At 43.2% G+C, this 115343-nt stretch carries 99 protein-coding genes, 6 tRNA genes and 1 other annotated feature (1 of these 106 running past the window's edge); of the genes, 17 read left to right on the top strand and 88 right to left on the bottom strand.

The genetic code is table 11. The features are described from left to right. Positions 1 to 60 precede the first annotated feature (60 nt). The gene (locus tag PG418_RS05640) at positions 61 to 1113 is read left to right on the top strand and encodes a tyrosine-type recombinase/integrase (protein WP_054338078.1); all 1053 of its coding nucleotides are present in this window, start codon (positions 61 to 63) and stop codon (positions 1111 to 1113) included. Between the two features lie 143 nt (positions 1114 to 1256). Here PG418_RS05640 and rpsI read toward each other — a convergent pair whose 3' ends face one another. The 5 genes from rpsI to PG418_RS05615 all read right to left on the bottom strand — a co-directional run bounded on the left by rpsI (position 1257) and on the right by PG418_RS05615 (position 7050). Further along, positions 1257 to 1649, bottom strand: coding sequence for a 30S ribosomal protein S9 (rpsI, locus tag PG418_RS05635; RefSeq protein WP_008373223.1), 393 nt, complete (start codon positions 1647 to 1649; stop codon positions 1257 to 1259). 27 nt (positions 1650 to 1676) lie between these two features. Then, positions 1677 to 2105, bottom strand: coding sequence for a 50S ribosomal protein L13 (rplM, locus tag PG418_RS05630; RefSeq protein ID WP_022220779.1), 429 nt, complete (start codon positions 2103 to 2105; stop codon positions 1677 to 1679). A 185-nt stretch (positions 2106 to 2290) separates the two neighbouring features. Beyond that, on the bottom strand, positions 2291 to 4834 hold the full coding sequence (locus PG418_RS05625) for an HD domain-containing phosphohydrolase (RefSeq protein ID WP_455346244.1): 2544 nt from the start codon (positions 4832 to 4834) through the stop codon (positions 2291 to 2293). Between the two features lie 9 nt (positions 4835 to 4843). Then, entirely contained in the window at positions 4844 to 6460 is a 1617-nt protein-coding gene (locus tag PG418_RS05620) for a GH3 domain-containing protein (RefSeq protein WP_173690442.1), read from the bottom strand. 17 nt (positions 6461 to 6477) lie between these two features. Then, positions 6478 to 7050 (bottom strand): hypothetical protein, encoded by a 573-nt coding sequence (locus PG418_RS05615; protein ID WP_178025593.1) that lies wholly within the window; start codon positions 7048 to 7050, stop codon positions 6478 to 6480. 254 nt (positions 7051 to 7304) lie between these two features. Between PG418_RS05615 and PG418_RS05610 the strand changes: the two genes are divergently transcribed. Next, entirely contained in the window at positions 7305 to 8609 is a 1305-nt protein-coding gene (locus PG418_RS05610) for an alpha-amylase family glycosyl hydrolase (RefSeq protein WP_227120474.1), read from the top strand. A 165-nt stretch (positions 8610 to 8774) separates the two neighbouring features. Here the strand turns inward: PG418_RS05610 and PG418_RS05605 are convergent, their stop codons facing one another. Beyond that, positions 8775 to 9821, bottom strand: a complete 1047-nt coding sequence (locus tag PG418_RS05605) for an AraC family transcriptional regulator (RefSeq protein ID WP_055156085.1) — start codon at positions 9819 to 9821, stop codon at positions 8775 to 8777. Positions 9822 to 10061: 240 nt separating this feature from the next. Between PG418_RS05605 and PG418_RS05600 the strand changes: the two genes are divergently transcribed. Continuing rightward, positions 10062 to 12449, top strand: coding sequence for a glycoside hydrolase family 2 TIM barrel-domain containing protein (locus tag PG418_RS05600; RefSeq protein WP_055156084.1), 2388 nt, complete (start codon positions 10062 to 10064; stop codon positions 12447 to 12449). 91 nt (positions 12450 to 12540) lie between these two features. On the opposite strand, the gene PG418_RS05595 is transcribed toward PG418_RS05600, so the two are convergent. The 32 genes from PG418_RS05595 to PG418_RS05440 all read right to left on the bottom strand — a co-directional run bounded on the left by PG418_RS05595 (position 12541) and on the right by PG418_RS05440 (position 52510). Next, positions 12541 to 13143, bottom strand: coding sequence for a Maf family protein (locus PG418_RS05595; protein ID WP_498837184.1), 603 nt, complete (start codon positions 13141 to 13143; stop codon positions 12541 to 12543). Between the two features lie 3 nt (positions 13144 to 13146). Next, on the bottom strand, positions 13147 to 13656 hold the full coding sequence (locus tag PG418_RS05590) for a flavin reductase family protein (protein ID WP_270475500.1): 510 nt from the start codon (positions 13654 to 13656) through the stop codon (positions 13147 to 13149). Positions 13657 to 13668: 12 nt separating this feature from the next. Beyond that, positions 13669 to 14892 (bottom strand): tyrosine--tRNA ligase, encoded by a 1224-nt coding sequence (gene tyrS / locus PG418_RS05585; RefSeq protein ID WP_173692569.1) that lies wholly within the window; start codon positions 14890 to 14892, stop codon positions 13669 to 13671. A gap of 770 nt (positions 14893 to 15662) precedes the next feature. Continuing rightward, positions 15663 to 17066, bottom strand: a complete 1404-nt coding sequence (locus PG418_RS05580; RefSeq protein ID WP_008373201.1) for an alanine/glycine:cation symporter family protein — start codon at positions 17064 to 17066, stop codon at positions 15663 to 15665. Positions 17067 to 17196: 130 nt separating this feature from the next. Next, on the bottom strand, positions 17197 to 18039 hold the full coding sequence (locus PG418_RS05575) for a carbohydrate ABC transporter permease (RefSeq protein WP_022220784.1): 843 nt from the start codon (positions 18037 to 18039) through the stop codon (positions 17197 to 17199). Beyond that, positions 18039 to 18890, bottom strand: coding sequence for a carbohydrate ABC transporter permease (locus tag PG418_RS05570; protein ID WP_055156080.1), 852 nt, complete (start codon positions 18888 to 18890; stop codon positions 18039 to 18041). The genes PG418_RS05575 and PG418_RS05570 overlap by 1 nt, the downstream gene beginning before the upstream one ends. A 190-nt stretch (positions 18891 to 19080) precedes the next feature. After that, positions 19081 to 20400, bottom strand: coding sequence for an ABC transporter substrate-binding protein (locus PG418_RS05565; RefSeq protein ID WP_055156079.1), 1320 nt, complete (start codon positions 20398 to 20400; stop codon positions 19081 to 19083). 162 nt (positions 20401 to 20562) lie between these two features. Then, positions 20563 to 21852, bottom strand: a complete 1290-nt coding sequence (locus tag PG418_RS05560) for an ABC transporter substrate-binding protein (RefSeq protein WP_498837183.1) — start codon at positions 21850 to 21852, stop codon at positions 20563 to 20565. Continuing rightward, positions 21842 to 23623 (bottom strand): sensor histidine kinase, encoded by a 1782-nt coding sequence (locus PG418_RS05555; RefSeq protein ID WP_055156078.1) that lies wholly within the window; start codon positions 23621 to 23623, stop codon positions 21842 to 21844. Before PG418_RS05555 ends, PG418_RS05560 begins: the two co-directional genes overlap by 11 nt. Continuing rightward, a complete protein-coding gene (locus tag PG418_RS05550) occupies positions 23620 to 25218 on the bottom strand; it encodes a response regulator (RefSeq protein ID WP_498837182.1) in 1599 nt (532 codons plus the stop codon). Before PG418_RS05550 ends, PG418_RS05555 begins: the two co-directional genes overlap by 4 nt. Before the next feature lie 35 nt (positions 25219 to 25253). Continuing rightward, complete coding sequence (locus PG418_RS05545) at positions 25254 to 25700, bottom strand: Na+/H+ antiporter NhaC family protein (protein ID WP_498837210.1); 447 nt, start codon at positions 25698 to 25700, stop codon at positions 25254 to 25256. 98 nt (positions 25701 to 25798) lie between these two features. Then, positions 25799 to 30901: a penicillin-binding Tp47 domain C-containing protein gene (locus tag PG418_RS05540; RefSeq protein WP_498837181.1), complete on the bottom strand. Its 5103-nt coding sequence runs from the start codon at positions 30899 to 30901 to the stop codon at positions 25799 to 25801. 68 nt (positions 30902 to 30969) lie between these two features. Beyond that, the gene (locus PG418_RS05535; RefSeq protein WP_117834710.1) at positions 30970 to 31485 is read right to left on the bottom strand and encodes a Gx transporter family protein; all 516 of its coding nucleotides are present in this window, start codon (positions 31483 to 31485) and stop codon (positions 30970 to 30972) included. A gap of 14 nt (positions 31486 to 31499) precedes the next feature. After that, entirely contained in the window at positions 31500 to 31898 is a 399-nt protein-coding gene (locus tag PG418_RS05530; RefSeq protein WP_368281863.1) for a NusG domain II-containing protein, read from the bottom strand. 3 nt (positions 31899 to 31901) lie between these two features. Next, positions 31902 to 32765, bottom strand: a complete 864-nt coding sequence (locus tag PG418_RS05525; protein ID WP_368281875.1) for a 4Fe-4S binding protein — start codon at positions 32763 to 32765, stop codon at positions 31902 to 31904. A 10-nt stretch (positions 32766 to 32775) separates the two neighbouring features. Further along, entirely contained in the window at positions 32776 to 33210 is a 435-nt protein-coding gene (locus PG418_RS05520) for an FMN-binding protein (protein WP_498837180.1), read from the bottom strand. Positions 33211 to 33212: 2 nt separating this feature from the next. Beyond that, on the bottom strand, positions 33213 to 34982 hold the full coding sequence (locus PG418_RS05515) for an FMN-binding protein (RefSeq protein ID WP_270475508.1): 1770 nt from the start codon (positions 34980 to 34982) through the stop codon (positions 33213 to 33215). Positions 34983 to 35010: 28 nt separating this feature from the next. Continuing rightward, positions 35011 to 36102, bottom strand: coding sequence for an FAD:protein FMN transferase (locus PG418_RS05510; protein ID WP_270475509.1), 1092 nt, complete (start codon positions 36100 to 36102; stop codon positions 35011 to 35013). Between the two features lie 177 nt (positions 36103 to 36279). After that, a complete protein-coding gene (locus PG418_RS05505) occupies positions 36280 to 36804 on the bottom strand; it encodes a GNAT family N-acetyltransferase (RefSeq protein ID WP_173817064.1) in 525 nt (174 codons plus the stop codon). A 9-nt stretch (positions 36805 to 36813) separates the two neighbouring features. Beyond that, entirely contained in the window at positions 36814 to 37965 is a 1152-nt protein-coding gene (locus tag PG418_RS05500) for a double-cubane-cluster-containing anaerobic reductase (RefSeq protein WP_022220794.1), read from the bottom strand. Positions 37966 to 37970: 5 nt separating this feature from the next. Beyond that, positions 37971 to 38741 carry an acyl-CoA dehydratase activase gene (locus PG418_RS05495; RefSeq protein ID WP_270475533.1) on the bottom strand — a complete coding sequence of 257 codons (771 nt, stop codon included), beginning with the start codon at positions 38739 to 38741 and terminating at the stop codon, positions 37971 to 37973. A 246-nt stretch (positions 38742 to 38987) separates the two neighbouring features. Further along, entirely contained in the window at positions 38988 to 39734 is a 747-nt protein-coding gene (truA, locus tag PG418_RS05490) for a tRNA pseudouridine(38-40) synthase TruA (protein WP_022220796.1), read from the bottom strand. A gap of 11 nt (positions 39735 to 39745) precedes the next feature. Then, positions 39746 to 40570: an energy-coupling factor transporter transmembrane component T family protein gene (locus PG418_RS05485; protein ID WP_055156067.1), complete on the bottom strand. Its 825-nt coding sequence runs from the start codon at positions 40568 to 40570 to the stop codon at positions 39746 to 39748. Further along, positions 40567 to 41430 (bottom strand): energy-coupling factor transporter ATPase, encoded by an 864-nt coding sequence (locus PG418_RS05480; RefSeq protein ID WP_022220797.1) that lies wholly within the window; start codon positions 41428 to 41430, stop codon positions 40567 to 40569. Before PG418_RS05480 ends, PG418_RS05485 begins: the two co-directional genes overlap by 4 nt. Then, entirely contained in the window at positions 41415 to 42266 is an 852-nt protein-coding gene (locus PG418_RS05475) for an energy-coupling factor transporter ATPase (protein ID WP_008373161.1), read from the bottom strand. Before PG418_RS05475 ends, PG418_RS05480 begins: the two co-directional genes overlap by 16 nt. Positions 42267 to 42406: 140 nt before the next feature. Further along, a complete protein-coding gene (locus tag PG418_RS05470; RefSeq protein ID WP_498837179.1) occupies positions 42407 to 43096 on the bottom strand; it encodes a GTP pyrophosphokinase in 690 nt (229 codons plus the stop codon). An 89-nt stretch (positions 43097 to 43185) separates the two neighbouring features. Continuing rightward, on the bottom strand, positions 43186 to 44829 hold the full coding sequence (locus tag PG418_RS05465; RefSeq protein ID WP_270205730.1) for a PucR family transcriptional regulator: 1644 nt from the start codon (positions 44827 to 44829) through the stop codon (positions 43186 to 43188). Positions 44830 to 45007: 178 nt separating this feature from the next. Further along, entirely contained in the window at positions 45008 to 46378 is a 1371-nt protein-coding gene (locus PG418_RS05460; protein WP_195367946.1) for an amidohydrolase, read from the bottom strand. A gap of 37 nt (positions 46379 to 46415) precedes the next feature. Then, a complete protein-coding gene (locus tag PG418_RS05455) occupies positions 46416 to 47114 on the bottom strand; it encodes a hypothetical protein (RefSeq protein ID WP_008373154.1) in 699 nt (232 codons plus the stop codon). A 13-nt stretch (positions 47115 to 47127) separates the two neighbouring features. Next, on the bottom strand, positions 47128 to 47823 hold the full coding sequence (locus PG418_RS05450) for a DUF5058 family protein (protein WP_008373153.1): 696 nt from the start codon (positions 47821 to 47823) through the stop codon (positions 47128 to 47130). Positions 47824 to 48027: 204 nt separating this feature from the next. Then, positions 48028 to 49881 carry an ATP-dependent helicase gene (locus tag PG418_RS05445; protein ID WP_498837178.1) on the bottom strand — a complete coding sequence of 618 codons (1854 nt, stop codon included), beginning with the start codon at positions 49879 to 49881 and terminating at the stop codon, positions 48028 to 48030. After that, entirely contained in the window at positions 49802 to 52510 is a 2709-nt protein-coding gene (locus PG418_RS05440) for a DEAD/DEAH box helicase (protein WP_498837177.1), read from the bottom strand. Before PG418_RS05440 ends, PG418_RS05445 begins: the two co-directional genes overlap by 80 nt. A gap of 276 nt (positions 52511 to 52786) precedes the next feature. Between PG418_RS05440 and PG418_RS05435 the strand changes: the two genes are divergently transcribed. From PG418_RS05435 to PG418_RS05420, 4 genes are all read left to right on the top strand, one after another. Further along, on the top strand, positions 52787 to 53725 hold the full coding sequence (locus PG418_RS05435) for a phosphate ABC transporter substrate-binding protein (protein WP_055156061.1): 939 nt from the start codon (positions 52787 to 52789) through the stop codon (positions 53723 to 53725). A 136-nt stretch (positions 53726 to 53861) separates the two neighbouring features. Beyond that, positions 53862 to 54737 carry a phosphate ABC transporter permease subunit PstC gene (gene pstC, locus PG418_RS05430; protein WP_008373142.1) on the top strand — a complete coding sequence of 292 codons (876 nt, stop codon included), beginning with the start codon at positions 53862 to 53864 and terminating at the stop codon, positions 54735 to 54737. After that, the gene (locus PG418_RS05425; protein ID WP_008373141.1) at positions 54727 to 55560 is read left to right on the top strand and encodes a PstA family ABC transporter permease; all 834 of its coding nucleotides are present in this window, start codon (positions 54727 to 54729) and stop codon (positions 55558 to 55560) included. Before pstC ends, PG418_RS05425 begins: the two co-directional genes overlap by 11 nt. Position 55561: 1 nt before the next feature. After that, positions 55562 to 56293: a phosphate ABC transporter ATP-binding protein gene (locus PG418_RS05420; RefSeq protein WP_498837176.1), complete on the top strand. Its 732-nt coding sequence runs from the start codon at positions 55562 to 55564 to the stop codon at positions 56291 to 56293. An 82-nt stretch (positions 56294 to 56375) separates the two neighbouring features. Here PG418_RS05420 and gatB read toward each other — a convergent pair whose 3' ends face one another. From gatB to PG418_RS05390, 6 genes are all read right to left on the bottom strand, one after another. After that, positions 56376 to 57809 (bottom strand): Asp-tRNA(Asn)/Glu-tRNA(Gln) amidotransferase subunit GatB, encoded by a 1434-nt coding sequence (gene gatB, locus PG418_RS05415; protein WP_117557128.1) that lies wholly within the window; start codon positions 57807 to 57809, stop codon positions 56376 to 56378. Beyond that, positions 57810 to 59300, bottom strand: coding sequence for an Asp-tRNA(Asn)/Glu-tRNA(Gln) amidotransferase subunit GatA (gene gatA, locus PG418_RS05410; protein ID WP_498837175.1), 1491 nt, complete (start codon positions 59298 to 59300; stop codon positions 57810 to 57812). A gap of 14 nt (positions 59301 to 59314) precedes the next feature. Next, on the bottom strand, positions 59315 to 59608 hold the full coding sequence (gene gatC, locus PG418_RS05405) for an Asp-tRNA(Asn)/Glu-tRNA(Gln) amidotransferase subunit GatC (protein WP_008373126.1): 294 nt from the start codon (positions 59606 to 59608) through the stop codon (positions 59315 to 59317). A 14-nt stretch (positions 59609 to 59622) separates the two neighbouring features. Next, on the bottom strand, positions 59623 to 60807 hold the full coding sequence (locus tag PG418_RS05400) for a hypothetical protein (protein ID WP_498837174.1): 1185 nt from the start codon (positions 60805 to 60807) through the stop codon (positions 59623 to 59625). 64 nt (positions 60808 to 60871) lie between these two features. Beyond that, positions 60872 to 62203 (bottom strand): aspartate--tRNA(Asn) ligase, encoded by a 1332-nt coding sequence (gene aspS, locus PG418_RS05395; RefSeq protein ID WP_195502261.1) that lies wholly within the window; start codon positions 62201 to 62203, stop codon positions 60872 to 60874. A 478-nt stretch (positions 62204 to 62681) separates the two neighbouring features. Continuing rightward, on the bottom strand, positions 62682 to 63950 hold the full coding sequence (locus tag PG418_RS05390) for a chloride channel protein (protein ID WP_498837173.1): 1269 nt from the start codon (positions 63948 to 63950) through the stop codon (positions 62682 to 62684). A gap of 536 nt (positions 63951 to 64486) precedes the next feature. Between PG418_RS05390 and PG418_RS05385 the strand changes: the two genes are divergently transcribed. Continuing rightward, positions 64487 to 65050, top strand: coding sequence for a hypothetical protein (locus tag PG418_RS05385; protein ID WP_195367950.1), 564 nt, complete (start codon positions 64487 to 64489; stop codon positions 65048 to 65050). A gap of 85 nt (positions 65051 to 65135) precedes the next feature. Here PG418_RS05385 and PG418_RS05380 read toward each other — a convergent pair whose 3' ends face one another. The 8 genes from PG418_RS05380 to eno all read right to left on the bottom strand — a co-directional run bounded on the left by PG418_RS05380 (position 65136) and on the right by eno (position 70836). Beyond that, on the bottom strand, positions 65136 to 66101 hold the full coding sequence (locus PG418_RS05380) for a carbohydrate kinase family protein (protein WP_173686873.1): 966 nt from the start codon (positions 66099 to 66101) through the stop codon (positions 65136 to 65138). A 334-nt stretch (positions 66102 to 66435) separates the two neighbouring features. After that, the gene (locus tag PG418_RS05375) at positions 66436 to 68112 is read right to left on the bottom strand and encodes a M3 family oligoendopeptidase (RefSeq protein ID WP_175306203.1); all 1677 of its coding nucleotides are present in this window, start codon (positions 68110 to 68112) and stop codon (positions 66436 to 66438) included. 212 nt (positions 68113 to 68324) lie between these two features. Continuing rightward, positions 68325 to 68398 (bottom strand) — tRNA-Pro (locus tag PG418_RS05370). A 62-nt stretch (positions 68399 to 68460) separates the two neighbouring features. Continuing rightward, positions 68461 to 68531, bottom strand: a tRNA-Gln gene (locus tag PG418_RS05365). Between the two features lie 65 nt (positions 68532 to 68596). Then, positions 68597 to 68670 (bottom strand) — tRNA-Pro (locus PG418_RS05360). 53 nt (positions 68671 to 68723) lie between these two features. Further along, positions 68724 to 68794, bottom strand: a tRNA-Gln gene (locus PG418_RS05355). Positions 68795 to 68931: 137 nt separating this feature from the next. Continuing rightward, a complete protein-coding gene (locus PG418_RS05350) occupies positions 68932 to 69375 on the bottom strand; it encodes a GNAT family N-acetyltransferase (protein ID WP_055156049.1) in 444 nt (147 codons plus the stop codon). A 153-nt stretch (positions 69376 to 69528) separates the two neighbouring features. Then, positions 69529 to 70836 carry a phosphopyruvate hydratase gene (gene eno, locus PG418_RS05345; protein WP_055156048.1) on the bottom strand — a complete coding sequence of 436 codons (1308 nt, stop codon included), beginning with the start codon at positions 70834 to 70836 and terminating at the stop codon, positions 69529 to 69531. Between the two features lie 218 nt (positions 70837 to 71054). Here eno and PG418_RS05340 point away from each other — a divergent pair, with 218 nt between their 5' ends. Next, positions 71055 to 71897, top strand: a complete 843-nt coding sequence (locus PG418_RS05340) for a YitT family protein (protein ID WP_173692571.1) — start codon at positions 71055 to 71057, stop codon at positions 71895 to 71897. 103 nt (positions 71898 to 72000) lie between these two features. Continuing rightward, positions 72001 to 72714, top strand: a complete 714-nt coding sequence (locus PG418_RS05335; RefSeq protein WP_242854826.1) for a GTP pyrophosphokinase — start codon at positions 72001 to 72003, stop codon at positions 72712 to 72714. Positions 72715 to 72791: 77 nt separating this feature from the next. Here the strand turns inward: PG418_RS05335 and PG418_RS05330 are convergent, their stop codons facing one another. Then, entirely contained in the window at positions 72792 to 73793 is a 1002-nt protein-coding gene (locus tag PG418_RS05330; RefSeq protein ID WP_498837172.1) for an asparaginase, read from the bottom strand. Positions 73794 to 73822: 29 nt separating this feature from the next. Continuing rightward, positions 73823 to 74359: an HD domain-containing protein gene (locus PG418_RS05325; protein ID WP_008371469.1), complete on the bottom strand. Its 537-nt coding sequence runs from the start codon at positions 74357 to 74359 to the stop codon at positions 73823 to 73825. Between the two features lie 156 nt (positions 74360 to 74515). Between PG418_RS05325 and ymfI the strand changes: the two genes are divergently transcribed. Continuing rightward, on the top strand, positions 74516 to 75250 hold the full coding sequence (ymfI, locus tag PG418_RS05320) for an elongation factor P 5-aminopentanone reductase (RefSeq protein ID WP_008371467.1): 735 nt from the start codon (positions 74516 to 74518) through the stop codon (positions 75248 to 75250). A gap of 3 nt (positions 75251 to 75253) precedes the next feature. On the opposite strand, the gene PG418_RS05315 is transcribed toward ymfI, so the two are convergent. The 9 genes from PG418_RS05315 to PG418_RS05275 all read right to left on the bottom strand — a co-directional run bounded on the left by PG418_RS05315 (position 75254) and on the right by PG418_RS05275 (position 82136). After that, positions 75254 to 76009: a hypothetical protein gene (locus PG418_RS05315; RefSeq protein WP_498837171.1), complete on the bottom strand. Its 756-nt coding sequence runs from the start codon at positions 76007 to 76009 to the stop codon at positions 75254 to 75256. Between the two features lie 205 nt (positions 76010 to 76214). Continuing rightward, complete coding sequence (locus tag PG418_RS05310; RefSeq protein ID WP_055247736.1) at positions 76215 to 76967, bottom strand: exodeoxyribonuclease III; 753 nt, start codon at positions 76965 to 76967, stop codon at positions 76215 to 76217. 29 nt (positions 76968 to 76996) lie between these two features. Further along, on the bottom strand, positions 76997 to 77776 hold the full coding sequence (gene truA / locus PG418_RS05305; protein WP_498837170.1) for a tRNA pseudouridine(38-40) synthase TruA: 780 nt from the start codon (positions 77774 to 77776) through the stop codon (positions 76997 to 76999). A 54-nt stretch (positions 77777 to 77830) separates the two neighbouring features. Further along, on the bottom strand, positions 77831 to 78595 hold the full coding sequence (locus PG418_RS05300; RefSeq protein ID WP_008371460.1) for a type III pantothenate kinase: 765 nt from the start codon (positions 78593 to 78595) through the stop codon (positions 77831 to 77833). A 3-nt stretch (positions 78596 to 78598) separates the two neighbouring features. Next, positions 78599 to 79264: an ECF transporter S component gene (locus PG418_RS05295; RefSeq protein WP_498837169.1), complete on the bottom strand. Its 666-nt coding sequence runs from the start codon at positions 79262 to 79264 to the stop codon at positions 78599 to 78601. A gap of 55 nt (positions 79265 to 79319) precedes the next feature. Next, positions 79320 to 80519: a bifunctional phosphopantothenoylcysteine decarboxylase/phosphopantothenate--cysteine ligase CoaBC gene (gene coaBC / locus PG418_RS05290; RefSeq protein ID WP_055262145.1), complete on the bottom strand. Its 1200-nt coding sequence runs from the start codon at positions 80517 to 80519 to the stop codon at positions 79320 to 79322. Between the two features lie 14 nt (positions 80520 to 80533). Then, positions 80534 to 80983: a transcriptional regulator NrdR gene (gene nrdR, locus PG418_RS05285; RefSeq protein ID WP_055262168.1), complete on the bottom strand. Its 450-nt coding sequence runs from the start codon at positions 80981 to 80983 to the stop codon at positions 80534 to 80536. A gap of 118 nt (positions 80984 to 81101) precedes the next feature. Continuing rightward, a complete protein-coding gene (locus tag PG418_RS05280) occupies positions 81102 to 81797 on the bottom strand; it encodes an NUDIX domain-containing protein (RefSeq protein WP_055262166.1) in 696 nt (231 codons plus the stop codon). Positions 81798 to 81878: 81 nt separating this feature from the next. Then, entirely contained in the window at positions 81879 to 82136 is a 258-nt protein-coding gene (locus PG418_RS05275) for a PRC-barrel domain-containing protein (protein ID WP_055156107.1), read from the bottom strand. A 278-nt stretch (positions 82137 to 82414) separates the two neighbouring features. On the opposite strand from PG418_RS05275, the gene arcC reads away from it, so the two are divergent. Further along, positions 82415 to 83344: a carbamate kinase gene (arcC, locus tag PG418_RS05270; protein WP_117557150.1), complete on the top strand. Its 930-nt coding sequence runs from the start codon at positions 82415 to 82417 to the stop codon at positions 83342 to 83344. 648 nt (positions 83345 to 83992) lie between these two features. Here the strand turns inward: arcC and PG418_RS05265 are convergent. The 14 genes from PG418_RS05265 to PG418_RS05200 all read right to left on the bottom strand — a co-directional run bounded on the left by PG418_RS05265 (position 83993) and on the right by PG418_RS05200 (position 99357). Beyond that, positions 83993 to 85126 carry a toxic anion resistance protein gene (locus tag PG418_RS05265; RefSeq protein WP_022220821.1) on the bottom strand — a complete coding sequence of 378 codons (1134 nt, stop codon included), beginning with the start codon at positions 85124 to 85126 and terminating at the stop codon, positions 83993 to 83995. A gap of 21 nt (positions 85127 to 85147) precedes the next feature. Next, entirely contained in the window at positions 85148 to 86524 is a 1377-nt protein-coding gene (locus PG418_RS05260) for a 5-bromo-4-chloroindolyl phosphate hydrolysis family protein (protein WP_498837168.1), read from the bottom strand. A gap of 14 nt (positions 86525 to 86538) precedes the next feature. After that, positions 86539 to 87090, bottom strand: a complete 552-nt coding sequence (locus PG418_RS05255; protein ID WP_055156041.1) for a nucleotidyl transferase family protein — start codon at positions 87088 to 87090, stop codon at positions 86539 to 86541. 217 nt (positions 87091 to 87307) lie between these two features. Then, positions 87308 to 89272 (bottom strand): FtsX-like permease family protein, encoded by a 1965-nt coding sequence (locus PG418_RS05250; protein WP_498837167.1) that lies wholly within the window; start codon positions 89270 to 89272, stop codon positions 87308 to 87310. After that, positions 89265 to 90032, bottom strand: a complete 768-nt coding sequence (locus PG418_RS05245) for an ABC transporter ATP-binding protein (RefSeq protein WP_195367959.1) — start codon at positions 90030 to 90032, stop codon at positions 89265 to 89267. The genes PG418_RS05250 and PG418_RS05245 overlap by 8 nt, the downstream gene beginning before the upstream one ends. A gap of 420 nt (positions 90033 to 90452) precedes the next feature. Then, complete coding sequence (locus PG418_RS05240) at positions 90453 to 91475, bottom strand: sensor histidine kinase (RefSeq protein ID WP_117557153.1); 1023 nt, start codon at positions 91473 to 91475, stop codon at positions 90453 to 90455. Further along, entirely contained in the window at positions 91472 to 92143 is a 672-nt protein-coding gene (locus PG418_RS05235) for a response regulator transcription factor (protein WP_498837166.1), read from the bottom strand. The genes PG418_RS05240 and PG418_RS05235 overlap by 4 nt, the downstream gene beginning before the upstream one ends. Before the next feature lie 15 nt (positions 92144 to 92158). Beyond that, positions 92159 to 93034 carry a YitT family protein gene (locus PG418_RS05230; protein WP_022220447.1) on the bottom strand — a complete coding sequence of 292 codons (876 nt, stop codon included), beginning with the start codon at positions 93032 to 93034 and terminating at the stop codon, positions 92159 to 92161. Between the two features lie 253 nt (positions 93035 to 93287). Then, positions 93288 to 93545, bottom strand: coding sequence for a type 1 periplasmic-binding domain-containing protein (locus tag PG418_RS05225; RefSeq protein WP_256171008.1), 258 nt, complete (start codon positions 93543 to 93545; stop codon positions 93288 to 93290). Positions 93546 to 93584: 39 nt separating this feature from the next. After that, a complete protein-coding gene (gene rsmH, locus PG418_RS05220; RefSeq protein WP_055156036.1) occupies positions 93585 to 94655 on the bottom strand; it encodes a 16S rRNA (cytosine(1402)-N(4))-methyltransferase RsmH in 1071 nt (356 codons plus the stop codon). Between the two features lie 50 nt (positions 94656 to 94705). Beyond that, on the bottom strand, positions 94706 to 94894 hold the full coding sequence (locus PG418_RS05215) for a hypothetical protein (RefSeq protein ID WP_173687137.1): 189 nt from the start codon (positions 94892 to 94894) through the stop codon (positions 94706 to 94708). A gap of 159 nt (positions 94895 to 95053) precedes the next feature. Further along, a complete protein-coding gene (locus PG418_RS05210; protein WP_498837165.1) occupies positions 95054 to 96808 on the bottom strand; it encodes a S8 family peptidase in 1755 nt (584 codons plus the stop codon). 67 nt (positions 96809 to 96875) lie between these two features. Continuing rightward, positions 96876 to 97910 (bottom strand): bile acid:sodium symporter family protein, encoded by a 1035-nt coding sequence (locus tag PG418_RS05205; protein ID WP_008369831.1) that lies wholly within the window; start codon positions 97908 to 97910, stop codon positions 96876 to 96878. Between the two features lie 122 nt (positions 97911 to 98032). Continuing rightward, positions 98033 to 98278, bottom strand: a binding site (T-box leader). A gap of 62 nt (positions 98279 to 98340) precedes the next feature. Beyond that, complete coding sequence (locus PG418_RS05200) at positions 98341 to 99357, bottom strand: glycosyltransferase family 2 protein (protein ID WP_195255647.1); 1017 nt, start codon at positions 99355 to 99357, stop codon at positions 98341 to 98343. A gap of 143 nt (positions 99358 to 99500) precedes the next feature. Here PG418_RS05200 and PG418_RS05195 point away from each other — a divergent pair, with 143 nt between their 5' ends. Next, the gene (locus PG418_RS05195; RefSeq protein WP_055262322.1) at positions 99501 to 100721 is read left to right on the top strand and encodes a 6-phosphofructokinase; all 1221 of its coding nucleotides are present in this window, start codon (positions 99501 to 99503) and stop codon (positions 100719 to 100721) included. A gap of 250 nt (positions 100722 to 100971) precedes the next feature. On the opposite strand, the gene PG418_RS05190 is transcribed toward PG418_RS05195, so the two are convergent. Then, a complete protein-coding gene (locus PG418_RS05190; protein ID WP_349096445.1) occupies positions 100972 to 102522 on the bottom strand; it encodes a hypothetical protein in 1551 nt (516 codons plus the stop codon). Positions 102523 to 103094: 572 nt separating this feature from the next. Between PG418_RS05190 and PG418_RS05185 the strand changes: the two genes are divergently transcribed. Both PG418_RS05185 and PG418_RS05180 read left to right on the top strand, forming a co-directional pair. Continuing rightward, positions 103095 to 103595, top strand: a complete 501-nt coding sequence (locus tag PG418_RS05185) for a DNA-deoxyinosine glycosylase (protein WP_215634669.1) — start codon at positions 103095 to 103097, stop codon at positions 103593 to 103595. A gap of 147 nt (positions 103596 to 103742) precedes the next feature. Then, positions 103743 to 103816: transfer RNA gene (locus PG418_RS05180), tRNA-Arg, on the top strand. Positions 103817 to 104016: 200 nt separating this feature from the next. On the opposite strand, the gene PG418_RS05175 is transcribed toward PG418_RS05180, so the two are convergent. The 5 genes from PG418_RS05175 to PG418_RS05155 form a co-directional block, all read right to left on the bottom strand. Then, positions 104017 to 104307 (bottom strand): DUF2325 domain-containing protein, encoded by a 291-nt coding sequence (locus PG418_RS05175; RefSeq protein WP_008369822.1) that lies wholly within the window; start codon positions 104305 to 104307, stop codon positions 104017 to 104019. Between the two features lie 198 nt (positions 104308 to 104505). Further along, positions 104506 to 104937 (bottom strand): flavodoxin, encoded by a 432-nt coding sequence (locus PG418_RS05170; protein WP_008369820.1) that lies wholly within the window; start codon positions 104935 to 104937, stop codon positions 104506 to 104508. A gap of 53 nt (positions 104938 to 104990) precedes the next feature. Next, positions 104991 to 105590, bottom strand: coding sequence for a DUF3793 family protein (locus PG418_RS05165; protein WP_498837164.1), 600 nt, complete (start codon positions 105588 to 105590; stop codon positions 104991 to 104993). A gap of 253 nt (positions 105591 to 105843) precedes the next feature. After that, entirely contained in the window at positions 105844 to 106875 is a 1032-nt protein-coding gene (locus tag PG418_RS05160) for a 3-deoxy-7-phosphoheptulonate synthase (RefSeq protein WP_055156021.1), read from the bottom strand. Positions 106876 to 106901: 26 nt separating this feature from the next. After that, positions 106902 to 107927, bottom strand: a complete 1026-nt coding sequence (locus PG418_RS05155) for an alpha-hydroxy-acid oxidizing protein (protein WP_498837163.1) — start codon at positions 107925 to 107927, stop codon at positions 106902 to 106904. 179 nt (positions 107928 to 108106) lie between these two features. Between PG418_RS05155 and PG418_RS05150 the strand changes: the two genes are divergently transcribed. Continuing rightward, positions 108107 to 109201 (top strand): DUF4352 domain-containing protein, encoded by a 1095-nt coding sequence (locus tag PG418_RS05150; RefSeq protein ID WP_498837162.1) that lies wholly within the window; start codon positions 108107 to 108109, stop codon positions 109199 to 109201. A 115-nt stretch (positions 109202 to 109316) separates the two neighbouring features. On the opposite strand, the gene PG418_RS05145 is transcribed toward PG418_RS05150, so the two are convergent. From PG418_RS05145 to PG418_RS05125, 5 genes are all read right to left on the bottom strand, one after another. Then, positions 109317 to 111890: a YfhO family protein gene (locus PG418_RS05145; RefSeq protein WP_498837161.1), complete on the bottom strand. Its 2574-nt coding sequence runs from the start codon at positions 111888 to 111890 to the stop codon at positions 109317 to 109319. Next, complete coding sequence (locus PG418_RS05140) at positions 111877 to 112785, bottom strand: glycosyltransferase family 2 protein (protein WP_498837160.1); 909 nt, start codon at positions 112783 to 112785, stop codon at positions 111877 to 111879. The genes PG418_RS05145 and PG418_RS05140 overlap by 14 nt, the downstream gene beginning before the upstream one ends. Before the next feature lie 158 nt (positions 112786 to 112943). Beyond that, positions 112944 to 113117, bottom strand: coding sequence for a hypothetical protein (locus PG418_RS05135; protein ID WP_055247602.1), 174 nt, complete (start codon positions 113115 to 113117; stop codon positions 112944 to 112946). A 27-nt stretch (positions 113118 to 113144) separates the two neighbouring features. After that, positions 113145 to 114491, bottom strand: coding sequence for an FtsW/RodA/SpoVE family cell cycle protein (locus tag PG418_RS05130; protein ID WP_498837159.1), 1347 nt, complete (start codon positions 114489 to 114491; stop codon positions 113145 to 113147). Next, the gene (locus PG418_RS05125; RefSeq protein ID WP_055156014.1) at positions 114478 to 114819 is read right to left on the bottom strand and encodes a PadR family transcriptional regulator; all 342 of its coding nucleotides are present in this window, start codon (positions 114817 to 114819) and stop codon (positions 114478 to 114480) included. The genes PG418_RS05130 and PG418_RS05125 overlap by 14 nt, the downstream gene beginning before the upstream one ends. A 504-nt stretch (positions 114820 to 115323) precedes the next feature. Here PG418_RS05125 and PG418_RS05120 point away from each other — a divergent pair. Continuing rightward, positions 115324 to 115343, top strand: a tRNA-Thr gene (locus tag PG418_RS05120) (it continues 65 nt past the right edge of the window).

The following is a 115343-nucleotide window of genomic DNA, read 5'->3' as shown; positions in this document are numbered from 1 at the left end:
AGCCCATATTTTTAAAAAGGGCTTATTTTTTATACCCTTTTTTAAGGAAGGTGTGATTATATGAAATTACCTAACGGCTTCGGAAGTGTTTACAAGCTCTCCGGCAACCGCCGTAACCCCTATGTAGCAAAGAAAACAAAAGGCTGGGATATCGACCCGAAAACAGGGAAGGTAAAGCAGCTATATATAACAGTCGGCTATTATCCTACCAGGAAAGAAGCACTTACCGCCCTGGCAGAATTTAACGCCAACCCTTACGATGTGAACGCTGCCAAAGTTACTTTTTCTGATGTATATGAGCGTTGGAGTGACGAACATTACCCGACAGTCAGTGAATCTAACGTAAAAGGTTATAAGGCTTCCTGGAAGCTCTGCGATAAAATTGCTTCAATGCGCTTCGTCGATGTTAAATTAGATCATCTTCAAATGGTTGTTGATGAATCCGGGAAGAATACCCCTACACTTAAGAAATTAAAAATTATGCTGGGGCTTATGTACAAATACGCTGTAATACATGAAATAATACCGAAAGAAAGAAATATGGTCGAATATCTAAATATTAAAAATGCTGGAAATCCGAACGCGCTAAACCGTGAACCGTTCAGTAAGTCGGAAGTTTCCCGGATATGGGACGCTAAAGAAAGTAACCCATATTATACGGTTATACTTATGCTGATCTATTCCGGCTGCCGCATAAGTGAACTATTAGACTTGAAAAAAGAAGATGTAAATTTAGAAGAACGTCATTTTAATATTGTCGCCGCTAAGACTGCTGCCGGAATCCGTACAGTACCGATAGCAGAAAAGGTTTACCCATTCTTTGAATATTGGTATAACCTTAATTCTTGTGAGTACCTTTTAAGTACACCAGAAGGCGCACACTTCAAATATCGTAATTATTACGATTCTTACTGGAAGCCGCTGCTTGATGCCGTCGGAATGTCGCACCGTCCGCATGACACCCGGCACACTTGCGTAAGCTTATTAACCGTAGCTGGTGTATCTGATAAGGTCATAAAAAAGATAATCGGACATAAAGGGCAAGGCGTAACCGAAATAGTATATACTCACTTTGAAATAGAAGAACTAATAGACGCGATCAACAAGATATAGTGTTAGTTACCTGTTAGTTACGTGTTAGTTACCGTAAAAAATTTATGCTTTTTTGTGGTGTTCCACAAATCAGCTGGCATAAAGAAAACCCAGGAAATATAAGCATTTCCTGGGTTTGTATCTTTTTCGTTGTCTCTTTGTAATTATCGTTTAGAGAACTGTGGTGCTCTACGAGCTGCTTTGAGACCGTATTTCTTACGTTCTTTCATACGTGGGTCACGTGTAAGGTATCCGGCTTTCTTAAGTACCGGTCTGTAATCAGAATCTGCTTCAAGAAGTGCTCTTGCGATTCCGTGACGAATTGCTCCTGCCTGTCCTGTGTATCCACCACCACGTACGTTAACGAGAACGTCAAATTTATCAACTGTTTCAGTTGCAACTAATGGCTGACGAACTACGACTTTAAGAGTTTCAAGTCCTAAATATTCGTCGATATCTCTTTTATTGATTGTGATCTTACCTGTACCTGGTACAAGGTATACTCTTGCGATAGATTTTTTTCTTCTTCCTGTTCCGTAGAATTTAGCTGTTGCCACTTTTATTTCCTCCTTTCAAACCTCTGACTAAAATGTTAAAACTTCTGGTTTCTGTGCCTGATGAGCATGTTCTGCTCCAGCATATACGTGAAGTTTCTTGATCATTGTTCTTCCCAAAGGTCCTTTTGGAAGCATACCTTTAACAGCAAGTTCGATAACCTGTTCCGGTTTCTTTGCCATCATTTCTCTTAATGTAGTTTCTTTCATTCCTCCTACATAATCTGAGTGATGATAGTATACTTTCTGATCTAATTTCTTTCCTGTAACTTTGATCTTTTCAGCGTTGATAACAATTACGTTGTCACCTGTATCAATGTGCGGTGTAAATTCCGGTTTATTTTTTCCTCTTAAAACTTTAGCGACTTCTGCTGCAAGACGTCCAAGTGTCTGTCCTTCAGCGTCAACTACATACCATTTTCTTTCAATCTTATCTGGATTAGCCATGTAAGTTTTCATTGGTTGACCTCCTATGAATTTCAGTTTACTAATTATTTTCATTGTAGATTCTATAGAAAACAAGTTCACTCCGGGGCTTTGGTGCAAACTGTTTCTTCTCACGTCATACCTGCATATTATATTATACCAGCAGGCTTTTGTCAACTGTTTCTTGCTGATTTTCATCACTTTTTTGTGGGAATTTTCTACAGTATTTCTTTCAGATTGTCCACAGTTTCTTCTGCCTTCACCAGTGTAATACTGCCATTATCCAGGCATTCAACAAACTTATATACCAGGTCAGGATCAAACTGTCTGCCTGCATCCTGAAGAAGCTTCTCCCGTGCCACTTCAATAGAAAATGCTTTTTTATAACATCGTTTGGATGTCATGGCATCAAAAGAATCTGCCACGCACAAAATCCGCGCAGTCAGTGGAATATCTTCTCCTGCGATCCGGCGTGGATATCCTTTTCCATCATACCGCTCATGATGACCGATGACTGCCGGAATTACATAATCCAGCGATGGAAGGTGACGGATAATATCGATCGATGCCTCTACATGCCCTTTGATGATCTCATATTCTTCATCTGTCAGTTTTCCCTCTTTATTGAGTATATACTCCGGAATACCGATTTTACCGACATCATGCAGAAGTGCTGCCTGCCGGATAATCTCTATCATATCTTCGTTCATTCCAAGGGTCGTCGCCAGTGACGTTGCATAATAAGCTACGTTGTTGGAATGGCTGAACGTATAGTGATCCTTCGCATCAATTGCCGCCGTCAGCGCATAAATCGTAGACTCATACTCCTGATAAATATGGGTGTGATTCCTTGTATTGTTCCCCTCACTGTTGTTCCGGAACATCATATCAAAGACCTGGATCCCATTTTTTCCATTATGTTTCACATGATAAACTGCCAGATCTACATTTTCCATCAGCTCTTTCACGTTCCTTGCCGCATAAGGAGCCGCACTGATACCGGCACTCACAGTTACCGCTTTCAGCTTCATATCCGTTCTGCGGTTATTCATAACATAAATCTGTTTTGCAATAGATTCCACCATATTTCTGGCGGAAAAAAGATCATATCCCGGTAAAAGAACCGCAAATTCCTTTCCTCCATAGCGGGCCGTGTATCCACTTTCTCCGACACTGCTTCTGATAATATCTGCAATCCGCTGCAGACACAGATCTCCTTCTTTCACCCCATACAACTGATTATACAATTTAAAATCATCTACATTGATGATCGCAAGTGCCAGCGATGCCTCCCTGTTTTTCTCAAGCTCTTCATTCAGCACTTCATAGAAATATTTCCGGTTCAGTAATCCGGTCATCTCATCTGTTCTGGCTTCCTGGCGGGCTCTCTCGTACAATCTTGAATTCTTAATCGCAATCGATGCAACCGACGTAACAGATGAGATCAGCTGCACCTCATCATATACCAGCCGTTTTTTCACCGAAGCATCTGTGATCAGAATCACACCAACCAGGCATTCTCCATCTTTCAACCCTGCACAGTAACGGATATGCGTCTTATCCAGCCGGTGTTTTTCACTCTCCCACATCGACTTATACTCCACGGTATAACGGAAATCCCGGTAAATGATCGGCTCTTCATGTTCTTTCAGCCACTGGATCATCGGGTTTTCTTCTTCCATCGTAAATGTCAGATCATTCAGTGGCTGATCACTTGCCACTCCCCGATATGGCTGTCCCGGTGCATCCTGCATACAAATATAGATATTTCCAACATCCATCAGTTCTTTCATGACACTGATCGTTTTGTCCAGAATTTCATTTAAATCCAGCGTCTTCGAAATTGCAGAGCTGAACTCCCTGATTTTTTCTGTCTGATAATTTTCTTCCCTGACAAACACACTGCGTACCAGAAGCTTCCACAAAAAAGTAAACAGCGCATAAATCACCAGAAACACAATTGCAAAAGCAAGGGCATAAAGCGTTGTATTCTTATTCATCTGTATATGGAAGATTTTCTGCAGATATGGAATTACATTCAAAAATACAATAACAGAAAACAAAAATCCCACACCGTAACACAGACTGGGCGATGCCAGCATCTGCAGCCGGAACAGACGTCTGCGGATCAGTGCATAAAACAGGAAAAATACATTTACAACACCACTTAAAATATCAATCGGAAACCCACTGAAAAATGGTATTCCAAGCAACATATTCCCTGCAAACAACACCAGGACTCCTGCCATGACCGGTTCATACTGTACTTTCATATTGGGATTTGCTTTGCAGATCCGCACAAGGATAAGGAAAAGATAAATCAAAAAAATCCCAGCCGGGAAAAAGAGTACTAATATAGTAGGTTTAATCTCATACACAAAAGTAGGCAGCCCATTCTTTTCCACCACATTCGGGCATCCCAGGAATACCCCATGCCGGATATTTACCACAAAACAGATCAGCATAACAGCCAGATATATTTTCCCTGGCAGACTTTTTTTCACCCCGCCAAATGCCAGAATAAAACAATAATATGCATACGGCAGTAGTAAAATTCCAAGCAGGGAAACCTGATACCAGAATTCATAACTTGGCCACAGATGGACACGCATAAATGCCGATCCTCCAGCCCAGAAAAGCAGTCCAACCAACACTACCAGAAAGCTATTTACAATTTTATTTCGCTTCGCTGTCAGAAACATCAGCAGCATAAATCCATAGCACACCATTGCTATGATTGAAATATATCCATAGGTTCCCATAATTCCCTCTTATCTCACTTTGTTCAAACATTCCTGCACTTCCAGCAACGCCTTCAAATCATAATAAGAAGGATTCATCTGATGCAGTTTTTTTCCAGTCTGTTTTTCATAAGTTTCAAATGTTCCGCACGTAAAAATTGTAACCTGCAAAGGATCCATTCCCAGGATTTTCTTCAAGTCACGGTAATCCTGATCAATATATTTAAAATATGTACTCAGTAACTCTTTTAAAATATCGGCGCTCATGGCACTGTTCAGCAAGGATTCCCGTTCCAGTTCTACATACATATGCAGATATGGGCGGTTCTGTTCATTATATTCCTTTGCCGCAACCCAGTTTGTGATCGGGAGCTTTGACAGACGAATGACATTTCGGATCCCATTTTCTGAAATCCTTGTAAATCCTGCTATATCAATGATCCATGGTACCCGGTCCACATATTCAAAACGTGGGATCTGTGTTTCATCTTCCCTGTTTTCCAGTCCAACGCACCGATACATATCACCACAGCGATATCTCGCGAATGCACCGCCTTTCAAAATCGTAAATACGAGCTCATATTTTTCTCCCGGCTGGACTTCATCCATCAGATATGTCGGTGGAACATAAGACGGATCCTCATGATTTTTCAACATGTCCTTCTCTGTGATAAATTCATAAAATGCCGTATCCGGGAAGAAATACATTCCTTTTCTCGTCCAGGTCTCTGTCCCCATTATAGATGGTTCCGTACCGGCAAACAATTCCATCGGCCGGATTCCCCAGAGTTCTTCCAGATCATCTTTATAGCACTGATTGTCCGTACCTGCTACCATGAACCCTTTCAAATGGAATAAATCCTTTGGGAGTAATTGCCGGTTCTCCTTTTTGCAGCGGTATTTTGCCTGTATCATACGGAAGATCATATGCGGTCTGCATTTCAGAAGACTTGATAGTTGGATACCGCCGCCACCGGTCATCGAAGAAAGGCTCAGACTTACCGCATAAGCCACACTTCCAAGACCAAAGAAAAATCCCAGATCTTTTTTCATCGCCATTTTAAATCCCAGCTTGTTTCGTTCGCTGAAACTCATATTCACAGCATCTTTTACTGCCGGAAGGAACTCAATATCGATTTCTTCCCCGAGTGCCAGTGGAAAAAGTCCGGTAGCATACGGAAGCGGTGCCAGCGCATACAGAAATTTGTCCGTAGATGCAACATCAAAAGAACCCTTTTTCCTGCTGGTCGATAAAATCAGACATGCTGTCACATTATTCCGGTAGGTATCCAGCATACTTCTTGTATACGGTGCAACCTTAATCGGATGTTTCCCGCCTTCCCAGGTTGTCTGAATCCAGATCACCGGATTCCCCGGAAGCATATCAGGCTGCTTGGTCAGAAGAATGTCTGCATAATCTTCATACTCCGTCAGCGGTACCATTTTGCGGAATTCATCCAGATTTCGGGGATGTTTTCCTTTCAAAATCGACTGTCCAAGTCCACAGTTACTCCACAGCTGGATCTGTTCTTCCATCAGCCGCCGCTGGATTTTCATGTAACCGTCCATCGACAGATCCAGAAATCCACAGTACTGCTGCCATATTTCATTATACTGTTGTTTTTTTAATTTTTCTTTTAAATTCATAGACTGTCCGCTCCAGATCAATCATTTTTTCTGATAGTACGCAGGCACACCCGTATACTTTTTCTGTTCGGTATCAGAAACGGTGTACTTTGCTGATATTCTTTATAGTTAAAAAATGTCCGTGGGAATGTCCACAGATCCTGAAAAATAATATACAGATAATTCCAGAAAATCATAAGTAAAAAATAAATCCCATGTTTCCATCCACCGACCATTCCCCACATGCACAAATATGCTCCTGCAAACCATAAAACACCAGGATGGCGGCACAATCCATACATACCTTCCGTATAAGCCGCACGCAGTTTATTTTCTTCACAATAGGTTTCTTCAAAGGGAAGCGCAAAAAACAACGTATAAATGAGCAGACAAAGGAAAAGGAATCCTCCTAATCCAAATCCGGTCATTGTTCCGATCTTCCGATGGCAACTCCCCCATGCTGCATAAAGTTCTGCAATCAGCGATACTACAACGAGAATACTCCCAGCTGCAAAAAATTTTTGTAATACTGCATTCTTCATCCGAACACTGTTAATATCATAAATAAAATACAGAATAAATCCTGTACTTCCTAGTATAAACTGCCACATTTTTCTCTCCATGATTTGTGCATTATTATGCACAAATACCTTTTCACGCACCATAAATTATAATAAAAGTTACTATAAATTGCAACCAAAAAAATGGCTTCCCTTTCCTTTTTTTCAAAAACATTACTATATCATTACATTTTTTACAAATTCCACTTTTTGCTTTAAATAGTATACCATCATTTGACTCTATCTGATACAATAGATGTATGGTATTTTTATCCAAATTTTGACTAAAAGGCAGGTACTAGAATATGTGGGCTTATGAAGGAATTTTTTATCAGATCTATCCAATTGGATTCTGTGGCGCTCCGACCGCAAATGACGGCAAAACCGTATCTCGAATTTTAAAATTAAAGGACTGGAGCAGTTATCTGGAATCCTTAGGTATCTCTTCTATATTATTAAATCCAATTTTCGAATCAGATAATCATGGTTATGACACCAGGGATTATAAAAAAATCGACTGCCGTCTCGGAACCAATAAAGATTTCGCAGAAGTATGCAAAGATCTCCATACACACAATGTAAAAATTGTCCTTGACGGTGTGTTTAATCACGTAGGACGTGGCTTCTGGGCATTTAAAGATGTACTGGAAAAGAAATGGGATTCTCCATACAAAGACTGGTTCTGTATCAATTTTGACGGTAATTCCTGCTACAATGACGGCTTCTGGTATGAGGGATGGGAAGGACATTTTGAACTGGTCAAACTGAACCTTGCCAATCCTGCTGTTGTAGATTATCTTCTGGAATGTGTAAAGGGCTGGATCGATGAATTTGATATCGACGGTCTCCGGCTTGATGTTGCATACTGCCTGGACCGCAATTTCATGAAACGTCTACGCAGTTTCTGCCAGGAATTAAAACCTGACTTTGCCCTGATCGGAGAGGTTCTCTTCGGAGACTATAATCAGATCGTCAATGACGAAATGCTGCACAGCTGCACCAACTACGAATGCTATAAAGGCATTTACTCCAGCTTCAACAGCATGAACATGTTTGAGATCGCGCACTCTCTGAACCGCCAGTACGGACCGGAACAGTGGTGCATTTACCGTGGAAAACATCTGATGTCTTTTGTTGACAACCACGATGTGACCCGAATTGCAAGTATCCTGACCAACAAGAACCACCTGCCGCTGACTTACGGTCTTCTTCTTGGTATGCCGGGTGTTCCTTGCATTTATTATGGAAGTGAATGGGGTGAGGAAGGAGTAAAAGCTCCGGACAATGACTATGCTCTCCGCCCATGCTTCGATGCGCCAAAACCGAATGCACTGACTGAACAGATCAAAAAAATGATCCATGTCAGAACCGGAAGCAATGCTCTTTGCCACGGAAGCTACCGTAATGTTGTCCTGACCAACCATCAGCTCATCTTTGAGCGTCGGACCGATGATGAACGGATGCTGGTTGCGATCAATGCATCGGACGCACCGTTTACTGCGCACAATGGAGAACTCGGAGGCACAATGACCGACCTGCTCACCGGAAATGAAATCCAGATGAGCGGACAGCTTGAGATGCCGCCGTACAGTGTGCAGTATCTGAAATAATATCTCCGGACATTTTCCAAAGCAGACCTCTTTGGTTTGCCATGAGAATGATTGATATTGCTTAACAGCACAAATGCCAGTTCCGGCTTGCTGTCGGTTCTGGCATTTTTTCAAAGAATCTCTGTTCCAGTAAATACAGTAATTTCGTTTGAGATTTCCTGTCATTTAACGGAACTTCGATTTTCTATATTCCCTCGGAGTCATTCCATAATTTTTTCGAAAAAGCCTGTAAAATTGTGTCCGATTACTAAAGCCAAGGTCCTCCATGATTTCTGCAATCGTAAGATCCGAATCCAAAAGAAGTCCCTCCGCCTTTTCCATTGTAAATTTCGTGCTATATTCATACAGAGACAACCCGGTATATTTTTCAACCGTTTTATAAAGATAATCTCCTGAATAACTAAACTTTTCCTCCAAATCCTTTCTGCGCACCTGTCCATCCTTTTCCCGGATATAACTGGTTATCTGATCAAATAGTTCTCTCTCAGACGTATTTCCGAAAGCAACCGGCGTATTTGTGTAAAGCGCTCCGTCAAACAATGCAGATAACATTCCTATCATTGCTCCTGCAATCTGAAAATTTGATTTAGGCGTTCTCTTCTGCAATCCTACTGCAATTTTGTCAAAACAATCATGCACTACTTTTGTCTCTTTCATCGGAATAAAATCGATATAAGCCCGTTGTGATGCCTCTTCTTTATCCAATTCATGTAAAAAGAATTTCCTTACCATCTCATATTCCTTTGTGCGTTTCCCGGAAAAAACACTTGGAAATTGTAGTAAATTCAAAATATATTCTTGTGTAAATTCCAGAAAAATCACTCTGCAATACTCATCGAATTCCTCCAGATGGCGAATATTCATATTCATCAGACAGCAACTTCCTTTCGGATAAAGATGTCTGGTATTTTCAATGTTCTGATATAGCCTTCCATCTGCAACATACATCAACTCATAGAAATTATGTCTGTGCATACTTTTCCTTTCAAGAATTTTGTCCGATTCCTCCTTGTCCATACAAAGATATCCTAAATCCTTCGGTCCTATAAATGTAAGCACCTCTCTTCCTTCTTCTTTTTCCGGATAATAGGAATCTAAAATAAAAGAAAGACTATCTTCTGTAAAATGATTTTCTCCAAAACCTTTTTCATATGCCTTCATTTCTTTAATTAAATCCTGATACATCATAGGACGTGTAGATTGAAAATACATAATTTATTCCTCTTTCTGATAAAAACCAGTTTTATCTTTTTATAGTGATCATTCCTGTTCATCTCGAATAGCTCTTAACAATTGAATCTGATACACATAAGGTTCAATCCCATCATTTATGCCATTTATACTCTTTTTCATATCATTTATAATAATATCATATGATGTGGATGTCAAAATTTTTTACCACTCACTAATTAACCGAATTGTTCTATTCAATAGTAAAAGCGAGGAAAACTTATGCAAAAAACAGATTTCAACCGTGACTGGACCGTACAGAAAGACGGATCCAATGAAATACTTCATGTCAATCTTCCAGATGACGCCATGATCCGTGAAGAGCGCTCAAAAGAGAATAAAACCGCAAGTGCAAGTGCCTATTTTGCCGGTGGCAAATATATTTACACTAAAATTTTCGATCTTTCGGAAAATGAAACCAGACAAACTCTGATCTTAGAATTTGAGGCTGTCTATCAAAACGCAACCGTATTCTTAAACGGCAGACAGGTTGCCGAACATCCTTACGGATACACAAACTTTTTTGTTGACATCACCGGAAAAGTTATTGCCGGAACAAATGAACTGAAAGTCGTTGCAGACAACGCAGATGTCCCGAACAGCCGTTGGTACTCCGGATCCGGTATCTACCGCGAAGTGCACCTTTACCGTTCCGGAAGTTCTTATATCCGCCCGGAAGGGTTAAAAGTGCAGATTGTTGATCTTAATACAATCCACATTTTTACTGACGCGGTTATGCAGCCTGATGAAAAAATTGTACTGGAAATTTTCAATGACACTGGCAAAATCGTATCTTCCGAAGGCACAGATGTCACCATCACCATCCCAGATGCACACCTCTGGTCTGCCGAAGATCCTTATTTATATACCTGCAAGGCAACCCTTCTACAAAATGGAACTGCCATTGATACTGCCAGAACCTCTTTCGGAATCCGTACCCTTTCCTGGGGAAAAGATGGATTTCTTGTAAACAGCAAGTCCGTCCTTTTCCGGGGTGCCTGCATCCATCATGATAATGGGGTACTCGGTGCCTGTGGCTTCCATGATGCTGAATGTCGGCGGGTACGCATTTTAAAAGAAGCCGGATTTAATGCCATCCGTTCTTCACACAATCCCATTTCAAAGGCAATGCTGGATGCATGCGATCAACTTGGTATGTACATTATTGACGAAGCTTTTGATATGTGGCTGATCAAGAAAAATCCTTACGATTACGCCGGTGAAACATTTTCCAAATGGTGGAAAGCTGATATTGCTGCCATGATTTCAAAAGACTATAACCATTCTTCTGTTGTGATGTACTCTGTTGGAAACGAGATTACAGAGCTTGGACTTGCAGACGGGCAGGAACAGGCCCGTATCATGACTGAATTCTGCCATACCAAAGATCATACAAGACCTGTCACAGCCGGGATCAATCTGATGCTTGCTACCATGGCCGGAAGTAAAAAAAGTATTTATGGCACGGACGAAGACGGTAAAGTCAAAGACAGTGGTTCCGGTGGACTGGATAACGCTCCGACCTCTGAATTTTTCAATATCATGATGAACAAAATGGGCGGACTCATCAATAAAGCAGCCAAAACAAAAAAAGCGACTGCCATTGCTGAAATTATGTCCGGTATTTTCGATATTCCCGGATATAATTATGCATCCAGCCGCTATAAAATTGATGCCAGAAATCATCCGGAACAGGCGACAACCGGCTCTGAAACTCTCCCGCAGACCCTTTACGATAACTGGCAGCTTGTCAAATCGATTCCTACCATGACCGGCGACTTTATGTGGACCGGATATGATTATCTTGGTGAATCAGGCATTGGCACCATTCAGTACAAAGACAAAAAGACGAAGCAAAATGCCGATCCGGGCCTTATTATTTCCGGTGGTGCCGGTATCATTGATATCTGTGGAAAAAAACGTCCGGAAGTTGGATGGAGCAAGATCATCTGGGGATTACAGAAAACTCCAACAATTGGTGTTGACCCTTATACCCGCACAGACTATTTCCAGTCTCTTTCTATGTGGCGTGTCACAGATGCGGTGGAAAGCTGGTCATGGGAAGGCTGCGAAGGGAAAAAAGCTTCTGTAACAATCTACTCAGATGCAGACAAAATAGAACTTCTTGTCAATGGAAAAAGCGCAGGTAAAAAGAAACCGAAAAAAGATATTGCAAAATTCAGGAAAATTCCATATGAAGCCGGCAAAATCGAAGCCATTGCTTACGACTCCTCCGGAAAAGAAACAGCCCGCACCACGCTTGTCTCAGCCACTGGAAAAACTTCGATAAAACTCACTCCTGAAACAACAAACCTCTGTGCAAATGGTCAGGATCTCTGCTTCCTTAATATCGATCTTATCGGTGAAAATGGAATCACAAAATCCTCTGTCGACCAGGAGCTGAAAATAGAAATCTCCGGTCCTGCAACACTTCAGGGATACGGTTCTGCAAGACCAAATGTTGAAGAAAGCTTCTGCAACGATACTTTCAAGACATTCTATGGCAAATCCTTAGCCGTAATCCGGGCCGGCTATGAACCAGGCACTGTCACTGTAAAAGTATCCGGAAAAGGATTAGACACCCAGGAACTCACACTAAATATCTGTTAAAACTCTACAGATTTCTAAATAAAACCAAAGGAGAACATCAGAACTCTTTTTCTGTTCTGACGTTCTCCCTTCTGGTCATTTATCCCATTTTCTAATAAATATATTTCTTCATTTCCTGATATACCCTTGCAAGAGGAAGTCCGACGATCGTATTATAATCACCTTCAATCCCACAGATATACACGCCAAATGCCCCTTGGATTCCATAGGCTCCTGCCTTGTCCATCGGCTCTCCTGTCGCAATATATTCCCTGATTTCTTCCTTGCTCATCGGATATACATGCACATCACTGCATTCATGAAATGTCTTCCGGATCTTTTTCCCATCCTTCTTTATCAGAAGCGTAACACCGGTGTAAACCTGATGTGCTTTTCCCTGAAGCATGGAAATCATCTGATATGCCTGCTCTTTATCCTTTGGCTTTCCGAGAATCGTTCCATCCGCTGCAACCACCGTATCTGAGCCGATCACCAGAAAATCTCCTGTATTTTTCGTTTCATACTGCTGATAGACATCTTCTGCTTTCTGTACAGAAAGTTCTTCCACAACCTGGCTTGGAACCTGGGATGTAATTACTTCCTCACTGTGTGACGGCATGACTACATGCTTTATATTTCCCTGTTCCAGCAGTTCTGTCCTGCGCGGTGATGCAGAGGCCAGAACTACAGTCAGCTTCTGTATTCTACTACACATAGCCTAATCCTCTTTCACAAGAATCTTCTTAATTTCTCCCATATACATGTTATGCATATCTTTGTCAGCATACCATTTGTCAAGATTTGCTTTCTCAACAAAATTTTCTTCTCCCATGCGCTGTACATAAACCTTCTTGCATACAAAGATCATTTTTGCTTCTTCAAACGCAACTGTTCCATCTACATAATATGGTGTCAGACCGGCTTCTTTGATCTTATCTTCGTCCCTTCCGGAAACTCTTCCACAGAGATTTAACGCTTCTCTATGCTCTTCTCCAAAAAATGCCAGTGTAAAATAATCTTCTCTGTCCACAAATTCTTTGGTATAGCGGGAATCACGGATATAAGCTGTCGCAGTCGGCTTACCCCACATAATTCCAACACCACCCCAGCTTGCTGTCATGGTGTTACATTTTTCTTCATTTCCTGCTGTGATCAGCATCCACTGTTTTCCGATCAATTCAAATGGATTATCCTTTAATTCTTCTGCTTTTATTTCTGTAAAACTCATTTTTCTGTCCTCTTATTTTGCGATTACTTTACGGAAATTCTTCTTTCCTTTTCTTACAACTTTTCCTTCACCTTCAAAGTCTGCTTTTGCAAATTTTGTCGCAATATCGGAAACCTTTTCTCCGTCAACGGCAACTCCACCCTGCTGTACGGCACGACGTGCTTCTGACTTGGAAGCAACCAGTCCACTCTTGTGAAGCAGTGTCAGGATATCGACAGACCCGTCTGCAAAATCTTCATCAGAAAGCTCTGCTGTCGGCATATCTGCTGCATTTCCTGAGCTGAACAGTGCACGTGCGCCTTCCTGTGCCTTTGTAGCTTCTTCTTCGCCGTGAACCAGTTTTGTCAGTTCGAACGCAAGGATTTCTTTTGCTGTGTTAAGCTGTGCGCCTTCCCATTTGTCCATCTCATCAATCTGCTCAAGCGGAAGGAATGTCAGCATACGTAAACATTTAAGAACATCTGCATCTGCCACATTTCTCCAATACTGGTAGAATTCAAACGGAGAAGTTTTTTCCGGATCAAGCCATACAGCTCCAGACTGTGTCTTACCCATCTTCTTTCCTTCTGAATTCAGAAGCAGTGTGATTGTCATCGCACTTGCATCCTTACCAAGCTTACGACGGATCAGCTCTGTACCACCAAGCATGTTGCTCCACTGATCATCTCCGCCAAACTGAAGATTACAGCCGTATTTCTGGTATAACATATAGAAATCATAGCTCTGCATGATCATGTAATTGAACTCAAGGAAGCTCAGTCCCTTTTCCATACGCTGTTTGTAGCATTCTGCAGTCAGCATACGATTTACGGAGAAATGTGCTCCGACTTCACGAAGTACTTCCACATAATTCAGATCCATCAGCCAGTCCGCATTATTAACCATCAGTGCTTTCCCGTCTGAAAAATCAATAAAACGGCTCATCTGCTTCTTAAAGCAGTCACAGTTGTGCTGGATTGTCTCCGGTGTCATCATCTGACGCATATCTGTTCTACCGGACGGATCCCCGATCATAGCAGTACCGCCCCCGATCAAAGCGATCGGCTTATTGCCAGCCTCCTGCAGTCTCTTCATCAGGCACAGTGCCATAAAATGTCCAACATGCAGACTATCCGCCGTCGGATCAAACCCAATATAAAACGTAGCCTTCCCGTTATTCACCAGATCCCGGATAAGCGGCTCATCCGTAACCTGCGCAATCAATCCTCTGGCCTTAAGCTCTTCATAAATACCCATTTTCCTAATTTCCTTTCTTTTTTCAAAACCTATATCTTAGTCACAGCCAATCTTCTCCCCCGGAGAAGGAGGCGTCCCGTCTGGAACTCTTTGAAGTCTTCAAGGATGTCAGCCATCCGAAAACCATTTCTATTTGACTGCATGTGCAGGCGGATGCTCATACTTCTTAGGTTTTGGGAATTTGTGTTATGATTGAAAATCCATCTGTCTGAGCGCAGCGAGTTATGGATTTTCAATCATGCCCTTAACAAATTTACAAAACCTTAGAAGTATCAGCTGCCGAACCCGCAGACAAATAGAAATAGATTCCGGATAGCGTCCGTCCTGAACCCCTTCAATTTTTCCAATAAAAAAACCTCGTCCTCCGGCCAATCAGCCTTTAAGGACGAGGTATATTCTCTCGTGGTACCACCTTAATTCACATCCGGCTCGCACCGAATGCCTCAGTCAGTAACTAACATTACCGTAGCAGGTATAACGTCCGCCACTCCGTCACAGCTTACTTGCGCTTCCGTGCGTTCGGTGTGAAACTCCAAGATGTATTCACATCTGACTCTTCGTGCACCTCTCATCAACCGGTTACTTTCTGTCTGAGCCTTGTCATCTGCTACTTGTTCTCTTCATAGTCTGTAATTTTCTCTTCTTTTGTCATACTACCGTATCCTTCAAAATTTGTCAAGCCGGATTTCACGCCAAATTATCACAAAACAACTTTTGTCAAATCCAATTCACAGCCTTCCATCATTTTCCGAACCACTCTCGCAGATTCCCTAATTCCAGAAATCCGTCTTCTGCTCCAGCTCAATATCTGCACTTTTAAACACCGGATTAACTCCCCGCTTCAACTGATCCTCATAATCCCGGATTGCCTTAAATGCCGTCCCGGACAAAATCAGGATCACCGGAATATTGATCAGTGCCATCACACCCATCAGTACATCGGAAAGATCCCACAAAAGCGACATTTCCATACCTGCCCCTAGAAATACAACAAATGCAGATACCAGGCGGAATCCGCGCATAAATTTTTTCCCCGGTTCCTTTTTATGGATATAGGTCAGAAGATTGTCGCAATAGAAACAGTTTCCAAGCAATGTTGTAAACGCAAAAAATACCATAGCCACCGTTATAAATACCGGACCAAATGCTCCCAGGGATTCCTGAAGAGATGCCTGAACCCACGGTGCCCCCTGCATCTCCCTGGTTGGATCAATGCCAGACGACATACACATCATCGCCGTTGCCGTGCAAAGAAGAAGTGTGTCGATAAAGACAGACAGCATCTGAACCAGTCCCTGTTTGACCGGATGGCTGACATTTGCAGAAGCAGATGCATTCGGTGCCGAACCGATTCCGGCTTCGTTGGAATAAAGCCCACGGCGGATACCCTGCATCATAGCAGAACCCGCAAACGCTCCGAAAATCGCCTTGAAATCAAACGCTTCCTCAAAAATACGCAGGAACATTTCCGGCACATTGCGGATATTGATGATAACCACAATCAGCGCCATACCGATATATGCAAGTCCCATCACCGGCACAAGCGTCGATGTCACCTTTACAATACGGCTTCCACCGCCAAGCAAACACCATCCGGTCAGAACTGCCAGAATCCCACCAATGATCCATGGGCTTACCTTCGGATCATAAAAAGAAAATCCGGAAAATGTAGACTGCAGATTGTAGGATGCCAGCATATTGAATCCAAATGCATAAGTCAGGATCATGGCAATACAAAACACGATCGCCAGTGGTCTGCAATGCAGCGCCGCCTCGATATAATAAGCCGGACCACCATAGCATTTCCCATCCTCTCCCTTTTTCTTGTAAATCTGTGCCAGCGTACTTTCAATCAGTGCAGACGCACTTCCAATGATCGCAATCACCCACATCCAGAATACAGAACCAAATCCCCCAATACAAATTGCCGATGACACCCCGACAATATTTCCCGTTCCTACTCTCGATGCCGTTGAAACCATAAGCGCCTGGAATGATGAGATTGCCTCTTTGTCGTCCGGCTTCTCCATCACGGACTCACAAGCTCTCTCAAATAAACGCACCTGTGGAAATCTTGTCCGGATTGTAAAATATAAACCTGCACCGATCAGAATAATCACCAGAAGTTTGCTGTACATAAATGAACTGACCGCCCCAATAATCGTCTGAAACATACCTTCTTTCCTTTCTCAATGTTTTCTACCATTTTCGCTATATCTTAACGGAAACTCTCAAAATTTGCAAGCTTTTTCTATTTAAAAGCGGACAAGCAACGCCTGTCCGCCAAATTTATACTATATTTTTCTATCCCTTTACAGCTCCGGCAGCAACACCCTTGATGATGTACTTCTGTCCTGCCAGATATACAATGATGATTGGGATTACTGTAAGCATAATGCTTGCCATCATCGGTCCCATTTCAACTCTTCCGTAACTTCCGCGGAAATACTGGATCAGCATTGGGATTGTTTTATACTTCTTAATATCAAGTACAAGAGTTGGAAGCAGGTAATCATTCCATACCCACATTGCTTCCAGAATACCTACGGATATCATGGTAGGCTTCAGGATATGGATATCAATCAAAAAGAAGGTCTGCAGCGGATTACATCCGTCGATCATGGCAGCTTCTTCGATTTCTACAGGAATCGATTTTACAAATCCGCAGAACATAAATACCGCAAGACCTGCGCCAAATCCGAGATAGATCACCCAGATATTCCATGGCATATTCAGATGTAAGGTATCTGCTGTCTGTGACAAGGTGAACATAACCATCTGGAAAGGAACAACCATGGAAAATACAAACAGATAATATAAAATCTTTGAAATCGGACTATTTACACGGGTTATATACCATGCACACATGGAGCAACATACAAGAATAGCAACTACAGAAGTAATCGTAATAAATGTACTGTATCCAAGACTGCTCAAAAATCCTTTTGAAGCAACGGCATCTACATAGTTTGCGATTCCTGCAAATGCATCTGCAGTCGGAAGTTTAAATGCAGTTCCTGTACTGATCGCTGATTCTTTTTTCAAAGAGTTCATCAGGATCATAATGATCGGATAAATCCAGGCGAGTGCCGCAATTGTTAATATAACTATCCATATTGTATTTGCAATACTTTTCTTCTTTTTCATTACTGCTGCACCTCCTTAGATCTTGTTGCTTTCAGCTGTACCAGTGAAATAATGATAACCAGAACACAGAAGATCACTGCTTTTGCCTGTCCATAACCTTTCCACTGCATTCCGGCACGTGCGTAGAATGTCTGGTAAATATTCAGTGCCAGCATTTCTGTCGCATGGTTCGGATCTCCACCTGTAAGAGCCAGGTTCTGGTCAAACAATTTAAATGAATTGGTAAGTGTCAGGAAGACGCAGATCGTGATGGAAGACATTACCATCGGAACTCTGATTTTCCAGAGGATATCCCACTTTGCTGCTCCGTCAATCTCTGCTGCTTCGATCAGATCATCCGGTACATTCTGAAGACCTGCGATGTAAATGATCATCATATATCCGATCTGCTGCCAGCACATCAAAATGATAAGTCCCCAGTAACCGGCTGAAGAATTCAGTGCCAGAAGCGGCTGTCCGATGATCGTAAGCAGACAGTTGATCAGGATCTGCCAGATATATCCAAGTACGATTCCACCGATCAGGTTCGGCATAAAGAAAATAGTTCTGAAAATATTGGTTCCCTTTAACTTCTGTGTCAGAAGCAGTGCCAGACCAAATGCCAGTACGTTGATCAGTAAGATCGATACAATCGCAAATAATACTGTAAATTTAAATGAACTTGTAAATGATGTATCCTTGATTGCTGCGGTATAATTTGATATTCCAACAAATGTTGCATTTCCTACTGTTGTAAACTTACAAAAAGAAAGATAAAATCCCTGTGCAAACGGAATAATAAATCCGATCACAAATGCAAGAAATGTTGGGAGAACAAATATTGGTGCATGTTTTTTCAGTGCCTTCTCCATAGAAATCCTCCTCTTTTCCTTTTGCCCGGAAGGATCTTCCTACCAGGTGGCTCTCATTTCACTTTTTATTTTTATATGGAAAAACGTAGGTTCCCATATCCAGAAAACCCGCTTCGTACAGGCTCTCCTCTCACTTAAAAGGGGCAGGCAAGCCGCCTGCCCCTAGGTCAGTTCTTTTTATGCAACTTATTTATTCATTTGCAAGCTTGTATTCAGATGCCCATCCATCTACGAATGCACTTACTACTGCATCCCAGTTAGCATCTGTCTGATCTGCCGCATAAGCTGTCAGTGCAGATCCAACACCATTTTTCCACTCTTCTGAAGGCATTGTTGAGAAGTTCCATGCTACCGGAGTCTTTCCGTCTTCGGTCATCTGTTTGTCTTCTTTGATAAAGAGATTCTTAGATTCCTGAGCTTTCTTAAACGGAATGTTGAATCCCATATCGTCTGCCATACATTTTGTTCCTTCATCTGAAGTTACACACCAGTCCATAAAATCTAATGTAGCCTGAATATCAGCTTCGTCTGCGTCTTTATTTACGCACCAGTAATTTTCTGTACCTGTGCAGAGTCCCTGGTTTGCTTCATCGCCTACACCAAAGTAAACCGGAAGCATGGTCATGTCATCATCTGTCAGACCGCCATCGATCAGCTGTGTATATTCCCATGTACCATTCTGATAGAATACAGCTTTTTTATTCAGGAATTCATTTCTTGCATCGTCACCTGTCTTTGCAGCAAGATCCTTTGGATCGCATGTGCTGTTGTTGATGTACAGATCCCACATATCGCGATAATTGTCAAGATATGTGCCTTTGATTGCATCTGTTGTGTTAATTCCTTCATCCTGATATTCAAAGTAGATCGGAAGGTTTGCAAGGTGTGTCTTGAATCTCCAGTCAGAAGATCCGTCCATACCTGCTGAAGTAAATGCAGAAAATCCAAGTTCAGAAGTTCTATTTGTAATGTCTTCTGCTACTTTTTTCAGATCTGCAAAAGATTTGATGTCATCCGGTGTATATCCTGCTTCTTTTAATAATGTCTTATTTGTGATAATTCCGTATGTTTCAATAACATATCCGATACCCGCTACAGAATCTCCGTCTTTCAGTGCATAATCATCACTTGTGAGTTCTTTGTAAATATCAGAATCTGATAAGTCGTAGCAATAATCTTTCCAGTTTGCAAGTCCTACAGGTCCGTTTACCTGGAATAATGTTGGTGCTCCGCTCTTTCCCATTTCACTCATCAGAGTGGTTTCATAGTTTCCGGAAGCTGCTGTAACAACCGTTACATCTACACCTGTCTCTTTTGTGTAATCCTTTGCCAGCTGCTGCCACTGCTCATCCTGCTCCGGTTTGAAGTTCAGATAATATACAGATCCTTTGCTGCTGTCCCCTTTACCGTCTGCACTCTTGCCATCGCTCTTGCTTCCACATCCTGCAAAGCATCCAAGTGTCATGATTCCTACCAGCCCCAGTGCCAGCCATCTTTTTTTGTTTTTCATAATTTCCGTTCCTCCTCGTCTGGATTTCTTTTCTATGCTTAGATAATAGCAAGAATCCGTGCAAAAGATGTAGCAAATAGAAAACCTCATATACCAAAAAATATACTTTTGGGTATGTAAAAAATTTGTTATTGATAAAGGGACGCCAACAGCCGTCTTCTCCTACCTCTCTGCCGCATACTCCCGGATACTTTCATCGGCAGTCTCCACCATCTGCGCAAGCGTCATTTTCCCGGCGGCAAGCTGTGGCAGGCACTCCCCGATCGTCTCTTCCTGAAGGATGGAGTTCCATTTCACCTGATAGTTCGGAACGATCTGCGGATTGTTATTGTAGGCATTTACATAATCCTGAAGGAGCTGGCTGATTTCAGTGCGTCCGTTCTTGTCCATCAGCTCTTTTTTCTCTTCTAGATTGAATTTCGTGCGAAATTTCAAAAATTCAACCGCTCCTTCTTTGACCTCCTCGCTGTAAGTGGAAACCACCGCCCAGCCAAAGGTTTCCGGTGAGGCAATCAGTTTATTTCCCGGAAATGCGGAAAATCTTACCTTTTCTTTCCATTCTTCCGGCAACTGGTCGATCATCCAGTATCCGTTCGGGATCATTGCCACCTTTCCTGCGACAAAATTATTGTATGCCACATCGTAGTCAGCATGAATTGCATCTTCTGTTGTATACCGAAACAATTTCTGCAAGGTTTCTGCAATTTCAAGACCGGCATCATTGGAATAGCTTTCTGGGAGAAGCTCTTTCATAAATGCATAGCCTTCTTCCGTGTGTGCTGCCTCTGCTGTTGCAATCAGCATCGGCGCCCAGCCGGTTCCTTCAGTGTGAAGTCCAAGCGGTGTGATTCCGTTTGCCTGCAGCCGGTCACAGCAGTCCCAGAATTCTTCCCATGTCTCCGGGAATTTCTCAATCCCTGCTTCCGCAAAAAGCTCCGGATTCCAAAACATGCCGGCGCACGCAAATGCCGCCGTACTGATCGGTCCAAGATAGATATTGCCATCCTCATCCGTACAGCCTTCCATCACCGCCGGTTCGATCATATTCCTCCACTCTTCATCCTCTTCCAGATACGGACTCAGATTCTCGATCCGTCCATCCGCAACCATCATCTGATAAAAGGACGGCAGGGTGCGCACATCATAGATCACAGCCGGAAGCTCGTCTGTGACATTTAACCGTTTCAGATTTTTTCGGTATTCCTCTTCCGTCTCCATGATCCATTCCACTTGCATATGATACGTACCGGCATATTCTTCATTAAACGCATCAACGACATCCTGTTCCGTTTTCTTGCCGGAAGTCGGATCTACCGTCAGAATGATCGGAATATCAATCTCCTTTTTTTCTGTGCTCCGGCTTGTCTGCCCCGTATTTTTACCACATCCGGTCAGCACTGTCAGAACCAGTGCGATACAAAACACCGATTGCAAATATTTTCTATAAATCACGTTTCTCCTTTCCGTCATCCGGAATTTGGATTGTACACCGAGTTCCATTTTCTTCTGCCTCATAGTAAAACAGCACATCCTCTCCATATTTCAGCCGCAGTCTGGTCAGTACATTCACCACTCCATATCCGTGTTCCTTATCCTGGAAGCATTTTTTCGCCTCCAGAATCGGATGCCCGTTTAAGGCATTGATCTTTTCCATCATTTCCCGGTCAATCGGCTTCCCATTATTGAATACCACGATTTTCAGCTGGCTATCCTCCCTCGCAATCTCAATCCGGATCAGACCATTCTCATAAATTTCGCAGAATCCGTGCTTGATCGCGTTCTCGACAAGTGGCTGCAAGATCAGCTTCAGCATCCACGTACTCTTCTCTTCCACCTTACACTCAATCTCATACCGGAACAAATTTGCATTCCGGATCTGTTGGATTTCCATATAACTCTTTACATTTTCCAGTTCGTCCTCCACCGTCACGATATCACTGCCCTTGCTGAGTGACAGACGCAGATATTTGGAAAGTGCCTGAATCATCTTCATGGTTGTCTCTTCTCCGTTTATCCGCGCAAGCATGTAAATTGTATCCAGCGTATTATAAAGGAAATGTGGGTTGATCTGTGCCAGAAGCATGTTCAACTCCGTCCGTCTGAGCACCCCTTCCTGTTCTTTGATCTCTGCCAGAAGATTCTCAATATTTTTTAGCATCTTATTGTAGGAATGTCCGATCTGATCCAATTCTGTATTGGTATTCAGTTCAATCAGGCGACTGAAATCATTTCCGTCAAACTGTGTCATCTCTTCACTGATCTCCCGGATCGGACTGGTGAACCGCTTGGAAAAATAGATACTGATCACAACCGCTACCACTGCCACAAACAGATAAATCCCGATCAGCACCGTAAGTACCCTCATCGTTCCCTGCGTCATTACACTCGACGGAACGACTGTGAACACCGTCATTTCAGAGCTGCTTTCTTTGTAAATGGAGCAGACACCACCGCTCACTCTCCGGCTTTTTGCAAGAATACCACTCGTTTCCTGTGCGCTGATCTTATAGACTTCCTGTTTTACCGCATCCGAAATCTTCGTCCCTTTCGGGCACCAGGCAGCGCATAAATTTCCCTTCTTATCCAAAATTCCGATCTGCACTTCATCTGTCATACTCCGATCCTTTCCAAGTATCGTTTCCAGAAAGCCGTCATTCATCTTGATGAGCAGCAGTCCTGGTTTGCTGGCGTATTCCATGCTGTGTACATATCTTCCGATAAACAATGCTTCTTTCTCCGTCCCAAACAGAGTATCCTTCGCCCAGAACCATTGTGTTTTCGCATAAGAATCTCCCATGTAATCTTCCAGATGGCTGTCTGAAAAATCTTCATAATCAATATGCGAGTAGGATCTGGCATAAACATTATTTTTATTATCCACATAGCAGTATTCTGCCACATGATCCAGATTCATATAGGCAAAATATTTCTGAAGAGAGTTCTTTTCCACATCTGCAAATGAAGCTTTTTTCAGACTTTCCTGAACCTGATCGTAAGTAATACATTCTGCTGTCCCTTCATCCGCCTCTTTTGACAGTGTATCCAGAGCCAGCCCCATCTTCTCATTTAAAAATTCATATTTATCTGTAACCTCTGTGGTCAAACTCTGCCTTACATAAATCCAAACACCGATGCTTGACAGCAAAATTGCCAGCAACAACAGCCCCATTATATACCGAAGGTATTTTCTCTGTATTCCGGATTTAATCACCCATTTCTTCATTCTTCGTAATCCTTTTTGTATTCACTCGGTAATTTTCCTGTATATTCTTTAAATAAATGTGAAAAATAGGATGCATTGCTGATTCCCACCTGCTCACATACCGTTCCTATACTCTCACATCCATCCTGGATCAGCCTCTTTGCTTTCTCCATTCTCTGCTGTAAGAGATACTTTTTAAAGGTCATATGAAATGTATTTTTAAATACACGCCCGAAATATACCGGATTCAGATAAATCTGCGTTGCCACCTGAACAATAGAAAGTTCTTCCTCCTGCAAATGCTCACCGATATAAGAAAGTGCCACTGTCATATATTCCTTTGCACATTTATTTTCTCCGCTTTCTGCGTATTTTTCCCGTTCCTCAATTGCTTCTCCGAGGATCCTATAACTGACATCTACCGCCTGTGCTGCTGTCAGACTCTCCATATTCGAATAATAATTTCGGAACTGTTTCTGCAGTTTTTCCGTCATTCCGTAAGTATCGTTCAGCATCATCTCCGCTTGCAGCATAACCTTATGTATATAACGGATCTGTAACTCTTCCTCATGTGGAAGTGCGTAAATCAACGCAATAAAAGCCTGTTTTAACTCTTTAAACGCATTCTTCCGAACAGCATTGACGATCGTAAGTCCTGCCTCTTCACAATCACTTTTTTCCGCTTTTTCTTCCTTTTTCACAGGTATGGGAAAAGTATTCTCATTTGTGGCACTGCTGCAGATTGGCTCGAAAAGTCCCTGCGCCTCTTCGTAACTTCGGCGGATTCCATCCAGTCCTTTATACGGTTTAGAAATCGATGCAGTAACCGGACTTTTCTGTTCCCTTTTAACCTGTTCCAGAATCTGCGCAATCTCGCGCACTGACGCATTTTCCTTTGTCTTGATCAGAAATACATGACAACCTTCTGCCTTTTCAAAATGCCAGAAAAAATACCGCTCTGAAAACATTTCTTCCAGAGATTGTATCAATTCCAGCCTGGCTGCTTCGTAATTCAGTGCATCCGTAATCTTATATGTAAGATCAAGATCCACACACATTGCAATAAAACGGTCGTCCTCTTCAATCACATCTTTCAAGATCGCAAATACTTCCTGCACCTTTTCATAGGAAATTTTATTCTGTAAATATTTCTGTACAACAACCTGGAGAAAACTGGTGGAATCTTTTCGGATCATATTTTCCCAGCTTTCATAACGCTCTTCGCTCTCCAGTTTCTCCATACAGGTCTGGTATGCGCCCTGCATGGTCTCCTGCAGTTTATCTTCCTCGATTGGTTTCAGCAGATATGCATATGCACCAAGATCACACGCCTGCTGTGCATAATTAAAATCACGGTACGCACTGAGCACAATAAAAACCGGATCCAGCTCTGTCTTCTGGATCTCTTCCATCACCATCAGACCGGAAACCTGTTTCATCCGGATATCCGTCAGTACGACATGGGGCTTCACTTTTTTGATCACTTCGATTGCCTGCTCCCCACTCTGTGCCTGACCGGCAACTTCAAATCCCATCTCATTCCAGTTGTACGTCTTAACCAGTCCCTGCAGAAGGATTGGTTCGTCATCTACAATCACAAGTTTTAATAATTTCATACCATTTTCCCCATTCCTGATAATCTTCCTACTTCTTATTTTAGATAAGACATGATAAAGAATTTATCAAAAACTATACTTCTGATGCAAAAAATCATACTTTTACCAAAAATTATACATTTCAGAAAAATAAATAGCAAGAAATTAAAAAAAGTCGTTACATGATCGATATGATCAGATCCGGTTGCAAGTGATGATAAAATCGTGGTATCAGAAAGCGGTGAACAATGATCACCAAAGCATCCTCCACCCATTACAGCTGCTATTGCAGCATATACGACCGGTGTTAAAGCTCCACCAGATATATTCAGAGCCATCTGTACATAGATTGGTGTAACAATCGCATAGGTTCCCCATGAAGTTCCTGTAAAGAATGCAATAAAAGCAGATACTACAAAAGTCAATGTCATAAGGATCGTCGGTGTCATCCAGCTTTCTGTAATAGAAATTACATAATCTGCAGTTCCTTCGGAATCTCCTATAAAAAAAGCTGGCAGACAAATGTATTTTTTCTCATCTGTCTGTCAGCTTTCTGATTCTTATTCTAATTTGATTCTTTGTTACAAATTATCGTATAGTCTTATTTTCTTTTTCTGCGTTTCCAGGCAAAGCCACCCATACCTGCTCCGAGCGAAGAAACTGCAAGTCCAAGCCAGCCAAGTACACTTGCCGGATCTCCTGTCTTCACAGAATCGCTTCCGCTTGTCTTTGACCCATTGGTTGTACCATCTGTCTTCTTTACAGATGAGCTGCCTTTCTTTACAAGTGCTTTGATCGCTTTGTTCAGGCTGTTTGTTGCATTATCTACTGCTTCCTGGCTTTCTTTTGCTTCCAGTGCTTTCTGGGCATCTGAAAGTGCGCTCTGCAGTGCTTTCCAGCTATCTGCTGTGTAATCTGCTTCTTTAAGCGCTTTTGCATCTGCAATTGCTTTTTCAAGAGAAGCAGTATTGATTGCAACCGGTTCTTCTTCAGCTTTAACCAGTGCATCTTTTGCTGCATTTAAAGCAGCAAGTGCCTGATCAACTGCATCCTGACTTTCCTTTGCTTCCAGTGCAGTACGTGCGCTCTGCAGTGCTGCCTGGTATACACTCCAGCTATCTGCTGTGTAGTCTGCTTCTTTAAGGTTATCAGCTTCTGCAATTGCAGCTTCCAGTGCTGTTGTATCAACCTCTGCCGGTGCCGGAGTCTCTGCTATCTTGTAAGTAAATGTAAGAGGAGTTTTATAACCTGTTGAAGCTACTGTAATCTGGAATTCCGTTCCAGCTACCGCATCCTTAAACGGATCTGCATCTGTCTTGATCGTACCATCCTTATTGATAATAACTACGGAGCCTCTTCCACTTGCTGCATAATCTTTACCATTTACATTTACAGAAGTAATATTTCCAAGATAAGCTTTAAGCGCATCTATGTCAAATCCTTCTGCCTCTACAAGTTTCTTATTCTCTTCATCATATGCTGCAGGCATATCTTTTGTTGTCAATGTAAATGTTGTAACAACATCTGCATATTTCTTGTTCTTATCTTTAATTGTGAGGGTATATTTTCCAGGTTTTACAGAAGCTGCTGCTCTGCTCTCTGTCGCTGCTTTAAAAGTCAGTACATTACCTTCTACCGACACATCCAGTCCATCCACACTGTATTCCGGTTTAAATTCATCTGGAAGCTGTACACTGATTTTAGTCTTGCCTGCTGTAATGTCTGCATCGGCGACTTTCACTTTTGTAATCTCTGATTTTACAGGAACATAGATATCTGCGATATCCATTGTATACACACCATTTGTTGTATAATACTCAATGCTGTCAATGGTCTTGCCCATCATAGATTTGTAATGTTCAGATGATGTCGGGCAACCATGTACTTGACTTGTAAATCCGGTACTCCATGCGAGTTTCGTACCTAACCAGATATTTTCTAAATGACGCATACCATAAGCGGTTCCGTCGGTTGTCTTTACTACAACTGCATTTACATTGTCTGATGTGATTTCTTCTGGAAGTCCATCAAGATCAAGCTCGTAATCTCCATAAGATGATTCGGTTGAAAGTTTTGCTGTAACTCCTTCTACCACCTTTGCTTCCTGACCTTTTACCTCACTGAATACAAGATTTCCATCTGCATCAAGTGACACTTCTTTATAATTTGCCGGTATTTCTGAAAGCGGGTAATATGCATAAGATGCGTTTTCAAATAATGTATCTTTTCCGGTCAGAGTTGTAGTACTTGTCTGACCTCTGTTTGTAACTGTAATATCTACCGTATCACTGTCTTCTACTTTTTTGTATTTCGAAAGATCTACCGAAGAATCTACTTTTACAGCATAAGTGATACCATCAATACTGGATCCATCTGCTTTTTCATGGTATGATCCACCTGCAAGGCCTTTGGTTCTGGTCTTGTTCTTTGTCGCAGAAGTAAATGCATCTACCGCAATATCATTACCTGTTGTTTCAGCTTTGTAGAATTCTGCGTATGGGATGTTCATGAGAACATATTGCACTTTCACAAGAGAGTCAATTGCATCTGTCAGATGTTTAACCTGTTCGTTTACTTCTGACTTCAATGGATTTTCTGACTTAAGGAGATCTTCTGATTCTTCCAGTTCATCCTGCATCTTCTTCCAACTATCAGTAGTATACTTAGATTGATTCAAGGCTTTTGCTTCATCGATCTTGTCCTTCAATGCCGCTATTTCTTCTGCACTTGCTGTTTTTAATGTGGCAATATTCTCGGTTCCAACCTCAAAATTATAGCTGTAATCAGCATAACCAAGTCCATAGATAGTAATCTTCCAGTAACCGGTTCCATTCGTATTTTCCGGCAGCTGGCATCTTAAAGAATCAGTAAGTCCAAGCTGGATCCCCATTGATTTATGCATCCAGTTATCTGATGCAAATTTTGTTCCAAATACTCTTACCGGATTTGTATAAGTATCATCATTTCCATAGTATGTCCATTCAACAGCCTGCATCGCAGAACCAAGTCCGCCATAATTTCCATTAAAATCTACACGGATGAATTCTCCATAGCTTCCAACTTTATCTCCTGCTTTGACATCCGGAGTAACATCAGCAGTTGCAAGCTGTGTATCCTTTAATCCAGAATAAGATCCTGTTGTTCTTGCTGAAAATGTGAAAGAACCATCTTCCTGCTTTTCTGCTGTCTTAAGACCATTTGTATTTGGGGTTACATCTGCAATTGCTGTGTATGACTGGAGCTGATTTTCAGAGAATCCTCCACTTAATGTGCCTCCGTTTTCCACAACTGCATATTTTTTTCTTAATGCATTCAGATCTGCTGTCTTTACTTTGACCGGAACATATTTGATACCTGTCACTTTATAATCAGCCTGGATAAATGAGCTTCCGTCTTCAGCTGTAAATACTGCTTTTTTATCTTCATTGGTTGATCTCGTATAAACACTTCCGTCTGTCATTACAGCTTTTCCATCTGCATTCCAGTATGCAAGATCATATTCGTTTCCATTTGTATCTTCAATAACTGCGCTGCACTGGAAACTTCCTCGATGTAATCCATGATTTGCAGTCGCTCTTGTTACTGCATCAAAAGCACCCTTGTCATACTCATTACGTGAATCTACATCAGCAGAGGATTCTGTATCACCTGCTGCATAGACACCTTCATTTGCCCAGTATTCAGACCAGCTCATACCAACATAAACATAAGAATATTTACTGTCTTCTTCCGGCACTTTATAAGTAAATGTGTATGTCTGATAACCGTCTTCTGCAATTGTTATGGCAAATCCCTCTCCTGCTTTTGCATCTTTAAATGCATCCTGTGAAAGATCCAGTTTTCCGTCTTCTGTGATCAGTTTTACTGCTTTTTTCCCGGAAGCCGCATATTCTTTTCCATTCACAGTTACGGATGTAATATTTTTTAAATATGTCTGGAATTCTTCTTCATCAACACCATCCGCTTTCACCACAGCCGGATCTTTGTCATTCTCATTATATTTTACCGGCGTTGTCTCTGTGTAAACATTAAAAGTCGTTGAAATCGGTACATAATTTCCATTCCTATCACTAAGCGTAACTGCATATCTACCTTTTGCAAGTGCTTTCTTAAAATTAATTGTTCTTGTAGTTGTCTTGCCATCTGATTTGATCTCAACAGAATATGCATCTTCATCGATTCCATCAATTTTATATTCTTCTTCAAAATCATTTGGAAGTCCACTTACCGTTATAGCTGTTTTTTCTGATTTCACAGATACATCCGCTACTGATACTTCTCCGTCAAATTTCTTTGCAACTTGCTGATCCATCGGAATTTCATAAATACCCTGATCTGTGTAGTAAGTTACTTTATTGATCGTCTGTCCCATCATGGCAGCATAATCTTTGGAATCCAGTGTGTTCCCATGGGATTCTGTTACAAATCCAGTACTCCATGCAAGTTTTGTTTTCTTCCAGATATTTTCCACATGGCGAAGTCCATAACTGCTTCCTTCTTTTGTGCTGACCACTACACCATATACAGTATTCACATTTTTCAGATCCTCACTCGTAATATCTAACTGGTAATCACCATATTTTGATGACGTAGAAAATTCAGTTTTCGCATTTGTCAAAGTTGTCGGTCCTTCTCCCTTTACTTCGCTAAAGCTGAGGCTTCCATCCTCATTTACAGTTGCCTCTTTATAATATGACGGTGTATCACTTAATGTGTAATAAGAATAGCTTGCGCTTTCAAATAATGCACCTTGTCCCTTATATGTAACAGTATTTTCTTTTCCTTTAATATTTGTTGTAATCGTAACTTCACTTTCATCAGTAACCTGTGTATATTTTTCTAATACAGATGCATCACTGATCTTAACCGGGAATGTTACACCGGTAATATCTGAACCATCACTATTTACATGATAAGAACCTGCTGCAAGGGATGCTCTTGTTTTCTGCTTTGTTGCTGACGAAACAGCATCTGCGCCTGCGACACCGTCTGCTTTATAAAAATCGGCATATGGGATGTTCATTAATACATAGACTTCTTTCTGTACGTCTGGTGTTTTCGTCGACACAAGTGCATCAATTGCATCTGTTAACTCTTTTGCTGCCATATCTACTGCTGTCTGATCTTTTGCTGTAAGTGCTGCTCTGGCTTCTGTCAGCTTATCCTGCATTGCTTTCCATGATTCATCTGTATAATCAGCTTCAGTTAAACTTTCTGCTTTTGTGATCGCAGCCCGAAGCTCATCTGTTTTCACATTATTTTCTTCTTTTTTAGTTGCATTTTCTAATGCATTATTTACTGCATCAACGATCGCCTTAGATGAGCACGTCGCTCTTGATACTGCATTGATTCCATCTGTTCCATTGGCATCTATAATCTGCTGTACAACACCTGTCGGATTCTTTTTCGTTCCGTTAGCAGCATTCGTAATATAAGTATTATTATCTTCTGCTCCATTTCCCTTGATATTTCCTATAGATTTGATTACTCCATTTTCTATCGTTACCTCTACAGAAAGATCATATTTTTCAAAATCCTCATATTCATCCGGTGTACACTTTGCAGTCCCTGTATATGTTCCATCCTGAATCTTCGCTACATCCTCACTGTTTGCCGCAAACACCGTCGACGGACAAAGTCCAGCTACCATCGACATTGCCACAGCCATCGTCATAGCTTTTGTCTTAATTGTTCCCTTTCCCATAATTACCTCCTTGTTGTTGATAAAATTTATTATTAAGTTAGTTTATACTAACCCATAATTAAAAAAAATTAACCTATCTGCGCCTCTCTCTCAGATTCTCTTTTTACGATCGGAAGCAACTTTTTACTTATCATTCCCATCACAAATCCGGTCACTGTACCGGCGATCAGAAGTGCCGGAAGATAATAGATCAGTTTCAGATTCTCTACCACAACTGATGCCACAATGATCTGACCGATATTGTGTGACACGCCTCCGGCGATACTGACTCCGGCTACGGAAAATCCTTTCAGCCTCTTCATCAGCGCCATGACCAGAAAGCTTAAGATTCCTCCTGCCAGGCTGTAAACGATCGACATTCCATTTCCAAATAAAAAGCCGGTCAGCAGGATTCGCATAACTACCACCAGAAATACTTCCGGAAATTCCAGAAAGTACATCCCAGTCACTGTCACCAGATTGGCAACTCCGAGCTTCATTCCCGGTATCCCGAAATTGATCGGTATTAAGCTTTCCACATAACTGAATATCATCGCAAGCGCAACCAGCATTGCCATATTGGCAAGTTTTTTGTTTTTATTCATCTATTTTTCCTTTATCATTTTGCGATCGTATCCGGAGCTACATCTTCCGGAGCTGAAGTTCCAAAGCTCTGGTCATTCTCATTTTCCAGAACCTCTACTACGAGCTTATGTGGCAGACAGACGATCGTCTGTGTATGCCCGCTGATCTTTCCCTGCTCTTCACAGTATCCATCCGGGCAGTTTGCCTCTTCCATATACGCCTTTCCGTCTTCGATCCGGATTCGGTTATAAAAATCGCCATCCTCTACTTCGATGGTCTGATCCCTCGACAAGGAATATGTTCCATAGATTTTCCCATCTAGCGTAACCCGGATCTGATTTCCTTCTTCCCCTCTCGTCAGCCGCATCACAAGCAGCATCGCAAGCGCAATCACAATAATTCCTGCTCCAAGTATCAGATCTTTCTTCTTCATCTTCTATACACCCAGCCAGAGCAGAAGAATCAGTAAGATTACTGCCCGCAAAATCGTAAACCAGAATTCATTTCCACAAAGTTCTTTTACTCCGGTATGAATATTTCCTTTCGGACAGGTATCGATACATTTCTGACACTGGAAACAGTCCCCTTCTACCTTCGGAGATCCATCTTCCGGAAGTCCAATGTTAGAAGGACATTTCTTTGTACATGCCTTACATCCTTTGATGCAGTTTTCCCGGTCTCTGTGAAGTGCGAAAAACGGAAGGACCGGAAGCAGGGAAAACACAGCTCCCATCGGGCAGAAATTTCTGCAGAAAAACCGTTCTTCAAAACACATTCCCACGAGAATCAGAACCAGAAGAACGAGTCCCACCAGATATCCGCCAAGCTTAAAGTTGCCTGCATGGAGCATGGAAAATACATCCCACGGGCTGGTTCCTTTTGCTTTGCTGTAGACGCCTGTAAAGCACAGGATTGAAATCAGTGCCAGTACAATATATTTCAGATAACAGAGCTTTTCTGTCCATGCATCCGCAATCTGAAGAGGTTTCTTTTTCATCTTTTTACAAATCCACACATAGAGTGCATGCACACCATCTCCCAGTGTACCGAACGCACAAGCGAATCCGCAAAAGAATCTTCCGAACAGAATGGTGTAAATACAGATCACAACCAGTACTGTCACGAAAGAGGTCACGGCAACCTTTTCGCCTGCACCGATCTGTGTAAAGATGTATTTCACTCCGGCAAATGCCGCTGTATACACAGATGGGATAAACAGAAAATAAAGTACCTGGATCAATGCTCTCAGCCATATATGTAATTTTTTTATATCTTTCGCCGTTAAATTATGAATATCCATCTTTTTCACGTTACTTTACCGCCTTTTCCAGAGCCTGTTCCGATGCATTTTTGATTCCGGTCGAGCTAAATGTCGCACCACTGATCGTATCTACATCTGCGCTCTGTGCATCGATGATCTTCGGAATCATATCCTTTGCCATGGAAAGGTATGCCCCGTCTTCTTTCTCTGCCGATATCACATTGATCTCTACAATCTTGTTTTTCTCAATCTTCACTTCTACCTGGATCGTTCCGCCAAATCCATCAGCTTCCCCGGTATAGGTTCCGTCCTTGTAGTTTGTGGAACCTCCATTTTCACTGTCTGATTGTCCGTTTCCGGCAACCTGTGCGGAAAGCCGGGCGATCTCATCTTCTTTCGCACGCACATCCAGCACTGAATTGTATCCCAGCAGAACTCCCACGATCGCGAGCATACTTACCAGTCTTACCCAGAATTCTCTCATTGTTATTCAGCCTCCATATCTGTCGGTCTTTCTGCTGCTTCCAGTACTTTTTTGCATCCTTCCAGGATTGCATTGGAAGAGCAGGTTGCACGGGAAACAGTATCAATATCCTCCGGCATTCCTTTATCTATGATCTGGAATACCACACCTTTTATGCTTGAAGTACCATTTACCGCTCTCTTAATATAGCTGTCATTACTGCTTGCACCATCGCCTGTGATATCCGTAATTGACACAATTTTATCGTTGCGGATCTCCACCGACATTGTCAACTCATACTCTTCAAAATCTTCGTCTTCATCCGGCGTACACGGAACGGTCACTTCATAAGTTCCACTGACATATTTTGTATTTTCTTCGTCTTTTCCATCTTTTGATTCCAGCTGAGCAATTGCTGTTTTCAGCTTTTCTACTGCTTTATCCACAATAGTCTGTTTTGTTTCCTCGAGTGCTTCTTGTGCGTCCGCAATTCTGGTCTGCAGAACTGCCCAGCTTGTTTTTGTGTATTTATCTTCTTCCAACTTTTCTGCTCTCTCGATCAGCTCTTTCAGATCAGTCAGATCCGGCTTCTCATCAATGGATTCTCCATTTGTCACTTTCTCTGCCTGTTTCAGTGCATTCTTGATTGCATTTAACAGTCCTTTGGAACTGTAGGTTGCTCCTGACACAGTATCTACATCGTCTGTCTTCTGTGTCCTTATCACCTTTTTCACAACATCCATTGCACGATTAAAGAATGCTTCATCATCTGAGCTTTCTGTGATCAGGATTGCTTTGATCGTCTTTTCCTGGATCACGACCGCAACGGATACATCTCCGCTGTAACCCTCTGCTGTTCCGTAATAGATTCCTTCCTTGTACGGAACAGTTCCGGTTACAGTAGAACTATCGTCATCTGACGAACTATTGTTATTACTGTTGTTATTGCTATTTTGTGTGCTGTCCGATGTACCATTTACCACCGCCTGACCCAGCGCATCCCGGACTGCCTGGATAATTCCGACAGAGCTGTAGGTTGCCCCTGACACCGTATCCACATTGGTACTCTGTGTCGTAATAATAGAATCGATCAGAGAAGCTGCTTTGGAAATATAATCGCTTCCGTCACTGTTCTCCACAATCTGGATGGATGCGATCTTCCCTCCGCTGATTTCTACCATAACCTTCAGCGGACCGCCAAATCCGGTTCCCGAACCGTAATAAGTTCCGTCCTTATACGCTGCCGCATCTTCTACCTGTGCCACACTAGTTGAGCTTCCTGCCGCCGCCCCTGTCTGACCGGACTGCGCCTGTCCTGTCTCGCTGGTATCCTTTTCCCCGGTCAGCGCATTTTTTACGGCGCTGATGATTCCTCTGGAACTGAACGTTGCTCCCGATACAGTATCCACATCCAGCGTCTGTCCTTCGATGATCTTGTCGATCACCGCTTTCGCACGCGTGAAAAACGCCGCATCATCGGAAGAGCTCAGAATATCAATCGAAACGATCTGCTTGTCCTTGATCAGTACCGATACGGTGATGTCTCCTGCATACCCGGTTCCGGTTCCCTTATACACACCATCCTCCAGGTTAAATGATCCTTTGGCTGCTGTCTTTTTTTCTTCTTTCTTCTCTTTTGTCTCTTCTTTTTTTGCCGGTGTTTCTTCCTGTGTCGCCGCATAGACCGGAGCCTCATATCCACTTAAAGAGCCTGCCACGCACGCCGTAACCAGTGCAACTGAAAGAACGGGTGCAAACGGTTTTAATTTTTTACCGGTTTCTTTGATGTCCATCTCTCATTATCCTCTCATTTCACGCAAATTATTTCGTAATAACCTTCATGTTAAAATCCGTTGTAAAGCTGTCTTTCAGACCTTCTGTCACATAAATCGTCCCATCATCTGTCGCAAAGATCGCCTCAAACTCATTACTGTGCGCCTTCCAGAACTCTGCCGCTTTTTCTTCTCCCATGATAAAAAGGGAGGTGGAAAGCCCATCTGCAAGGGTTCCGTCCGAGCTTACGATCGTGACAGATACCAGTCCGTTCTCTGCCGGATATCCGGTCTTTGGATCAATAATGTGATGATAGGTCACACCATCCTGTTCAAAATAGCGTTCATATCCACCAGATGTGATCACCGCTTTATCCCGAATGGATAAAACTCCCAGATAATCCTCTGTGTCGTCCGGACTCTGTACCGCAACCCGCCAGTTGCTTCCGTCTGTCTTGGTTCCGAGTGCCTGTACATTTCCACCCAGATTTACCAGACCACTTGTAATCCCGTTTTCTTTGAAAATATCCATAATCCGCGAAGAAGTATAGCCTTTTGCAATTCCTCCAAGGTCGATTTTCATCTGGTCATCTTCAAAAGAGATTTCTCTCGTATCCTTATCGTATGAGATCTTCGCTGCATCCACATGCTTCAGAAGCCCTGTCAGTTCGTCAGCTGATGGGACACGGAAATTCTGTATCGGAAATCCCCACGCCTCCATAACCGGATAAATTGCGATATCAAATGCCCCATCCGTTTCCTTATTCAGTTCCAGTGCGCGCTTCACAAGATATCCGCCATCTTCTGAAAGTGTTGCACTTTTCTGTTCATTCAGTTTTACAATCTCACTGTCTGCATTTCCCGTTGATAAAAGTGTATCTAATCTTTTAATCTCTGCTTCAGCGGCATCCACCGCATCCTGTGCTTTTTCTCCATATGCTGTCACTGTCATATAGGTATCCATTGCAAAAATGTCTTTTGATGCCTCATTATTCTGAGAGGTTCGTTCTGTACTTTCCTTCGAACTGGCTGTTCCTTCACTATTTTTACTCTTTGTTGTATTCTGACCACCTTGACCGCATCCACCCGCGAATACAGATACGCACAGACAGACCACAATGATTTTATTTTTGAATTTCATTCTGTTTCCTCTTGTTTGTATTCTCTAACTTAGAATAGTTTATATTACCACAAGTTAGTATGTCAACATTGAAGTTGTTAGTTAAGAAACTTTCTCATTTTACAATTCATACTTGTATTCAAAAAGAGCTTATGGAAAATGTGCCATTACATTTTCCATAAGCTCTTTCGTTTTTTTCTAAGATTCTAATGTTTTACTCATAACATATCTTCGTTTCCCGCCATACTTCTTTGTCTCGAGAACTGCCTTCATTCCAAGCTTTTCCATATTGCGAAAACTGTATATATTATCCGGATGAACTGTTGCCATCAGATACCTCATCTGCTTATTTTTTACGATTGCTTCTGACTGACAGAAAAGCTCATATTGCAGTCCGTATCCCTGATACTCCGGTACTACAACAGCAATCTCCAGATGCGCAACCCGCTTCATTTCTTCCCTGGAAATCTTCAGATATTCTCCCAGGTTGTCCTCTGCCAGTCCTGGAATACGGACAATCATGATTGCTGCAATCTGTCCATTTTTCTTTGCCAAAAGGGTAAATCCTTCCTCACGGATATGCTTTGCAAGAAATTCTTCATCCTCTGCCTCAAACCATTCTTTCACGGGAACACTTTCTCCGGCAAGCTTTACTATACGACAAATTTCAGGAAGATCCTCCTCATTCGCCCTGCGGAACTGAAACGCATTTCTCTTCGTCATACTCTCCATTTACAGCATCTCAACAAACGCAGCAAGTCTGGTGTTCAGCTGTCCGATGTCTGCCTGAGAGTAATCGGTTTCCACACTGATATACGGAATTCCCTTTTCACCTGTCACAAACTTGCGGATGGTATTGGTCTCCACATTGTAGGTATGACAGGCCTGAAGGATCATATCTACCACACCGTCTACCTGATATTCGTCGATCAGTCTTCCAAGAAGCTCCAGACGATTCGGGTTCGGCGTCATAACAGAACATCCAATGCTGAGGTATCTTCTTGCGATTGCATCGTAGATATCTTCTGCGTCCTCGTCTACCAGCTTGTCAATGGATTTTGCACCGCTGCAATTTTCAAAAGTTACAACAATACCGCCGTTGTCTTCTACGGCACGGATTACTTTTTCAGTTGCTCCTCCGATTGGACATCCTGTGATCAGGATACGTGGTTTCTTCTCTTCTCTCTTGCCCTCTGCATATTCTTTTTCAATCTTCGCAGTAAGAGCATCCACTTCACCCGGGATCAAGGAACGGTCAAATTTGAAGGTGCTTCCGTACAGAACTTTGAACAGATCCTGTCCTTTGATCGGAGCCGGATCATATTTCATTACTTCATAAAGTTTCTTTAAGGATCGACGTGCCTGATTCTCTGTCTTTACAGCTTCACGGATCTGCTCTTCCGTGATCGTCACGCCAAATTTCTGTTCCAGATATTCCTTGAAACGGATGATCTCGCCTTTCCAGAGTTGAAGTCCCGGTTCTCTCTGGCTATTCGGAAGTTCCATAATAAATACATCTTTGAATTCTGACATATATTCATACATCTTCTTCTTACCATCACAGGTTGTTTCCCCAACTACTACATCTGAGAAATAGAAGAACGGACATTTGTCTGTCTTTGCAAATCCATAGCTTGATTTGATCAGCGGACAGAGGTTCTTCGGAAGATCTTTCTCTGCTTCCGGAATTGTCTCATCAGAAGTTGAGCAAAGGCTTACGCATCCTGCCCCCATCGCCATTGCAATCTCTTTCGGGAAGTATGTACAGTACGATCCAACAACTGGAACCCCTTTCTCTTTTAACTCCTTGACAGCCAGAAACGATTTCTGTCTCTGCTCTGCGAATTCCTCAAATACCTCTGGTAAATCTTTAATCAGTTCCATTTTCATTATCTCCTTTTATCCTTTTTTTCTCTGGCAAGAAGTGCTGCCCCGTATGCCCCCGCAAAACGACCAAACTCTTCTGATTCCACTTTCTGATCCAGCTTTTCTGACAGGATTCCTGTGAAATAAATGCTGTGACTGAGTCCTCCGGTCAGGATCACTCTGTCTCCAAGTTCCTTTTTCTGCGCAAGCTGCACTACTTTATTGGCAACAGAATCTACAACTCCGGCCGCAATATCTTCACGCTTTTTTCCTTCTCCGATATAGTTAATCACCTCAGATTCGGCAAATACCGTACAAAGTGAGCTGATCGGAATAACTTCTCCTGCTGCCGCCATATCAAATAATTCATTGATCGTAACACCCAGGCGGTTCGCCATGATCTCCAGAAACTTTCCTGTTCCCGCCGAACATTTATCATTCATCTGGAAATCGGATACCATTCCATTCTGTACAATGATCACCTTCGTATCCTGTCCTCCCACATCAATGATCGAACAGTCCCCCCCTGCAAGTTCACGACCCCCTCTGGCATGGCAGGTAATCTCTGTAATTACATGATCTGCAAAATCAACTGCGATTCTTCCATATCCTGTAGCAACTACCTTTGTATCATCTGAGGTAACATCTACCCCCATCTCAAGCAGCTTATTCTTGATCTTTTCGCAAGTCTCTTTGCTGCTCCATCCTGTCGGCAGTACGAAATGTTCTTTCTTATCTCCTTCAACAACAACCTTGGATGCTGTTGATCCGATATCAATTCCTACATAATTCATATTTCTTCCCTTTTCTCTCTTTAATGACATCCTGTTTCTATGCTGTTTTTCCAAAATGCCTCTGGTTATTAGGATAACATTTTCATAATATTTCTTCAATAAAACTGCCTGTTTTACTTATTGTTTATCCGGATAGGCCGACTTCTCTATAGAGTTTTTCTATTGTAAAATTTCTCCGATATGTAGTACCTTCTATTCGGAATTTCCTGTAAAAAAATGAGCCTGCCTAAAAAGCAGACTCATGCACTATTCCTCATTCTGATAGCGGATTTCCATCAGGCAGAGTCCCTGCGGCGGTGCCGTGACCGCTTCCCTGGTTCTTTCTCCGCCTTCCAAAAGTTCCTTTACCTTTTCCGGTTCGTAAAATCCTCTTCCGACACGCACCAGTACCCCGGCTATGATGCGCACCATGTTATACAAAAATCCATTTCCCGTAATCCGGATCGTAATATGCTCTCCGCTTTGCAGAATCTGCAAATCCGTGATTGTCCGCACCGTTGTCTTTGCATTAGTACGGATACAGCAAAATGGTGCAAAATCGTGTTCTCCTTCCAGATAAGCCGCTCCGCGTCTCATCTGCCCCACGTCCAGGTCAAAACTTACAAAGTAATTATAAAGCCTCTCTGTCGGAATCGGCACTTTCGTATTGATGATATGATATTCATAGGTTTTCAGAGTATCCTGATAACGTGGATGCCAGTTAAGATCCACCTCATCTGATTTTACAACTACAATATCTTTCGGAAGACGCTGATTCAGGGCATAAGAAAAACGTTCTGCCGGTATCCTGCTTTCCGTGTCAAACACAGCAATATTTCCTCTTGCATGAACCCCGGAATCCGTCCGGCTCGCCCCTATCACCTGAATCTCTTCTCCGGTGAGCTTACAGATTGCCTTATTCAGCACTTCCTCGATCGTAATTCCATTTGGCTGGATCTGCCAGCCACAATAATTTGTTCCATCATAAGCCACTGTTAATCTGATTCTTCTCATCTTATGACTCCTTAAAAGATCCACAGCTTGAATGGAACATATCTTCCAACAACAAATGCGATCACAACATACAGGATCGTAATCAGGTATGCCATGTGGTCAGCACTCTTATAAATCAGAGGTTTCATCTTGGTTCTGCCATTGCCACCGCGATAACATCTTGCTTCCATTGCCATTGCAAGATCATTGGCACGGCGGAATGCGGATACAAAGAGCGGAACCAGGATCGGAATCATTGCCTTTGCCTTCTGGATCAGATTTCCACTTTCCATATCCGCACCTCTGGCAATCTGTGCCTTCATGATCTTATCCGTTTCCTCCAGAAGGATCGGAATAAAACGAAGTGCGATCGACATCATCATCGAAATCTCATGTACCGGTACATGGAGCTTATTCAATGGGTGAAGAAGCTTCTCCAGACCGTCTGTCAGTGAATTCGGTGTAGTTGTCAGTGTCATAAGTGAGGATCCCATAATCAGATAGATCAGCCGGATCGCCATATAAACCGCTGTGCTTAAGCCGTACTCCGTGATCTTGATAAAGCCCACATGGACCAGTGTCTTTCCGCCCGGTGTCAGAAATAAGTTGAAACATACTGTGATCAGAAGCAGAATGATAATTGGCTTCAGTCCTCTGACAATGAATTTAAACGGTACCTTCGCCAGCTTAATGCATCCAAACAGGAACACAGTCGCAAGTACATATCCCAAAATACTTTTAAATGTAAAAAGAGAAATCAGATACAGCAGTGTGCATACAATCTTCACACGCGGATCCAGCTTATGGATACGGCTGTCAGCCGGATAATATTGTCCAATCGTTATGTCTCGAATCATTTGGCTGCCCTCTCCTTCTTCAGTGCTTTCATAATGCCATCCGCTGCTTCTTCTATCGTGGTTGCATCTGTCGGAACATCCATTCCCTTTTCCTTCAGCGCATGCATGATGTACGTTACCTGTGGTGCCGCAAGTCCCACACTCTCCAGTTCTTTGTAGTGTGCAAACACTTTCTTTGGCACATCATTAAACATGACGCTGCCTTTATTCATCACAATAATACGATCCACATATTTTGCAATATCTTCCATACTGTGGGAAACTAGAATGACAGTCATGTCTGCTTTTTCGTGCAGATAGGCAATCTGATCCAGGATCTCATCTCTTCCCTTCGGATCCAGTCCTGCAGTCGGTTCATCCAGAACCAGTACCTTCGGACGCATTGCCAGTACACCTGCGATCGCTGCACGTCTTTTCTGCCCGCCTGACAGATCAAACGGGGAATGATCGAAATATTTTTCTTTGAGACCAACAAGCTGCAACGCCTCTCTTGCCCGCTTTTCACATTCTTCCGGTGAAAGTCCCTGATTCTTCGGTCCAAAACAGACATCCTGAAGTACATTGACCTCAAAAAGCTGATGCTCCGGATACTGAAAGACCAGCCCGACCTGATTTCGCAGCTCACGTAAGTTATAGTTTTCTCCGTAAATATTCTCTCCGTTGTAATAAAGTGCTCCGCTTGTCGCCTTGATCAGTCCGTTCAGATGCTGGATCAGTGTCGATTTACCGGAGCCGGTGTGACCAATGATCCCGACAAATTCACCGTGTGGGATTTCCAGGGATACATCCTTCAGCGCATGCTTTTCATATGCAGTTCCTTCACTGTATACATAATTGATATGTTCTAATTTAATCGACATAATATCTCCACCAATTCTTCCTTCTTCAAAACTCCCGCCGGAATATCAAGTCCTCTTTTTCTCAGTTCATCAGCAAGGATCGTCACCTGCGGCACATCCAGTCTGTAGTGCTTTAAAGTATCCACCTGTGAAAAGATTTCTCTCGGTGTTCCCTGCATTACCACATGACCGTGATCCATTACGAATACATGATCTGCATCTACAACCTCTTCCATGTAATGGGTGATCAGAATCACTGTAATGTGTTCTCTTTTTCTCAGCTCCATCACACTTCGAAGTACTTCTTTTCTTCCATTCGGATCCAGCATCGCAGTTGGCTCATCCAGTACAATACACTTTGGACGCATTGCCATGACACCGGCGATCGCAACCCTCTGCTTTTGCCCCCCGGACAATTTATTCGGTGAATGGTGACGGTATTCAATCATCCCAACCGCTTTCAGGCTATCTTCCACTCTCTGCCAGATCTCCTCTGTCGGCACGCCCAGGTTCTCCGGACCAAATCCCACGTCTTCCTCAACGACCGTTCCTATGATCTGATTATCCGGATTCTGGAATACCATTCCGGCGCTCTGACGTACATCCCACAGATGTTCATCTTCCTTCGTGTCCATTCCGTCTACCCACATGGTTCCGTCAGACGGAACCAGCAGGGCATTCATATGCTTTGCAAGTGTAGACTTCCCAGAGCCATTATGCCCCAGGATCGCAATAAACTGTCCCGGCTCGATATCCAGCGATACCTCATCAATAGCGCGGCTTTTCCCTATAATATTACCTTCTTCGTCACGCTTTGCATATTCAAATACAAGTTTATCTGTCTTGATCATTTTCATGGTATTTCCTCATATCCATTCTGTAATTTATCTGTCCATACTGTACTAGATTATAACCTAACTGGAATGCCTATGCAATTGATTTCCTGATTGTATCAAAAAAAGAATGCGCCTTCGCACATTCTTTCCCTGTGTTTCTACTACATTTTTTCAATCTTATCCCTGAGTTTCAGCATTTTTGCATCCAGCTCAGATATTTCATCTGCATAGGTTTTTAATTCCTTTGCAACCTCTTCATTCTCTGTCTTCTTATAAAATATCTGGTACTCAAGCACAGACCAGTAATCCATTGCCACCGTACGGAGTTGGATCTCCACCTTTTCCTTCAGTGGTCCTTTGGATGAATAAATTGGGACCTCCACGATCATGTGAAGACTCTTGTATCCGTTCTTTTTGGGATTCTTAATATAATCTTTCTCACGGATGATCTGTACATCTCCCTGCGCTTTCAGACGGTCTGCGACCTCGTACACTTCATCTTCAAATGGACAGACCACGCGGATTCCGATCAAATCCTTCAGTTCTGCTCTTGCCGTGTCAAAATCCGGCTCCAGGCCTTTCCGGATCAGTTTTGTATAAATACTCTCTGCCGTCTTCACTCTGCTGCTGATCTGGTTGATCACAACATGGCGTTTCTTGCGCGAAAGATCTGCATTTATCATATTCAACTTTGCTGTAAGAAGATCGATTGCAGCTCTGCATCTGAGCTGATACTTCTGATCCTGAAGCGAACAGTCTATCTCTGCAATCTCTTTTGCAGCCTCTGTCCGGATCAGCTTTTCAGGGCACTTATTTTTCTGCTTTATCTTTGCCTTCTGTTTCTTTGGCATAGGCATCTCCCTTTTTGTCTTTTTTTTCACACAATATATATTGTATCATCTTTTGCCCTGAAAATCATCAATTCTTGTTCAAGGAAACGTTAAATTTTTTCTTCCAGATTCAAAAAGCGCAGTAAAAGCTCTGCATTCATCCGTGCAATATTATCGCTCCAGTCAATCTGCAGAAGTTCGTTTACCTTGTCGATCCTCTTCCTGATCGTATTGATATGTACATATAATTTTTCAGCTGTTGCGCTGTAGTTCATATTATTTTCCAGATATACTTTTAAAGTCTTTAAAAGCTCGATATTCTTTTCATCTTTCAGGAGTACACTGTAAGCCGAGAGCATATGAGTAAGCTCTTCTTCCGGAATATCCAGCCATGCAAGTGCACCAAGCTGAGAATACTCCCATGCAAAAAGGCTTGGATAAATCATTTTCCCCATATTCAGTGCTTTCTGGCATTTCTCTATGCTCTGACGGATACGTCCAAGAGAAGCGGCATCCAGTGAATAACCAAATTCCAGTGCCGTCTCCGGACAGCTCTTCAGAACTCTTCTCCGGAATTCTTCCAGAAGTGCCAGGATATGACCTTTCTCCCAGTCTTCTTCTCTGTCCTCCAAAAAAAGAATTCCCACATTTTCTCCGATCATTGCGATTCTGGCATATTTGATCAGACTGCTTTTCCTGTAAGCCTCAAGGATCTCTTTTCTCCGGTTTGGAAGTTCTTCCTGATTGTCCGCGCGCCGGAACAATACATACCTGTATTTTGTACTCATGGAAATTCCCTGTACATTCGCCTGAAACATCATCTTCTGTGTATCATCTTCCGTTGCACTCAAAGCGTATAACACAAAGTTCTCAAATCCGATATTTCCCATGTTCTGCGCCGCTACGATCTGCTCATATAATCCCTGCAGCATCAGATAGGCAATCCGGATACTGTATTCATCATAATAATCCAGGAATTCCCGCGCTTCCATCACGGCAAAATACGCCTGTACACTTCCATTTACAGAAATCGGGACCCGTATCCAGCTGATTCTCGGTCCCTCCTGGTGACTCTGATTCACAAGACGGTATCTCACCATGTCCATGTAATCACAAAGCGTATGCCGGGTATACGGCATTGACGGCTCCCAGAAATCCTCTGTTTCAAGTCCGAATCCTTTCGCTATCTTCTGAAAATTCATCGAACTGTAATACGCCTCTTCTTCTACAAAATCATATAAAAATGCCGGGAAACCCATCTCAGCCTCCATCGCCTGCAGGATCCGCTTGATCTTCTGCTCTTTATATGAAAAATTCGACATCTGAAATGTCATATGACTGGTATTGATCCGCAGCCTGCGTATGGTCCGGTTCAGCACAGCAGTATTAATCTGGCTCATCACTTCCATCCATGGTGCTGAAAATGGCATGGAGATAAGGGGCACCTCATACTGATCAAAAAGCTCCAGTATCTCCTCCGGTATTTTCTCCAGATATCGTTCTCTTTTGATCATCATTCCCGCTGATTTCTGGACACTTCCCTCCCGGAATGCTTTTTCAATACAATCTGGTTCCTTTGCAATAACGTACCCTGATGAAAGTACCAGTTCCTTCCCTTTTGTCCAGTGAAATGCATCCGGTGCCTCCATAACTGTGATCCCCTGGATCTCACGGTGCAGTCCCTTTGCCCCCGCCAGAACGTAAAAATCCTTAAAATATTCCTGCGATAATAATTCTTGTATTGCGATACCCATTTCTGTCTCCTGCCTGACTGCACTTATCCCCCTCACACAGTCTGTTTTTCTCCTATTTTCTCAGTGTAACATTCATGAAAATTCTTGTCAAATCCAGTCACACACTTACTTTTTTTCCACATAAAAATCCCGGAAACCTCACGGCTCCGGGATCTTTTTTCTTTACTTTTTCTTGTTTTTATTCACCGTCATACATCGGTGCATATGGTTCTCTGTCCTGCGCATCGAATTCGTCCTGAATTTCTTTTCGCAGTTCCGGCTGTGTATACAGGTCATATGCTGTTGCTGCAATGACTTTTGCTGCGTAAAATGCACCTTTCTGTCCGATCGTGCTTCCGGCAGATGCACAGCTCTGCCAGGTATGCGGTGCAACACCAACCGGCCAGCAAACTGCAGTAAAGAGGTTCATCGGCATCATCTGGCTCACATCTCCACTGTCTGAAGAAGCAGTAAGCGGTGCTTTTTCCCAGGCATTTCTGGAAACAACACCATCTGCTAATGCCTTTTCTTTTGCTTCATACATTCTCTGATCTCTGTCTTTGATAGCCGGATCAACGGTAGCCTGCAACTGTCTTGCAAATTCCATTTCCTCTTCCGTATAAGTTGGTGTTCCGACCTCCTGCAGATTCTTCCATGTCAGATCTGCAAATGATTTTTCGCTGACCATATCACAGCAGCCATATTCAATTTTGGTCTCAACCTCCGTCTCTGTCATCATTGCAGCACCTTTTGCCACAAGTGTCAGTCTGCGGAGAATGTCTTTTACATCGCTGATGTGCGGAGCCCTTGTAAAATACCATGCACTTGCTTTATCCGGCACGATATTCGGTGAAAATCCGCCACTGTCTGTAGTATAGTGGATTCTTGCCTTGTCAACTACATGCTCTCTTAAATAGTTGGCGCCTACACTCATAAGTTCCACTGCGTCAAGCGCACTCCGACCTCTTTCCGGCGCAAATGCTGCATGTGAAGTTTTTCCTTTGAAATAAAACTTCGCAGATGCACTCGCCAGATATCCTTCATCATAAATCATGTTTGCAGACATCGGGTGCCAGCTCAGTGCCATATCGCATCCGTCAAACATATGATAATATGCCATTTTTACTTTTCCACTTAGCAATTCTTCTTCCGGGCATCCATAGAATCTTAAGGTTCCCGGAATTCCTTCCTGCTCAAGAAACCGTTTGATCATGATCGCTCCTGTCACAGCCCCTGCGCCCAGAAGGTTATGTCCACATCCATGTCCTGCTGCTCCCGGTGTTACCGGCTCTTTCGTGATCTGGCATTTCTGGGAAAGTCCAGGAAGCGCATCATATTCTCCAAGAACAGCGATCACCGGTTTGCCACTTCCATATTCTGCATAAAACGCATGTGGAAGATGTTCTTCATTTACAATCACAAATCCTTCATGATGAAGAAGCTCACGGATCATATCCGCTGACTTCTGCTCATTCCCGCCACTCTCAGGATTATTCCATAAATTAGTGCAGATGTCCACGCAGGTAGACCTAAGTTCCTCCATCTGCCCAAGCATCTCTTTTTTCGTCATATCTACCTCTCCTTTTCCATCCAATTATACACTATTCTTACTTTCCGGCTTCTTTTTTCTTTCCATAAGTTGCAAGTGTTACACCGATTGCTACAAATACACTTGCAAGAGTTGTCAGATAGTTTGCTGCTCCCGGAAGCCAGTTGAAAAGACCTGCGTTAATTGCAATACCGATGAGAATTGCAAATGCAAGCATACCACCTGCAAATTTGATTCTTTTCAGTCCAAACTGCATAAGCAAGGCACCAAACAGTGCCGGAAGCAGATAATTCAATGCCTCTATCACACTTGCCGGCATTGCTGAAAGTACAGAGCTCCCGAGGATAACTCCGATCGTCAGCACAGATACGTTGATGACGATGGATGTCGCCATACCGATTACTGAAACGATCGAACCTTTTTCTGTTCCTGGTTCAACGTCAGCTGCGACCTGAGCCATACCGGCACAAGGAACTCGCATATTGGAAATATTTCCTGACAAAAATGCCATGTATGTACCTACCGGACCAAGTACGGTAAAGTAAGAAATCGGTTCTACAACCCAGAGAAATCCAAATGCACTTGCTGCAGAAATAAATGCGGTGGCAAGTGCAGCAGGTTTTGGAAGAAGTCCGTACACAACTGCCAGTACAAGTGCCGGCAGGAAAGATAATACAGCTCCAAGCAATCCGGTAAGTTTACCAATCTTATGCATCTGCGGCATATATTCGCCTTCATAAAAATCTTTTTTTTCCATGTTCGCTCCTCCTTTAAATCACGGCTGTGATGATCATTGCTGCCAGAATTGAAATCGTAAGATTCCATTCTTTCAGCCACTTGATATTCTTTTTTTCTGAAATGGTTAAAAGTATTGCCATAAATACAGCTCCAAGTACGCAGGCAACTGAGTTTTTATTCAGCTTGATCAGATGAGAAGATGACATTGAACTAAATGCACCAATGATAGCCGCACTTGAAATTGCCATCAGTTTTGCCGGATCTCCACCTGAAATTTTGTGCTGTACCTTGTCCATACGGCTTGCAGAAATAGTTGCAAAGATGATCCATCCGATCGATCCAAGGATCATGGTCCATACTGCCATATCAAGTGCCAGTGGTGTCAGTGTATCTGCTCCAAGCTGTACACCAACTGATGCAGTACCAAAACCTGCTGCGATAGATTCAAACATAACGGAACCGATCAGGGAAAGTCTCATCCACGCCATCGGTCCTCCAACAGTGATCAGAAGGGAAAGCATTCCACTTAAGATTACAATAGATGGTCCAATGGAAGTGATCGCGCTGCTCTTGATTGCGTTCTTCATCTGCTTTTCTGTAAGTCCGATCTTCTTTCCTGCCGAATAAGATTTTTTTGCAAAGATCAGGGCCTGTGCGATAACGAGTATTACCGGGATTCCACAGGCGATCCACATCGGTATACTGTTGGCGATTTTCATAGCATCCATATTGCTACCTCCTTAGAAATAAATAAAATATTCATAAAATTTATTGAAATTATAATAAAATTATCGCGATAATTCTATGAATAAATATTCACTTTTCTTTTAAAAGGCATATAGAGGTGAAAAAAAATTCACTTCCATATGCCCTTTCATGAAAAAATATTTTATTGATAAATTCTTTCAGCAAACAATTTGTATTGCCATTTTCTATAAGCCTTTCAAAACTTCCACTTCGCCAAATGCTTTCAGAAATTGTTTTTTTCCATATCCCGGAAATTCCAGTTCGATCATCATTTCGTCCTCAGAAATAATCTTCCCTTCCCCGTACTTCGGATGTCTGCCTTTTCGCTCTGGCTTCCATGTTTCTTTCTGTTCTTCTTCCTCCTGCTTTTTCTCCCTGATCAGCTCCCGCGTATCTTTCCGCAGTTTCTGCAGATTCGCTTTCCGCAACTCACTTCCCGGCTTTTCTTCCCAGTCGAGCAGCTCCTCCGGCAGCATCCGCAGATAATTGCTTGGTGTCTCATATGTCCCCGGGATCGTCGGATTTGTATAATAGGAAAGTTCCAGATTCTTCCTTGCACGGGTCAGTCCTACGAAGAACAGACGGCGCTCCTCTTCTTCCTGTTCTATGCTTTTGCAGCGAAGCGGGATCAGTCCCTGATTCATTCCGATGATGAATACATAATCAAATTCCAGACCTTTTGAGGCGTGCAGTGTCATAAGATGAACTGCGTCTTCTTCCTCCGTCTGTCGTTCTGTATCTGCCGCTTTTTCCATCGTATGTTCGCCTGAAACCGCATTCAGCTTCCCTTCTGCAACATGCTCCCGGATCATATGAGGTCTTTCCGGAACCGGATCCTCGTCCTCTTTCTGTTTTGCCGGAAGAACATAAGAAAGTTCTGCTCTTTCAAATACTTTTTCCAGAATCTCTGCCTGCTTCTGCACCCGGTAGAAAACCGCAATCTCCCGGTAAGGAAGTCCCTGCTCATGAAGCTCACGGATCCGCTCTGTCAGATACTCTGCCTCGATAAATGGATTATAATGATTCCTTACCAGAATCTTCTCCCCTCTTTCGCCACTTCCCTCAATCTTTCCTCCAAACTGAAGAAACCGATTCGCCGCTTCCAGGATCACTTCATCGGACCGGTAGTTAACCGGCAGAGTCAGTTCTTTTGCGCCAAATCTGTGCTTGATCAGGAAGAACATATTCGGTCCGGTTCCTCTCCAGCTGTAGATCACCTGATTCGGATCCCCCACCGCAAAAAAGTGGGTCTGTGTGCCTTTTAACGCCTCCAGAAATTTCAGCTGTTTTTCGTCACTGTCCTGTACCTCATCGACAATGATCCACTTAAGATCCAGCACCTCTTCCTGCTCTTTTGCCACCTGCGTTCCTTCTTCCAGAAGATCTGCAAAGGACATTTTATTCTGCTGTCTTTTTGCCTTCTCAAGAAGCGGAAAGACCTGAAACAGATCATCTTTGTATTTTCCCTGTGTTCTTCCTTTCCGATATACCGCGTAATCCTCTTCCATCCGCTTTTTCAGACGGTTCTGGTATTTGATCTTATAACCGCCTTCTTTTGCGATGGCAAGCACCATTTCCATTTCATCTTCCGGTGTGATAACGGTAAATTCCCGGTTCCATTCTTCCAATTTTGTTCCGTCTTCTGCCTTTTCCGGAAGAAATCTTCGCAGAATCCTTAAGGCAACACTGTGAAAGGTTCCAAATCCCCACAGTTCTTCTTCCGTAAGCTCTGCTTCTTTTCTGGATAGACGTTCTGCGATCTCATCTGCCGCCTTGTTGGTAAAGGTAAGCACTGCCATTTTCTCATACGAAACCTGCTTTTTCTCATGCAGATGCCGCACTTTCTCGATCAGCACTGTTGTCTTTCCGCTCCCTACATTTGCATTTACCAGACATGCCGGGCTTTCATCCAGCACCGCCTCCTGCTGGTAAGAATTTAAAGTTTTTATTTCTTCTATATTATTCATTTCCAAGCTGTTCATCATATCGCCTTTGCAAACGATCTCTCTTCTTCTGTCGTTCTTTTTTCTCCTGCTCATCCATTTTCGCTTCATACCGTACCCGGATCTGCATATCCGCCGGACAAATCACATGATACCGCAAGGTATTGGTCAGACTTTGGAGGTTATCCGGCTCCATCAGCCATTTTGCATAAAATTCATTTTCCATCGTCAGGATCAGCTTGTGTCCTTCTGTACTGACTTTTTTAATGGTCTTCAGGAACTGCCCGCCTGCTTCGCCATTTTTGACCACGGCATAACAGACCTTCTCCCACTCATCCGGCAGATTGAAGAAAGAAAATTCTTTCCGGATCACAGGCTGTGGCTCTTTGATATTTTTCTTCAGATAAACCGGTGGTTCGCTCTCTTCCAGAAGATTATCAAGTCCCCACAGAACCGTCTTCTTATCCAGATTGTAGTCACCTACGCATGCCGGACAGCCATCCTCACACGGACAGCCGCTGACCATTTTAATCGCACTTTCCAGAATTTCCGGGATCAGATCATAGATCTTCTCCGAATAACCAAGTCCGCCCTCATATTTGTCATAAATGAAGAGGGACACCTTTTCCTCCCGGAACTCATCCGGAATGGTCGCATTGTTGGACATGGTCACATCGATATCATCCCGTTCCGTCATCGTCACCATCATTACCGCATTCTTGATCGCATACTGCATTCCGTCAAAATGATTGTTCAGCACCAGCTCTCCCATCCGATTTGGCAAAAGAAGACTCCGGTAGACTCTGACAACATTCTCCGGCATCGTAAGCCAGGTGCTTTCCGTTCCATAATCCTTCTGAAGCGGCTGTGTCAGCGTCACATAGCCCAGATTCTGATGGTTATGGAACTGCAGTTTCTTGTACATGGCAATGGTTTCGTTTACATTGATGTCTCCAAAACGGATTTCCGTCCTTTGATACGCGTCCTCCTGAAATACATGCAGGATACGCGTCTCTTCCTGTCCTGCCGGTACCGTATAATAATCCCCTGTAAACGGAATGGCGTAAGCTGTCCGGCTGACCAGATCCATCTTCGTGATCTCATAGGATGCACCATCATGCATATATACAGCACCCGGATGAATCTCATGGTATGCCTGGGATTCGTCCATCTCCGTGATCTCATGTCCGTCCTCCTGCGCGAGCAGCTTGAACCTGGTCTTGTCCATATTACGCAGGCTGTAATCCCCTGCCGGAAATGCAGGTCCCGCCCAGGCAAATCTTCCGGCAAGGCTTTTTACTTCTCCGGCGCTTAAAAGTACCGGAATCATTTCTCCAAGATCCGGAAAAAGCGCAATATCATCCAGTGAAAGTGGCATCTCAGCAGCCGCTGCGCGCAGATGTGCAAGCTCGATCAGAAGATTGTCCGGATCCACGATCGCATTTTCACTTTCTCTTGAGAACAGCCATTCCGGATCGATGGCAATGTACTGATCAAACGGTTCATTTTCCAGGATCAGATAATTGACACAGGCACTGCCGCTTCGTCCGGCACGTCCACTCTGTTGCCAGAAGGACGCCCTTGTCCCCGGATAACCGACGATCACAGTTGCATCCAGCTTTCCGATGTCGATCCCAAGCTCCAGTGCATTCGTCGATACCAGCCCGGTCAGTTCTCCCTCCGTCATCTTCCGCTCAATCTCTTTTCGCTCCAGCGGGGTATAACCGCCACGGTATCCTGCGATCAGATCTGCCGGATTCTTGCCGCCCACCCGCGCCATTCCAAGAAATCCGGCAGCATCTAATTTATCCTTTGCTTCTTTTAGAATAACTTCTACATTTCTTCTGGATCGTCCAAAGGTGATAAAATGATGATCCTCTTCCACCAGCTCCGGTATCAGTCCGGCTGCTACGGTTGACGCCGCAATCCTTCCGTATACTTTGTCATTATTCCCCTTGATCTCCGGCGGCTGGATAATACAGTATTCCTTCTCCGGTGCCGGCGATCCATCCCGGTCAATCAGCGTAAATCCGCTTCCACAGATCTTTTCGGCAAGCTCTACCGGATTGGCGATCGTCGCGGAACTGCACAGAAAATGCGGATTCGAATGGTAATACCGGCAAATCCGGTGCATTCTCCGGAAAATATTTGCCAGATGTGCTCCGAAAGCACCGCGGTAAGAATGAAGCTCATCGATCACTACATATCGTAAATTTGCAAAAATCGCGTCAAACCCGTAATTGCTGTGATTCGGAAGGAATGCCGAGTTCAGCATCTCCGGATTGGTCAGGATAATATTTGCACTCTTGCGGATCCTTGTCCGCTCGGCAGGTTTGGTATCTCCATCGTACACGCCTGCTGAAACTCTTCCCTCTCCGAAAAATTTCAAAATCGACTGCATCGCGCGGTACTGGTCACTTGCCAGTGCCTTGGTCGGGTAAATAAAAATCGCACGTGTCAGCGAGTCTTCCAGAATTTCCTGCAATACCGGGAGCAAAAAGGCAAGCGTCTTTCCACTTGCTGTCGAAGTCGTAATAACCACATTTTCCCCGGCTCTGACCTTCTCAAACATCTCAACCTGATGTGCATAGAGTCTGGAAATATGGTTGCTTTCCAGATATCCCCGGATTTCTTCCCGGAACTCCTCCGGGTAGTCCCGGTACAACGGCTCCCTTTTCTTCATTTTTCTTGTATAAATAATCAGCTTTTTAATTTCTTCCGTCATGAATTCCTCCATAATTTAAAAAATGTGCACCTATGGCACGCAATACCTTTTATTTCACAGGAAGTTCCCGTAGAATAAAAACCAAACACATATTCGTATGTACAGTATAGCATGGCTTTCCCATTCCTTCCATAGATATTTAGTGTATAGATATATTCTATATCATTCATGCAAATTATCTATAAGAAATGTTGTCCATACAACATACATTTTATTAAAAGAATGTTAAATTTATATTTTGGATATGTAAATTTTATTCAGGGAGGAATACATACAATGAAAAAGAGATTTTTATCAATCGCTCTTACACTTGCTATGGTATCATCTATGGCAGTAGGATGCGGAAGCAGCAAGTCAGATTCTGCTGACAGCAAAAAAGAAGAGAGTGCAAAGACAGAAGCTTCTGCCGATACAGAAAGTAACCAGATCTTATTTAACGGATCTTCTACTTTAGCACCGGTTATCACTTCTATGGCTACTACTTTCTTTGATACTTATGGAACATGGGATGCATATGATTCATCTCTTCCAAAAGAAGATATCGCAATCTACGTTTCAGCAGGCGGATCCGGACAGGGAACCAAAGCCGTTATCGATGGAACTGCAACATTTGGTATGGTTGCAAGAAGCGTAAAGGATGAAGAAAAAGAAGCAATCAAAGATGAAAAAGAATACCAGGTTGGTATCGATGCTCTGACGATCGCAGTAAACCCGGCTAATCCAGTAAATGATGTTCTTGATAACCTTACAACGGAACAGATCGTAGGACTTTTCTCCGGCGAATATGCTACATGGAAAGATCTTGACTCATCTCTTCCTGACGAAGAAGTTGTTGTTATTACACGTGATATCAACGGTGGAGCTCACGAAGTATTCCAGAAGAATATCATGGGTGACACAGAAGTAAAAGCGGATGCGATCCAGGCTTCTTCTATGGGTGAACTTGTTCAGGATATCATTGATAACCAGTACGCAATCGGATATGCTTCATTTGGTGTTGCTAACCAGAATGAAGGAAAAGTAACTCCACTGAAAGTAAACGGTGTTGCTGCAACAAAAGAAAACATTCTTGATGGATCTTACATCATCCAGAGACCACTTCTTCTTGTAGGTTCTGGTGATCCGACAGATGTACAGCAGGCTTTCCTTGATTACGTTCTTGGTGATGAAGGACAGAAAACTGTAGAAGATATGGGATTCATTCCTATGAAATAATCTTCCGATATTGAAGGGGTGTGCAAAGACACACCCCTTTTTCTTGCTATATGTCGCTGGTTAATCCCAGGGATCAATTTTGATTTGTATCCGGACAGCGTTGTCTGTCCTGCATCATACCTAGAAAGGATTTACTATGTTTAAGAAACTTTCAGATAAATTCAGCAAAGGAATCATTTATCTGGCTGCCTTTCTCGTAACGGCACTGATGGCAGTCATGATGATCCATATTGTGAAGGAAAGTATTCCTGCCATTTCACAGCTTGGAATCAAAATGTTCCTGCCTACCACTGAATGGCGCCCTGTCAGTCAGAAACCGCAGTACGGACTTTTACCTGCGATTGCCGGTACCCTTTATGTCTCAGCGATCGCAGTTGTCCTCGCACTCATCTTCGGCGTTGCCTGTGCCTGCTTTCTGGACTATTACCTTCCGAAAAAGGTGGCATCCTTATTCCTTGCGTTCATCGATCTGGTTGCAGGAATCCCGTCCGTCATCTTCGGATTTATCGGACTTACGGTTCTTGTAAAAGCCTTTGCCACCCACCTCCATATGGCAGCCGGTCAATGTATCCTGGCAGCCGGGATCGTGCTGGGGATCATGCTATTACCATTCGTTATTTCCACCTGTCATGAATCTTTACAGACTGCACGAAAGACTTACGAGTTCAGTGCGATCACCCTTGGATTCTCCCGAGAATTTACCCTGCTGCATTTTATTCTTCCGGCAATCCGGCCGGGAATCATTGCAGGTGCAATGATGGCATTCGGCCGCGCACTTGGCGAGACAATGGCCGTCATGATGGTAATCGGTAATTCCCCGATTTATCCCAAACTCCTTGGACGTGGTCAGACACTTCCTGCCCTCACCGCACTGGAAATGGGAAGTATTGAATACGGAAGCCTTCACCTCTCCGTACTTTACGTTGCAAATGCTGTGCTGCTTGTGATTCTTTTCATCGTACTCGGTATCAGCTATCTTCTGAAAAGGAGGCTTGCCACCCATGAGAACTAAACTGCAGAAATTTTTCACACGCCTGATTCTCAGTATACTCGGACTTTGCGTGATCGTTGTTACACTCTTCCTTTTCCTTTATGTCTTCTGGAAAGGGAAAAAAGTATTTAGCCTGTCCTTCCTTCTGGACAAGCCTGCCGGTGTTCCACTTGGAACTGCAGGCGGTATCTATCCTGCACTGATGGGTTCCATTTACCTTGGCGCACTTTCTGCACTGATCGGCGGTATCCTTGGTATCGGCGCTGCCATTTATCTTGTATTTTACAGCACCGGAAAACGATTTTCCGTCCTTGTAAATATGGCGATCACCGGGCTTTCCGGAATCCCTTCGATCCTGTTCGGGCTGGTTGGATATACGCTTCTGATCTACCGTTTTGGACTTAACCGCAGCCTTCTTTGTTCGGCACTGTGTGTTGCAGCAATGATCATTCCTTTTGTTGCAATCCGAGCAGAAAAGATTCTGGAAGAGAAGGGGCGTGAATATATGAAGAACTCCCTAAGTCTCGGACTTTCCCGTGAGTATGCCCTCCGGAAACTGATCCTTCCGGTCTGCTCTGTAGAGCTTCTCGGAACCGTTGCGCTTGGAATGGCATACGGCATGGGTGCCGTTGCACCGATTTTATACACCGGAGCTGTCATGCAGGCAGATGTTCCGCATTCTCTCTCCGATCCGTTCATGTCACTTCCATATCACCTGTATATCCTTGTGAACAACGGATTTTCTCTAGATTATGCTTATGGAACCGCATTTGTACTGATGCTCTTCCTGCTTATCATCCAGTTAATATGTAAATTTATCACCTATCTACGAAAGGACAACTGATATGCTGAATATAGAAAATCTAAAATGTGGATTTGGAAAACACGAAATTCTTCACGGAATCAGCCTGACGATCCCGAAAGGACAGATTACAGCCATCGTTGGTCAGTCCGGCTGCGGAAAAACAACTTTTCTGAAAACCCTGAACCGGATGGTAGAAGAAGAAGGCGGCTATCTCTCAGGAACAATTACTTTAGAAGGAACCGACATCAAATCTCTTCCGAAAGAAAAACTCAGAAGGCGTGTTGGCATGGTTTTCCAACAGCCGATCGCTTTCCCGCACAGTATCGAAAAGAATCTGTCTTATGTACTGAAATACCACGGTGTCCGTAATAAGAAAGAGATTGCTGAAAAAATTACAGAGTCTCTGCAGAAAGCAAAACTCTACGATGAGGTCAAAGATCAACTGAAAAAATCCGCCCTCAAATTATCCGGCGGTCAGAAGCAGCGTCTTGCTATCGCACGAAGCCTCTGTGCCGGTCCGGAGATCCTGCTCCTTGACGAGCCGTGCTCCGCACTGGATATGAAGAATACAATTGCAATCGAAGAAACGCTTTTGGAGTTGAAAGACCAGTATACTTTCGTCATCGTCACACATAATCTGGCTCAGGCAAAGCGAATTGCCGATCAGGTGATCTTCATGGATCATGGAGAAGTACTGGAAGTGACGGGAAAAGAGAAATTCTTTGAAAATCCGGCCTCGGAACCGGCGAAAGAGCAGATACAGTATATGTAATAAAAAACGAGCAAATGTCTTTTCACATGACATTTACTCGTTTTTTTATTTATTCCACAAAGGATTTCTGTCAGTCTGATTTTTATTTCAGCATCTCTCTGAGCAGTTCATTAACCATACCCGGATTTGCTTTTCCTTTCATTGCCTTCATGATCTGTCCAACCAGTGCGCCAAGTGCTTTTTCTTTTCCACCCTTGAAATCTTCCACTGCCTTTGGATTCTTTGCAATCACTTCTTCCGCAAGTGTGCGGAGTGCACCTTCATCGTTGACGGTCTTCAGTCCGTGATCCTCTACATATTTTTCCGGATCCACATCCTCTGCAAATACCTTTTCAAATACCTCTTTTGCTACAGAACTGTTGATAGTTCCCGCGTCTGCAAGTTCGATCAGTTTTGCAAGGTTCTCCGGTGAAAATTTAATATCTGCCGGCTCCTGTCCGTTTTCATTTAACAGACGCATGGTTTCTACCATCAGCCAGTTGGACACCTTTTTCGGCTTGTTGCAGATTGCACAGGTCGCCTCAAAGAGATCTGCCATCTTCTTCGTTCCGGTAATGAGCTCCGCATCATAACGTGGAATATCATAATCTTTCTCATAACGTGCAAGTTTTTCATTTCTCAGCTCCGGCTGTTGGTCTTTGATCTTCTGGATCCATTCATCACTGATCACGATCGGCACCAGATCCGGTTCCGGGAAATAGCGATAGTCCTGCGCATCCTCTTTGGAACGCATCGCATAAGAATATTCTTTATTATCATCCCATCTTCTGGTTTCCTGAATGACTTTCTTTCCTTCTTCAATGAGTTCGATCTGTCTCTGTCTCTCTCCCTCGATCGCATGTGTAATCGCTTTAAAGGAGTTCAGGTTCTTCATCTCAGTACGTGTTCCAAACTCAGAAGCACCTACTTCACGAACCGAAAGATTGACGTCTGCTCGCATGGATCCTTCCTGAAGCTTACAGTCCGATGCTCCCAGATACTGGCAGATCATACGCAATTTTTCCAGATAAGCAATGACTTCATCTGCCGAACGCATATCCGGCTCCGATACAATCTCGATCAGCGGAACCCCACTTCGGTTATAATCGACTAAAGAGCAGTCCTCCCACTCATCATGGATCAGCTTTCCGGCATCCTCTTCCATATGCATCTCATGGATCCGGACTTTTTTCTTCTGCTCTCCGACTTCAATCTCTACATAGCCGTCTCTCGCAATTGGCAGATAGAGCTGTGAAATCTGATAGTTCTGCGGGTTATCCGGATAGAAATAATTCTTACGGTCGAATTTGCACACCTGTGTGATCTTACAGTTTGTCGCAAGTCCTACTGCCATCGCATATTCTACTACTTTTTTATTTAATACCGGAAGGGAGCCCGGCATACCGGTACATACCGGGCAGGTATGTGTATTCGGTGCGCCCCCGAATGCGGTACTGCATCCACAGAAAATTTTTGTCTTTGTTGCAAGTTCTACGTGAACCTCCAGACCGATTACGGTTTCATACTGCTTTGACATCTATGCTTCCTCCTTTCCGGCTGTTTCTGTTTTGTCATACATAGATACCCATTTTTTCTCTGTCAGGCACTCATAGGTATAAGCTGTCTGAAAAAGCTTCTTCTCCTGGAAGCAGTCTCCGATGAGCTGCATTCCAACCGGAAGTCCTTTCGCATCCCGTCCAACCGGAATGCTGATCCCCGGAAGTCCTGCCAGGTTGACGGAAATCGTATAAATGTCGCCCAGATACATTTTGATCGGATCACTTAAGGAAGCTCCAAGCTTCGGTGCTGTCGTCGGTGCTGCCGGCGCCAGGATCATATCATATTTTGCAAATGCACTGTCAAATGCCTTTTTAATCAGTGCTTTTGTACGGAGTGCTTTCAGATAATAAGCATCATAATATCCGGAACTGAGTACGAAAGACCCCAGCATGATACGGCGCTTTACTTCCGGTCCGAAGCCCTCGGAGCGGGTCTTTTTGTACATCTGGTGAAGCTCTTCATAATCCTTTGTGCGGTATCCGTATTTCACACCGTCAAATCGGGACAGGTTGGAGCTTGCCTCTGCTGATGCGATGACATAATAAGCCGGAATCGCATATTTTACAAGTCCAAGATCAAATTCTTCAATCTCAGCTCCTGCATTTTTCAGAACCTCTGCGGCTTCCAGAATCGGTTTTTTCACTTCTTCGTCCAGACCTTCTCCAAAATAATCTTTTGGAATACCGATCTTCATCCCTTTTACATCGTTTACCAACGCACTTGTAAAATCCGTGTCCTGGCGTTCTACCGAAGTGCTGTCTTTTACATCATGGGATGCGATGGCCTCAAGAACCGTCGCACAGTCGGTTACGTCCCTTGCAACCGGTCCGATCTGGTCAAGAGATGATCCGTAAGCGATCAGTCCATAACGGGATACCGTTCCGTAGGTTGGCTTGATTCCAACGATTCCGCAGTAAGAACTTGGCTGACGGATCGATCCGCCGGTGTCAGATCCAAGAGCATATGGTACTTCCAGAGCCGCAACTGCCGCACAGGAGCCACCGGAAGATCCACCCGGTACATGCTCCAGATTCCACGGATTCTTTGTCTCTCCATAATAAGAAGTCTCAGTCGTGCTTCCCATCGCGAATTCATCCATATTAGTCTTTCCGATCACAACTGAACCTGCTTTTTCCAGATTCAGAACTGCTTCTGCTGAAAATGTCGGTACAAAATTACTCAGAATTTTTGAACTGCAGGTGGTCGTCACACCTTCCGTACACATGTTATCCTTGATTGCAACCGGTACTCCTGCAAGCGGTCCGGTCAGTGTTCCGTCATCGATCAGCTTCTGCACTTCTTCCGCTCTTTTTAAGGCAGCTTCTTTTTGAAGTGATACAAAACTGTTGACTTCTTTTTCTACTTTATCAATCTGTGCGAAGCAGGCTTCCACTGCTTCTTTTACTGTAACTTCTTTTGCCTGAATCTTTTTTCCAAGTTCAACGGCAGTAAGACTTTTCAAATCCATCTTTCGATTTCCTCCTATGCGAATGTTCTAGGTACTTTGTAGCTCTGTTCTTTCTGCTGCGGCGCATTTGCCAGCATTGCTTCGTGATTGTCTCCATTTGTCACTACATCCTCACGGAATACATTATTTACCGGAAATACATGTGACATCGGTTCAATTCCTTCTGTATCCAGTTCATTCAGGGTATCAATATAATCAAGCATGGTTTCCATATCTTTCTTTGCCTGCTCTTTTTCTTCGTCAGAAAGCTCCAGCTTTGCCAGGATTCCAACGTATTCGATTGTTTCATCCGAAATCTTATTTGCCATTGTACTCGTCCTTTCTAATAATAATTATCGTAAAAGCTTTCGTACTCCTCCGATTCAATCCACTCACTCGGTGTAAGTTCTACTGTAAGTCCTTCCAGATCAACTTCTGTTCCATCGATCAGGACAATATTTTTCAGCTCCTGTGGAAATCCCGACTCTTCATTACCGATCAGCATTCCCATATAGTTTTCGTATCCGGCGCTTACTGTCACGTCATAATCAAAAATTCCAAAACCTTCCACACATTTCACATCATAGACACCTGCAGGTACGTCTTTTCCTACTGTAAATTTATCCGATACGGTTTTCGATTCTGTAAGCGGATTTGCAATTGCTGTCAGATTCATCTGTGCATTCTCTGCTGTCATGTGAAGCTCCAGTGTATCCTCTACTATCACATAACATCCCGGAAATACTTCAAAGTCACTGACTTCTTCTTCCGCATTATCGTAGTCATCACCAAAATTGTACTGCACCCAGATATTATTTTTGCTGTCTGTCAGCTCTACCTGACCACTTCCACTTTTGCAGGTCAGTGTATAGATTCCCTGCGGAAGATGTACACCGCCTTTATAAATTCCGGCTGTCAGGTCTGCTTCATAAAGTTCTCCTTCTTCCGGCATCACTTCCTGCAAATCACTGTATGGATCTTCCTCGGTGTAGCTGTCACTGTCATCATAAGTATAGTCATCAAAATAATGCTGAACTTCATCGCTGATCGTTCCGCCAAGCTCACCTGCAAATGCTGCAATGATCACAAAACCGATCAGAAACTTTCCAAGCTTCCTTTTCTTTTTTACCGGTCTGCTGCTTTGTTTCATTGAAGATGATGTATAACTGTAACTCTGGTTTCCTGTCTGGCTATAGCTTGTGCCTGTGGTATTGTAGCTCGCATTTGCTGCAGAATATCCATTCCCCGCCGGATTTACTTTTCCTGCTGCCGCATTCTTTGACGCCTTTTTTGCAGCTGCTTTCTTTGCATTTTTATCTGCATTCTTCGCCTTACGCACATTTTCCCGAGTCATGGTCTTTCCTTCATACGGCTTTTCCGCTTCCGTATGTATATGTGTCAGCGATTCTTCATGACCGGAATTTCCAAGTGTCACATACTGATCGTCATTCTTTGAATTGTCAAGCCCACACTCTGTGCAGATATTTCCGTTTAATTTTCCTCCACATAAGAAACATCTTCGTCTCATTTTGACCTCCCCCGCTGCCTCTTGTCAGCTTCCTTTTTTACCTGCCAGCCATGGAGCTTCGTCTCTACGGAGTAAGTCTGCTTAAATCTCTCGGGAAGAGGGTTGTCTCACGGACGTTATCTTCACCAAGAAGCTGCATTGTCAGACGTTCCATTCCGATTCCAAGACCTCCATGTGGCGGCATACCATGTTTGAATGTATCCAGATAGGTCTCCAGTCCTTCTTCCGTCATTCCCCGCTTTGCAAGCTTTTCCATCAGCATGTCGTAGTCATGGATTCTCTGTCCTCCGGTCGTGATCTCAAGTCCACGGAACAAAAGGTCAAAGCTGAGTGTGAATTTCTCATCCTGTGGATCGTCCATTGCATAGAACGGACGCTTCTTTGACGGATAGTAGGTTACAAATACAAAATCAGAATCCCATTCCTCTTTTGCGTACTGTCCGATCAGATGCTCTTCCTCGGGTTCCAGATCAAATGGATTGCGGATCTTACGTCCGTACTTTTCTGAAACCTTCTGCTTTGCCTCATCAAAACGGATTGCCGGAATTTTAGAGACATCCGGAAGTGTCACGTCCAGGATTTTAAGTTCCTTCGCATAATCCTTTTTCAGAAGCTCCATCGTATACTGAAGGAAGCCCGTTTCCATCGCCATGATATCTTCAAAGCTGTCGATATAACCCATTTCAAAATCCAGACTGGTATATTCGTTCAGATGACGCTTGGTGTTGTGTTTTTCTGCTCTGAATACCGGTCCTGTCTCAAATACTCTGTCAAAAACACCAACCATCATCTGTTTGTACAGCTGTGGACTCTGTTCCAGCACTGCCGGACGATGGAAATAATCCAGTCGGAAGAGGTTAGATCCTCCTTCTGCTCCTTTTGCTCCGATCTTCGGGGTATGAATTTCTGTAAAACCTTCTTTATACAGGAACTCTCTGAATCCTCTTACGATTCCTTCCTGAATTTTAAATTTCGCTCTTTCCCTTACGTTCCGAAGAGAAATGGAACGATAGTTCAGCTTCGCTTCCAGGGAAGTGTTCAGTTTCCACTTTGAAACAGCAAGTGGAAGGCTGTCTTTTGGCATACTGAGTACTTTTATCTCACTCAGACGGATTTCAATTCCGTTCGGTGCCTTCTCTGATTCGGTCAGTTTTCCTGTTACTTCTACTGTAGCGGCTTCTCTTAAATCTTTCAAGTTAAATTTTATAACGCCTTCTTCGTATACACACTGGACCAGACCTTCCCGTTTTCTCAGAATCACGAAAGCGACTGTTCCCATGTCACGAATTGTATGAACGGCTCCATTTACCTTCACTTCTTCTCCAAGTCTTCCCTCTTCCAGTAATTCACTAAGTTCCAGCGTTTCTTTTTCTTTTACACCTGTCATAAATTCCATGTCACAATCCTCCTAAAATATGTTTTGCTTTTGTCAACTTCGTATTCCGGATTGTTTTTTGATGTACATGGCAATAAAAAAGCCCCGGAATACTTTTTCGTATTCCGGGACGGATAATCTGATGATCCGCGGTACCACCCGCATTGAATCCTTTGGGATTCCTCTCTTACATACGTAACGTGCATGAACCGTATTACCCTACTAAAGCACCTGTGCTTTCCATTCAGATAATCTGCTCCAGAGTGTTCCCTTCGCCTCATTCCTCAAACAGCGCTCTCAGTCGGTGACGCCGTATTCCTGTCAAGTTCCAGAAGCAAGAGTCTCTTTCATCGCTTTGCTTTACTAAATTATTTTTAGATACTAGCACACGTTCTTTACTTTTTCAAGTATTTTCTTCTATTTTTTAATTTTTTCTCGTTAATTGTCAGCTTTTTTGCTTTAAAATCATCAATTCACTTTGTTTCTTTTTGTTTTTTGATTATTTCGTATGTTTATCCACGTATTTATTCTCTGTTTTGGAATAAACAATTTTCTGTTCCTTATATAAGCTGTAATATCCGGAAAGCAGATAGCTTACCGCAACCACAATACAGTAAAACGGCATCCCGTTAAATCCAAACAACTCTGCTGCAATCAAAAGAGATGTGATCGGACTGTTTGTAACTGCACAAAAGACACCAACCATTCCACATGCCGCACAGATATCTGTCGGTGCTGCAAGGATCGTAGACATAAAAGAACCAAGTGTCGCCCCGATAAACAGTGACGGTACGATCTCCCCACCCTTGAATCCGGCGCAGAGCGTCAGTGCCGTAAACAGCATTTTCAGAAGGAACATCTGTGGTCCTGCCGTCTCTTTAAAGCTTGCCTGGATCACACCTGTTCCAAGCCCCAGATAGGCATCCGTTCTGAGTGCAAAATACAAAATGATCACTCCTGCTGCCCCTGCAACCACACGCACATACGGATTCGGAAACCATTTCTTCAGATAATGTTCCCCATTATGCAGCACAATACAAAACAGTGCTCCGGCAAGCGCACACGCAATTGCCAGAATGATCGCTTTGATCGAATCCACACTGTAAAAATTCGGAACCGATTCTACCAAATACGGCGGAGTAACGGTCCTCACTTTCAGAAGCAGCGCAATCCCCTGTGCGGCAAATGCAGAAAATACACATGGCACCAGCGCGGCATAATACATCACACCAACACTGATCACTTCCATTGGAAATACAACCGCCGCCATCGGTGTCCCGAAAAGTGCTGAAAATGCGGCACTCATACTTGCCAGAATGATGATCTTCTTGTCACTCTCATTCAAATGCAGATATTTCGCACATACATTTCCTACACTTGCTCCAAACTGAAGCGCTGCACCCTCTCGTCCGGAAGATCCTCCAAACAGATGTGTGATCGCTGTCGATATCAGGATCAGTGGTGTCACCCATCCCGGAACCTCTTCCTCATCCGACCGGACTACTATCAGAACCAGGTTCGTTCCGGAGTTCTTCTCCTGCCCGGTAATTTTGTACATCCAGACGATCAAAAGACCTCCTAACGGTAGCCCAAGAATGATCATCGGATTTGCCTGTCTAAACGAAGTCACCCATACAATCGCATAGGAAAATCCGCTGGCGATCAGTCCGATGAAACTTCCGATCACCCCGGACAAAACGATCCATTTGAACAATGAACCATACAGATTTTTCCATGCTTCTCTCATTTCTTTTAATTTTTCATTCATCCTTTGTTCCTCGTACTCTTATTTTCTTAAAAAAAGAATGTACCTTGGCACATTCTCGCACCGAGTGCGTTGCTGAGCGCCAGTGGCGCTCGTTAAGCAACGACCGAAGCGGAGCGTAGACCGCTTGCGACATCCTTCATCTTCGCGCGAGTGCACATCTCCGGCACACGGTGCCTTTTATTTAACAGGAAATTCCTTCAGAATTTTCTGTTAAATAAAAAATGCTGTATACACATCCTTATTCCACTTTTTATTATAGAAAATTTTTCTTTTTTTGACAATTCCAACTGACAAAGATTATTTCTCTTTTTCTAACTGCATATGATAATCCCGGATCATATCTGCAAGCGTAACTGTCTTCAGGCTGTCCGACAGGCGCAATCAATAAAAATAATATCCGGACGAAAGCCAAATGAGATTTTCTTATAATCCTCAACAGACATTTCCTTCTCGCTGTCGATTGAAATTTTTATACGAAACTGGTATTCTATAAGAAAAGAAAATCGATCATTTTCATGATCGAAGGAGGTTAAGATATGTCTGAAATTTTAGCTTTCTCAGAATCTGCCGATTCTGATCCAAAGCTTTCTACAGAACCAGTTTCCGAATCCGGAGACATCCATACAGCCACTGATGTACCACCCAAAGAAGCTCCAGCTCCGGAACCAGATTCCCCTGAAGCAGAAACCATTTCATCTGAGGGAAAAAAGAATACTTACACGGATTTTTCATCGGAAGATTTCAAATCTTCTGACGATTCCGAAAAAGATCCGTTTACCGGAGAAAAGAAAAGTTTCCACCACCACATTTTCCATACAGCAAAAGAACTGAACTATCTGCGTGAAAAATATATCCTGGAAAAAATTCCGGATGACCAGCTTCTTGAGTATCTGAAGCTTGAAGAAAAGCGTCATGAGCTCCAGGTGCAGGAACGCAACATCCGCGAAAAACGGATTATGAATGCCTTTATGCTGACAGTGATCCTTGCTGCAATTGTAGCTGTAGTATACAGTCTGCATGAGAATCCGACGGTACTCATCAGTATCCTGTATATTGGTGGAATCCTTGCAGGCATCCATGTCTGGAATAAGAAAAAATAAATATTATAACATGCACATAAGAACCTCTGCCGGACAAGATGTCAAGCAGAGGTTCTTCTCTTCTGTCTTACAACAGATTCCTTTTTTATACATTCTGGATAAAGTTCTTGATTTCTTCTCTGGTCGGCATAACCCGAAGTGCCCCTTTTCTTGTTGTGATCAGGGATGCTGCCGCATTTGCAAATGTGAGAAGCTCTTTTAAATTTTCTTCGGTCAGCTCTTCCATTCCATGCTCCAGAATATAATTCAGGGAATTGGCACAGAACGTATCTCCGGCGCCGGTTGTCTCGATCGTATGCTCCTGGACAAAGCCCGGAACTTCTACCCGGAGATCTTTATAATATGCACGGCTTCCGTCTTTTCCGAGGGTAATGAGTACCAGCGGAATCTGATATTTTTCACGGATCAGTCTTGCTCCCTCATCATAATCCGTAGTTCCGAACAAAAATTCCACTTCATTATCTGAAATTTTCAGGATGTCACATTTGGAAAGTCCGTATTCGATCTCGGCTTTCGCCTCATCCAGTGATTTCCAGAGTGGCGGGCGGAGGTTCGGGTCAAAACTTACGATACATCCTGCTTCTTTTGCCACATCAATCGCATATCTGGTTGCTTCTCGCACGCCTTCATGGGTAGAGGAAAGTGTTCCGAAATGGAAAATCTTTGCCCCGCGGATCAGATCTTCGTCCACTTCTTCTTTTTTCAGCATCATATCTGCTCCCGGATTCCGGTAGAAAGAGAAATCTCTGTCACCGTCCGGATAAGTATGTACGAACGCAAGTGTGGTATGTACTTCTTCATCCATTACCAGATTCCGTGTATCAATTCCAACTTCTTCGACTGCAGTTTTCAGCTGTTCTCCGAACATATCTTTTCCGACTTTTCCGATAAATGCGGTCTTTTTCCCAAGCTTTTCAAGCATGGCGAGTACGTTGCATGGTGCGCCTCCCGGATTGGCTTCCAGAAGCGGATTGCCCTGTTCACTTGTTCCATTTTCTGTAAAATCAATTAGCAGTTCGCCTAAGGCGGTTACGTCATAGATCTTTTCCATATTCGATTCCTCTCTTTATAATCCTCTTGGATGCAAAGTTATAGGCTGTGAAGACGAATTACACAAAAGAACTGTTTCAAATTCAGTTGTGCAAACCATTCCGATAAACCTCTTAGGACGAAAATCGTGTTCAGCAGAGGCTTCCACGATTTTTGAGTTTCATCTCCATTGCACAAAATTAGAATTTGAAACAGTTCTTTTGCGCAATTCGTCCATCAAGGTTATCGATAATAATCTTCGATCCCATACTCTTATAAGCAAATTATACCTTGTCCCTCCAATACATGCAATAAAATTATGTAATCGATATCGTGTTTTTTCAGTTTTCTTTCACTTAAATCAGGTTCAATTTTTTCAGAACGTTGTAGATGGTTCCTTCTTTGAATGGGTCGCTTAAGTTTCCGATTCTGAGGAGTTCGTGGTAGCCTTTGCTTCCGCCCTGGCTGCAGAGGGCGTAGTAATCTTTCCATGCGCCTTCCAGGTCTTCCTGCATTTTTCCGTAGTATTCGAGGGCTCCTACACGGGATACGGCGTAATCAATATAATAGAACGGGCACATGAATAGGTGCTGTTTCTGCATCCAGAATCCGCCCTGTCCCAGGAATTCATTGCCATCATAATCTCTCCATGGGAGATAGATTTTTTCCAGTTCGTGCCATACTTTTCTTCTTTCCATTGCATCGGTCAGATTTTCAGCGTATACACGGTGCTGGAATTCATCTACGCATGCCATGTATGGCATTGCTTCCAGCGAATCCCACAGGTATGCTTTTTTCTGTTTTTCTGCATTTTCTCCGAAGAACAGATGCATCCACGGCAGTGTGAAATATTCCATCGCCATTGAATGGATCTCATTGATCTCTGCGGTACTGTATGTCTGCGATAATACCGGAATATTGCGTGACGCTGTGTATGCTTCAAAGGCATGTCCTGCTTCGTGGGTAAGGACATTGACATCTGCATTGGTTCCATTAAAGTTTGCAAAAATGAACGGTGCCTTATATTCTTCCATAAAGTCACAGTAGCCACCCTGCTGTTTTCCCTGCCTTCCTTCCAGATCAAACAGACAGTATTCCATCATAAAATCAAAGAATTCTCCTGTCTCTTTGGAAAGTTCATGATACATGGTTCTCGCCTTTTCCAGAAGTTCTTCTTCCGTTCCTTCCGGAACTGCATTTCCATCCGGATAGGTAAGACTTTCGTCATAATATTTTAATTCTTCGATACCGAGTCTTTCTTTCTGTTCCTCATAAAGTTTCTGACAAAGCGGTACGATATGCTCCCTGATCTGCTTACGGAATATTGCTACATCTTCCGGCGTGTATTCAAATCTTTCCATCTTCTGATACATCATCTCGGCATATCCATTAAATCCAAGGTTCTTTGCCATCTGCTGACGGATTCCGATCAGTTCCGTATAAAGGGAATCCAGTTCATCCGAAATCGCTTTATACAACTCTGCCCACTTTTCAAATGCTTCTTTACGGATGCTTCTGTCGGTATCCTCCATCATCTTTAACAGACCATAGAATCCAAGCTGTTCTCCGTGAAAATCTGTAACCGGTGCCGCTGCAACCTGGAAATACTTCTGAACCAGCTTGTTCTCCTGGATCTGCAGATCGGCATTACACGGATCGGTAAGCCGGACTTTGTTCTCTGCCTGTCTGGAATAAACTTCTCCAAACTCTTTTTCAAGCTCTGTTCTGTAAGAAGACTTCAGATAACTCTCATAGAACTTTTTCATTTCGACATCAATCTGCGGCTCGATCTCGAAAATATATTCCATCTCTTTTCGATAGAATTCATCATTGGTATCCTGGCTGTTGCGGATACTTGCCATGACGCGTGTCGTATTAAAGTGGCTGTTTGCATTCAGGATTGCGACAAATGCCTGATGCGCGCCTTCAAAATCTGCAGCCTCGTTAAAGTTCTTTGTTTCTTTCTGGATGGTCCGGATATACGCTTCCCCATCTGGACGTACATATTTCATCTCTGAAAATTTTTCCATCATCTTTTCCTTCTTTCCAATCTTTTTCCTCTGCCTGTCAGAATCATATTCTTTTCCCCAAAAGCAGCTCTATCCCGATTTTATCACAACTCATCCTGTGATTCCATCACCTTTTCGTACAATGTTACGAAAGAATAAAAATCTCTTCTGACACAGCCGGATTCTTCAATCCACATCTGCATCAAAAGAGATTCTTATCTTCAGACATACAAAAATCGGAGTGACAGGATTTGAACCTGCGACCTCTACGTCCCGAACGTAGCGCTCTACCAAACTGAGCCACACTCCGATAATAAATATATTGGATATTCCAAACGGAATATCCAACTTAAATTCTTATTCAATTAAAAACTACGGATAGAGGACTCGAACCTCTACTAACAGAGTCAGAGTCTGCTGTGCTGCCATTACACCAATCCGCATCAATCATCTGTTAATCTCTGTCCATCGAAATGAACAAAACATTATAAATTTTCAGAAAACCAAATCGGAGTGACAGGATTTGAACCTGCGACCTCTACGTCCCGAACGTAGCGCTCTACCAAACTGAGCCACACTCCGATAACCGTACCGGACAACTAACTGTCCGGCTGAGTCCTTATTCAATTAAGGAACTACGGATAGAGGACTCGAACCTCTACTAACAGAGTCAGAGTCTGCTGTGCTGCCATTACACCAATCCGCATCATCTGTTTGTTCGCTCTGGTTCTCAACAGCGAACAAACTTATTATAGCAAATCTTTACGAAAATGCAAGCATTTTTTTACATTTTTTTAAAGAAAGTCATTTCAAGTACTTCTTCTTCTTTTTTCTGACATTTTTCTAGCAAAATTCTTTTATCATCTGATCATACTCCAGCCAGTCATAGCCCTGTCTCTTATACAGCTTCCAGGCTCTTTCATTCTCCTTTTCCACTTCCAGACGGAATCTTGTCACACCCTCTTCTTTGTGCTCTTCCATATATCTGAAATACTCACTTCCAAGTCCTTTGGAACGATACTCTTCTAATATATAGAGTTCTTCCAGCCAGTACACCATCCCGCCTGCTTCCTGCGAAAAGGTCTTGGCGATCAGTCCATAGCCTGCGATCTTGCCTTCCCATTCCAGGATAAACAGTTCCGCATAGGTATCACTTTTCAGACATTCTTCAAATGTCTTTTCCAGATAAGAATCCGGAACCGGATGATCCACTGCTGGCATCCGGTAAAAATCATGCGCCATTTTTATGTAGATTTCTTTGTCTTCTGCTTTTATTTTTCTGATCATTTTCCAGTTCTCCTTTTATTATCCTCACGAAAAGAGGTCACTCCCTGTTTGCTTAGAAAGTGATCCCTTTTCCCATTCTTATACTCTGCATAATATCATGCACCGCTTTTATTTTCAATACCTCCTGCCCGGAGGCTGGGTTTTCCGGAAATCTTATGAAAATCGTACAAATGGATTCTCATATCTGGCAATATTTCCCAGCTTCTCCTCAATCCTCAAAAGCTGATTATACTTCGCGATCCGTTCTGATCTGCACGGTGCTCCGGTTTTGATCTGTCCCGTGTTAAATGCCACCGCAAGGTCTGCAATAAACGGATCCTCTGTCTCTCCTGACCGGTGGGATACAATTGCCTGATAACCAGCCTTCTGCGCCATCTGGATCGCATCGATGGCTTCCGTCAGAGTCCCGATCTGATTCACCTTGATCAGAATTGCATTGGCGATTTCCTTTAAAATGCCGGCGTTCAGCCGTTTCACATTCGTCACAAACAAGTCATCCCCGACAAGCTGCATATCCAGTCCCAGTCTCGTCGTCAGAAGCTCCCAACCTTCCCAGTCTTCTTCATCAAGCGGATCTTCAATGGAAATAATTGGAAATTCTCCTGCAAGCTCCTCATAGTAATCAATCATCTCTTCCGTCGATCGCGCCACACGATGTCCGTGCATCTTCGCCTCTCCCGGAAATACATACTCTTTTCTCTCTTTATCATACAGCTCACTCGCCGCAGCATCCAGTGCGATCACAATCTGCTCTTTCGGTTTATAACCTGCCTTTTCAATCGCACGCATGATCATGTGTAGTGCTTCTTTCGCATCCGGCAGATTGGGTGCAAATCCACCTTCATCCCCGACTGCGGTCGGATAATCGTACTTTTCCAGAATTGCCCGAAGCATCTTATAGATCTCGGCGCACATCTGAAGTCCTTCTTCAAAGCAGACTGCTCCGACCGGCATGATCATAAATTCCTGGAGATCAATGGAATTATCCGCATGCCGTCCCCCATTTAGGATATTCATCATCGGAACCGGCATCTGCTTTGCATTTACACCGCCAAGATACTGATACAACGGAATCTCCAGCGCATCTGCTGCTGCCCTTGCTGCTGCAAGAGACACTCCAAGCATTGCATTTGCTCCCAGATTGATCTTATTGTCTGTCCCGTCAAGCTCCAGAAGCATCCGGTCGAGCTTCGCCTGCTCCAGCACGTTCATTCCCAGAATTTCCCGGATGATCCGGTCATTCACATGCTCCACGGCGCGTCTGACACCAAGTCCCTGATAGCGGTGTTTTCCGTCTCTTAACTCAATTGCTTCATATTTTCCTGTCGATGCCCCGGAAGGAACCATCGCCCTTCCTGTAAAATGACTCCCTGCAAGTACCTCTACTTCTACAGTCGGGTTTCCGCGTGAGTCCAGAATTTCCCGCGCAATAATATCTGTAACCGGTATATATTGTTCCATAATCCATCCTCCTTTTTTGTCTTTTAGTATGTCCTTTCGGGCACTGAATCATGCACGAAAATCCCCGTATTTTCGTATCATCGTATACATTGCGAAAATGCTCTAAAACGGTTGACTTCATACATTTTCGGCGTTACAATACCAACGGAAATCGGGTGATATTTTTTCAGTATTTCATCCGTTTTCTAAAACTTTATGAATCAATCGGGGAATATAAAATGAGAGAAAAAATCGAAAATTTTATTGCAATGAGCGGAGCAACTCTGCTGATCGCAGTAGGAACTTATTTTTTTAAGTTTCCAAACAACTTCACATTTGGCGGAATCACCGGTCTTGCCGTACTGATTGCCAAAACCGGACTTATTTCTGCTGCCGACTTTTCATTCGTTGCCAACATGTCACTTCTGATTCTTGGCGCAGTGATCCTCGGTAAAAAATTCGTTGCAAAGACAGCCTACTGCAGTGTCCTGCTTTCTGTTGCGCTTTCTTTATTTGAACGAATCTTTCCAATGAACCAGCCATTTACCAATCAGCCTATGCTTGAGGTAATGTTTGCGATTGCACTCCCAGCACTCGGTTCTGCAATCCTCTTCAATATCGGATCTTCCAGTGGCGGTACAGATATTATTGCCATGATCCTGAAGAAATTTACAAGTGTTGACATCGGACGTGCACTGGTTTGCTCCGACATTGCGATCACCGTTGCAGGTTTCTTTATCTTCGACGTAAAAACAGGACTTTATTCCTGTTTCGGACTGATCATCCGTTCCTTCCTTGTAGACAGCTTTATTGAAAGTCTGAACCTTTCCAAATATTTCAACGTTGTCTGCAGTAATCCGGAACCGATCTGCGATTATATCGTCCACTCACTCGGTCGAGGCGCCACAATCTGTGAAGCACACGGAGCCTTTACCGGTGAACAGAAATACATTATTTTTACAGCGCTGAACCGTCAGCAGGCAATCAAACTCCGTAACTTTATCAAGGAAAATGATCCTTCTTCCTTTATTCTGATTTCCAACACCAGCGAGATTATCGGAAAAGGATTCCATAGCATTTAAAAGATTGTTATTTTTAAGACATTTTCCGTACTCTGTATGCTATGCACCTTACCCCAGATATGCTATAATAATATAAGCAACCAGAATAAAGAGGAGTAATCATATGGAGACACAACTTAAACTGATTCCGGCTTCTGAGCATCCGACTGCACTGGAATCACAGTGGCTAAATGCGATTAGTCCGGCTGATTTTATCAATAATAATAAGAACTTTGATGTTCTGATGATGAAGTATCGCTGTGCGATCCGCGAGATCCAGACAAAGCTTGAAGTCCTGGATGATGAGTTTTCTGCAGTAAACAAACGCAATCCAATCTCATCTATCAAATCCCGTGTAAAAAGTCCTGCCAGCATCTATGAAAAGCTGCGCAGACGTGATCTGCCATTTACAGAGGATAGTATCGTCAAGAATTTGGACGATGTCGCCGGAATCCGGGTGATCTGCCCGTTTATCAGTGACATTTATACAATTGCCAACCTGCTCACTTCACAGGATGACATTACTGTTCTTAAGATCAAAGACTACATAAAAGCACCAAAGTCAAACGGTTATCGAAGCTATCATATGATCGTTGAGATTCCGGTTTTCTTTACAGAGGGAAAATTTCCAATGCGCGCCGAAATCCAGATCCGCACGATCGGAATGGATTTCTGGGCAAGTGTAGATCATCAGCTTCGTTACAAAAAAACAATCGGTGCTGACAAAGATATCGAGGCTATCGAAGCCGAACTTTTGAAATGTGCACAAACTGTAAGCGAGACTGACTGCCACATGGAAGAGATCAAAGACATGATCGGCGACTTTGAAAAAATCTAACCGGAGAAAATTAAATATTCAAAAAGAGGAAGGTGTTCCATTCATCCGGAACCCTTCCTCTTTTATTTGCACCTGCTTTATCCTCTCTTTGTAAAAAGGATATCGTGATTGATCTGCGTGTAGAATGCTTTCTGCATATCCTGTTCTTCTCTTCCCATCAGCCACATCAGCTTTGTGATCACTGCTTCCAGTGTCATATCATAGGCTTCGATCATATTGAAATCCTGCTTCACTTTTTTCCCGACTTCATAGACCGTCATATTACTTCCCTCATTGGCAACCTGTGTTGTCATCACGACAAATTTACCCTTACCTGACCATTTTTTCATCTCCTGATAGAATTCCTGAACAAGCGTCTGCGGAATACCACCTACGCCAAAGCTTTCAATTACCAGACAGTCATAGTGTTCAAACAGATAGGACAGAATATCCGGCTTCATTCCCGGGATCAGCTTTAATACATATACACTGTCTTTCATATCATAATAAAACTTAACTGCATGGCGGCACGGAATCTCCGGAATATACCGGACCAGGATACCATCCTGAATAACTGCAAGATACGGAAAATTGATACTCGAAAATGCATTGTAACTCTTTGCATGCTCTTTCTTTGCACGTGTTCCGACAATTACCTTTCCGTCAAATACAAGGTTGACCCCCTGGGAATCATCATCCGCCGCATAAATAAAGCTGTCCAGCAGATTTGTCTTCGCATCTGTCACATCCATATTGATTGGCTTCTGCGCGCCTGTAACAACAATCGGCTTGGCTGAATTCTGTATCATATAAGAAAGTGCCGCCGCTGTATATGCAAGCGTATCCGTGCCGTGGCAGATTACAAACCCATCATAATATGCATAATTGTCTTCCACTGCTTTTACCATCATTTTCCAGTGTTCCGGTGTTACATTCGTGCTGTCAAGATTACACACCTGCTTTGTCTGAACCTCACATACATTTTTTACAGCCGGAATATAAGATAAAATATCCTCCGGTGTCAGTCCCGGTGCCAGTCCATCCTTTGTCTGACGGGATGCGATCGTCCCACCTGTACCTAACATCAAAATCTTCTTCATCTTTGATTTTCCTCTCTTCTACCTCATTATTATCCAAAATTTTTGTCAATCAGACTACAGTATTCTGCAAATGCTTCCGTCTCTGCAAATGCTTCCCGTAATGCTTCTCTGACGCCTTTATAATACCATCCGATCGTTGCTTTGTCTTTCATTCGGAATCTGTTCCACAATTCCTCTCCACATACAGGATAATCCCGATCAATATCCCGCATATTCGACAGCTTGTCCGCAAGTCCGATCATCTGAACCTCAATTGGTGCTGTCTTAAGCCTTTCTATGGTTGCACTTTTTCTTTCCATCCAGGTCTTGGATTTATCTTCGCTTTCCTGTGATACGATTCCCGCAACTCTTGCTGAAAACATCTCTTTTAACACATTTGCATCCACACCCTCACAGTCCTCGATCGTATCATGCAGGATTGCTGCACTGATGATCTCCTCATCCTGTGTCATCGTGGATACTATCTTTCCTACTTCCATCGGATGTACAATATACGGTCTGTCGGTCCCCTTCCGATACTGACCTTCATGTACCTTGGTGGCAAAATCAATGGCTTTCTGTACCATGTTTTTCCTCCTCGCATCTGTATGACATTTTTTCAATATTTATCATAACACCAGCGTCTTTAAATCACAAGAAAATCAGTGTATAATATTGTCTGATTATGTAGAAAAAAATAACTGTAAAGTAATTCTTATAAATAGCAAAAGGAGTTTTTATAAATGAACAGAAAACAGATTCTTGTCACCGGCGCTTCCCGTGGAATCGGAAAAGCCTGCGCTATCCACTTTGCAAAAGAGGGATGGCATGTATTTTTAAACTGCCGCAAATCCATCAGTGAATTGCAGGCTACTGCTGATTTTATCACAAAGGAAACCTCCGGTTCCTGCGAAATCCTCCCAGGAGATGTAGGTGTTCCATCCGAAGTCGGACGTATCTTTGACCAGATTGAAATGTCCGGCTCCGGTCTTGACGTACTCATCAACAATGCCGGAATCGCATGGATGGGACTTCTGACAGATATGAGCATTGAAGAATGGAACCGAATGATTTCCACTAATCTTTCTTCCGCATTTTACTGCTGCCGCGCAGCACTTCCCTACATGATCCATCAGAAAGCGGGACGTATCATCAATATTTCTTCGATGTGGGGAACTGTCGGTGCTTCCTGTGAAGTTGCTTATTCTGCCACCAAATCCGGTCTGAACGGTCTTACCCGCGCACTTGCAAAGGAACTTGCGCCAAGCAATATCCAGGTCAATGCGATCGCCTGTGGTGTCATCGATACCGTAATGAACGATCTTCTGGATGCGGAAGAAAAAGCTGCCCTCGCAGAAGAAATCCCTGCCGGACGTTTCGGGACACCAGAAGAAGTCGCGCTTCTCGCATGGCAGCTTGCAAATGCCCCTGCCTATCTTACCGGGCAGATACTGGGTATGGACGGAGGATATATCTAACTCCTACTCCCAGATCTTGTCCCACTTCGCGTAAAGTGTAATACTGGATGCCGGGTATCTTTCGGATTCCCGGTTTTCCAGAAGCTTTGTCTGCTCCGTATATTTCTCATTCAGCTCATCTTCAAGTGTCCCATACTGCTCCTGTTTTGCAAGCTCTGCCAGTTCTTTTTCCTGCACAACTCCAGCATCAATCCACGCATACCATCCTTCAAATCGATATCCGTCTTTCACTGCCGTTGGCATACATCCTTCACTTAACCGAAGGCTCTGCCCATACACAGTATAGTCTGCCGCAAATTTTCTTTTGTTCTTTCCTTTATTCTGCCCGGCTTCAAGCTCTTCACCATTTCCCCTTGTCGCAAACAGCCTTCTTCCGCCTGCTGTTGCCGTACCGTAATTCTCGATCTCACCACCTGCAGCGTCATAATAAATAACCGTATAAGGTGCCCAGACATATGCCGTACCAAACTTTTCTGTCTCTGGCCCTGTCCCATTTCTGTCAAACCGGAATCCGTAATGGTACTCTTTTCCTTCATAAAAATAAGTGAAAAATCCTGGTATTCCTGCCGGGATCCCAACCTCCTGATTTACCGACTTGTGAAAATCAAACCGGATCAGCTCTGCTCCATCTGGTGTCTCCCCATCATCTGCGTAAACCGATATTCCTGCACTATTGCACGCCCAGACAATCACTCCACCAAACATCACCAGCAGCAAATACCGAACTATCATCGTCCAGATACTTCCAATCCGTTCCATACATGTCCCTCCTCATCCCAAAAGCTAAATTACCCATGTATATTTATATGCAGGCAGAATTTTATATATTCCCTCAAACAGAATCATCCACTATCCCTGAACGAAAAATTTCAAAAAAATAAACTGATCAGATTCCATCGCACAAAAGTGAATCTGATCAGTTTATTTTTTTACAATTTGATGTCGCAGCTTATCGATCTCACCCCTACTTAAAATCCAATTCCACCGGACAGTGGTCAGACCCAAATACATTTGTCAGAATCTTCGCATCTTCCAACCTGCTTTCCAGTGCTTTTGATGTACAGAAGTAATCGATACGCCAACCTGCATTCTTTTCTCTTGCCTTAAACCGGTAGGACCACCAGGAGTAAATTCCTTCTTTATCCGGATAGAAATAGCGGTAAGTATCAATGAATCCCGCATCCAGAAGTGCTGAGAATTTTGCTCGCTCTTCATCTGTAAATCCGGCATTCTTCCGGTTGGTCTTTGGATTCTTCAGATCAATTTCTTTGTGTGCCACATTCAAATCTCCACAGAAGATCACCGGTTTTGTCTCTTCCAGCTTCTTAAGATAAGCAAGAAACGCATCTTCCCAGGTCATACGGTAGTCAAGTCTTGCCAGTTCGCTCTGGGAGTTCGGTGTATACACAGTAATAAAATAAAAATCCTCAAATTCCAGTGTGATCACGCGCCCTTCCTGATCATGTTCTTCTATCCCAAGTCCGTAAGTAACCGATAACGGCTCTTTCTTTGTAAAAATTGCAGTCCCTGAGTATCCTTTTTTCACAGCCGAGTTCCAGTACTGGTGATATTCCGGCAGATCAAGTACAAGCTGCCCTTCCTGCATCTTTGTCTCCTGCAGACAGAAAATATCCGCATCTGCATCTTTAAAAAAATCCATAAATCCTTTCTGCACACATGCACGGATTCCATTTACATTCCATGAAATAAACTTCATCTCTTCTCTTTCCTCCATTTCTTTGGTTTTTATTTTTCGCTGATCTTCTGTACCGCTTTTTTAAGCTCCGCTTCTGTATAAAAAACACGGCCTAAAAACAGACCCTTCGCCGGTGCCGGAAAACCAGATTTCTTTCGGTCTTTCGCTTTCAGAATCTCCAGTATCTCTTCCGCTTTTATTTTCCCGATTCCCACATCCAGAAGCGTTCCGGTAAGTATCCGGACCATATGATATAAAAATCCATCTCCGATCCACGATAACGTAAGTGTATCCTTTTCATACACGATCCCGACCGCATAAATCGTCCGTACCGTATCTTTGTCCTCTTTCAAATCCGTAAAGGCGGAAAAATCGTGGGTTCCCATCAGATACTCTGCTGCTTTTTCCATCGCAGCGATATCGACCGGATGTGGAAAATGAAACCGGTATTTCCGATGAAATACTTCCATCTTGTCACGCAGATCAATCTGATACTCATAGCATTTCCCGACCGCACTCTTTCTTGCATGAAAATCCCGTTTTTCTCTGCTGATATCCAGCACTCTGATATCTTCCGGGAGAAGTGCATTTAACTGCTTCTTAAAACTGTCCATATCAATTTCTTGTTCCAGATACAGACTACACTCCTGCCCTAACGCATGTACACCACTATCCGTTCTTCCTGAACCACTGACCACCGTCTTTTTCCCTGCAATTTCTGAAATCCGCCGTTCCAGAATTCCCTGTACAGTAAGTTCCGTATTCTCCTGTCTCTGCCATCCACGATACGCCGTTCCATCATAGGCAACTGTTATCCGGTAAGTATTCATCCTTTTATAAAAGGGGCGAAAACTTTATAAGTCCTCGTCCCTGTCACCTTTCTGTTATCTGTTTTTCCGGTAAATGATCAGAAGTCCTTTCAGAAGCAGATCGTCATCCAGTATGACCTCTCTCTTGCAGTACGGAACAATCTTCTTGGAAAGTCCACCTGTTGCGATTGCAGTCATCGGCTGTCCAATTGCTTCCTCAATCCGGTCAATAATTCCATCGATTGCCGCTGCACTGGAATAGAGAACACCACTCTTCATACATTCGATCGTATTCTTTCCGACAATCCGCTTCGGTGCTTCCAGACCGATTCCCTGAAGCTGGGATGCATTTTCCGTCAGGGCGTTCAGTGAAATATTCACTCCCGGATAGATCATGCCTCCGATATAATTTTTCTTTTCATCGATCACACTGACTGTTGTCGCCGTTCCCAGATCGAAAATCATCATCGGAGCTTTGTATTCTGCAATTCCGGCAACTGCATTTGCCACCAGATCACTTCCGAGCTGTGCCGGATTATCCATCAGGATATTGAGTCCGTTCTTCACGCCAGGTCCGATGACCAGTGTCTCTTTTTTCAGAATCTTTTCTGCCGCCTCTTTTACGACATATGTAATCTGCGGAACTACCGAGCTGATGATCGCTCCTTCCAGCTTCTCCGGTTTGATTCCGTGAATATCCAGAACCATCTTGATATCAATCGCATATTCAAGTTCCATCTTTGTCTTGATCGTGGAAAGTCTTTCGATAAAATAGGTTTTGTTGTCATCCACACATCCAAGTACAATATTTGTATTTCCTATATCAATCGCAAGTATCATTTTTTACACTCCTAATCTTTCCTGTACCCCTTTTTTCATCAGCGTCTTTCCAAGTACCAGTGTGATCACCGCTGCAACAATCGCCTCCGGAATCCCATTGATTCCGATAATGCTCAGAATAAATCCATATACCGCCTTTACGGTAACACCATTGGCTGCCGCATAATCATTTCTGAAAAATACAAAAATAAGATTCATGACAAGAAGCGTATTGGTCAGTGCTCCGGAAAGTCCTGCCGCAACCAGTCCAATAGAAGATACTCCATTGTTCTTTGAAAGCTTCTTGATCAGACGGTAAACATAAAACGGCACTACACCGATCAAAATACGTGGCACAAAACAGATGATCAGACTTCCGATCCCTCCACTGTATTCACCCAGACTGTAAAATGGGGTAAATACGAATGATGTCAATGTCGGATTTATCGTATTATTGATAAAACTTGTAAGGCCAAACACGCCTCCAAGCGCTGCGCCCTTCTTCGGTCCGAGCATCAGAGAGCCCATGATCACCGGGATATGGATGATCGTCGCCCTTGTAAATCCCAATGGGATATATCCGATAAACGGAGTGAATGCCAGCACTACAATAAGTGCTGCAAAGATTGCCATCTGTACGAGTCCCTTTGTTTTGGACATGGATGTAGTACGTTCATTGCCTTGATTCATTTTTCTTTTCCTCCTGTTACTATTCTCTTTACGAGATACAATACATTTTGGCTTTTTATTTATTCATGCACTCCAGAATCTTGTCCAGAATACAAGCTGCTGTCTCTTCCTTGCTGATCAGTGGAAGTGCAGTCTCATCTTCCTTCGTGATCAGTGTCATCTGATTTGTATCACCCTGAAATCCTGCTCCGGCAACTTTAAGATTATTTGCCGCGATCATATCCAGCTTCTTCTTTTCAAGCTTCTTTCTGGAATTTTCAACCATATTCTCGGTTTCCATTGAAAATCCGCACAGAAACTGTCCGTCTTTTCTGTGTTCTCCGAGATATTTCAGAATATCGTCCGTCTTTTCCAGCTCCAGACTCATCTCGCTGTCTGATTTTTTCACCTTTTCATCCGCAATATGCTTTGGCCGGTAATCTGCAACCGCTGCTGCCTTACACACAATGTCTGCATCTGCCGCTTCTTCCTTTACCGCCTCGAACATTTCCTTTGCGGTCGTGACCGGAACGATCTTCACAAACATCGGCTTTTTGATCTCTGTCGGTCCGGTGACAAGCGTAACATCCGCTCCTCTTGCCGCAGCAACGCGTGCAAGAGCATATCCCATCTTACCGGATGAGTGATTCGTAATGTAGCGCACCGGGTCGATTGCTTCTCTTGTCGGTCCTGCTGTGACAAGAATTTTCTTTCCGGTCAGATCTTTCTCATAAGCAGTATCCCGGTAAATATATTCATACAAAGTCTCCGCTTCCGGCATTTTCCCGGCTCCGTTATCTCCGCATGCCAGATGTCCGCTTGCCGGCTGGATCACTTCATATCCATAATGCTCCAGAAGTTTTAAATTATCCTGTACGACCGGATTCTCATACATTCTTGTGTTCATCGCCGGTGCGAGGATCTTCTTACATTCGGCACATGCCATCACAGTCGTAGTCAGCATATCATCTGCAATCCCGTGTGCCAGTTTGCCGATCACATTCGCTGTAGCCGGTGCGATCATCACAATATCTGCCCATTTTGCCAGTGTCACATGTTCCACACTGTACTCAAAATTGCGGTCAAATGTATCGATCAGGCACTTATGCTGTGTCAGCGTCTCAAATACCAGCGGATTGATAAAATTCGTTGCATTCTGTGTCATCACAACTTTCACATCGTATCCTGTCTTTACCAGCATACTTGCCAGTGTTGCAATCTTGTACGCCGCAATACCGCCGGTCACGCAGAGCAATACTGTCTTTTTCCGTTCCATTTGTCTTTCCCCTTTTATTCTAATATTTTCTTCAGTTCATCCATGAAGGTATTCACGTCTTTAAATTCCCTGTATACCGATGCAAAACGTACATAAGCAACCGGATCCAGCTTTTTCAGGCTTTCCATAACAATCTCACCGATCTGGCTGCTCGGAATTTCTTTCTCTTCCCGGCTGAAAATCGCTGTCTCGATCGAGTCGATCGTTGCCTGAATATCTGCTGCCGATACCGGACGTTTATAGCACGCCCGGAGTACTCCGCCTTCCAGCTTAGTACGGTCATACTGCTCCCGGTTGTTGTCCTTCTTGATCACGATCAGCGGTATGGTCTCCACCTTCTCATAGGTTGTAAAACGCTTGTTGCACGCATCACAGGATCTTCTCCTTCTGATCGTCGTTCCGTCATCTGCCGGTCTTGAGTCGATGACTCTTGTATCAATGTTACCACAATATGGGCACCTCATCTTTTTTCCTCCTGCCTGGTTCTTGATTGATTCTACTGCCGAATCACGCACATTTTTAATGTCTATAGTATAAATCCTGTATACAAGGTTGTCAACAAATTCACACTTTATCAAAAGGCTATATAAGCCGGCTCTCCACCAGCTTCCATGCCTGTACGATCAGCGCCGCATGGTCACAGGCAATCTGCTCCGATTCTTTTACCTTATAATAAGTCTCTCTTACCAGTCCACTTCTTTCCTTTTTTTCAACGATCGCCGAAATTGTAAGCTCTGCTTCTTTATTTTCCAATGCCAGTCGATAAATGGTTCTCTTCCAATCTCCATCCTCCTTCACCGATTCTGTCTGACAATGAAGCTGCATCCACTTTGCATCCGCCGCATCGTCACCAGCCTGCACCTTTACCTGTCCTTCATCCACAACCGAAAGATACGCTGACGTGATAATCCGTGCCCTTGGATCACGGCCCACATTCCCATAGACTGCAAACTGCTCCATCGGAAGATCCGCCACGCCGGTCTCCTCGGTCAGTTCTCTTCTTGCCGTATCTTCCAGATTCTCATGAAGTTCAATAAACCCACCCGGCAGCGCCCACCAGCCAATGCTCGGATGATTCCGCCTTTTAACCATCAGAACTTTCCATTCTCCGTCCACTACCTTTCTTTTGCAGGAGAATATAACTGCATCGGTTGTCACACAAGGATTCTTATATTTATAAGGATCATACTCTTCCAGAAATTCTTCCAGCGTCTGTCCCTTTTCATTTTCGTTTCCGTTTCCCCGGAACGGCTCGATTTCTTTAAAAAATGCTGTCATTTTTCTTCTCTCCTTTGTCTTTTTACTTGTTCTCATTTATTTCACTGAGCAGTCTGTACTCTTCTTCCTCTTTTACTATTCTTATTTACACGGCTTTAGACATTTGTCCTCTTTAATTTCCACAAGAATAATATCCTCTCCAATCCTGCGAATACACTCAAACGGAATAATATACTCCGCATCATACCCAAGAAATCCACAGATTCTTCCCGGTCCCGGTACGATCAATGCTTCCACACACCCTGAACAGATATTGATCTGCAGATCTGCAACAAACCCGAGCCGCTTGCAGTCACATATGTTGATGACCTCACGTTCTTTTAATCCGCAAAATCGAATCCGTTCCTCTTTCATACTGCACCATCCATCGGACTTCTTATTATATTATATGAACATCTCCCCTTGTTGTCAGCATATTTTCTAAAAATCCCCGTCCTTGTGCCATTTAGCTTCTGCCCACCAGTAATTCCTTTTTATACTGTGCATTTTTGCCAACTAATGATTGCAATTTCCATAAAAAAATACTATAATTTTTATATATTTTTTATCGCTGTTGTCTGCGTTATATGTTTTTCATACGCAGACAATTCAAATTCTGAGAAACAGAGGGATGTAATATGAAGAAAAAAGTTGTTGTTGCATTAGGACACCGCGCACTCGGAACCACACTTCCGGAGCAGAAGGTTGCCGTTAAAAAAACTGCAGTTTCCATTGCAGATCTTGTTGAAGAAGGATACCAGGTAGTAATCACACACAGTAATGGACCTCAGGTTGGTATGATCCATACTGCTATGAACGAATTCAGCACCAATCATCCGGATTATACCGCTTCTCCGATGTCAGTCTGCTCTGCTATGTCGCAGGGTTACATCGGATACGACCTGCAGAATGCGATTCGCGAAGAACTGATCGGACGCGGCATCTATCGCAGCGTATGCACCGTTATCACACAGGTAACTGTTGATCCATATGACGAAGCATTCTATACACCAACCAAGATTGTCGGACGTATCATGAACGCAGAAGACGCTGCCGCTGAACGTAAAAAAGGCAATTATGTAGTAGAAGTTCCTGGTCAGGGCTTCCGCCGTGTCGTTGCTTCTCCAAACCCGGTTGATATCGTAGAAGTTGATGCCATCCGCACCCTTACCGATGCAGGACATATTGTAATCGCCTGCGGTGGTGGCGGAATCCCGGTACTCCAGCAGAACAATCACCTCAAAGGTGCCAGCGGAGTCATCGAAAAAGACCTTACTGCCGGCAAGCTTGCTGAACAGATTGATGCTGATGAACTCATCATCCTGACCAGTGTAGAAAAGGTATGCTTAAACCACGGAAAAGAAGATGAAGAAGAACTCGATAATATCTCCGTAGAACAGGCTAAACAGTACATGGATGAAGGACACTTTGGAATCTACAACATGCTTCCAAAATTCCAGGCATCCGTAGGATTCATAGAAAAGAAAGAGGGAAGAAGTGCTCTGATTACTTCTTTTGATACTCTGAAAGATGCTCTGAAGGGTAAAACCGGAACTGTTATTGAATAAATGTACAAAAGGGACGACATAAAGGACTCCGTTTTCTGTGGGTAGAAATGGTGAAGAGTCCGTAGAGAAAAAATGCACCAGTAATTTGGATACCGGGCTGATTCGCGGAATAATCCTGATGATTATTCCACTCAGCAGCCCTCTGGATTTCGTGCTTGTAGCACGAAACCAGATCCGAATTACTGGTGCATTTTTTCTAACAGACTCTAGCACCGTTTCTAATCACAGAAAACGGAGTCCTTTATGTCTATGTCTTGATAACTTTTAATTTCAGAAACATTCACACAAGCACTTTATTCCTACTATCTACTATTCCATTCACTCGCACCCACCCCATAACGGGGGCAGCCTCCAGGCGTCCCCCCGTGGAATACAGCAAGGCAGGGACAAGTAGATTCTGTTTTTTTATGTTAGAAAGCGGCGATTAGAGTCCGTTGTAAAAAGGCAGCCGGTAATTTGGATCTGATTTCGTGTTTCATACACGAAATCCAGAGGACTGCTGAGCCGAATAATCATCAAGATTATTCAGCGAATCAGTCCGGTATCCAAAATTACCGGCTACCTTTTTACCTATGGACTCTTCGCCGCTTTCTCCTCATAAAAAAACAGAATCTACTTGTTCCGGCCTGTATGTCATCCACCAAACGCTTACCCCTGAACCTGTAACAGCTTCGCTTTCAGTTCAGCTTCGATGCGCTGCATTTCCACCTCTGCCTGCTGACGTTTCTGGCGGCCTTCCTGTTGGATCTGCATGACTTCATCGAAGGTTGCGATCAGCGATTCATTGGTTGCTTTTAAGGTTTCAATATCTACGATTCCACGCTCGGATTCTTTGGCAGTCTCTACAGTAGCAATCTTCAGCTTTTCTGCGTTCTTGCGCAGGAGTTCATTGGTCATATCGTTGACCTCTCTCTGGGCTGCGGCTGCCTGTGCAGAATGTTCTACACCAAGGGCGAGTACCATCTGGCTTTTCCAGAGTGGGATCGTATTGACGAGTGTAGACTGGATTTTTTCTGCCATCATTGTGTCGTTTCCCTGTACCAGACGGATCTGTGGTGCGGTCTGCATGGCGATTGTCTTGGTCAGTTCCAGATCATGCAGCTTTTTCTCAAAACGTTCACATCTGGAATCCAGATCTTTTGCTGCCTGTGCATCCTCGGCAAGTCCACTTGCCATCGCTTTATTCTTCAGTTCCTGTAGTTCGCCGTTTCTTGTCTCGGCAAGCTTCTGCTTTCCGGCAAGCACATACATGGCCAATTCTTTATAATATGTCAAGTTCACTTCATACATCTTGTCCAGAAGCGCAATGTCTTTCATAAGCTGCACTTCGTGAGATTCCAGTGCTTTGACAATATTGTTTACATTGGTTTCTGCTTTTGCATATTTGGCTTTCATTGCCTGGATCTTGTTTCCGCCTTTTTTGAAGATTCCGAGGAATCCTTTTTCCTCTTCCTCATCAAATCCTTTCAGTTCTGTCACCACATCACTTAACAGTGTGCCAACCTCTCCAAGATCTTTTGTTTTTACATTTTCCAGTGCTTTTTCTGAAAAATCTGCGATCTTCTTCTGGGTTCCGGCTCCGTACTGAAGAATCATGTTCGAATTGGCGAGATCAATTTTTTCTGCAAATGCACTGACCATATTCTTTTCTTCCGGTGTCAGGACGATCTCCGGTGTTTCCGGTTCTGTCTCCTGATAAATCTGCGGAGTCTCTTTTTTTTCTTCCTGGAACGGATCTAGTGTCAGCTCCGGTGTCACATTAAATTCTTCAAAATCGTTCATACTCTTCTTCCTCCTGCGACTTTATTTTTTCATTCCGTCCTCTTTCAGACCTTCCTGTGCAAGCATGGTATTCAATACGGAAATATCCGATGAGACATCCCACATGGTATCCTGAAACAGGTCATCCAAAAGCTTCTCAAACGCCGTATTTAAAGTATCGAGCGTTGCCTCAATCTCACGTTTTGCAGTCTGGATATTTTCTCCATCAACCGGCTGTCTGTCAAGCTGTTCATATGCTTCCAGAAGCTTGATCGTCGTCGGAAGATAATATTCCATCAGCTTACGGATATCCGAAACTGACTGTGGATTTTCTTCCACCCGGTCGAAGATCCGGTCTACCAGCATCTCCATCCGGCTGATCTTTGCGGAAATCTCTTCTCCCGGAATGGCTTCATTACACTCATGGATCTTTCTGATAAAAGCATCCCCCTGGTCAATGATCTTCTGCACCTCCGGTGCCAGCTTTTCATTCTTTGCTTCTTTTTCTTTTGTATTTTCCTGTGTCTTCTCTTCTTTCTTTACCGGCTCTTCCGCTTTCGACTGCTGTCTGCGGGTTTCGATCTGTAAATATTCTTCATAAGCACGGTTTGACAGGATCAGGCATTTCTTCTCACCATCCATGTGCCCCTGACGGAACCAGCCTTTAGAAATCATTCTTTCCAGATCCTTTGTCACAAATTTTATGGATTTTCCGGAATTGCTTCCGATCTCCGAAATATTGCAATACTCTCTGCCTGCAATCCTGCGGCTGTAGTTTTTGAATCTTCCAACCTGTTTCAGAAGCTTAATGCCCCATCCTGTGATCATGCCACTTGCTGCCGTAAACAGTCCAAATACCGCACGCATGATCCATAAAGCCCCCGGACTTTCCGGCAAAGAAGCAATACAAGATGCAAGGAACAGAATCAGAAATATAAGTGCTATGCTTCCGCCTGTTGCGATCATGACAATTCCGCCTGCCTTTGTTCCCGTCGTCGATCCATACAAGACAGGTGACTGCTGTGCATTGCTGTATCCATACCGGCTGCTGCCCTGTGATTCCGCCTTATAGTCCTGCATATCCGGATTCCATGCTCTTCCATTTCCATCCGTTCCGCTCCACCTGTAAGTTCCAAACGGAGGTACACCTCCTCCAGGCGTTCTTCCCCATCTGTCAGCCCCGCCCATCTGTCCATATCTTCCACGCGGTCCTCCCGGACCTCTTCCCATATTTCTCGTTGCCTGATCAAACGCATTTCCAAAAGAACGCATGCTCTGTTCCGCGCCATTTACCGCACCGTTCACTGCCCGGTTGATCGTATCTGTGATCGTCTGGTTCAGCTTTCGGTAATCCTGCGAGTCTACAGCATCCTGCACGGTTCGTCTGATCTCTTCTCCAAATCTTTCCCAATCCTGCATTTTCAGCTTCTCCTTTATTTTGAAAACTTGATCCTGTCATCAATTCCGTGCGAAAGAACATAATCAAAAACGGTCTTTGGCACCAGATCATCCCACTTTTCATCTGCCAGGATCCTCTGCCGGATCTGGGAACCTGATACCCCTTTTTCCTCTTTGGTCCTTCTCCAGAGAACTTCCACCGGAATTCCAAGCTTCTCAAAACGCTTCTCATTGTTCGCAGTCCATTCATCACAGATACTCATAAAGCAGACCGCACCCTCCGGCAGATACTGCCCCAGATATTCCACTCTGTCAATCGGAAATGGGATGATCTCAAACTCTTCTCTCGGCACTCCGAAACTGAGCAACGTATCACGAAGCATCTCATAACGCTCAATATAAGTCAGAGGATTAGCGCTCCGTCTTACCCGGTAATTGTCTTCCTCACCCCCTGATACGTGCAGATCATCCGACATAGTGATTCCTATATAAAGCCTTTTGCAGCGCATCTTTGCCGCCAGAATATATTCCACATGTTTGAGATGCAGAATCTGAAATCTTCCATATACCAGCCCTTTTTCTATCATTTATACGTCCCTTGCTTTCTGTAATTTTATCTTTTCAATGATGTTGAGGTCAAAAGGTATTTTAACCCTTTTGATACCAGATTGCTACGTGCTTTGCACTCTCGCAATCCTTTTCAATTAGTCTATCTGTATTCTACTACAGAACGGTCGTTCTTAGCAAGAAATACCTCTGTATACGACAAAAAGATGACTTTCGTCACCTTTTTGTCTTTTTCTTCTATTCAACGATTTTATAATATTCTTTTGCTGTTATCACAAATACGATCACATAAAAGACGGCAAAGATTCCCACTGTACCGGCAGTGCATCCGAAGAACAGCTTTGTATTTTTCAGATAAAATACGGCTAAAAGCTTTGTGATCACCGGAAATGCAACTGCAATATGAATGATCGCCATCACAAGCGGCAAGAAGAATACCATCAGGATCTGGCTGCGTATCGAACTTTTGACCTCGCGTTTGCTCATCCCTACCTTCTGCATGATCTGATAGCGTTCTCTGTCATCAAAGCCTTCGGAAATCTGTTTGTAATAAATGATCAGCACCGTTGCCATCAGGAACAGGCTTCCAAGATACATTCCAATAAAAAACACACCGCCATACAGACCAAAGAAAGTCTCTTTTTCAAGATATCTTCCCTCTACACCAGTATGTTCAAATTCACTTTCTGCCTGTGCTTTCAGCTCTTTGACAGCTTTCAGCTTCTGATCTTCGCTGCCCCTTAAATTGAATGACTCCCTCCATTTTACCGGTTTGTCCTCTGCCTCGAGCTGGTATTTTTCCAGATAATCTTTCATAAACTCTTTTTCATCACTGACGATCATATAATATACATTTTCTGTATTAGAATCACTCTTCTTTCCAAAAGGTGCAGTATCCAGTTCCTTCTTGACCATCCATGTTTCCTCATCAATCCGGATCGTATCCTTTCCATAATTTTCCCCATTTGTAAAAAGAATAGCTTCCTTATCCCCAAGCTCCAACCTTTCGCCGGTCAGCTTATTATAATCTGCCAACCTAATCACATCAAAAAACACCACATCGGATGACGAATTATCCTTTATCATCGCAGAGGTATATTCTTCTCCGTTTTTTATCTTAACAAACTCTGCCATATGCCAGCTCTTCTCATCTGTGATCTCTACCTGATTATCCCGGCAGATCTTTTCCACCATGTCGTGCAGCTTCTGATTTTCCGCATCATCAGATACTGAATTTGTAATATACACTTCCTGCGGATACCTTGTTCTTAAGACATCCTCCTTTCCGATGTACAAAGATACGGTAGACGAAATGGTCACCAGAACCATAGTACTGAGCACACAGATATTTGACAGCCCGACTGCATTCTGCTTCATCCGGTAAAGCATGCCGGATACGGATATAAAATGCTTTGTTTTATAATAGAAATTTTTGTTTTTCCGAAGCAGCTTTAAAAAAGCTATACTCCCTGCTGTAAAAAGTGCATAGGTTCCGATAATGACACAGATTACTGCGACAAAGAAAAGTTGAAGCGCCTTAAGTGGTTCTTTTGTCGTAATCGCAATGTAATAACCGATCCCAAGGAAAATGATACCAGCCACAGTCAGAAGCCATTTGGTTTTCGGCTCCCGCTCGCCCTGACTCCCCGCACGCAGAAGCTCGATCGGATTGGCAAGCCGGATCTGCAAAAGATTATAGATCAGAGTCAATGCAAAGATCAGCGTGAAAAAGAGAACGGTATTTCCGGCAATCTCCCATGACATCCGAAATGCCAGTTTATCGTCATAATGAATCATTCTTTTCAGAAGTGCATACATCAGCTTTGCAAGCGCAGTTCCGAAAAAGATTCCACCCAGAATACTGACCGCACCGGTTACAACCGTCTCGATCACCAGCATTTTCGCAAGCTGCGGTTTCCCCATTCCGAGAATGTGATACACTCCGATTTCTCTTTTCCTTCTTTTGATCAGAAAACTGTTGGTGTAAAATAGAAAGATCAGTGCAAATATTTCAATTACATGAACACTCAGACTTAAAATGATCTGTAATGCTTCCTGGTTCATTGGCGAATTTGCCGCCAGATTTGCCATCATATAATACATCATCACCGTTAAAATGGCCGTCAATACATAGGGAATATATGACTTCCGGTTATTTTTCAGATTGGAAATGGCAAGCTTTGTGTAAATCGATCTATTCACGGTGCTCACCTCCTGTTGTGAGAACCGTCAAGGTATCGGTGATCTTCTGGTACATCTCGTCACTGGTCAGATTGCCACGGTAAAGCTGATGGAAAACTTCCCCATCCTTGATGAAGAGGACTCTCTTTGCCGTGCTCGCTGCTTTGACACTGTGCGTTACCATGACAATCGTCTGCCCGTTATCGTTGATCGCATTAAAGAGTCCCAGAAGCTCATCCGTCGATCTGGAATCCAGCGCACCGGTCGGTTCATCGGCAAGGATCAGTTGCGGTTGTGTGATTAGAGCACGTGCAACGGCTGCTCTCTGCTTCTGCCCACCGGATACTTCATATGGATATTTGTTCAGAAGCTTACTGATCCCCAGCTGCTCTGCGATCGGCGCGATCCGGCTCTCCATTTCCGTGTATTTCTTTCCAGACAGGACCAGCGGAAGGAAAATATTATCCTTCAGGGTCAGTGTATCCAAAAGGTTGAAATCCTGAAAGACGAATCCAAGATTCTGCCGCCGGAATGCTGCCATCTCTTTTTCCCGGATCTTGCCGAGATCATTCCCTTTTAAGTAAACCTTTCCACCAGTCGGCTTATCAAGTGCAGCCAGGATATTCAGAAGTGTAGTTTTGCCGCTTCCGCTTTCTCCCATAATTGCTACATATTCGCCTGCTTCTACGGAAAAGCTGACGTTATGCAGCGCCTCTACCTGGTTTCCTCCGAAACGGGTTGTGTATATCTTTTTTACGTTCTTTACATCAAGTAATGCCATGGTTTTTATGACCTGCCCTTCTTTTTTATTTGATAAAGTCATTATAAAAAAGTAAGGGATTTCCTTCCATCGAAGTAAATGACAATTTGTGTGGGGTTTCTTACATTTTTGTAAGGATCGGGTTGGAAAAGACTTATTTTGGTGAAAGAGACGCCGCCAGAAAAAATAAATATTCCAAATTCCTTTGTGCAAACCATTCCGATGAACCACTTAGGACGGGAATCATGTTCGGCAATGGCCTCCATGATTCCTGTGTTTCATCTCCATTGCACAAACATGGAATTTTCCATATTTATTTTTTCTGGCGGCTGTGTAGTTCAAATGGATGAGCATTTTCGATTGGTCGATCCCTGCCAAAAAGTAAATTATAGTTTGATTCCGTTGTTGAAGGTTTTCTAAATCTTTCACCGATTGAATTTTTTACTCTATCCGCCGATGTTCACGGTCAAAATTTAAGTATACTTTTGTTCCTTTTTCTGGTTTTGATTCAATCCAGATAGTATGATGGAGACGATCTATGATTGTCTTACAGAGATATAATCCTATTCCAGTGGACTTTTTATTTGCTCTTCCATTGTAACCGGTAAAGCCTTTTTCGAAGATTCTTGGGAGGTCCTCTTCTGCAATGCCGATTCCGTTATCGGAGATCACCAGAGTTTTTTCTTCTGTGTAGATTGAAATTTCTCCGCCTCTTGCGTATTTAACTGCATTGGAGAGAATTTGTTCGATGACGAAGGTCAGCCACTTTTCATCGGTCAGGATCTTCTGATCCTGGATTTCAAGGTGAAGTCTTGTTCTGGTCATGATGAACATCTGGGAATATTTGCGGACTGCCTGGCGGACGATTTCTTCCAGGCTGCAGATCCGGAAGGCGTAATCGGAGGTTGCGGAACCCATTCTGAGATAGGTGAGTACCATATCCACATATTGTTCAATCCGGAACACCTCCATTTTCATGCTTCGGGTAAGTTCCTGTGCTTTCGGGCTTTCCTGTACTTCTTCCAGTTCTTCCCCGCTCTGGATCAGGACACCGAGTGCTGCAATTGGAGTCTTGATCTGATGAACCCACATGCTGTAATAATCAGACAGCTCCTGTTTTTCAATCTGCACAGAGGATTCCAGCTCTTTTTTCTCTTCGTAAAGCTGCCGGATCAATTCCTGGTACATTTCGCTTTCCCGGCTTTCTGCCTCCGGAAATCCTCCTGCCTCTGTCCGGATTTTTCCCTGATTTTCTTCCAGTATTCTTTGTCTTTTTTCATATCGTATGAAAACAAGTGTAAACCAGATCACATTCCATAAAATCACCAGAAGGAACGCATATCCTGCAATCTCCACCGGAATTTCATAGATCCAGAAGATGACTGCAAAGAGAATGCCCGAAACAAGAACCGCTATTCTCTCCGGTCTTTTTTCTTTCCAAAATGCCCTTAAAATCTCTGTCATACCAGCATGTACCCGATTCCTTTCTTTGTCCGGATCACATCATGCATTCCGGCTTCCTCCAGCTTTTTCCGAAGTCTCGCCACATTTACTGTAAGTGTATTATCATCGATGAATTCGTCACTTTCCCAGAGTCTGGTCATGATCGCATCTCTGGTCACAAATTTTCCTGCGCTCTCAAAAAACATCTGACAGATCTTGAACTCATTCTTGGTGAGTTCAATCTTCTGCCCGGCTATTGTAAGTGATGCATCTCCCAGATTCAGCAGCATTTCTCCATGCTCAATGATATTTGCCGTTCCCTGAAGGGCATATGCTCTTCTAAGCACCGCCTGCACCTTTGCTGTCACTACGTTCAGATCAAACGGCTTCTCGATAAACTCATCTCCGTCCATGTTCATTGCCATCACGATATTCATGTTGTCATTCATCGATGACAGAAAGATGATCGGCACATTGGACAGCTTCCGGATCTCCTGGCACCAGTAGAATCCGTTGTAAAACGGAAGCCCGATATCCAGGATTACAAGCTGTGGATCTGTCTTTTTAAATTCTTCCATTACATTTTTGAAATCACGTACACATACTGTCTTATAATTCCACTTTTTCAAATGCGATGCCAGCCGCTCTGCGATCGTGTTATCGTCTTCAACAATCAGTATTTTATACATTTATTCCTGACTCTCCTAAACTCTCTTCTGGAAGTTTCCGTACACCTTAACCCCTTCATCTACCGTAGTAAATGCTTCCGGATCCAGTAAATACACCATGTTCAGGATATCTTCTACTTCAAATTTATTCACGATCGTCACCAGAACATAATTGTGTTCACTCGTAAATGCACCTTCACCATTCCACTGCGTAACACCACGTCCGGTTTCTTTCATGATTGCCTCTGCGATTCCCTTCTTCTTCGTGAAAATCAGCATTCTCACATTGATGTTCTGAAAATGCATCCTGTCCAGAGTTACCGTGTAGAAGAACAGGTAGACGACCGAATAAATCACCGTTGAGATATCAAAAACTAAAAGATAAATGGCATACAGTATCAGATTGAAGATGGTTCCCAGTTTTCCAACAGACATTCCCGCATATTTTTTCGCCATCCAGATACCGATAACCTCGATTCCACCACCGCTTCCTTTTGCCGTCAGCATGATTCCGATTCCGGCTCCGGTTACAACACCACCGATGATGATTCCAATGACCGGATCAGCGATCACTGCTGTTGCCGGAGTTGGTACGATTGAAGTAAATAAACTGATTCCTACCGTTCCAAGGATTGTATTTATAAAAAATGTCTTTCCGATTTTAAACCATGCAATAAATAAAATCGGAATGTTGAGCAGTAAATAAATGATACCATACAGGTTCAGACCTGCAATTTCCTTAATCCCGATCTGTCCTGCTCCATAACTTAACAGCTGTGCAAGACCGACTGCTCCCCCGCTGTATAAATTCATAGGGATAATAAATACATTCAGACCAACTGCGTAGATCAGACAGCCCACTATGATCCAGACAACCTGCATTCCCCTCTTCTGTGGCAAAAAATTGTTCATACTTTTTCTTTCCTCCTTGCTTCCGTTTTGATACCAGATATTTCATAACTTTTCCATACAGTATATCACGCCGGCATCTGAATTTGTAGACTAAAGTACAAATCGGCTTATAATTTTCTGTTAGATATTTTAATCATTTTTCAAATAACAAAAGATGCCGCTCTGTTATCAGTTTTGATAACTTTGCAGCATCTTTCTACTCTTCTTTTTTTATCCAACGTGACGCTCAAATCTCTTAAATCCAAGAATATTTTCAATCCGATCCATTGCATCCTTTTTTACTGATATACTCAGCGACTTCCTTCATAGCCTGATAATTATCAATCTGCACACTTCCCATATTACCACTCTTTTCAATCTTACGGTCAATAAATACAACTGGGATTGATAAATCTGCAAGTAGCTTGTTACTGGTCGCATAATCCGAACTGACATAAATGATCCCATCTACCATTCTGGATTTTAACACATTCAAAAACTTTTCTTCCTGCACCGCATTATGATCCTTGATTTTTGTTTTGTCAATATTCTAATCAGCCTACACTTACTTTTACTCCGCCTTCACAGCCCAGCGCATCTTCGTAGATCTTGCACGCCCATTCTGTGCACACTCTTCTGCCGAAGGCCGGACTACATCTTTGGCATATTCGGAATAAACTCCCTCGCGATATCCTGCTTTTAAAGCTTTCTTCACCAGTTTGTCTTCTCCTGAATGGAATGTCAGAATTGCTACTCTTCCCCCCGGTTTCAAAGTGCCCGGCAGTTTTTCCATAAATTCATAGAGTACTTCAAATTCATGATTCACGTCAATTCGAAGTGCCTGAAAAGTCCGCTGACAGGTCTTCCTGATGATATCTTTTTTCTCCTTATTTTCCGGAAGGAAAGACAAGGTCTGTTCGATCACCTGACGTAGCTTTGTCGTAGTATCAATCCGGTGTCCTTTCCGGATTTCTTCGGTGATTGCCTTTGCCAGTTCTTCACAATACGGCTCATCCGAATTTTCATATAACATCCCGGCAAGTTCTTCTCTTGAAATTGTATCCAGTCTCTCGGCTGCACTGATCCCTTTTTCCTGATTCAGTCGCAGATCCAGAGGTCCGTCCACTTTGAAAGAAAATCCTCTCTTCGGGTTGTCAATCTGCATGGAAGACACACCCAGATCAGCCAAAATAAAATCAAATCCCCCAACTTCTTTTGCAATCTCATCGATAGTACAAAAGTTCTGAAGACGGATTGTTAAAATATCCTCCCCAAATCCCTGTTCTTCCAGACGTTTTTTTGTCTTTGCAGATTCTTCCGGATCTACATCTGTCGCGTAAATGTGCCCCTTTCCTTCCAGACATTTCAGCATCGCTTTTGTATGTCCGCCATAGCCAAGCGTTGCATCAAATCCCACCTCTCCCGGCTGGATCTTCAAGAAGTCAAGAATTTCCTGCACCATGATCGAAATGTGCATTCCGGCAGGTGTATTTCCTTTCTGAATGACATGTGCAATCATGTCCTGATATTTCTCCGGCTGTAATTCTTTGTATTTTTCTTCAAATTTTCGTGGATATTTCCCCTTGTACCTTGTGCGGCGCTTGTGAACACCTTGCTCAGTGTTCTTTTCCTGTTCTGACATGCATTGTCTCCTTACTTGTTAATTTATTTTTGGTTTTTTCGAATCTCTGGTCAACTCCATCGATTTTGTTGACTCATTGCCATTTTCTCAACGTTTTCCATATTTTTCTTAATATTATTTTGTTCGACTGTAACTTGAACAGCTGCTACTTTTAACTGACCATCCATTTTGCCTTCTTTCTTCAAAATATTAATTTGTTTAAACTCACTATACTCTATCACTCTATCAGCGTAAAGCATTTTTTACAAATCGTCCTATTTTTGTGCATATACAGTTTTGAGTTGTGCATGTTGCATAATTTTTCTTTTTACCTATTAACTGAACAAATTTAAGGTTAACAACTGAATAAAGCTATGTTTTCAGGTTGTTTTTCGAGGTGTTATTATAAATATAACATTTTAATCTGGCAGGCTTCTCTCCAAACAGAGTCGTCCATATCCCACCTCACGGTTCGGATACTTTCCAAATCCCGGCAACTCTCTCGCCCCGCGCCGGAGATACGCCTTCACCTTCTCCCCATACAAAAACGGATCATTTCCTCTTACGATCCCCCATTCCATCAAAAGTGCCGATGCTCCTGTCACAAACGGCGTTGCGAAAGAAGTTCCACTCACCACTGTCATCCCTCCGCCAACTGCTGTCGTCCTTACGTTCACTCCCGGTGCCACAAGATCCGGTTTCGTCCTTTCATCCTGCCAGGTATATCCTCTTCCTGAAAAAGATGCATAGGAAAAAGCAAGCGCATCATACGCCCCAACCGATATCACTTTATCTGCAGTCGAAGGAATCGTTAAGGTCACTTCTTCATCCGGATACAAAAATCCTGTCCCCCGGTTCAATACATTCTCACTTGGCAACCACAGATCATACTGCCCTTCCACAACCCTTGTCGGATTCAAAATGATCTGCCAGACTCCCGACGTAATATAATCTGTCACCGGAATCATATCAATATAAATCTCCTGCGCGACATTATACGGGCTCGGTTTTCCATAATATAATAAAATCTCCGTTTCCCCGATCCGGAATCTCTGTGAACCGAGAACAGATTGTATTGGACCGATCCGCGTCCCCGCAGGAGATACAAATGAAATTTCCACTTCGTCCGTATACGCTTTCCAGATCTGAATATTCAATGTTGGTTCATCTGCCTGTACTGCGAGCTGTATTCTTTCTTCTTTTCTTTTCTGCAGCACCCCGGAAGTATGCCCGGCACTTGCTGCTTCATTTCCGGTCCCCACACAGATCACACTCTTCCAGAAATTCGACAGATCATCAATATACCGTTCTACCAGACTCCTGCCGTCATGAGAACCATATGTATTTCCAAAACTCAGATTGATCGCCACCGGCATCCGAAATTCCAGTGCTTTCCTCACCACATAATCCATCGCCTGCATCAGTTCTGTCGTCCGTGGAAATCCGTCTGGCATAGGCGACCCCATTTTTACCACAATCAGCTCACTCTCCGGTGCCACACCGGCATACAGATTTCCGCTTCCTCGCCCATTTCCGGCAGCAATCCCTGCAACTGCAGTCCCATGACCGGATATATCCTGACTTGGTACCATTCTTTTCCTTTCCTCTGACGAATCAGCCTCAAGTGCCCTGTTAATCTGCTCCTCGGTAAATTCCACTCCCATCCGATAACCTTTTGGTGGATTCTTCTCTTCATCCGCATTCGGTCTTAATGACTGATCCCACATCACCCGTATTCTCGTCGTTCCATCTGCATTCCGAAAATCTTCATTCGCATAATCAATCCCCGAATCAATTATCGCCACAAGGACACCCTGTCCACGCAGATCAAGAAAGCGGGTATCCTGCACCTCATTGATACAGGATACCCGCTTCCCATTTGCTATTTGAAAAAATAAACGTTTCGGTTTCTCTATATATTCTACCTCAGGAATATCTGAAAGTAAATCAATCCTGGACTGGCTGATCCGAATGATCGCGTACTCATTCTGAAGTTCAACCACCTGGATTGCCAAGGCTCTTACCTGATCCAGATTGCCCGAATATTTAATAATCAATTCCCATTCCCTGTCAATCGGATGATACCCGACATCCAGGTTCAATGATTTTTCTCTTTCTTCTTCCGTCGCTCCAAGTGCCAGATTTAAAAGATTTTCCAGTTTCTGATCTTCCATATCTTCTTACGCCCTGTAAGTTATTCCTGATATTTTATGATGACCATTCCGAAATTATTTCTGTATTTTATGCTACATTTTCTGCAGCCTGCTTTTTATTTGCAGGCTTTCCTGCTTTTCTCTTATCATATGCTGCAAATAATCCTGCGAGAAGTGTTCCTGAAATAGAATGCCATGTACAGGATACAGCACAGATAATTGCGGATTCCGGTGCCACCGCAAACTGTGCCGTTGTGGTTGCAAGGTTGGTAGCAAGTCCGGCGTTCTGCATTCCAACTTCGATGGAGATTGTTCTCTTCTTTGCAGTATTCATACCAGTCAGTCTTCCTGCGCCGTATCCCAGCAGATATCCAAGTCCATTATGAAGAAATACTGCCACAAAAATTACAACTCCTGATTCAAAGAATTTGTCTCCCTGCGAAGAAACCACTCCGCCAACTACACATGCAAGTCCAAGTACTGCAACTCCAGGCATCACTTTCTGAAGCTCTGTAAATGTTTTTTTCTTTCCAAACAGATAATTCAGTAAAAATCCAAAAGCTACCGGAACAATAACGGTCTCAACAATAGATACAAACATCGGAAGTCCTTTGATCGTAATATGTGTTCCGCTTGCAAGAAGTGAAACCATAAGCGGTGTCATAACCGGTGAAATGATTGTGGATACCGTAGTCATTCCTACGGAAAATGCCACATCTCCGCCACACAGATAAGACATGATATTGGAGGATACACCACCCGGACAACAGCCTACAAGGATCAGACCAAGTGCAATTCCATCCGGAAGCTGAAGTACTTTCGTCAGTGCAAATGCAAGAAATGGCATGATCAGATACTGCGCGATTGCGCCGATACAGATATCAAAAGGTCTCTGTGCCAGAATCTTAAAATCTTCGGTTGTCAGTGTCAGTCCCATGCTGAACATGATGATTCCGATGATGATCGACTGACAGGTGAACTTGTTGGATACCGGATCAACGAACAATGGGTTATTTACCCATCCCATCATTGCCGGTACAAAGAATGTGACTACTGCAATAGCGATTACCACCAATGATGTATAGTCTGATAAAAATTTGCTTGCTTTTTGTAATGCTTTCATTACAGTTTCCTCCTTTTTCTTTTCGTCCACGCAAAACTGTTCTTCTAATCTTCCGATAACAAAATTCACAGGATTTTTTTGTATACACAGCAACAAAAAAGTCCCTTTCCAGAATCAATCTGAAAAGGGACGAATAAAATCCGCGTTACCACCCTAATTCCACAGATAATAATCTGCGGCACTTCACATACCAACATATGCTATCCATATAACGGTGGATCCCGGCAAAGTCTACTTGCAGATATTTTTTCTGCTTTGGACCCGCTTCTTAGAGAGGATATCCTTATCCGGTTATTACCTGTTCACACCATCCACAGGCTCTCTGAAAATAATGACGGATACGACTTTGTTCTCATCAACGAATTTTGGTGAACCATATTTACTTTAACAGTTATTATAGTCTTCTCTTCGGAAATGTCAAGAAGAAATTTTAATTAAATCCGACAATTCTTCTCGCCACAATGTACGCCAGAGACGAAATCTTTCTTCCTGATCTGCCTGGAAGATTCATGGTCTGTCCAAGGATTCCGTAACGGATCTTCCAATAAGTTCTGTAGTGATTCTTCTTCAGATACTGCCACAGCTCCCGTTTCTTTTCCAGATTCTCTGCATTTTTGGAACGAATCAGAAGAATCGAAGATACCGTCATCATAATTGCAAGATAATTAGTCATATAGGTCCGCAGTTTTTTATTAGAAATCTTGCGCATATCATACATATCAATCATGCACTTTGTGACAAAGATCTGCTGATCCACACGACTGATCATCACCTTTTCATTGACAGACTGATCTTCTCTTCCAATGTAATAACGATAAAAATCCACATCCATGTAATACATCTTACGCACATGCGGAAGTGGATAGTAAACATAAATATTGTCCACATAAAATGTATGCTTCGGCAGCCTGAGCTGACATAATTTCAGGAAATCTGTCCGGTAAATAACAGAATGCATCAGAATATACTGTCCCAGATGGAAATGTTTCACATCATTCCAGCCAAAAATCTCTTCCTGTGGAAGCACATTCTTGTACTCAATCACTTTCTTGTGCTCCATTCCTTCTTTTTCGTATACATAATTGGCAAGCAGCATATCCACCTGCTTTTCTTCCTCTTCAAACTTTTTCAGAACATCCAGGATCTTGTACAGTGCTTCTTCATCTACCCAGTCATCACTGTCCACAACTTTAAAATATTTTCCCTCTGCGTGGTCAAGACCTGCATTGACCGCATCTCCGTGTCCACCATTTTCCTTATCAACTGCACGGACGATCGTCGGATACTTTTCTTCATACTCATGTGCAATCTTTGAAGTATCATCCTTTGATCCGTCATTAACTATGATGATCTCTACATCTTCTCCACCTTTTAAAATAGATTCCACTGCCCGGTCCATATAAGCTGCCGAGTTATAACACGGAATCGCAAACGATATATATTTCATGTGTATTCTCCTTCTCAATTTAAAGCTCACGTTCCTAGTATAGCCTAATTTTTTTTGTTTTCCAACTGATATTGTAAATTTCACATTTTTCGGCTATAGTTAAAGCTATATGATTACTATGAATAAAGAGGAGGATTTCAACTATGAATCACAATTTACTGGTCGGACAATCAGGTGGTCCTACTGCTGTAATCAACGGAAGTCTTTATGGTGTTGTCTCAGAAGGTCTGGCAAATCCGGAGATTGATAATGTCATCGGTATGATCAACGGTATCGAAGGTTTTCTTGCCAATCACACAATGGACATGGCACCTTTAAAAGAAAATGGCGAACTGGAACGTATCCGCACCACACCGGGTTCTTATCTTGGTTCCTGCCGTTATAAATTACCGGAAGATCTTTCTGATCCGGTTTATCCTGAACTTTTCCAGAAATTTACCGAAAAAGAAATCAGCTATTTCTTCTATATTGGCGGAAATGATTCTATGGATACCGTAAGTAAATTATCCCGCTACGCAGCAACAGTCGGAAGTGATATCCGCATCATCGGAGTTCCGAAAACCATCGACAACGATCTGGTTCTGACCGATCATACCCCGGGCTACGGAAGTGCTGCCAAATATGTTGCTTCTACAGTACGCGAAATTGCAATTGATGCCTCTGTCTATGATAATAAACCATCTGTCACCATCGTCGAGATCATGGGACGCCATGCCGGATGGCTGACTGCCGCAAGCGTTCTTGCCCGCAAATTTAAAGGCGATAATCCGGTTCTTATTTATCTTCCGGAAGTTGCTTTCTCCCCGGATGCATTTATCGAAAAGGTAAAAGAAAAGCTTACTAAAACTTCTAATCTCGTTGTCTGCATTTCCGAAGGAATCAACGATGGTAACGGAACCTTTGTCTGCGAGCTTGCAAGTGATGTCGGCACAGATACTTTCGGTCATAAAATGCTGACTGGCTCCGGAAAGTATCTTGAAAATCTCGTAAAAGAAAAGCTTGGTATCAAAGTACGCTCTGTGGAGCTCAATGTCTGCCAGAGATGCTCTTCCTCCTGTTTATCTGCCACAGATCTGGACGAAGCCGCTGCTTCCGGCCGTTTTGCTGTAAGTGCCGCTTTAGATGGTGAAACAGGAAAGATGATCAATTTTATCCGTAAGAGTGATGACCCATACATCCTTGAATTCGGAACTGCAGACGTAAACGAAATCTGCAATAAAGAAAAAGCTGTTCCTGAAGAATGGATCACAAAAGACGGTTCCGACATCGGAGATGAATTCATCGCTTATGCCCGTCCACTGATCCGGGGAAGTGTAGAAGTACCTATGAAAGATGGACTTCCATACTTCGCATTCCGCAAATAGTCTTGTTCACAATTTGTTCATTTATCTTTCAAAAATCCTTCATTTGTTAAACACTCTTTCTTCACAAGTGTTTTATATACTAGAATCATCAAATGAAGAACATAAAAGATAAAAGATTTCAAACAAATCATTTAATAAGACGTGCAGAAGTTAATAATAGAATAACTTTTTCATAATACATGCCGGGGGCTTTTAAGTCACCCGGCATCCTCCCTTTTATGGGACTTTTTCAAAAATTTCTTTCAGCGTTTTATTCTCCAACCCGGATATTTTCTCCATCGATCACAATTTTATATTTTCCCTGAAGCTGTTTAAACGCTTCTGATTCTGCAAGCTCAGGAACTGCTTGGATGGCCTTTTTTACTGCTTCTGCACATAATTCTCTTTCCATTTCCGGATTCTCACAATAACGCTCCAGATAGTTCATCCACAACCTTTCTGAATCCGGTAATACTTCAACCGCCTCTCTGCTGATCTCCCACACTTTCTCATATTCCTGCGCTTCTTCATAAATCAACTGCAGCTTTTCATAAATCTCTTCTAATTCTTCTTCATTCGATTCTAATTTTCTGATCTGTTCATATTGTTCAGCTGCTTTTAAATTCTCACCAAGTTTAAAATAGCTTTCTGCAAGATATTTTCTGACCTCACACTCCTTTTCTCCATTTGTATCCCACCGGTACCACGCCTGTCTTCTAATCATCTCCTCACCAATTCTCTTTGTCAGCCTGTGCCATTTTTCACTCTCTTCCAGAACACTTACCTTCAATAGCGGGTATTGGTACAAATACACTTTCATCTGTATTTTTTCTGCACGTTTCTCCAATTCATCTAATATTTTTTTTACTGCATCTTCTGCGTTTAATCCATCCTCCTGCTGTATACTCCCTTCTTCCAGACTCGCTATGACTACCCGGTATGCATCGGAAAACTCTGTCTCCTGCATTTCCTTATCGAGACTATCCAGGCTGTTCACATAATCTTCCCACGCTACATAATAAATAAGTCCCATTTCCAGATAAGGACTGTCCCCATTTTGTTCCACAACCTCTTTTGTCTCCTTTTTCTCCTTTACTCCTTCCTGAACTCCCGCCTCTGGCTGATCCTGATCCGCTGCAATCGCTTTTGTTTCCGGCTTTTTCACTGTCCCTCCGATGATTACTGCACTCATGATACAAACCGCCAGAATTGCAAGCAAAATCTTTTTTGCCGAAACCTTATCCCTCGGTCTTTCCATTTCCCTTTCCAGAAAACCAATTTCTTTTTGCATATTTTTTAATACTTTTATGGCATTTTTCCCACTGCTATAACACTTTCCAAGCATTCTTTTCCAGACTCGCTCTTCTTTCCGTGTAAATGCCTTTGGATCCAGACATTTTTCTGCTGTAAATTCCATTATCTTTGCCAGACCATACAGATCATCCGACCGTTCTGTCTTCTGCGAAAGAACCCTTTCTTTCCTTACAAAAAGCATACGAAGCTTTTTCTTCTTCATCTGCTTTAAAAGTTCCTCGTTTTCCGGTTCATTGATATCCAGAAGACAAAGCATTCCGTCTCCGGTTATGATCACTGCATATGGGTTCACATATCCATACGCCGCATCCTCATTTCCACAACGATAATACTGTTCCAGCTGTTTTGAAAGCTGTCTGATCCAGTCAAATACTGTTTCTTTTTCCACCCGGATCCCCTGTTTGATATACTCCATCAAAGAACAGCCTTTTGCATAGTCATTTACCATATAACTCCAGCCATTCTGATCCACAAAACGGAGTACCGCATAGTCTCTTCTTTCTTCCATCCTGTTCCTCCCTGTGTCTGTTCATTCATATTAACTTGTCCTGAAAATGTCACATCGAATCATGTGTCTGATATCATATACTTTTCTTGTGATCTGTTTCAAAGCAGAGAATGTCACCCGGCGTATCTTCAGAGTATTTCATTATACCGGATGCAATTTCCTATAAAATAAAATTAGAATCGAATTAGAGTGACTTCACTATACACTGACATCTGCCACTTTACAAGCAGAACTTTTTTTAATAATTCACAAACTTTTTGTTCTAAAATCAGTCACTGATCTTTTTATTTTCTATAATCCTCTGACAGTCACAAGGATTCCCTGTCTTGTGCATTCTGCCAGATTGGTTACTGTTCACAGTACCTGTGACCAGCAACGCATCTCGCCATTTTAAATCGCCTTTGGCGATGGGCGAGATGCCATTCAAGATAAAACGTGCATCCTCCGTGTCAATCAGCGTAGTGATTGACACGGGAGTGAACAGTAACCCGGACTGTACTTTTTCCCACTTGCTTTTCACTCCCGTATCGCTTATCCTTTTATTGAATATATTTATGAAAGAAGGCATACCTATGGCTCAATCTTCACATGTACTTCACGAAATCCATCCTGTATTTAACACAGACTCCCGCATTCTGATCCTTGGGAGCTTCCCTTCTGTAAAATCACGGGAAAGTCAGTTTTTCTACGGGCATCCAAGAAACCGTTTCTGGGATCTTCTTGCCACACTTACAGGTGAACCACTTCCTGCCGACATAGAAGAGAAAAAATCACTGCTCCTTGCACACCACATTGCCGTCTGGGATGTGATCGCCTCTTGTGATATCGAAGGCTCCAGTGACAGCAGTATCCACAATGTCGTTCCCAATGACCTTTCAGAGATTCTTCAGACGGCATCCATCCGGCAGATTTTCACCAACGGTGGCACTGCATACCGCTTATATAAAAAATACTGTTTTCCACAAACTCAGCAAAAAGCAATCTGTCTGCCATCCACAAGTCCGGCAAATGCAGCCTGGTCAAAGAAACGCCTGCTTACCAAATGGAATCAGATCTGTCCTTATCTCGAATAAGAACCAGCAAACCGGCTTTAATCGCCCCGTTCAAAAATGAGGTCAAGATTTTTTGAACTTTTTTCATTTTAATACTTGACATATTATTTTTTCTGATGTATACTTAATTTTGTTGTTGAGCAACACAGTTCAACACACGATATAAATGTGCGTTTAGCTCAGCTGGATAGAGCGTTTGGCTACGGACCAAAAGGTCGGGGGTTCGAATCCTCTAACGCACGCTGTAAGAGGTCTTTCGTGAGAAAGACCTCTTTTTTATATTTGCCAAGCTGGGCACATATAAAAAGTGCCCTGACAATTTTCATACCAGGACACATTCATTTCATTTCTTTTCGTTTTTCCACTCTGCATTCTATCCAAGTGCCACATCCAGCGTCGTTCCAATAAAAGGGATCATGATCCCGGTAAATAAATTCATGCTTTAAACTGCTGCTCCTGCTTCCTGTGTTAAAATTTCTGTCAGAGCCGCACCACTGCTTGTATGGCTGCGAACCACCTTCGCATTGCTTCTTTTTGCCTCATCAAGCGCGGTTTTTACCATCTTGTGCGATACTGTATTTGTAAAAAGTACAAACAGGTCAGGCTGTCCAAGCTGCTTATTCAGATCGGCAGACATATGCGTAAATACTTTAGCTTTACATTTAAACTGTTTGCATATTTTTTTATACTGACAGACCATTCTGTCATGACCTCCTACAATTACAACGCTCATTCTTATCCATCTCCTTAATTCATTCTAATAACAATTGTGATTTTTTTGTATGCCGCCCCGTAGAAACGGAGCGGCTCTTTTTTGATGATTATTTAGCTTTTAATTTTTGATTTTTATTTGTTTTTGATTTGATTATAATTTTATTTGATTATTTAGCTTTTTCGGTTTTCTGTTTTATTTAAAAGGTATTCGTATCTCTTATAAGCCAGCCACCTCCCTGCCGAGTGACTCACACTCATCTATTGCATCTGCTCCCGGTGTTCCGTGGCAGATAAGTCCTTCTCCGCCGACGATCTGTGCGCCAGCCTGTTCCATTCTTTCAGCCCATGTACGCATCCATTCGCCGTCTCCCCAGTCATAGGATCCAAACAGGGCAACCTTTTTTCCTGATGCAAATCCTTCCAGTTCAGATACAAACGGTTCTACCGTTCCGTCTTCCAGTTCTTCAGCTCCCATTGCAGGGCATCCAAGTACCCAGACAGCCTGATCTTTTAAATCAGCAGGCGAAATAGTTTCCATCGGTACTACATCAGCACTTTTCCCTGCTGCTGTAATTCCTGCTCCAATTGCCTGTGCCATTGCTTCTGTATTTCCTGTTCCGCTCCAGTATGCTACACAAATATCACTCATTTTTAAATTCTTCCTTTCTTTTTTCTTTCTATCATCTACCAGGTTTTATTCCTTTATGCAGGCTGTATGTCAAATGGCTGTCTCACGCTTCTTGCTGCATGCCACAGATCCTTCCCTGCCTGCATTTCCCTGATAAATTCCTCTTTTACAACGTTGTAGATAGAAAACATTTTCTTGCGTTCTTCTACGTTCTCATACACTTTCCAGTATCCCTGATAAAGGAAATCTTTTCCGTTGTGCTCAATAAACCCTTTCACATCTGCAAGTGGATATCCGAGGAAAATTCCAAGTTCATGTGGAAATTCTGCACTTCCATGCTGATATCCTTCAAATCTCAGATTCATGATCTGAAGCATCTGCGGAAACTCAAATCCCCGATAACCAAGTGTATCAAGAAATTCGCTGTATTCTTTTTTTTCAAGGATTTCAAGAATCTCTTCTTCTCTGTAGATCAGCCATACTTTTCGGACTCCGCTGTCGCAAAGCATGCTGTATGAAATTCCCAGCTCTTTCAGACTTTCCGCAACTTCCTTTTCACTTACATTTTTCAAGGTCAGAATATTGGATGGCTTTACACCGGTCAATACCGGAGCACACTGCCATGCAATTTCCATCTGAGCAGATGTCTGTACATCTTTCTGCATCCAGTTCATGTTGTTTTCCTCTTGTATGAGTTTGTTTAAATTTATTTTAGTTAGCTTTTTCTAACTATTTATAGTCTACTATATTAGTGGGATTTTGTCTATAGGAATTTTTGAAAAGTTTTCTCATTAACCCGTAATTTATGTTTTTACAACATACATTCTATCTGCCCTGGAAATATATCTTACTGTAATTTTGTAATCATTTCTGCAAAAAAAAAAGTGTATCAAAGTTTTTCAACCTTGATACACTGTATTTTTACAATTAACAGTCTTCCGCAATCTTATCAATCAGTCTCACTGTATCTTCCCATCCAATACACGGATCCGTAATCGATTTACCATATACCATATTTCCGCCGATATCCTGTCTTCCTTCTACCAAGTAGCTTTCTACCATTACACCTTTGATCAGTTTTTTCAGCTTTGAATCATAATTTCTTGTGTGCAGTACCTCGCTTACGATTCTGAGCTGTTCTTTGTACTGCTTGTTAGAATTGGAATGATTGGCATCAATGATCGCTGCAGGATTCTTCAAATTCTTCTGCTCATACATATCCAGAAGTCTCTTGCAATCCTCATAATGGTAATTTGGAATCGTTGTGCCATATTTATCCACGCCGCCCCGCAGGATCACATGTGCCAGATCATTCCCACCTGTCGTCACATCTTGCCCACGATAAATGAAGCGGTGCGGTCCCTGTGCTGCAACAACAGAATTGAGCATTACCGATAAATCTCCACTTGTCGGATTCTTCATCCCAATCGGGATATCCATTCCGCTCGCAGTCAAACGGTGCTGCTGGTTCTCAACCGAACGCGCACCAATCGCTTCATAAGAAAGAATATCATCCAGATAACTTCTGTTCTCCGGATAAAGCATCTCATCTGCTGCTGTCAGATAAGTCTCCTGCATGGCTCTGATATGCATTTTACGGATTGCAATGATTCCGGCAAGCAGATCCGGTGCCTGCTCCGGATCCGGCTGATGCAGCATTCCCTTGTATCCCTCTCCGGTTGTACGTGGCTTGTTCGTGTAGATTCTTGGAATGATCATCAGCTTATCCGATACTCTGTCATTTAACTTTGCAAGCCTGTTCACGTACTCACATACCGAATCTTCATTGTCCGCCGAACATGGCCCGATGATCACCACGAATTTGTCTGATTTCCCTGTAAAAATATCACGGATCTCCTCATCCCGCTTCGCCTTGATAGCTTTTAATTTATCCGATAACGGATATTCGTTTTTCAGGTCTGCCGGTAATGGCAGCTCTGCGTTCACTCTCATTCCCATTGTATTATCCTCCTGCATGTATTTTTCTAGTCCTGATAATATCTTACCATATCTCTTGTAATTTCTGAAACAGAATGTGCACCGCACATCTGCATGGCATCTTTGAGTTCTGCTCCCAACTTATCAATGTAAAGCTTCACACCTTCTTCTCCACCGCCATAGACCGCTACAACAAACGACCGGCAGATCAGTACACCGTCAGCACCGAGTGCAAGTGCCTTAAAAATGTCTGTACCGGAGCGAATCCCTCCGTCAACCAGAATCTTCATAGAACCGTTCACTTCTTTTACAATCTCTTCCAGCACTTCTGCAGTTGCCGGACACTGATCCAGCACTCTTCCTCCGTGATTAGATACGATGATCGCATCGGCACCTGCTTCTTTTGCTTTTCTCGCGCCTTTCGCTGTCATCACGCCTTTGACGATAAATGGTCTTCCAGCCATCTTCACAATCTCGGAAAGCTCCTGTACATTCTTGCTTCCTGCCGGCGGATTCATATTTTTCAGAAACGGAAGTCCTGCCGCATCAATATCCATCGCTACCGCAAATGCTCCTGACTTCTTCACCAGTTCCATCTTCTCCCGGACAGTATCCAGATTCCAAGGCTTTACTGTAGGTATCCCACATCCATCATTTTCACGGATTGCCTCCGTTGCAGCCTCCATTACCTTTGCATTCACTCCATCTCCGGTAAATGCGGCGATTCCGGCATCTGCACAGGCTGATACCAGTACATTGTTATAAGAAACATCATCATACCTGTCACTGTAGTGCAGATTCACGGCTCCAACCGGTCCTGCAAAGAACGGCATCTTAAATTCCTTTCCAAATAAATTCACAGAAGTGTCTGCCTCTCCGCCATCACAGATCGTATCCATGTTCACGCGGATCTCCTGCCACTTTTTATAATTTCTGATCGCAGTATCACCAACACCTTTTGCGCCCGGTCCCGGTATCTGGTTTTTACATGCTCTTCCATCACAAACCGGACAGGCTTTGCAGTAAAGCCCCATAGATAATTTTGCGTTTTCCATCATTTCCTGATATGTCATATCATTCCCTGCTTTCTTTTGTTTTCCTGTATCTGACAGCTTCGACTTTCTGCCACGTTACTTAGTCAGTATGATATCACTTTTCTGTCTGTTCGACAAGAATACCTCCTTGTTTTTGACAGGATTTTCCCCTATAATAAAAACAGAACACTTGAATCATAAAGGAGACTTAACTTAGAATGAAATGCCCTGTATGCGGTCACAAAGTCCGCCCCAGCAAAAAATATCCCGGCAAATATCTCTGTGATACCTGCCGTAAAAGATTTCCGGCATCCGCTGTGATTCCGGATGATACAGATACCCGAAGTGCCAGATCTTCTGCTCATAAGCATGGATCTGTTTCCGGAAAAAAGCGCCCGGTTACCAGACAGCAGGCTTTTTTCGACGATCCCCTGAACGGACCGGAGATCTACCACAGCACAGCTGCTGCCATGCGCAGCATGCGTAAAAATGTTCCGGAAGCAGAAGAAGCAGAAGCTCAGAAGAAAACCACTGAAAAAAAAGAGACTGAAAAAGTTTCTACAGACAAACCCTTTTCCGGAAATGAATCCTCCGTACAGGAGCATGCTCCAGTTCCAGAACCAGTTATCAGCTCCGGTCAGGAAGATGAACCTGCTGCCAAACCAACGCCAGTTTCCAAAAACGATACTGCAGGCACAAAGTCCGATGTATCTTCTGATGATGTAACTTCACCAGACCAGCTAACAAACCCCAAAAAGAAACACAAAAAAAGTCTGCCGTTTATCATCTTGATTCTCATCCTGATCATTATTGCGGTTATATTCCTTTTTCCCAAAATGCACACTTCTTCTGACAATTCTTCCGGCACTTCAACACCGAAGAAGACAGCTGATGCCACCAAAGAGATCTATAAGCAAAATGAGACCGCCGCATACAATGGCATTGAGATCACGATGGACAGCTACGTAGAATCCGAAGGAGATGACTGGTCTGTCCCGACAGAAGGCAATGAATTTATGTTTGTCCATATGACAATTGTCAATCAGACATCTGATGATCTGGTCATCAGCAGTATGGCAAGCTTTGAAAATTATTGTGACGATACCAAACTTGACTACAGTGCAGCTGCATTTACTGCTCTTGCAACCACAAGCGACCAGCCAAAGCTCGATGGAACGATCGCTCCCGGCGAAACCCTGGAAGGATATCTTTCTCTGGAAGTCCCACTGAACTGGTCTACCATCGAAATCCGATATACCGATAAGATCTGGTCTGATGATGCCGTTCATTTTCAGATCAAGCGTCAGGAGTAAACTACTACCTGCAGATACATGGATGGCAAAAGCAAGCTTCTTCGGAATTCTCTGTCAAATAAAAAAGGATGCAGCTCTAAGACTGTATCCTTTTTTATTTCAGAATCTTAAAGATTCACTCCGCGCATTTTTTCTTTCTTACTGCCCCTGCGATCACAATCAGAACGCCAAGACCTGTCAGTATCTTTCCTGCTGTCACTCCAGGCGCATGATACAAAATTCTGATTTTATGTTTTCCTGCTTCCAGATGAAATCCCAGAAACGCTTTATTCACTTTTTCACATTTCACCTTTACGCCATCTATCGTCATTTCAAACCCTTTATCAAACGGAATGGACGTAATGAACATTCCATCCTTCTGACTTTTGATTCTCCCCTGGATCAGATTCCCTTTCGTCTGCTCTTTATCCACCCTGAATACACTCTGATAAAGACCGGTATCTTCATTTAATACGCCGTTATATGCACTCATATCTTTAATCGTATACTCTCCTTTTCCAAGAGATAAACGGACCGTTTTCTGCCCCTTTTCCAGTCCTACTGCATAGGTAAATACGGTATTTCTGTTATAATACACATGCTGGATTGACGAAAGTTTATTGCGCTCTCCTTCCAGGGATATTTCGATATCCTCTTTCGGTTTTTTATTCTCGATTCGAAACTGTACAAACAGAACTCCATCTTTCTCTTCCTGTTCCGGGACAGCCACTTCGAACTCCTGTTGCTTTTTCATTTTCACCTGATATCCGTTTTCAGTCGGGACAACCAGTGAAATCCCGTTATTCTTTTCCGGAATCCGAAAATCACATTTCTCTATGTCTTCTGCCAGTTTTTCTTTCACCTGTCCTGCCGATACAGTTCCGTCCTTTGTCACAGCATATCTGGTAAATACCAGCTGATTATATGGGAAATCCAGTCTGTCATATTCCGCTTCCGACATCGTCTGATCCGTCTCATAGGCAATCGGTGCTGCATTTTCATTACAGTACACATCCCCTCCCCCGGTCATCCACTTTTTCTCATATCCCGGTATATTCTGACTGGAGATCAGATATTTCACTCCCATCAGCTGTCTGAATACCGGATTCTGCGAAACCGACTGCATCAGAAAATTTCGGTACGGCTGCTCTACCTGAAAATCATTTTTACGGAAATTCTGGTAATCAGCATTATAGGAAGACGAATACAGGGATGTAATATATTGCTCACTGTTCCACACACGATTCAGATTTTCCGCATTTTCCTCTTCATTTCCAACCTGCTCGACCCGGTAGAATCCACTATCTGATGTAATTACCTTGTCCACAGCTTTCCCGATGAACCGGCTGGTATCTTCCTCATATGCTTTCCTGCTCTCCAGATTTCCACTCTTTTCCCAGGAATAGCTTCCGGTAACAATAAGGCTCAGGATCACCGGTCCCAGAACGGCTACTGTCAGATACTTCCGAATCCATGCACTATACGCTTGTGCCACGCAGATCAACAGTGTTATGACTGCATCCAGCAAAAGTAGTTTCCAAAGGACTTCGCTTTTCACATCATCCTTCTTCAGATAAATATATATGATAATTGCCAGACATGGAAGAAGCATCCAGATTCTCGCTATTTTCTGATTTTTCAGCTTCTCCAGATATTTTGCCGTAAGATAGCACAGAAGCGGCAAAAACGGGATCAGCGACTTCGGTCTGATATAAAGTGCACCATTGAGCAGATACGAAAAAAACGGAACTGTCAGCACCACCAGACAACCAAGCGACAGGATCTTCTCATAAGCCTTTTTATAAAAAAGTCCGGTCAGCAAAATAATCAGCATCAGACAGCTAAGTCCCGGTCCATATGCCCCATACAGAAATTTTTCCAAATTGATCTGCGGTGTCAGAAGCTGCCAGATATCTGTTTTTTCTCCCTTGCTTCCGCTTCTCCCGAGAAGAGCCATCGCAGTCGGCACAAGAAGAACTCCTGCAAGCATGATTGCCGTCAGGATCCTTCCTGCAAACCGCAGTCCGTCACCTAGAAATCCTTTTACCGTAATCATCTCTTCTGCCCGCTCTTTTGTCCTTGCATACCGGTAAATTCCATATAGACCAAGCGCCAGTATTCCACCGATGCTGAAATAAAAACTTGTCATGATCATCAGAAAGGTTCCGCCGATCAGCAGACCGGATTTTTTCTGTTCAAAATATCGGTCGATTCCCAAAAATGTCAGACAAAGAAATGGCATATAATTTACAAACATAATCTGATGCGACGACTGATAGATCATAGGTCCTGCGAAAAGAAACATCAGCGCTGTCATCCCGCTTACCGCAGCTGTAAATTCCCGACTTTTCAGCCACCGGTACAAAATTATAACCGCTGCTGCCAGACAGACAATACTTGCCACCATCATATAATCCGACATCTTCACATTCGGCAGAAGATAACCGATCAAAACGACCGGACTAAACAATCCATAATAAGAAAAATTGTAAATATTCTGACCACCGCCAATATTTAATGCAAACTCAGGAAAGAACTGCCCTGTACGATAAAACTGCTGTCGGAAATATTCCGGGAACACACTGTGCTGACTGCTCCAGTCCACCTTTGCCCCGAAAATATTTCCTGCGCCTGTAGAGTACAGACAGGCGGCAACCGTAAGCAGGATCAGTGCCATTTCCCATAGCAGATCTTTTCTACGTTCTTTCATGCTTCTGCTCCTTATCATCGCTGGAATCCTTTAAAATAAAAATCGGACGTTTCTTCGTCTCAAGATAAGTCTTTGACAGATACTCCCCTACAATTCCGGTACAGAGAAGCTGTACTCCGCTGACCATGAAAATAATACAGGCAAGTGACGGCCAGCCGGATACCGGATCTCCCCAGTCCAGCGTCCTTACTACGATCACTGCGATCATAATAAAGGAAAGCACGCAGAACAGTACACCCACTACCGAATATTTAAACAGCTTCCACATGGACCACTTGGTTTTTCCGGCAGAGCGCTCAATATTATCGTACTGCAGCCATTTTGTACGAAATCCAACCCAGCCGAAGATTCCCTTTGAAAAACAATTATACTCGCTCATTTCCAGAACTGCCTGCACCATCTTCCGCTTCATCAGCCGGTAATCTCTCGCTCCATCTACAATCTCTGTCTTTGAAATAGCATTGACAAATTTGTAAAAGCTTTCTGACAGGAAAGAACGGATATGTGGCTCTCCGGTTCTTGTGACCCTTTTTGTCGCTACATTGTCGTATCCATCCTCCTGCAGGATCTCATACATCTCAGGTAATAGCGTCGGTGGATCCTGAAGATCTACATCCATAAGTGCAACATAATCGCCTTCCGATGCTTTCAGTCCTGCATAAATCGCAGCTTCCTTTCCAAAGTTTCTGGAAAATGAAAGATATCTGCACCTGCTATCCTTTTCATTCAGGTCTTTCATGATACCAAGCGTCGCATCTGATGAACCATCATCTACAAAAATCAGTTCAAATACAACATCCTTCATCTCGTCCATTACACGGCACATTTCTTTATAATAAACAGGCAATGCCTCTTCTTCGTTATAACATGGTACTACTACCGAAATCTTATCCATATTCTTCACCTCGGAAGTAGAGTTTACTCTCTTTTTATTAAATATGCACATCCATTTCCCTTAATATTTTCTGAAAAATTTCTAAACAGAAAATTACACTTTGAAAAAAGTGTGCTCCGGCACTTTCCAGTCCCAGGGCACACACATTTTCCATACCTTTATTCAACAATTGTATACTGAAGTAATTCATAATGAAGGCGGCTTCCTTCCCGGATCTCTTCCGGAAGAAGTGCTCTTGCTACCATCTTTGCCTCTTCCTCTGGCAGATTGGTCCGCTTCAGCATCGCATAATCTCCATCGATTCTCTCTACAATATAATCACAAACCAGCATCTTGTTCCTCCTCTTTTTTCTTCTATCTTAGCTCGCCACCGCTCTTTTTTCAACTACAAGCTCAGGAGTTACATTCTGATGCCGGTAAATACTCAGCAAAATTCCCATCAATACTGCTGAAACCATCTGACCACTTCGTCCATATCCGAAGAACAGACACCAGGCTCCCTGACCGAACCCGGATACCCCAATGTTCGCCAGCAGTGATAACAGAAACTGAATTGCCAGAACCATCACACAGCCAAATCCCATCATCATACCAAGCTGGTTCTTCTGCTTCAGCGCGCTTCTTAAAAACCAGCACAGCAAACCGGCAATTATTGCAATACAAAGAACCATCACAAGAATTCCACAATACCCCGCAATTCCAAGCATCATATAATCCGCGGAACTGATACGGTCCCCAGTCCAAAAGTCCTCTACTCCGGTGGCGCGTCCAACTGCCATACATTTCGACAGCAGTTCCCGTACTGCCCCAAGCGTTGTTCCTTCCATCATTTGTGACTTATTCACTGCAAACATCGCCAGGATACGGCTTTTCTGATATTCCGCACCAAAGAAGAAAAAATATGCCAGTATGCCAACCGGAACTCCAACAACACTGATACCTATTCCGGTCATCACCTTTGTAACCGCAACCTGATACCATCCCTTTTCCAGTGCCAGCATCAGCATAAAGACACAGGAAAGTCCAACCGTCCCTGCCATCACAAGATCCGGACAGGTGATCAGGATCCCTGCGATAAGCAGCATCCAGACTATGGCTTTAAGAACAGCACCATATCCTTCTCCCCGGTACCGATACAACACTGCACCATACAATGGAAGAAACAGCCAGCTCATCAGCGAAAGACTTACACTGAAGCCGCCGACTCCAATCCATCTTACTGCACCGTTAATCTGAAGGGCAAAAAAATGTCTCATCAGAACCATAAACAACAGATAACTGCCTGCCAAAAGCCTTGCGTGCTTCCCGATCCAGCTGTAATCCATATAACACACCAGGGTCATAACCGAAAATGCCATCGCAAGCCGGAATATCTGCCGGATTCCTGCGATATATCCATAACTTTCATTCTGTTTCAAAAAGAAAGCTGCAAACATTCCACTTAAAATCTGCATCAGAGCGATTACAAAAATTACTTTCCATGGCATCTTCGGTCTATGGATCTGATCCATCTCCACTCCGACTTCCACCGGATCACCCATCTCCTCCACAGCTGCCTTCTCAGCTTCTTCTTCCTTCATCCCTTCTGCCATAAAAGCCTGCTTTTGATCTTCAATATGATCTTCTACTTCCCTTACAATAACCGGACACATTTTCTTGCAGCGGATCTGACCGGTCATCAATTCCAGATAATCACGCCGTTCCAAAACACACACCTCCGATCACCTGTAAAATAGCCTCCGAATACTCTTTCCACTCTTTCTTTTTTGCCTGATACTGCTTTTTCCCATCTCTGGTAATCCGGTAATACTTCCTCATCTTTCCGCCGGTCTCCTGCTCATATACGGTAAGCCATCCCTTTTCTTCCATAGAATGCAGTAGCGGATATAAGGTTCCCGCTTTTAGTTCAAATACATTGTTTGACTTTCCTTTCAACGTATCGATCATCTCATATCCATACATATCCTTCTCTTCCAGAAGGCTTAAGATCAAAAGAGTCGTACTCCCTGATATCAGACTTTTATCAACTGCCATTTCTTTCTCCCTCCTTATATCGATTATCTATATACTTTGTACCTTCATATTATATCGACAATCTATATATGTCAACTGTTTTGCTGAAATTTATCTCTTCTTCAGAAGTTTTTAAGATATTTCAGGATTTCTTTATCTGCCCGTCACATTCTTTCCATAATTTCCCATTATACTAAATGCATAAAGTTAAGGGACGCCGGTAATCCTATATGATATAAACTCTGTAAGATTATCAGGATGTCCGCCTAAAAAATCAGGCATATGTCTTTGACCTATACCTTTTATATATATCTTCTCTCTACTCTGCCGATACAGTTTTGTATCGGCTCTTTTTTCATCTTATGAATTTTCAGCTTTCCGACACAGATATTCCTCATTTTCTCCTTAAGCTAAAAATTTAGCCGAAAAATTTTATTTTTTTCAAAAAAACACTTGTCAAAATCATATAGTTATGCTATTATAATTTTCGGTCACTGTTATAAAACAGTTCACCAAAATAGTTTTGGCTCCGTGGTCAAGCGGTT

This window comes from Bariatricus sp. TF06-38A, from assembly GCF_027690675.1.
In the GTDB taxonomy this organism is placed as follows: Bacteria; Bacillota; Clostridia; order Lachnospirales; family Lachnospiraceae; genus Allocoprococcus; species Allocoprococcus comes.
Note: the sequence above shows the minus strand (reverse complement) of the source record. Positions and strands in the feature narration are given on the sequence as shown.

What these genes read in the sequence shown, in the direction of transcription:
- PG418_RS05455 (WP_008373154.1), bottom strand. Translation starts at nt 47,114, where the DNA reads ATGGAAAAAAAAGATTTTTATGAAGGCGAATATATGCCGCAGATGCAT.
- PG418_RS05155 (WP_498837163.1), bottom strand. Translation starts at nt 107,927, where the DNA reads ATGACATATCAGGAAATGATGGAAAACGCAAAATTATCTATGGGGCTT.
- PG418_RS05145 (WP_498837161.1), bottom strand. Translation starts at nt 111,890, where the DNA reads ATGAAAGAACGTAGAAAAGATCTGCTATGGGAAATGGCACTGATCCTG.
- PG418_RS05480 (WP_022220797.1), bottom strand. Translation starts at nt 41,430, where the DNA reads ATGTCGATTAAATTAGAACATATCAATTATGTATACAGTGAAGGAACT.
- PG418_RS05590 (WP_270475500.1), bottom strand. Translation starts at nt 13,656, where the DNA reads ATGAGTTTTACAGAAATAAAAGCAGAAGAATTAAAGGATAATCCATTT.
- eno (WP_055156048.1), bottom strand. Translation starts at nt 70,836, where the DNA reads ATGGAACAATATATACCGGTTACAGATATTATTGCGCGGGAAATTCTG.
- PG418_RS05445 (WP_498837178.1), bottom strand. Translation starts at nt 49,881, where the DNA reads ATGAGCAGGAGAAAAAAGAACGACAGAAGAAGAGAGATCGTTTGCAAA.
- pstC (WP_008373142.1), top strand. Translation starts at nt 53,862, where the DNA reads ATGTTTAAGAAACTTTCAGATAAATTCAGCAAAGGAATCATTTATCTG.
- PG418_RS05295 (WP_498837169.1), bottom strand. Translation starts at nt 79,264, where the DNA reads ATGAATCAAGGCAATGAACGTACTACATCCATGTCCAAAACAAAGGGA.
- PG418_RS05570 (WP_055156080.1), bottom strand. Translation starts at nt 18,890, where the DNA reads ATGGAGAAGGCACTGAAAAAACATGCACCAATATTTGTTCTCCCAACA.
- PG418_RS05140 (WP_498837160.1), bottom strand. Translation starts at nt 112,785, where the DNA reads ATGGATAAGATTTCGGTAGTAGTACCATGTTATAACGAAGAAGAGGCA.
- coaBC (WP_055262145.1), bottom strand. Translation starts at nt 80,519, where the DNA reads ATGGAACGGAAAAAGACAGTATTGCTCTGCGTGACCGGCGGTATTGCG.
- PG418_RS05565 (WP_055156079.1), bottom strand. Translation starts at nt 20,400, where the DNA reads ATGAAAAACAAAAAAAGATGGCTGGCACTGGGGCTGGTAGGAATCATG.
- PG418_RS05550 (WP_498837182.1), bottom strand. Translation starts at nt 25,218, where the DNA reads ATGAAATTATTAAAACTTGTGATTGTAGATGACGAACCAATCCTTCTG.
- PG418_RS05390 (WP_498837173.1), bottom strand. Translation starts at nt 63,950, where the DNA reads ATGAATGAAAAATTAAAAGAAATGAGAGAAGCATGGAAAAATCTGTAT.
- PG418_RS05525 (WP_368281875.1), bottom strand. Translation starts at nt 32,765, where the DNA reads ATGGATATTCATAATTTAACGGCGAAAGATATAAAAAAATTACATATA.
- PG418_RS05170 (WP_008369820.1), bottom strand. Translation starts at nt 104,937, where the DNA reads ATGAGTGATATTTGTGTAGCATACTGGAGCGGAACAGGAAATACAGAA.
- truA (WP_022220796.1), bottom strand. Translation starts at nt 39,734, where the DNA reads ATGAGAAGAATCAGATTAACAGTGGCTTATGATGGAACAAATTATTGT.
- PG418_RS05210 (WP_498837165.1), bottom strand. Translation starts at nt 96,808, where the DNA reads ATGGAAGATCAGAAACTGGAAAATCTTTTAAATCTGGCACTTGGAGCG.
- PG418_RS05555 (WP_055156078.1), bottom strand. Translation starts at nt 23,623, where the DNA reads ATGAAGAAATGGGTGATTAAATCCGGAATACAGAGAAAATACCTTCGG.
- PG418_RS05125 (WP_055156014.1), bottom strand. Translation starts at nt 114,819, where the DNA reads ATGGCAGTTGATAAAAGTCTGATATCAGGGAGTACGACTCTTTTGATC.
- PG418_RS05240 (WP_117557153.1), bottom strand. Translation starts at nt 91,475, where the DNA reads ATGACAGAGATTTTAAGGGCATTTTGGAAAGAAAAAAGACCGGAGAGA.
- PG418_RS05450 (WP_008373153.1), bottom strand. Translation starts at nt 47,823, where the DNA reads ATGGATGCTATGAAAATCGCCAACAGTATACCGATGTGGATCGCCTGT.
- PG418_RS05185 (WP_215634669.1), top strand. Translation starts at nt 103,095, where the DNA reads ATGGCTCAATCTTCACATGTACTTCACGAAATCCATCCTGTATTTAAC.
- PG418_RS05495 (WP_270475533.1), bottom strand. Translation starts at nt 38,741, where the DNA reads ATGAATTATGTAGGAATTGATATCGGATCAACAGCATCCAAGGTTGTT.
- PG418_RS05470 (WP_498837179.1), bottom strand. Translation starts at nt 43,096, where the DNA reads ATGCCAAAGAAACAGAAGGCAAAGATAAAGCAGAAAAATAAGTGCCCT.
- PG418_RS05380 (WP_173686873.1), bottom strand. Translation starts at nt 66,101, where the DNA reads ATGGAAAAGATCTATGACGTAACCGCCTTAGGCGAACTGCTAATTGAT.
- PG418_RS05150 (WP_498837162.1), top strand. Translation starts at nt 108,107, where the DNA reads ATGAAATGCCCTGTATGCGGTCACAAAGTCCGCCCCAGCAAAAAATAT.
- PG418_RS05465 (WP_270205730.1), bottom strand. Translation starts at nt 44,829, where the DNA reads ATGGGTATCGCAATACAAGAATTATTATCGCAGGAATATTTTAAGGAT.
- aspS (WP_195502261.1), bottom strand. Translation starts at nt 62,203, where the DNA reads ATGGAATTTATGACAGGTGTAAAAGAAAAAGAAACGCTGGAACTTAGT.
- PG418_RS05205 (WP_008369831.1), bottom strand. Translation starts at nt 97,910, where the DNA reads ATGAAAGCATTACAAAAAGCAAGCAAATTTTTATCAGACTATACATCA.
- PG418_RS05540 (WP_498837181.1), bottom strand. Translation starts at nt 30,901, where the DNA reads ATGGGAAAGGGAACAATTAAGACAAAAGCTATGACGATGGCTGTGGCA.
- PG418_RS05530 (WP_368281863.1), bottom strand. Translation starts at nt 31,898, where the DNA reads ATGAAGAAGAAAGATCTGATACTTGGAGCAGGAATTATTGTGATTGCG.
- PG418_RS05600 (WP_055156084.1), top strand. Translation starts at nt 10,062, where the DNA reads ATGCAAAAAACAGATTTCAACCGTGACTGGACCGTACAGAAAGACGGA.
- arcC (WP_117557150.1), top strand. Translation starts at nt 82,415, where the DNA reads ATGAAGAAAAAAGTTGTTGTTGCATTAGGACACCGCGCACTCGGAACC.
- PG418_RS05265 (WP_022220821.1), bottom strand. Translation starts at nt 85,126, where the DNA reads ATGAACGATTTTGAAGAATTTAATGTGACACCGGAGCTGACACTAGAT.
- PG418_RS05640 (WP_054338078.1), top strand. Translation starts at nt 61, where the DNA reads ATGAAATTACCTAACGGCTTCGGAAGTGTTTACAAGCTCTCCGGCAAC.
- gatA (WP_498837175.1), bottom strand. Translation starts at nt 59,300, where the DNA reads ATGGATTTGAAAAGTCTTACTGCCGTTGAACTTGGAAAAAAGATTCAG.
- PG418_RS05235 (WP_498837166.1), bottom strand. Translation starts at nt 92,143, where the DNA reads ATGTATAAAATACTGATTGTTGAAGACGATAACACGATCGCAGAGCGG.
- PG418_RS05580 (WP_008373201.1), bottom strand. Translation starts at nt 17,066, where the DNA reads ATGTTTCAGACGATTATTGGGGCGGTCAGTTCATTTATGTACAGCAAA.
- PG418_RS05310 (WP_055247736.1), bottom strand. Translation starts at nt 76,967, where the DNA reads ATGAAGTTTATTTCATGGAATGTAAATGGAATCCGTGCATGTGTGCAG.
- PG418_RS05260 (WP_498837168.1), bottom strand. Translation starts at nt 86,524, where the DNA reads ATGCAGGATTGGGAAAGATTTGGAGAAGAGATCAGACGAACCGTGCAG.
- PG418_RS05325 (WP_008371469.1), bottom strand. Translation starts at nt 74,359, where the DNA reads ATGGTACAGAAAGCCATTGATTTTGCCACCAAGGTACATGAAGGTCAG.
- PG418_RS05385 (WP_195367950.1), top strand. Translation starts at nt 64,487, where the DNA reads ATGTCTGAAATTTTAGCTTTCTCAGAATCTGCCGATTCTGATCCAAAG.
- PG418_RS05300 (WP_008371460.1), bottom strand. Translation starts at nt 78,595, where the DNA reads ATGATACTTGCGATTGATATAGGAAATACAAATATTGTACTTGGATGT.
- PG418_RS05505 (WP_173817064.1), bottom strand. Translation starts at nt 36,804, where the DNA reads ATGACGAAGAGAAATGCGTTTCAGTTCCGCAGGGCGAATGAGGAGGAT.
- rsmH (WP_055156036.1), bottom strand. Translation starts at nt 94,655, where the DNA reads ATGTCAGAACAGGAAAAGAACACTGAGCAAGGTGTTCACAAGCGCCGC.
- PG418_RS05620 (WP_173690442.1), bottom strand. Translation starts at nt 6,460, where the DNA reads ATGAATTTAAAAGAAAAATTAAAAAAACAACAGTATAATGAAATATGG.
- PG418_RS05610 (WP_227120474.1), top strand. Translation starts at nt 7,305, where the DNA reads ATGTGGGCTTATGAAGGAATTTTTTATCAGATCTATCCAATTGGATTC.
- PG418_RS05315 (WP_498837171.1), bottom strand. Translation starts at nt 76,009, where the DNA reads ATGGAACGGATTGGAAGTATCTGGACGATGATAGTTCGGTATTTGCTG.
- PG418_RS05280 (WP_055262166.1), bottom strand. Translation starts at nt 81,797, where the DNA reads ATGACAGCATTTTTTAAAGAAATCGAGCCGTTCCGGGGAAACGGAAAC.
- PG418_RS05435 (WP_055156061.1), top strand. Translation starts at nt 52,787, where the DNA reads ATGAAAAAGAGATTTTTATCAATCGCTCTTACACTTGCTATGGTATCA.
- PG418_RS05605 (WP_055156085.1), bottom strand. Translation starts at nt 9,821, where the DNA reads ATGTATTTTCAATCTACACGTCCTATGATGTATCAGGATTTAATTAAA.
- PG418_RS05420 (WP_498837176.1), top strand. Translation starts at nt 55,562, where the DNA reads ATGCTGAATATAGAAAATCTAAAATGTGGATTTGGAAAACACGAAATT.
- gatC (WP_008373126.1), bottom strand. Translation starts at nt 59,608, where the DNA reads ATGGCAAATAAGATTTCGGATGAAACAATCGAATACGTTGGAATCCTG.
- PG418_RS05625 (WP_455346244.1), bottom strand. Translation starts at nt 4,834, where the DNA reads ATGGGAACCTATGGATATATTTCAATCATAGCAATGGTGTGCTATGGA.
- PG418_RS05510 (WP_270475509.1), bottom strand. Translation starts at nt 36,102, where the DNA reads ATGAAATTCAAAAATAAAATCATTGTGGTCTGTCTGTGCGTATCTGTA.
- PG418_RS05215 (WP_173687137.1), bottom strand. Translation starts at nt 94,894, where the DNA reads ATGCTTTACGCTGATAGAGTGATAGAGTATAGTGAGTTTAAACAAATT.
- PG418_RS05375 (WP_175306203.1), bottom strand. Translation starts at nt 68,112, where the DNA reads ATGATGGAAAAATTTTCAGAGATGAAATATGTACGTCCAGATGGGGAA.
- PG418_RS05440 (WP_498837177.1), bottom strand. Translation starts at nt 52,510, where the DNA reads ATGACGGAAGAAATTAAAAAGCTGATTATTTATACAAGAAAAATGAAG.
- PG418_RS05160 (WP_055156021.1), bottom strand. Translation starts at nt 106,875, where the DNA reads ATGGGAATGAGAGTGAACGCAGAGCTGCCATTACCGGCAGACCTGAAA.
- PG418_RS05475 (WP_008373161.1), bottom strand. Translation starts at nt 42,266, where the DNA reads ATGAAAATGATCAAGACAGATAAACTTGTATTTGAATATGCAAAGCGT.
- PG418_RS05330 (WP_498837172.1), bottom strand. Translation starts at nt 73,793, where the DNA reads ATGAAGAAGATTTTGATGTTAGGTACAGGTGGGACGATCGCATCCCGT.
- gatB (WP_117557128.1), bottom strand. Translation starts at nt 57,809, where the DNA reads ATGTCAAAGCAGTATGAAACCGTAATCGGTCTGGAGGTTCACGTAGAA.
- PG418_RS05515 (WP_270475508.1), bottom strand. Translation starts at nt 34,982, where the DNA reads ATGGACATCAAAGAAACCGGTAAAAAATTAAAACCGTTTGCACCCGTT.
- PG418_RS05175 (WP_008369822.1), bottom strand. Translation starts at nt 104,307, where the DNA reads ATGAGCGTTGTAATTGTAGGAGGTCATGACAGAATGGTCTGTCAGTAT.
- PG418_RS05335 (WP_242854826.1), top strand. Translation starts at nt 72,001, where the DNA reads ATGGAGACACAACTTAAACTGATTCCGGCTTCTGAGCATCCGACTGCA.
- PG418_RS05245 (WP_195367959.1), bottom strand. Translation starts at nt 90,032, where the DNA reads ATGGCATTACTTGATGTAAAGAACGTAAAAAAGATATACACAACCCGT.
- PG418_RS05500 (WP_022220794.1), bottom strand. Translation starts at nt 37,965, where the DNA reads ATGGAACTGATTAAAGATTTACCAGAGGTATTTGAGGAATTCGCAGAG.
- PG418_RS05195 (WP_055262322.1), top strand. Translation starts at nt 99,501, where the DNA reads ATGAATCACAATTTACTGGTCGGACAATCAGGTGGTCCTACTGCTGTA.
- PG418_RS05460 (WP_195367946.1), bottom strand. Translation starts at nt 46,378, where the DNA reads ATGACGAAAAAAGAGATGCTTGGGCAGATGGAGGAACTTAGGTCTACC.
- nrdR (WP_055262168.1), bottom strand. Translation starts at nt 80,983, where the DNA reads ATGAGGTGCCCATATTGTGGTAACATTGATACAAGAGTCATCGACTCA.
- PG418_RS05135 (WP_055247602.1), bottom strand. Translation starts at nt 113,117, where the DNA reads ATGCTGGTTTGTGATTATATTGTAGAGAGAATCGATGGAGATTATGCG.
- PG418_RS05595 (WP_498837184.1), bottom strand. Translation starts at nt 13,143, where the DNA reads ATGTGTAGTAGAATACAGAAGCTGACTGTAGTTCTGGCCTCTGCATCA.
- PG418_RS05190 (WP_349096445.1), bottom strand. Translation starts at nt 102,522, where the DNA reads ATGGAAGAAAGAAGAGACTATGCGGTACTCCGTTTTGTGGATCAGAAT.
- PG418_RS05400 (WP_498837174.1), bottom strand. Translation starts at nt 60,807, where the DNA reads ATGAGACGAAGATGTTTCTTATGTGGAGGAAAATTAAACGGAAATATC.
- PG418_RS05340 (WP_173692571.1), top strand. Translation starts at nt 71,055, where the DNA reads ATGAGAGAAAAAATCGAAAATTTTATTGCAATGAGCGGAGCAACTCTG.
- PG418_RS05615 (WP_178025593.1), bottom strand. Translation starts at nt 7,050, where the DNA reads ATGTGGCAGTTTATACTAGGAAGTACAGGATTTATTCTGTATTTTATT.
- PG418_RS05520 (WP_498837180.1), bottom strand. Translation starts at nt 33,210, where the DNA reads ATGAGAGAATTCTGGGTAAGACTGGTAAGTATGCTCGCGATCGTGGGA.
- PG418_RS05425 (WP_008373141.1), top strand. Translation starts at nt 54,727, where the DNA reads ATGAGAACTAAACTGCAGAAATTTTTCACACGCCTGATTCTCAGTATA.
- PG418_RS05200 (WP_195255647.1), bottom strand. Translation starts at nt 99,357, where the DNA reads ATGAAATATATATCGTTTGCGATTCCGTGTTATAACTCGGCAGCTTAT.
- PG418_RS05350 (WP_055156049.1), bottom strand. Translation starts at nt 69,375, where the DNA reads ATGATCAGAAAAATAAAAGCAGAAGACAAAGAAATCTACATAAAAATG.
- truA (WP_498837170.1), bottom strand. Translation starts at nt 77,776, where the DNA reads ATGAATACTTACCGGATAACAGTTGCCTATGATGGAACGGCGTATCGT.
- PG418_RS05255 (WP_055156041.1), bottom strand. Translation starts at nt 87,090, where the DNA reads ATGATAGAAAAAGGGCTGGTATATGGAAGATTTCAGATTCTGCATCTC.
- PG418_RS05535 (WP_117834710.1), bottom strand. Translation starts at nt 31,485, where the DNA reads ATGAATAAAAACAAAAAACTTGCCAATATGGCAATGCTGGTTGCGCTT.
- PG418_RS05575 (WP_022220784.1), bottom strand. Translation starts at nt 18,039, where the DNA reads ATGAAAAAGAAGAAAAGTATTGCAAATACAATATGGATAGTTATATTA.
- PG418_RS05485 (WP_055156067.1), bottom strand. Translation starts at nt 40,570, where the DNA reads ATGATTCGAGACATAACGATTGGACAATATTATCCGGCTGACAGCCGT.
- ymfI (WP_008371467.1), top strand. Translation starts at nt 74,516, where the DNA reads ATGAACAGAAAACAGATTCTTGTCACCGGCGCTTCCCGTGGAATCGGA.
- rplM (WP_022220779.1), bottom strand. Translation starts at nt 2,105, where the DNA reads ATGAAAACTTACATGGCTAATCCAGATAAGATTGAAAGAAAATGGTAT.
- PG418_RS05165 (WP_498837164.1), bottom strand. Translation starts at nt 105,590, where the DNA reads ATGAACTGGATGCAGAAAGATGTACAGACATCTGCTCAGATGGAAATT.
- PG418_RS05230 (WP_022220447.1), bottom strand. Translation starts at nt 93,034, where the DNA reads ATGAACAATTTTTTGCCACAGAAGAGGGGAATGCAGGTTGTCTGGATC.
- tyrS (WP_173692569.1), bottom strand. Translation starts at nt 14,892, where the DNA reads ATGGGTATTTATGAAGAGCTTAAGGCCAGAGGATTGATTGCGCAGGTT.